General features: G+C 64.0%; 100 protein-coding genes, 3 tRNA genes and 2 pseudogenes (1 of these 105 cut by a window edge). 61 read left to right on the forward strand and 44 right to left on the reverse strand.

Annotation, left to right across the window (positions count from 1 at the left end):
* The coding region (locus tag N7607_RS02665; RefSeq protein ID WP_279924013.1) for a hypothetical protein at positions 1 to 423 on the forward strand (423 nt) is incomplete at its 5' end.
* 439 nt (positions 424 to 862) lie between these two features.
* Positions 863 to 2,146, forward strand: coding sequence for a choice-of-anchor Q domain-containing protein (locus N7607_RS02670; RefSeq protein ID WP_279864553.1), 1,284 nt, complete (start codon positions 863 to 865; stop codon positions 2,144 to 2,146).
* Positions 2,147 to 2,201: 55 nt separating this feature from the next.
* Here N7607_RS02670 and N7607_RS02675 read toward each other — a convergent pair whose 3' ends face one another.
* Positions 2,202 to 2,624, reverse strand: coding sequence for a MerR family DNA-binding protein (locus N7607_RS02675; RefSeq protein ID WP_279864552.1), 423 nt, complete (start codon positions 2,622 to 2,624; stop codon positions 2,202 to 2,204).
* Between the two features lie 61 nt (positions 2,625 to 2,685).
* Between N7607_RS02675 and N7607_RS02680 the strand changes: the two genes are divergently transcribed.
* Positions 2,686 to 3,318, forward strand: a complete 633-nt coding sequence (locus N7607_RS02680) for a cation diffusion facilitator family transporter (RefSeq protein WP_279864551.1) — start codon at positions 2,686 to 2,688, stop codon at positions 3,316 to 3,318.
* Positions 3,308 to 3,643, forward strand: a complete 336-nt coding sequence (locus N7607_RS02685) for a DUF3703 domain-containing protein (protein ID WP_279864550.1) — start codon at positions 3,308 to 3,310, stop codon at positions 3,641 to 3,643. The genes N7607_RS02680 and N7607_RS02685 overlap by 11 nt, the downstream gene beginning before the upstream one ends.
* 214 nt (positions 3,644 to 3,857) lie before the next feature.
* On the opposite strand, the gene N7607_RS02690 is transcribed toward N7607_RS02685, so the two are convergent.
* Genes N7607_RS02690 through N7607_RS02700 form a run of 3 tightly spaced genes read right to left on the reverse strand, consistent with a single transcriptional unit; the run spans position 3,858 to position 6,430 of the window.
* Positions 3,858 to 3,980, reverse strand: coding sequence for a DUF2474 domain-containing protein (locus N7607_RS02690; RefSeq protein WP_279864549.1), 123 nt, complete (start codon positions 3,978 to 3,980; stop codon positions 3,858 to 3,860).
* Complete coding sequence (gene cydB, locus N7607_RS02695) at positions 3,981 to 4,985, reverse strand: cytochrome d ubiquinol oxidase subunit II (RefSeq protein ID WP_192399616.1); 1,005 nt, start codon at positions 4,983 to 4,985, stop codon at positions 3,981 to 3,983. It abuts the gene before it with no gap.
* The gene (locus tag N7607_RS02700; protein ID WP_279864548.1) at positions 4,982 to 6,430 is read right to left on the reverse strand and encodes a cytochrome ubiquinol oxidase subunit I; all 1,449 of its coding nucleotides are present in this window, start codon (positions 6,428 to 6,430) and stop codon (positions 4,982 to 4,984) included. The genes cydB and N7607_RS02700 overlap by 4 nt, the downstream gene beginning before the upstream one ends.
* Before the next feature lie 131 nt (positions 6,431 to 6,561).
* Here N7607_RS02700 and N7607_RS02705 point away from each other — a divergent pair, with 131 nt between their 5' ends.
* The 3 genes from N7607_RS02705 (at position 6,562) to N7607_RS02715 (ending at position 10,557) form a co-directional block, all read left to right on the forward strand.
* Positions 6,562 to 7,104, forward strand: a complete 543-nt coding sequence (locus N7607_RS02705) for a sigma-70 family RNA polymerase sigma factor (protein ID WP_279864547.1) — start codon at positions 6,562 to 6,564, stop codon at positions 7,102 to 7,104.
* Complete coding sequence (locus tag N7607_RS02710; RefSeq protein WP_279864546.1) at positions 7,101 to 8,027, forward strand: FecR family protein; 927 nt, start codon at positions 7,101 to 7,103, stop codon at positions 8,025 to 8,027. The genes N7607_RS02705 and N7607_RS02710 overlap by 4 nt, the downstream gene beginning before the upstream one ends.
* A gap of 130 nt (positions 8,028 to 8,157) precedes the next feature.
* Positions 8,158 to 10,557, forward strand: coding sequence for a TonB-dependent receptor (locus tag N7607_RS02715; protein WP_279864545.1), 2,400 nt, complete (start codon positions 8,158 to 8,160; stop codon positions 10,555 to 10,557).
* Positions 10,558 to 10,611: 54 nt separating this feature from the next.
* Here the strand turns inward: N7607_RS02715 and N7607_RS02720 are convergent, their stop codons facing one another.
* Positions 10,612 to 11,736 (reverse strand): class I SAM-dependent methyltransferase, encoded by a 1,125-nt coding sequence (locus tag N7607_RS02720; RefSeq protein WP_279864544.1) that lies wholly within the window; start codon positions 11,734 to 11,736, stop codon positions 10,612 to 10,614.
* A 293-nt stretch (positions 11,737 to 12,029) separates the two neighbouring features.
* On the opposite strand from N7607_RS02720, the gene N7607_RS02725 reads away from it, so the two are divergent.
* From N7607_RS02725 to N7607_RS02735, 3 genes are all read left to right on the forward strand, one after another.
* Positions 12,030 to 13,019, forward strand: a complete 990-nt coding sequence (locus tag N7607_RS02725; RefSeq protein WP_279864543.1) for a DctP family TRAP transporter solute-binding subunit — start codon at positions 12,030 to 12,032, stop codon at positions 13,017 to 13,019.
* 73 nt (positions 13,020 to 13,092) lie between these two features.
* Entirely contained in the window at positions 13,093 to 13,869 is a 777-nt protein-coding gene (locus N7607_RS02730; protein ID WP_279864542.1) for a ferredoxin--NADP reductase, read from the forward strand.
* Between the two features lie 250 nt (positions 13,870 to 14,119).
* Positions 14,120 to 15,679 (forward strand): TerC family protein, encoded by a 1,560-nt coding sequence (locus tag N7607_RS02735; RefSeq protein ID WP_279864541.1) that lies wholly within the window; start codon positions 14,120 to 14,122, stop codon positions 15,677 to 15,679.
* A gap of 45 nt (positions 15,680 to 15,724) precedes the next feature.
* Here the strand turns inward: N7607_RS02735 and mscL are convergent, their stop codons facing one another.
* The 3 genes from mscL to N7607_RS02750 all read right to left on the reverse strand — a co-directional run bounded on the left by mscL (position 15,725) and on the right by N7607_RS02750 (position 17,245).
* Complete coding sequence (mscL, locus tag N7607_RS02740) at positions 15,725 to 16,135, reverse strand: large-conductance mechanosensitive channel protein MscL (protein WP_279864540.1); 411 nt, start codon at positions 16,133 to 16,135, stop codon at positions 15,725 to 15,727.
* A 40-nt stretch (positions 16,136 to 16,175) separates the two neighbouring features.
* Positions 16,176 to 16,922 carry an EAL domain-containing protein gene (locus tag N7607_RS02745; RefSeq protein ID WP_279864539.1) on the reverse strand — a complete coding sequence of 249 codons (747 nt, stop codon included), beginning with the start codon at positions 16,920 to 16,922 and terminating at the stop codon, positions 16,176 to 16,178.
* 74 nt (positions 16,923 to 16,996) lie between these two features.
* Entirely contained in the window at positions 16,997 to 17,245 is a 249-nt protein-coding gene (locus N7607_RS02750; RefSeq protein ID WP_279864538.1) for a YdcH family protein, read from the reverse strand.
* Between the two features lie 157 nt (positions 17,246 to 17,402).
* Between N7607_RS02750 and N7607_RS02755 the strand changes: the two genes are divergently transcribed.
* Positions 17,403 to 17,681, forward strand: a complete 279-nt coding sequence (locus N7607_RS02755) for a DUF465 domain-containing protein (protein ID WP_279864537.1) — start codon at positions 17,403 to 17,405, stop codon at positions 17,679 to 17,681.
* A 6-nt stretch (positions 17,682 to 17,687) separates the two neighbouring features.
* Here the strand turns inward: N7607_RS02755 and N7607_RS02760 are convergent, their stop codons facing one another.
* Positions 17,688 to 18,179, reverse strand: coding sequence for a GNAT family N-acetyltransferase (locus N7607_RS02760; protein WP_279864536.1), 492 nt, complete (start codon positions 18,177 to 18,179; stop codon positions 17,688 to 17,690).
* A gap of 113 nt (positions 18,180 to 18,292) precedes the next feature.
* On the opposite strand from N7607_RS02760, the gene N7607_RS02765 reads away from it, so the two are divergent.
* The 3 genes from N7607_RS02765 to N7607_RS02775 all read left to right on the forward strand — a co-directional run bounded on the left by N7607_RS02765 (position 18,293) and on the right by N7607_RS02775 (position 21,500).
* Complete coding sequence (locus N7607_RS02765; RefSeq protein WP_347881165.1) at positions 18,293 to 19,789, forward strand: lytic transglycosylase F; 1,497 nt, start codon at positions 18,293 to 18,295, stop codon at positions 19,787 to 19,789.
* A 79-nt stretch (positions 19,790 to 19,868) separates the two neighbouring features.
* Positions 19,869 to 21,236, forward strand: a complete 1,368-nt coding sequence (radA, locus tag N7607_RS02770) for a DNA repair protein RadA (protein ID WP_279864535.1) — start codon at positions 19,869 to 19,871, stop codon at positions 21,234 to 21,236.
* 111 nt (positions 21,237 to 21,347) lie between these two features.
* On the forward strand, positions 21,348 to 21,500 hold the full coding sequence (locus N7607_RS02775; protein WP_279864534.1) for a hypothetical protein: 153 nt from the start codon (positions 21,348 to 21,350) through the stop codon (positions 21,498 to 21,500).
* A gap of 78 nt (positions 21,501 to 21,578) precedes the next feature.
* On the opposite strand, the gene N7607_RS02780 is transcribed toward N7607_RS02775, so the two are convergent.
* The 3 genes from N7607_RS02780 to N7607_RS02790 are packed head-to-tail and all read right to left on the reverse strand — an operon-like array spanning position 21,579 to position 25,318.
* Positions 21,579 to 21,953: a PilZ domain-containing protein gene (locus N7607_RS02780; RefSeq protein ID WP_279864532.1), complete on the reverse strand. Its 375-nt coding sequence runs from the start codon at positions 21,951 to 21,953 to the stop codon at positions 21,579 to 21,581.
* Positions 21,946 to 24,147 carry a hypothetical protein gene (locus tag N7607_RS02785; protein ID WP_279864531.1) on the reverse strand — a complete coding sequence of 734 codons (2,202 nt, stop codon included), beginning with the start codon at positions 24,145 to 24,147 and terminating at the stop codon, positions 21,946 to 21,948. The genes N7607_RS02780 and N7607_RS02785 overlap by 8 nt, the downstream gene beginning before the upstream one ends.
* Entirely contained in the window at positions 24,134 to 25,318 is a 1,185-nt protein-coding gene (locus tag N7607_RS02790; RefSeq protein WP_279864530.1) for a DUF3142 domain-containing protein, read from the reverse strand. Before N7607_RS02790 ends, N7607_RS02785 begins: the two co-directional genes overlap by 14 nt.
* Positions 25,319 to 25,471: 153 nt before the next feature.
* Between N7607_RS02790 and N7607_RS02795 the strand changes: the two genes are divergently transcribed.
* The 3 genes from N7607_RS02795 (at position 25,472) to yjiA (ending at position 28,869) form a co-directional block, all read left to right on the forward strand.
* Positions 25,472 to 27,538 carry a carbon starvation CstA family protein gene (locus N7607_RS02795; RefSeq protein WP_279864529.1) on the forward strand — a complete coding sequence of 689 codons (2,067 nt, stop codon included), beginning with the start codon at positions 25,472 to 25,474 and terminating at the stop codon, positions 27,536 to 27,538.
* Between the two features lies 1 nt (position 27,539).
* Entirely contained in the window at positions 27,540 to 27,743 is a 204-nt protein-coding gene (locus N7607_RS02800) for a YbdD/YjiX family protein (RefSeq protein WP_279864528.1), read from the forward strand.
* A gap of 136 nt (positions 27,744 to 27,879) precedes the next feature.
* A complete protein-coding gene (gene yjiA, locus N7607_RS02805) occupies positions 27,880 to 28,869 on the forward strand; it encodes a GTPase (protein WP_279864527.1) in 990 nt (329 codons plus the stop codon).
* A gap of 232 nt (positions 28,870 to 29,101) precedes the next feature.
* On the opposite strand, the gene N7607_RS02810 is transcribed toward yjiA, so the two are convergent.
* From N7607_RS02810 to N7607_RS02820, 3 genes are all read right to left on the reverse strand, one after another.
* The gene (locus tag N7607_RS02810) at positions 29,102 to 33,940 is read right to left on the reverse strand and encodes a glycosyl hydrolase family 28-related protein (protein WP_279864526.1); all 4,839 of its coding nucleotides are present in this window, start codon (positions 33,938 to 33,940) and stop codon (positions 29,102 to 29,104) included.
* Between the two features lie 250 nt (positions 33,941 to 34,190).
* Entirely contained in the window at positions 34,191 to 35,444 is a 1,254-nt protein-coding gene (gene glyA, locus N7607_RS02815) for a serine hydroxymethyltransferase (RefSeq protein ID WP_279864525.1), read from the reverse strand.
* A 183-nt stretch (positions 35,445 to 35,627) separates the two neighbouring features.
* Complete coding sequence (locus tag N7607_RS02820; protein WP_279864567.1) at positions 35,628 to 39,707, reverse strand: EAL domain-containing protein; 4,080 nt, start codon at positions 39,705 to 39,707, stop codon at positions 35,628 to 35,630.
* A 366-nt stretch (positions 39,708 to 40,073) separates the two neighbouring features.
* Between N7607_RS02820 and ettA the strand changes: the two genes are divergently transcribed.
* A complete protein-coding gene (gene ettA / locus N7607_RS02825; protein WP_279864524.1) occupies positions 40,074 to 41,741 on the forward strand; it encodes an energy-dependent translational throttle protein EttA in 1,668 nt (555 codons plus the stop codon).
* A 55-nt stretch (positions 41,742 to 41,796) separates the two neighbouring features.
* Here ettA and N7607_RS02830 read toward each other — a convergent pair whose 3' ends face one another.
* From N7607_RS02830 to N7607_RS02840, 3 genes are all read right to left on the reverse strand, one after another.
* Positions 41,797 to 42,231 (reverse strand): hypothetical protein, encoded by a 435-nt coding sequence (locus N7607_RS02830; RefSeq protein WP_279864523.1) that lies wholly within the window; start codon positions 42,229 to 42,231, stop codon positions 41,797 to 41,799.
* A gap of 125 nt (positions 42,232 to 42,356) precedes the next feature.
* Positions 42,357 to 42,983 carry a hypothetical protein gene (locus N7607_RS02835; protein ID WP_279864522.1) on the reverse strand — a complete coding sequence of 209 codons (627 nt, stop codon included), beginning with the start codon at positions 42,981 to 42,983 and terminating at the stop codon, positions 42,357 to 42,359.
* 77 nt (positions 42,984 to 43,060) lie between these two features.
* Entirely contained in the window at positions 43,061 to 44,281 is a 1,221-nt protein-coding gene (locus N7607_RS02840) for an RtcB family protein (protein ID WP_279864521.1), read from the reverse strand.
* A gap of 83 nt (positions 44,282 to 44,364) precedes the next feature.
* On the opposite strand from N7607_RS02840, the pseudogene N7607_RS02845 reads away from it, so the two are divergent.
* The 5 genes and pseudogenes from N7607_RS02845 to N7607_RS02865 form a co-directional block, all read left to right on the forward strand.
* Positions 44,365 to 44,499, forward strand: a pseudogene (locus N7607_RS02845) (TraR/DksA C4-type zinc finger protein); the annotation flags it as partial.
* A 79-nt stretch (positions 44,500 to 44,578) separates the two neighbouring features.
* Positions 44,579 to 47,029: an AAA family ATPase gene (locus N7607_RS02850; protein ID WP_279864520.1), complete on the forward strand. Its 2,451-nt coding sequence runs from the start codon at positions 44,579 to 44,581 to the stop codon at positions 47,027 to 47,029.
* Between the two features lie 190 nt (positions 47,030 to 47,219).
* Entirely contained in the window at positions 47,220 to 47,561 is a 342-nt protein-coding gene (locus N7607_RS02855; protein ID WP_279864519.1) for a hypothetical protein, read from the forward strand.
* Between the two features lie 192 nt (positions 47,562 to 47,753).
* Entirely contained in the window at positions 47,754 to 48,242 is a 489-nt protein-coding gene (locus tag N7607_RS02860) for a TIGR00645 family protein (RefSeq protein ID WP_279864518.1), read from the forward strand.
* A 111-nt stretch (positions 48,243 to 48,353) separates the two neighbouring features.
* On the forward strand, positions 48,354 to 48,971 hold the full coding sequence (locus N7607_RS02865; protein WP_279864517.1) for an FKBP-type peptidyl-prolyl cis-trans isomerase: 618 nt from the start codon (positions 48,354 to 48,356) through the stop codon (positions 48,969 to 48,971).
* Positions 48,972 to 49,111: 140 nt separating this feature from the next.
* Here the strand turns inward: N7607_RS02865 and N7607_RS02870 are convergent, their stop codons facing one another.
* Together N7607_RS02870 and N7607_RS02875 are read right to left on the reverse strand one after the other, a co-directional pair.
* Positions 49,112 to 49,354 (reverse strand): hypothetical protein, encoded by a 243-nt coding sequence (locus N7607_RS02870; protein ID WP_279864516.1) that lies wholly within the window; start codon positions 49,352 to 49,354, stop codon positions 49,112 to 49,114.
* Between the two features lie 135 nt (positions 49,355 to 49,489).
* Positions 49,490 to 50,458, reverse strand: a complete 969-nt coding sequence (locus tag N7607_RS02875; RefSeq protein WP_279864515.1) for a polyprenyl synthetase family protein — start codon at positions 50,456 to 50,458, stop codon at positions 49,490 to 49,492.
* Positions 50,459 to 50,763: 305 nt separating this feature from the next.
* Here N7607_RS02875 and rplU point away from each other — a divergent pair, with 305 nt between their 5' ends.
* The 5 genes from rplU (at position 50,764) to N7607_RS02900 (ending at position 54,426) form a co-directional block, all read left to right on the forward strand.
* Complete coding sequence (rplU, locus tag N7607_RS02880) at positions 50,764 to 51,075, forward strand: 50S ribosomal protein L21 (RefSeq protein ID WP_192318580.1); 312 nt, start codon at positions 50,764 to 50,766, stop codon at positions 51,073 to 51,075.
* A gap of 23 nt (positions 51,076 to 51,098) precedes the next feature.
* Positions 51,099 to 51,356, forward strand: a complete 258-nt coding sequence (gene rpmA / locus N7607_RS02885) for a 50S ribosomal protein L27 (protein WP_043308927.1) — start codon at positions 51,099 to 51,101, stop codon at positions 51,354 to 51,356.
* 107 nt (positions 51,357 to 51,463) lie between these two features.
* Entirely contained in the window at positions 51,464 to 52,687 is a 1,224-nt protein-coding gene (gene cgtA, locus N7607_RS02890; protein WP_279864514.1) for an Obg family GTPase CgtA, read from the forward strand.
* 66 nt (positions 52,688 to 52,753) lie between these two features.
* Positions 52,754 to 53,872 carry a glutamate 5-kinase gene (proB, locus tag N7607_RS02895; RefSeq protein WP_279864513.1) on the forward strand — a complete coding sequence of 373 codons (1,119 nt, stop codon included), beginning with the start codon at positions 52,754 to 52,756 and terminating at the stop codon, positions 53,870 to 53,872.
* A gap of 92 nt (positions 53,873 to 53,964) precedes the next feature.
* Positions 53,965 to 54,426: a CreA family protein gene (locus N7607_RS02900; protein WP_279864512.1), complete on the forward strand. Its 462-nt coding sequence runs from the start codon at positions 53,965 to 53,967 to the stop codon at positions 54,424 to 54,426.
* Between the two features lie 101 nt (positions 54,427 to 54,527).
* Here the strand turns inward: N7607_RS02900 and rpsT are convergent, their stop codons facing one another.
* A complete protein-coding gene (gene rpsT / locus N7607_RS02905) occupies positions 54,528 to 54,800 on the reverse strand; it encodes a 30S ribosomal protein S20 (protein ID WP_068829169.1) in 273 nt (90 codons plus the stop codon).
* A 183-nt stretch (positions 54,801 to 54,983) separates the two neighbouring features.
* Between rpsT and murJ the strand changes: the two genes are divergently transcribed.
* The 6 genes from murJ to ispH all read left to right on the forward strand — a co-directional run bounded on the left by murJ (position 54,984) and on the right by ispH (position 62,352).
* Positions 54,984 to 56,528 (forward strand): murein biosynthesis integral membrane protein MurJ, encoded by a 1,545-nt coding sequence (gene murJ / locus N7607_RS02910; protein WP_279864510.1) that lies wholly within the window; start codon positions 54,984 to 54,986, stop codon positions 56,526 to 56,528.
* A gap of 82 nt (positions 56,529 to 56,610) precedes the next feature.
* A complete protein-coding gene (ribF, locus tag N7607_RS02915; RefSeq protein ID WP_279864509.1) occupies positions 56,611 to 57,549 on the forward strand; it encodes a bifunctional riboflavin kinase/FAD synthetase in 939 nt (312 codons plus the stop codon).
* Positions 57,550 to 57,563: 14 nt separating this feature from the next.
* Positions 57,564 to 60,395, forward strand: coding sequence for an isoleucine--tRNA ligase (ileS, locus tag N7607_RS02920; protein ID WP_279864508.1), 2,832 nt, complete (start codon positions 57,564 to 57,566; stop codon positions 60,393 to 60,395).
* Entirely contained in the window at positions 60,388 to 60,897 is a 510-nt protein-coding gene (gene lspA / locus N7607_RS02925) for a signal peptidase II (RefSeq protein ID WP_279864507.1), read from the forward strand. The genes ileS and lspA overlap by 8 nt, the downstream gene beginning before the upstream one ends.
* Complete coding sequence (gene fkpB / locus N7607_RS02930; RefSeq protein ID WP_279864506.1) at positions 60,890 to 61,342, forward strand: FKBP-type peptidyl-prolyl cis-trans isomerase; 453 nt, start codon at positions 60,890 to 60,892, stop codon at positions 61,340 to 61,342. Before lspA ends, fkpB begins: the two co-directional genes overlap by 8 nt.
* 62 nt (positions 61,343 to 61,404) lie before the next feature.
* Positions 61,405 to 62,352 carry a 4-hydroxy-3-methylbut-2-enyl diphosphate reductase gene (ispH, locus tag N7607_RS02935; protein ID WP_279864505.1) on the forward strand — a complete coding sequence of 316 codons (948 nt, stop codon included), beginning with the start codon at positions 61,405 to 61,407 and terminating at the stop codon, positions 62,350 to 62,352.
* On the opposite strand, the gene N7607_RS02940 is transcribed toward ispH, so the two are convergent.
* The gene (locus N7607_RS02940) at positions 62,336 to 62,851 is read right to left on the reverse strand and encodes a GspH/FimT family pseudopilin (RefSeq protein WP_279864503.1); all 516 of its coding nucleotides are present in this window, start codon (positions 62,849 to 62,851) and stop codon (positions 62,336 to 62,338) included. The two genes, ispH and N7607_RS02940, sit on opposite strands and share 17 nt — an antisense overlap.
* A gap of 118 nt (positions 62,852 to 62,969) precedes the next feature.
* Between N7607_RS02940 and N7607_RS02945 the strand changes: the two genes are divergently transcribed.
* From N7607_RS02945 to N7607_RS02975, 7 genes are read left to right on the forward strand one after another with little or no spacing between them, the layout of a single operon-like run.
* Entirely contained in the window at positions 62,970 to 63,473 is a 504-nt protein-coding gene (locus tag N7607_RS02945; protein WP_279864502.1) for a GspH/FimT family pseudopilin, read from the forward strand.
* Positions 63,470 to 63,934 carry a type IV pilus modification protein PilV gene (gene pilV, locus N7607_RS02950; RefSeq protein WP_279864501.1) on the forward strand — a complete coding sequence of 155 codons (465 nt, stop codon included), beginning with the start codon at positions 63,470 to 63,472 and terminating at the stop codon, positions 63,932 to 63,934. The genes N7607_RS02945 and pilV overlap by 4 nt, the downstream gene beginning before the upstream one ends.
* A 14-nt stretch (positions 63,935 to 63,948) precedes the next feature.
* Positions 63,949 to 64,683 (forward strand): PilW family protein, encoded by a 735-nt coding sequence (locus tag N7607_RS02955; protein WP_279864500.1) that lies wholly within the window; start codon positions 63,949 to 63,951, stop codon positions 64,681 to 64,683.
* A 9-nt stretch (positions 64,684 to 64,692) separates the two neighbouring features.
* Positions 64,693 to 65,097, forward strand: coding sequence for a PilX N-terminal domain-containing pilus assembly protein (locus N7607_RS02960; RefSeq protein ID WP_279864499.1), 405 nt, complete (start codon positions 64,693 to 64,695; stop codon positions 65,095 to 65,097).
* A gap of 16 nt (positions 65,098 to 65,113) precedes the next feature.
* Complete coding sequence (locus N7607_RS02965) at positions 65,114 to 70,030, forward strand: PilC/PilY family type IV pilus protein (protein ID WP_279864498.1); 4,917 nt, start codon at positions 65,114 to 65,116, stop codon at positions 70,028 to 70,030.
* 25 nt (positions 70,031 to 70,055) lie between these two features.
* The gene (locus N7607_RS02970; protein ID WP_279924016.1) at positions 70,056 to 70,487 is read left to right on the forward strand and encodes a type IV pilin protein; all 432 of its coding nucleotides are present in this window, start codon (positions 70,056 to 70,058) and stop codon (positions 70,485 to 70,487) included.
* Between the two features lie 27 nt (positions 70,488 to 70,514).
* Positions 70,515 to 71,606, forward strand: coding sequence for an FAD-dependent oxidoreductase (locus N7607_RS02975; protein WP_279864497.1), 1,092 nt, complete (start codon positions 70,515 to 70,517; stop codon positions 71,604 to 71,606).
* 4 nt (positions 71,607 to 71,610) lie between these two features.
* Here the strand turns inward: N7607_RS02975 and N7607_RS02980 are convergent, their stop codons facing one another.
* The 4 genes from N7607_RS02980 to N7607_RS02995 all read right to left on the reverse strand — a co-directional run bounded on the left by N7607_RS02980 (position 71,611) and on the right by N7607_RS02995 (position 75,942).
* A complete protein-coding gene (locus N7607_RS02980; protein ID WP_279864496.1) occupies positions 71,611 to 72,951 on the reverse strand; it encodes a sigma-54 dependent transcriptional regulator in 1,341 nt (446 codons plus the stop codon).
* Between the two features lie 2 nt (positions 72,952 to 72,953).
* The gene (locus tag N7607_RS02985; RefSeq protein ID WP_279864495.1) at positions 72,954 to 74,546 is read right to left on the reverse strand and encodes an ATP-binding protein; all 1,593 of its coding nucleotides are present in this window, start codon (positions 74,544 to 74,546) and stop codon (positions 72,954 to 72,956) included.
* Positions 74,543 to 74,770: a PP0621 family protein gene (locus N7607_RS02990; RefSeq protein WP_279864494.1), complete on the reverse strand. Its 228-nt coding sequence runs from the start codon at positions 74,768 to 74,770 to the stop codon at positions 74,543 to 74,545. Before N7607_RS02990 ends, N7607_RS02985 begins: the two co-directional genes overlap by 4 nt.
* Positions 74,771 to 74,916: 146 nt before the next feature.
* Positions 74,917 to 75,942: an outer membrane protein assembly factor BamD gene (locus N7607_RS02995; protein WP_279864493.1), complete on the reverse strand. Its 1,026-nt coding sequence runs from the start codon at positions 75,940 to 75,942 to the stop codon at positions 74,917 to 74,919.
* 147 nt (positions 75,943 to 76,089) lie between these two features.
* Between N7607_RS02995 and rluD the strand changes: the two genes are divergently transcribed.
* The 3 genes from rluD (at position 76,090) to clpB (ending at position 80,465) form a co-directional block, all read left to right on the forward strand.
* Positions 76,090 to 77,061 (forward strand): 23S rRNA pseudouridine(1911/1915/1917) synthase RluD, encoded by a 972-nt coding sequence (gene rluD / locus N7607_RS03000; RefSeq protein WP_279864492.1) that lies wholly within the window; start codon positions 76,090 to 76,092, stop codon positions 77,059 to 77,061.
* A complete protein-coding gene (pgeF, locus tag N7607_RS03005; protein WP_279864491.1) occupies positions 77,045 to 77,779 on the forward strand; it encodes a peptidoglycan editing factor PgeF in 735 nt (244 codons plus the stop codon). Before rluD ends, pgeF begins: the two co-directional genes overlap by 17 nt.
* Positions 77,780 to 77,900: 121 nt before the next feature.
* Complete coding sequence (clpB, locus tag N7607_RS03010; RefSeq protein WP_279864490.1) at positions 77,901 to 80,465, forward strand: ATP-dependent chaperone ClpB; 2,565 nt, start codon at positions 77,901 to 77,903, stop codon at positions 80,463 to 80,465.
* Positions 80,466 to 80,512: 47 nt separating this feature from the next.
* On the opposite strand, the gene N7607_RS03015 is transcribed toward clpB, so the two are convergent.
* On the reverse strand, positions 80,513 to 80,851 hold the full coding sequence (locus tag N7607_RS03015) for a PilZ domain-containing protein (RefSeq protein WP_279864489.1): 339 nt from the start codon (positions 80,849 to 80,851) through the stop codon (positions 80,513 to 80,515).
* On the reverse strand, positions 80,852 to 83,236 hold the full coding sequence (locus N7607_RS03020) for a DUF1631 domain-containing protein (protein WP_279864488.1): 2,385 nt from the start codon (positions 83,234 to 83,236) through the stop codon (positions 80,852 to 80,854).
* Between the two features lie 210 nt (positions 83,237 to 83,446).
* On the opposite strand from N7607_RS03020, the gene N7607_RS03025 reads away from it, so the two are divergent.
* The 3 genes from N7607_RS03025 (at position 83,447) to N7607_RS03035 (ending at position 83,689) form a co-directional block, all read left to right on the forward strand.
* Positions 83,447 to 83,522: transfer RNA gene (locus N7607_RS03025), tRNA-Asn, on the forward strand.
* Positions 83,523 to 83,531: 9 nt separating this feature from the next.
* A tRNA-Pro gene (locus tag N7607_RS03030) sits at positions 83,532 to 83,608 on the forward strand.
* A gap of 5 nt (positions 83,609 to 83,613) precedes the next feature.
* Positions 83,614 to 83,689: transfer RNA gene (locus tag N7607_RS03035), tRNA-Lys, on the forward strand.
* Between the two features lie 154 nt (positions 83,690 to 83,843).
* Here N7607_RS03035 and N7607_RS03040 read toward each other — a convergent pair.
* The 4 genes and pseudogenes from N7607_RS03040 to N7607_RS03055 all read right to left on the reverse strand — a co-directional run bounded on the left by N7607_RS03040 (position 83,844) and on the right by N7607_RS03055 (position 86,501).
* The gene (locus N7607_RS03040) at positions 83,844 to 85,142 is read right to left on the reverse strand and encodes an NAD(P)/FAD-dependent oxidoreductase (protein ID WP_279864487.1); all 1,299 of its coding nucleotides are present in this window, start codon (positions 85,140 to 85,142) and stop codon (positions 83,844 to 83,846) included.
* A 60-nt stretch (positions 85,143 to 85,202) separates the two neighbouring features.
* The gene (locus N7607_RS03045; protein ID WP_137970907.1) at positions 85,203 to 85,376 is read right to left on the reverse strand and encodes a DUF3094 domain-containing protein; all 174 of its coding nucleotides are present in this window, start codon (positions 85,374 to 85,376) and stop codon (positions 85,203 to 85,205) included.
* A gap of 41 nt (positions 85,377 to 85,417) precedes the next feature.
* Positions 85,418 to 85,878: pseudogene (locus N7607_RS03050) on the reverse strand (MOSC domain-containing protein).
* Positions 85,875 to 86,501 carry a DUF1780 domain-containing protein gene (locus tag N7607_RS03055; protein ID WP_192399553.1) on the reverse strand — a complete coding sequence of 209 codons (627 nt, stop codon included), beginning with the start codon at positions 86,499 to 86,501 and terminating at the stop codon, positions 85,875 to 85,877. Before N7607_RS03055 ends, N7607_RS03050 begins: the two are co-directional and overlap by 4 nt.
* Positions 86,502 to 86,547: 46 nt before the next feature.
* Between N7607_RS03055 and N7607_RS03060 the strand changes: the two genes are divergently transcribed.
* The 3 genes from N7607_RS03060 (at position 86,548) to N7607_RS03070 (ending at position 87,999) form a co-directional block, all read left to right on the forward strand.
* Positions 86,548 to 86,997 (forward strand): GNAT family N-acetyltransferase, encoded by a 450-nt coding sequence (locus N7607_RS03060; RefSeq protein WP_279864565.1) that lies wholly within the window; start codon positions 86,548 to 86,550, stop codon positions 86,995 to 86,997.
* A complete protein-coding gene (locus N7607_RS03065; protein WP_279864485.1) occupies positions 86,994 to 87,689 on the forward strand; it encodes an energy-coupling factor ABC transporter permease in 696 nt (231 codons plus the stop codon). The genes N7607_RS03060 and N7607_RS03065 overlap by 4 nt, the downstream gene beginning before the upstream one ends.
* A 94-nt stretch (positions 87,690 to 87,783) precedes the next feature.
* Entirely contained in the window at positions 87,784 to 87,999 is a 216-nt protein-coding gene (locus N7607_RS03070) for a hypothetical protein (protein WP_279864484.1), read from the forward strand.
* Positions 88,000 to 88,014: 15 nt separating this feature from the next.
* Here N7607_RS03070 and yacG read toward each other — a convergent pair whose 3' ends face one another.
* From yacG to pilB, 5 genes are read right to left on the reverse strand one after another with little or no spacing between them, the layout of a single operon-like run.
* Positions 88,015 to 88,209: a DNA gyrase inhibitor YacG gene (gene yacG / locus N7607_RS03075; RefSeq protein WP_137970913.1), complete on the reverse strand. Its 195-nt coding sequence runs from the start codon at positions 88,207 to 88,209 to the stop codon at positions 88,015 to 88,017.
* Complete coding sequence (gene coaE, locus N7607_RS03080; protein ID WP_279864483.1) at positions 88,206 to 88,817, reverse strand: dephospho-CoA kinase; 612 nt, start codon at positions 88,815 to 88,817, stop codon at positions 88,206 to 88,208. The genes yacG and coaE overlap by 4 nt, the downstream gene beginning before the upstream one ends.
* Entirely contained in the window at positions 88,814 to 89,683 is an 870-nt protein-coding gene (locus N7607_RS03085) for an A24 family peptidase (RefSeq protein WP_279864482.1), read from the reverse strand. The genes coaE and N7607_RS03085 overlap by 4 nt, the downstream gene beginning before the upstream one ends.
* A gap of 3 nt (positions 89,684 to 89,686) precedes the next feature.
* Positions 89,687 to 90,913: a type II secretion system F family protein gene (locus N7607_RS03090; RefSeq protein ID WP_279864481.1), complete on the reverse strand. Its 1,227-nt coding sequence runs from the start codon at positions 90,911 to 90,913 to the stop codon at positions 89,687 to 89,689.
* A 3-nt stretch (positions 90,914 to 90,916) separates the two neighbouring features.
* Positions 90,917 to 92,620, reverse strand: coding sequence for a type IV-A pilus assembly ATPase PilB (gene pilB / locus N7607_RS03095; protein WP_279864480.1), 1,704 nt, complete (start codon positions 92,618 to 92,620; stop codon positions 90,917 to 90,919).
* 249 nt (positions 92,621 to 92,869) lie between these two features.
* Between pilB and N7607_RS03100 the strand changes: the two genes are divergently transcribed.
* From N7607_RS03100 to N7607_RS03120, 5 genes are all read left to right on the forward strand, one after another.
* The gene (locus N7607_RS03100; RefSeq protein ID WP_279864479.1) at positions 92,870 to 93,046 is read left to right on the forward strand and encodes a prepilin-type N-terminal cleavage/methylation domain-containing protein; all 177 of its coding nucleotides are present in this window, start codon (positions 92,870 to 92,872) and stop codon (positions 93,044 to 93,046) included.
* A 21-nt stretch (positions 93,047 to 93,067) separates the two neighbouring features.
* Positions 93,068 to 93,493, forward strand: a complete 426-nt coding sequence (locus N7607_RS03105) for a hypothetical protein (protein WP_279864478.1) — start codon at positions 93,068 to 93,070, stop codon at positions 93,491 to 93,493.
* A gap of 179 nt (positions 93,494 to 93,672) precedes the next feature.
* A complete protein-coding gene (locus N7607_RS03110; RefSeq protein ID WP_279864477.1) occupies positions 93,673 to 94,482 on the forward strand; it encodes an ABC transporter permease in 810 nt (269 codons plus the stop codon).
* Entirely contained in the window at positions 94,479 to 95,327 is an 849-nt protein-coding gene (locus tag N7607_RS03115; RefSeq protein ID WP_279864476.1) for a hypothetical protein, read from the forward strand. Before N7607_RS03110 ends, N7607_RS03115 begins: the two co-directional genes overlap by 4 nt.
* Entirely contained in the window at positions 95,324 to 96,235 is a 912-nt protein-coding gene (locus tag N7607_RS03120; protein ID WP_279864475.1) for an ABC transporter ATP-binding protein, read from the forward strand. The genes N7607_RS03115 and N7607_RS03120 overlap by 4 nt, the downstream gene beginning before the upstream one ends.
* A 178-nt stretch (positions 96,236 to 96,413) precedes the next feature.
* Here the strand turns inward: N7607_RS03120 and nadC are convergent, their stop codons facing one another.
* Positions 96,414 to 97,262, reverse strand: coding sequence for a carboxylating nicotinate-nucleotide diphosphorylase (gene nadC, locus N7607_RS03125; protein ID WP_279864474.1), 849 nt, complete (start codon positions 97,260 to 97,262; stop codon positions 96,414 to 96,416).
* 306 nt (positions 97,263 to 97,568) lie between these two features.
* On the opposite strand from nadC, the gene N7607_RS03130 reads away from it, so the two are divergent.
* The 3 genes from N7607_RS03130 (at position 97,569) to ampE (ending at position 101,391) form a co-directional block, all read left to right on the forward strand.
* Positions 97,569 to 99,920, forward strand: coding sequence for a DUF1631 domain-containing protein (locus N7607_RS03130; RefSeq protein WP_279864472.1), 2,352 nt, complete (start codon positions 97,569 to 97,571; stop codon positions 99,918 to 99,920).
* A gap of 92 nt (positions 99,921 to 100,012) precedes the next feature.
* Entirely contained in the window at positions 100,013 to 100,576 is a 564-nt protein-coding gene (ampD, locus tag N7607_RS03135; RefSeq protein ID WP_279864470.1) for a 1,6-anhydro-N-acetylmuramyl-L-alanine amidase AmpD, read from the forward strand.
* Entirely contained in the window at positions 100,573 to 101,391 is an 819-nt protein-coding gene (ampE, locus tag N7607_RS03140) for a regulatory signaling modulator protein AmpE (RefSeq protein WP_279864469.1), read from the forward strand. Before ampD ends, ampE begins: the two co-directional genes overlap by 4 nt.
* 8 nt (positions 101,392 to 101,399) lie before the next feature.
* On the opposite strand, the gene N7607_RS03145 is transcribed toward ampE, so the two are convergent.
* On the reverse strand, positions 101,400 to 102,293 hold the full coding sequence (locus N7607_RS03145) for an ROK family protein (protein WP_279864468.1): 894 nt from the start codon (positions 102,291 to 102,293) through the stop codon (positions 101,400 to 101,402).
* A gap of 175 nt (positions 102,294 to 102,468) precedes the next feature.
* Here N7607_RS03145 and N7607_RS03150 point away from each other — a divergent pair, with 175 nt between their 5' ends.
* Positions 102,469 to 104,499: a methyl-accepting chemotaxis protein gene (locus N7607_RS03150; RefSeq protein WP_279864467.1), complete on the forward strand. Its 2,031-nt coding sequence runs from the start codon at positions 102,469 to 102,471 to the stop codon at positions 104,497 to 104,499.
* An 84-nt stretch (positions 104,500 to 104,583) separates the two neighbouring features.
* On the opposite strand, the gene N7607_RS03155 is transcribed toward N7607_RS03150, so the two are convergent.
* On the reverse strand, positions 104,584 to 105,366 hold the full coding sequence (locus tag N7607_RS03155; RefSeq protein ID WP_279864466.1) for a TatD family hydrolase: 783 nt from the start codon (positions 105,364 to 105,366) through the stop codon (positions 104,584 to 104,586).
* 115 nt (positions 105,367 to 105,481) lie between these two features.
* Between N7607_RS03155 and N7607_RS03160 the strand changes: the two genes are divergently transcribed.
* Together N7607_RS03160 and N7607_RS03165 are read left to right on the forward strand one after the other, a co-directional pair.
* Positions 105,482 to 107,539 (forward strand): AsmA family protein, encoded by a 2,058-nt coding sequence (locus N7607_RS03160; RefSeq protein WP_279864465.1) that lies wholly within the window; start codon positions 105,482 to 105,484, stop codon positions 107,537 to 107,539.
* Between the two features lie 56 nt (positions 107,540 to 107,595).
* Positions 107,596 to 108,942, forward strand: coding sequence for a DEAD/DEAH box helicase (locus tag N7607_RS03165; RefSeq protein WP_279864464.1), 1,347 nt, complete (start codon positions 107,596 to 107,598; stop codon positions 108,940 to 108,942).
* Positions 108,943 to 108,946: 4 nt separating this feature from the next.
* Here the strand turns inward: N7607_RS03165 and N7607_RS03170 are convergent, their stop codons facing one another.
* The 4 genes from N7607_RS03170 to N7607_RS03185 all read right to left on the reverse strand — a co-directional run.
* Positions 108,947 to 109,390 carry a PAS domain-containing protein gene (locus tag N7607_RS03170; protein ID WP_137970939.1) on the reverse strand — a complete coding sequence of 148 codons (444 nt, stop codon included), beginning with the start codon at positions 109,388 to 109,390 and terminating at the stop codon, positions 108,947 to 108,949.
* 4 nt (positions 109,391 to 109,394) lie between these two features.
* The gene (locus N7607_RS03175; RefSeq protein WP_279864463.1) at positions 109,395 to 110,393 is read right to left on the reverse strand and encodes a response regulator; all 999 of its coding nucleotides are present in this window, start codon (positions 110,391 to 110,393) and stop codon (positions 109,395 to 109,397) included.
* A gap of 120 nt (positions 110,394 to 110,513) precedes the next feature.
* Positions 110,514 to 112,235 carry a diguanylate cyclase gene (locus tag N7607_RS03180; protein ID WP_279864462.1) on the reverse strand — a complete coding sequence of 574 codons (1,722 nt, stop codon included), beginning with the start codon at positions 112,233 to 112,235 and terminating at the stop codon, positions 110,514 to 110,516.
* Positions 112,232 to 112,861, reverse strand: the 3' portion of a protein-coding gene (locus N7607_RS03185; RefSeq protein WP_279864461.1) for an extracellular solute-binding protein. 408 nt of this gene lie beyond the right edge of the window; the window shows 630 of its 1,038 coding nt (coding positions 409-1,038); its start codon lies off the right edge, out of view; its stop codon occupies positions 112,232 to 112,234. The genes N7607_RS03180 and N7607_RS03185 overlap by 4 nt, the downstream gene beginning before the upstream one ends.

Here is a 112,861-nt window from a genome sequence, read left to right on the forward strand (position 1 = left end):
TGTGCCCTGCTGCTGAGTGGCTGCGCCAGCGAGGCGCGCCTGGCCACGGGGCATCAGCTCGGCATCCACCCGGCCCGCACTGCCAGCGCCGATGGCCTGCAGGCGATGACCGATCGCCACAGCGGCGTGCGCCTGTGGGTGGCGCCGCAGCCGGTGCTGACCGAGGTGGATGTGCAGCAGGCGGAGATGGCCTTCACTCCGGACGGCCAGCCGGCGGTGATCCTGACCTTGACCGACGCGGGGCGCGCGACGCTGGCCGCGCTGACCCGTACCCAGCTGGGGCAACCATTGGCCATTCTGATCGACGGCGAATTGCGCCTGGCGCCGATCATCAGGGAGCCGGTGCTGGACGGACGGGTGGCATTGACCGGCTTCGACACCCTGGAGGAAGCCGAACAGCTGGCTGGCGACTGGCTTCAGTGAGGCGATGCAAAAGCCGGTGAGCCTGTCACCGGCTCGGCGGCGGTATTTTTCGGTGAACATCCTCCCGTTTGACGAGTCTGTGTTCTGTCTAATTATCAGAGGGCAGACAGCAGTGACCGCTGTCGTCGTACACCCAGCGAATCGGGTGGCGGCGCAGGCGCTTACGGGGAGTCGACGCTGTCGTGCCGCCTTCGATCGGCGGTGCCCCTGGCGCGGATTACCGATCAGCCTGCCACCCGCAGTGCGTGGCGGATGACCTAACCTGCGTTCGCGGGCACGTCCGGGCCTGCATTGTTGTCCAGTCGTACCGGCACCCAGTTGTCTCCAACAAGGCTTCATGTCTCAGAGGCAGTCTCCTATGTTCGCGTCCAAATCCGCTGGTGCCGTGCTTTTCCTGGGTCTGTGTTCGCCATTGGTCATGGCAGAGAACGTCATTACCGTGAGCCGAACGGCTGACCGCTTCGATCCCGCCTGCGTCAGTGACTGCTCGCTGCGCGAGGCCATCTACCGCGCCAACCATACGCCCGGAGCCACGCGCATCGTGCTGCGTGCCGGCACCTACACCCTGACCCTGAGCGACCCGATCTGGAACCAGGAAACCGACCCCGACCCGGATGAGAACGAGTGTTCCCGGGGGGATCTGGATGTCCGCGGCGAGCTGACGATCATTGGCGCCGGCCAGGCCGAAACCATCATCCGCAGTTCCGGCGAGCCGCTCACCGGGGACAGGTTGATCGAGGTGGTCGAAGGTGCCTCCTTGAACCTGCGCCGCCTCACGCTGCGCGACGGTCTTTCCGATACCCAAGGCGGCGCCATGCGCAACCGTGGCCGGGCGCTGGTGCAGCAGGTCAGTTTTATCGGCAACCGTTCCAGTGCCGGTATCGAAGGCGAGGGCGGGGCGATTGCCAACTACGGCGCCCTGACCGTCAGCCAGGCGCTGTTCGAAGACAACCTGTCGATTGGCAAACAGGGTTTCTATGGCCTGGGAGGGGCGATCTTCAACCTGGGGACCGTCCAGGTCCGCGATACCACTTTCCGCAACAACACCGCTGCCGACTACGACGACACCGATCTCGCCCAGGGCGGCGCGCTGTACAACCAGGGCCATGCGGATGTCGCACGGAGCACCTTCGTTGGCAACGCCGCGGGCCTATCGATTGATAGTGGCGGTGGTGCGGCCATCGCCAATCGCAAGGGCGGCGTATTGACCCTGACCAACAGCACCCTCAGCGGCAACACCGGTACCGACATCAACGGCGTGCTGGCCAACGGCATCGTTGGCTATCCGGAGGACGCCCAGGCCCAGGCCAAGCTGGTCAACGTCACCATCGCCGGTAACGAAGGCCTGGCCCTGAGCAACGTCGGCAGCCTGGTGCTGCGCAATAGCCTGGTGGCCGGCAATCGCCTCGATGGCATGCCGGCCAACTGTGCCAACAGCGGCAATTACCTGGCGCGTGGGCTGCTGTTGGGGACCGACCAGGGCAACTGCGCCAGCGACCTGCCCACGGACGATGCGCTGACCTGGAGCAAGGTGCTCTACCCACTGGCCGATAACAGCGGCGCTACCTGGACCCACGCATTGCGGCGCGGCAGCCCGGCCATCGATGTCGGGGTCGGCAGCTGTACGTCCCTCGATCAACGTGCGGTTAGCCGTCCGCACGACGGCGATGGCGATGGTGCCGCCATCTGCGATCTGGGGGCCTACGAGCGTACCCGGCCCTGACCGGTGTGGAGGTCGAGAGGACGCTGGCAAGGGATCTCCCGCCAGCGTCCTTCGCTTAATGCTTGGCCGGGATGCAGCAGTCGCGATCATCCAGCGCCTCCAGCAGTCGGCAATGCTCGGCATGGCCACTCTCGCAGCCGGCCAGCTTGTTCAGCTCGGCCTGCATGTTCTGCAGGTCGCGGATGCGCGCGGCGATGGTGTCGAGGTGCTCGCTGACCATCTGATCGGCGCTGGCGCAGGGGCTCTCCGGGTGCGCGGCGAGGTCCAGCAGGCTGCGGATTTCCTCCAGGCTGAAGCCCAGTTCGCGGCCGCGGCGGATGAAGCGCAGCCGTCTGACATCCATATCCTGGTAGTGGCGATAGCCCGAGGCGCTGCGTTGCGGCGCCGGCAGCAGGCCACTGCGCTCGTAGAAGCGGATGGTTTCCAGGTTGACGCCGCTGTCGCGAGCCAGCACGCCGATGGTGATGGGTTTGCCCATGTTGACTCCGTAGTGACTACAGGGTTTAGCCTAGTCTGCACCTGGATAGAGGAGATGCCAAATGGGTGCTCACTGCTGCAATCACGAATCGCCCGAGACCGCGCTGCGCTCCAAGCGCTACCGGCGCATCCTGTGGATCGCCCTGGCGGTCAACCTGCTGATGTTCGCCGTGGAGATAGGCGCGGGCCTCAAGGCCGGCTCGGTGTCGCTTCTGGCCGACTCGCTGGACTTTCTCGGTGACTCCGCCAACTACGCCATCAGCCTGTGGGTGCTGGGCATGGCCCTGAGCTGGCGGGCCCGCGCGGCGCAGTTCAAGGCCGCGAGCATGCTGCTGTTCGGCCTCGGCGTACTGGGCGCGGCGCTGTGGCACTGGTGGCAGGGTGCCGTGCCGAGTGCGCCGACCATGGGCGTGGTAGGCAGCCTGGCGCTGCTGGCCAACGTCGGCGTGGCGGTGCTGCTGTACGCCTACCGCGAGGGCGACAGCAATATGCGCAGCGTCTGGCTGTGCACCCGCAACGATGCCCTGGGCAACCTGGCCGTGCTGGCCGCGGCGCTGGGGGTGTTCGGTACCGGCAGCGCCTGGCCGGACCTGATAGTCGCCACCATCATGGCCACTTTGGCGATTACCGCCGCCGTGCAGGTGCTGCGCCAGGCCGATGGCGAGCTGAAGGATGGTCACGGCCATGCGCACTGAGCTGGAGGCGGCGCTGCGCCAGGCCTTCGCCGAGGCCGAGGCGGCACTGGGACGTGGCGAGGCGAACGTCGCCCTGGTCTGGCTGGAGCGGGCGCATATCCTCGGCCAGCGCCTGTCGCTACCGCATGCCCGTGCGCACTGGCTGATGCTGCGTGCCGGCTGGCAGCTGCGCGATTGGCGCGAGGTGGCGGGGCAGCTGCCGCGCATCCTCGCCGCGCTGCTGTTCTCGCGGATCTGGGTGCCGCTGGGCAACAGCGGGCGGGCGCGGGTCAGTGCGTTCAGGCCGATGCCGATCAGTGAGGAGCTGCGGCGTCTGCTGGAGTGAGACTCGGGCGATCCGGCGGTGGTGGAGGGTACTCGCCGCTGGCAGTACGCCTGCCGCGCCGGTGGTGGGCTGCCCGCTTCGCGGGCGAGGCCACCCTACGAGACCGTGAGTGGGCGCGGACTCGTGCGTTCAGGCCGATGCCGAATTGGTGGCGGCTCTGCATGGGACCAGCTTCTGTAGGGTGGATAACGCTCTGCTTATCCACCAGCAGGGTTCAGGCCAGGCCCATGCCCCACTTGATGGCGTAGGCGAGGATGCCCACGGCCAGCACGCCGCCCAGCCACAGGGCGGCGAACCAGGCCAGGCGCTGGGCCAGTGGTGGTTTGCTGTCGTTCATCTAGTGGTACCCCTCGCCGACGACTACCTTGCCGCGGAACACCCAGTAGCTGTAGGCGGTGTAGATCAGGATGATCGGCACCATCATGACCACGCCGACCAGGGCGAAGGCCTGGCTGCTGGCAGGCGCCGACGCCTCCCAGATGCTCACCGACGGCGGGATGATGTTCGGCCACAGGCTGATGGCCAGGCCGGTGTAGGCCAGGGCGATCAGCGCCAGGGTGAGTACGAACGGCTGCCAGTCGATCTTCAGGTGCACGGCGCGGACGATGCCGAGGATGGTCACCGCCACCAGGGTCGGTACCGGCATGAAGTAGAACAGGTTGGGCAGGGTGAACCAGCGCTGGGCGATGCTCTCGTGGGCCAGCGGCGTCCAGATGCTCACGGCGGCGATGAACACCAGCTGCAGGCAGGTCAGCGGCAGCATCAGCTTGTACATCTTGTGGCGCAGCTTGCCCTCGGTCTTCATCAGCAGCCAGGCGCAGCCGAGCATGGCGTAGCCGACCACCAGGCCGGCGCCGCAGAACAGCGGGAAGGGCGCCAGCCAGTCGAACGGGCCGCCGGCGAAGGCGCGGTTCTCCACCTTGATGCCCTCGATAAAGGCACCCAGCACCACGCCCTGGGCAAAGGTGGCGACGATGGAGCCCCAGATGAAGGCGGCGTCCCACACATGGCGGGTGCGCTTGGCCTTGAAGCGGAACTCGAAGGCCACGCCGCGGAAAATCAACGCGATCAGCATGATCACCAGCGGCAGGTACAGCGCCGTGAGCACCACCGAATAGGCCAGCGGGAAGGCGGCGAACAGCCCGGCGCCACCCAGCACCAGCCAGGTCTCGTTACCGTCCCAGATCGGCGCCACGGTGTTCATCATGGCGTCGCGCTCGTCCTTGTCGCGGAAGAACGGGTAGAGGATGCCGATCCCGAGATCGAAGCCGTCCATCACCACGTACATGAAGATGCCGAAGGCGATCACCCCGGCCCAGATCAGCGGCAGGTCGATGCTCATGGGCGTTTCTCCTCGTTGCTCAGGTTGTCGACGCCTTCGTCATCCACGCTTTCCGCCGAGGCGGACAGCGGGCGTGCCGGTGTGCGGCTATGGCCAGGACCGCCGTGCTCGGCGATCTGCGCGCTGATCAGGCCCAGTACCGGGCCCTTGCGCATCATGCGCAGCAGGTAGGTGATACCGACGCCGAACACGGCGAAATACACCACCACGAACAGCACCAGTGACACGCCCATCTGCGTGGCGCTGTGGTTGGAGGCGGCGTCGCTGGTGCGCAACAGGCCGTAGATCACCCAGGGCTGACGGCCCACTTCGGTGGTCACCCAGCCGGCCAGCAGGGCGATGATGCCGCTCGGGCCCATCAGCAGCATCAGGCGCTGGAAGCCCTTGGCCTCGTAGACCTTGTCGCCGCGGCGCAGCCACAGGCCTACGACCCCGCAGAGGATCATCAGCAGGCCCAGGCCGACCATCACGCGGAAACTCCAGAACACGATCAGCGCATTTGGCCGATCTTCCGGCGCCCATTCCTTGAGGCCCTTGATCTCGCCATCGAGGTCATGGGTAAGGATCAGGCTGGCCAGGCGTGGCACGCCGATGGCGTATTTGGTGGTTTCCGCCTGCATGTCGGGGATGCCGAACAGCAGCAGCGGCACGCCTTTCTCGGTTTCCCAGTGACCTTCCATCGCCGCCACCTTGGCCGGCTGGTACTTGAGGGTGTTGAGGCCGTGGAAGTCGCCGATCAGCGCCTGGATCGGCGCGACGATCAGCGCCATCCACAGGGCCATGGAGAACATCATGCGGGTGGCCGGGTCGCGCTTGCCCTTGAGCAGGTGCCAGGCCGCGGTGCCGCCGACCACGAAGGCGGTGCTGAGGAAGGCCGCCACCGCCATGTGCGCCAGGCGGTAGGGGAAGGACGGGTTGAACACGATGTCCCACCAGGAATCCGGGGTGAACACGCCGTCCACCAAGGTGAAGCCCTGCGGGGTGTGCATCCAGCTGTTCGAGGAGAGGATCCAGAAGGTCGAGATCAGCGTGCCGATGGCCACCATCAGGGTGGCGAAGAAGTGCAGGCCGCGGCCGACCTTGTTCAGGCCGAACAGCATGATCCCGAGGAAGCCGGCTTCGAGGAAGAACGCGGTGAGCACCTCGTAGGTCAGCAGCGGCCCCATGATGCTGCCGGCCGCCGTGGACAGCTGGCTCCAGTTGGTGCCGAACTGGTAGCTCATCACCACCCCGGAGACCACGCCCATGCCGAAGGTCACGGCGAAGATCTGCAGCCAGAAGCGGTAGAGGTCGTAGTAGACCTCCTTGTTGGTCTTCAGCCACAGGCCTTCGAGCACGGCCAGGTAACTGGCCAGGCCGATGGAGATGGCGGGGAAGATGATGTGGAAGGACACGGTGAAGGCGAACTGGATTCGCGCCAGTTCCAGTGCATCGAGGCCGAACATGAATGGCCACTCCGGAGATTGATCTGGGTCAATCATCCGCGCTCTGCCGCTGCGGTCGTAGCCGGCGGATTGTCGCATTGGGCAGAATGTCGCAGGTCTTTCAGCAATTGAAAGTCATTATCAACTGATATATGTTCGCGGCTCTTCCGCCAGCCCACTCCGCCACCTTGTCCTCGCCTTCCGATCCCCGCTCCGCCGATGGCCAATTCGAGAGCCATTCCGCCGAACTGCTGCGTTTCCTGACGCGGCGGGTGAAGTGTGCGGAGCTGGCGGCCGACCTGCGGCAGGAGACCTGGCTGCGCTTTCGTCGGCGCGAGTCGGGCGAGGAAATCGGCAACCTGCGCGCCTTCCTCTATCGCATCGCGCGCAACCTGATCATCGACCACCACCGCCAACAGGAGGCGCGGCCGATCGAAGAGGAGATTTCCCCGGAGCTGGTCAGCACCCAGCCCGACCCCGAGCGAGCTGCCAGCGATGCCCAGCGCCTCGAGCAACTGCAGCTCGTGGTCCAGGGCCTGCCGCCGCATTTGCGCCAGGCGTTGCTGTGGAATCGCCTGGACGGCATGACCCAGCGCGAGATCGGCGAGCGCCTGGGCGTCTCGGAAAGCATGGCCGGACGCTATATCCTCAAGGCCCTCGAACACTGTCAGCAGCAGATGGACCCTTCTCCGTGACCTACCCCGCGCTTCTCGCCCAGGCCCGCGAATGGCAGGTGCTCCTGCATTCCGGGCGCGCCACCGAGGCCGACCACGCCGCCGTGGACGCCTGGCGCCGTGCCGCGCCCGAGCATGATCGGGCGCTGCGCGAAGTGGAGGGCCTGTGGGCGCTGCTCGGCCAGATCGAGCGTCCGCGCGAGTTGCCGCAAGTACGCCCGTCACGTCGCCACCGGCGCTGGGCGATCCCGCTGGCCAGCGCGGCGGTGTTGCTGCTCGCCCTGTGGCTGCCGCGCGGTACCTGGGTCGGCCTGTATGCCGACGTCAGCACCCGGCCGGGCGAGGTGCGCGAGCTGCGCCTGGAGGATGGCTCGCTGCTCACCCTCAACGGCGATTCGGCGCTGGACTGGCAGTTCGTCGACGGGCGCCGCGAGGTCCGGCTGCTCCGCGGCGAGGCGGATTTCCAGGTGGCCCACGATCCGCAGCGGCCCTTCACGGTCAGCGCCGGCGAGGCGCATATCCGCGTCACCGGCACGCGCTTCGATGTGCGCCTGGAGGAGGGCGGCGTCGACCTGGCGGTGAGCGAAGGTCGGGTGTTGGCCTCCCGCAGGGGCCGTGAACCGCTGCCGGTGGTGGCCGGCCAGCAGGTGCAGTGGCGCGGGGGCGAGTTGCAGGCGCCGCAGGCGCTGGACATCCGCCAGCGCCTGGCCTGGCAACGCGGCAAACTGGTGTTTCGCGACCGACCGCTGGTCCAGGTGTTCGCCGAACTGGAGCGCAGCCAGGGCGCGCGCGTGCTGTTCGTCGACGACGCGGCGCGCGCCCTGCAGGTGACCGGCGTGTTCGCCCTCGACGATCCGCAGGCGGTACTGCGCGCCGTCGAGAGCACCTTGCCGGTGCGCCTGGTGCGTTTGCCGGGGCTGATCCTGGTCGCCTCGCGCGGTTGATTCCCGCTGCCGCAGCGGCTGGTGGGCAAATCGAAAATATTTTCGCAGCATCGGTTCAGAACGCCGCGGCGCTTTCGTCTTCTGTGCTGCAAATGCGACTTCTTCGCATGAAACAGCCAAGGACACCAGCATGCGGTCGACCTCCTTCCTCGCGGCGCTAGCCGCTCTTCCCCTGGCCATCGCCGCCGCCAACGCCCAGGCCGTCGAGCTCGACGTGCCGGCCCAGCGCCTCGATGCGGCGCTCACCGATTTCGCCGAGCAGGCCGACGTGCGCCTGCTCTACGACGCCGGTCTGACTCGCAATAGCGGCCTGGCGCCGGCGCTCCGAGGCGACTATTCGGTGGCCGATGGCCTGCAGCGCCTGCTTCAGGGCAGTGGCCTGACCTTCCAAACTGGCGCCGACGGCACCGTCACCCTGGTGCCGCTGCCCGAACAGGGCGCCCTGGAGCTGGGCTCGAGCACCATCAGCGGGGTCGCCGACGGCCGCACTGACCTGCCGGCCGAGTACGCCGGTGGGCAGACGGCGCGTGGCGCCAACCTCGGCGTGCTGGGCAACCAGGACATGCAGGACGTGCCCTTTGCCTTCTCCAGCTACACCTCCGATTTGATCGAAACGCGGCAGGCGCAGACCCTGGCCGAGGTGCTGGCCAGCGATCCGGGCGTGCGCCAGTCGTTCGGCTTCGGCAACTTCTCCCAGGTGTTCGTCGTGCGCGGCTTCCAGCTGTTCAGCGACGACATCGCCTTCAACGGTCTGTACGGCGTGCTGCCGCGGCAGATCATCTCCACCGAGTCGGTCGAGCGGGTCGAGGTGTTCAAGGGCGCTAACGCCTTCGTCAACGGCGTGTCGCCGTCCGGCAGCGGTGTCGGCGGGGCGATCAACGTGGTCTCCAAGCGCGCCGAGGACACCCCCACGCGCAGCGCCACCCTGGACTACGCCAGCGACAGCCGGGTGGGCGGGCACCTCGACCTGGGCCAGCGCTTCGGCGAGGACAACCGCTTCGGCGTGCGGGTGAACCTGGCCCAGCGCGAGGGCGAGACCGCGGTGGACGACGAACACTCGCGCTTCAGCCTGGCCACCCTCGGCATGGACTACCGCGGTGATCGGCTGCGCCTGGCCACGGACATCGGCTACCAGAAACAGCGGGTCAACCAGGGGCGCTCGGTGGTCTACCTGACCACCACGGGGCCGACCAGCACCCTCAACGGCAAGACGCCGTCGGCACCGGACTCCGATCACAACTACGCGCAGCCGTGGAGCTGGTCGCAACTCGAAGACACCTACGGCATGTTCAGCGCCGAGTACGACCTGTCGCCGTCCTGGACCGCCTACCTGAACGCCGGCGGCAAGTACACCCGGGAGAACGGTATCTACGCCTCCAACTATGTGTACGGCGCCAATGGCGAGGCGCGTATCGGCCGTCTCTATTCGCCGCTGGACCAGGAAACGCTGAGCGCCGTCAGCGGCCTGCGCGGCGAACTGGCGACCGGACCGGTGAGCCACCGCATCAACCTAGCGGCCAACGGCATCTGGCAGGAGAAGCGCAACGCCTTCGAATCCACCGCGGCGGGCCGGCGCGGCTTCGGCAACCTGTACGAGGGCCAGCCCGTCGCCGAGCCGCCGGCCACCAGCATCGCTGGCGATATCCACCATCCGGACACCACGGCCAAGGTACAGAACCGCAGCCTGGCGCTGTCCGATACCCTGGGTTTCCTCGATGACCGCGTGCTGCTGACCCTCGGCGTGCGCCGCCAGTCCATCGGTGCCGACGCCTGGAGCGCGGCCAGTGGCGCGCGCACCTCGAACTACCAGGAGAGCATCAACACACCGGCCTACGGCCTGGTGATCAAGCCCACCGAGTACCTGTCGTTCTATGCCAATCGCGTCGAATCTCTGCAGCAGGGCCCGACCGCGCCCGCCACGGCGCTCAACAACGGCGAGATGTTCGCGCCCTATCGCTCCAAGCAGACCGAGGTGGGCACCAAGCTCGACTGGGGCACCTTCGGCGGCAGCCTCAGCCTGTTTCGCATCGAGCAGCCTCAGGGCGTGCTTGGCGGCGACAACTACTACCGGGTGGATGCCGAGCAGCGTAACCGCGGCGTGGAGCTGAGCCTGTTCGGCGAGCCGCTGGACGGCCTGCGTGTGCTGAGCGGCGCGACCTGGACCGAGGCCGAGCTGAGCGGCACCGCCGGCGGCCGCGACGACGGCAATCAGGCGGTGGGCGTGCCGCAGTTCCAGCTCAACCTGGGCGCCGACTGGGACGTGCCCGGCGTTCCGGGGCTTAGCCTCAACGGCCTGTTGCTGCGCACCGGCGGTCAGTACGTCGACAGCGCCAACGAATACAGCATCCCCGCCTGGACCCGCGTCGACCTCGGCGCCCGCTACCAGACGCAGCTGGAAGGCCGCGCGTTGACCTTCAACGCCATGCTGGAGAACGTCGCCGACGAGGACTACTGGGCCTCGGCCAACGGCGGCTACCTGACCCAGGGCGCGCCGCGCACCCTCAAGGTGTCGGCCACCGTCGACTTCTGATCCGCGGGTTGAAACGAAAAGGGCGCCTCTGGCGCCCTTTGCATTTCCCCGGCCCTACTTGGTGGCCTTGAGCACCACGAACTTGGGATTGGCCGCCACCTGCTCCACGCCGCGGAACAGGCGTTTGAGCTTGGCGTGGTAGCCGAGGTGGCGGTTGCCGACTATCCACAACTCGCCGCCGGTGACCAGCGCCGCGCGGGCCTGCTGGAACATGCGCCAGGCGAGGAAGTCGCCGACCACCTGCTGCTGGTGGAAAGGTGGGTTGCACAGCACCAGGTCCAGCGAATCCGGCGCCTGCTCGGCCAGGCCGTCGGCGGCGCGGAAAGTAGCCGGGCGCTGGCCGAGGGCCGCGCGCCAGTTTTCCTCGGCTGACTGCACGGCCATATAGGACTCGTCCAGCAGCGTCAGTTCGGCCTCGGGGTTGGCCAGGGCGTAGGCGATGGCCAGTACGCCGTTGCCGCAGCCGAGATCGGCCACGCGCTGCGCCTGCAGGCGCTTGGGCAGGTGCGGCAGGAAGGCGCGGGTGCCGATATCCAGGCCCTCGCGGCAAAACACGTTGGCATGATTGACCAGCTCCAGCGCCGGCTTGTCGAGTCTGTAGCGGGTCGGGTAAGGCGAAGTCGGTGCTGGTCTGGTTTCTACCGTGGCCGTCAGCAGGCGCGCCTTCTTCACCGCCAGCGAGGCCTGCAGCGGGCCGATGTACCGCTCCAGCAGCTCGCCGGCGCTGCGTGGCAGGTGCTTGAGCATCGCCCCGGCGATCACCCGGGTGCCGGGACCCAGCTGGCCGTGCAGGCGGATCAGCTGTTCCTCCAGCAGCGCCAGGGTCTTGGGTACACGCAGCAGCACCAGGTCGAACGGGCCCTGCACGGTCTCGCTGGCCGGCACGAAGCGCACGCTGTCGGCGGCCAGGCCATTGCGCGCCAGGTTCTTCTGCAGGGCCAGGTGGCCCAGGTGCGAGTCGCCGCTGCTGGTCACCCGGCAGTGCGCGGCCAGCGAGCAGGCCAGGGCGCCGAAACCGTCGTTGAGCAGCAGCACGCGGCTGTCCGCGCTCAGGCCCAGTTCGTGGACATGGGCGAGCAGGTACTCGTCGGCGGCGTCGAAGGCTTGCAGCGGTTCGTTGGCCATCTCCGGCTGGCGGATCAGGTCGAGCTGGGCGAAGGGCGTGGCGAGAGTGGGCATGGCGGCGGGATCGATGGGCGGGGCAGGCGGCATTGTCCTAGATGCATAGGGAAATGTCTCGAAGTGAGAAACAGGCGGCTTGTGACTGCAAGGTGCAATCCGGAGAATATGCAGTCACTTGCCGCCGCCGAAGTTCCGCAATGGGTGGCATGTCCAACAACAAATCGGATGGCCGCGCGACCTGAGCGCAGGCACCGTCCGAACCCCCGGCCCCCGTGGCCGCACAAACCCAAACCATCATCCGCCCCACAAGTCTTGTGGGGTGCCGCTATTGCATTGCCGCAAGGAAGTTCATGAAGTACCTGTTCGCTGCCTGTCTGTCCCTCTCCCTGCTGTTCTCCGCGCCGCTGCGCGCCGAGGGCCAGCCGATCCTGATCAAGTTCTCCCACGTGGTCGCCAACGACACGCCCAAGGGCCGCGGCGCCCTGCTGTTCCAGCGCCTGGTGGCGGAGCGCCTGGACGGTGCGGTGAAGGTCGAGGTCTACCCCGACTCCACCCTGTTCGGTGACGCCGACGAGATGGCCGCCCTGCAGCGCGGCGAGGTGCAGATGCTGGCGCCCTCGGTGTCCAAGTTCGAGGCCTACACCAAGCAGTTGCAGGTGTTCGACCTGCCGTTCCTGTTCGACGACCTGGAGGCGGTCAAGCGCTTCCAGCGCCGCGAGAAGAGCCGCGAGCTGCTGCGCTCCATGGCCGGGCAGAACATCTACGGCCTGGCCTTCTGGAACAACGGCATGAAGCAGCTCTCCGCCACCCGCGAGCTGCGCGCGCCGGCGGATGCCAAGGGCCTGGCCTTCCGCATCCAGTCGTCCAGCGTGCTGGAGGCCCAGTTCGCCGCCCTCGGCGCCCAGGCCAAGCGTATTCCCTTCGGCGAGTCGCTCAAGGCGCTGCAGGCCGGCACCGTGCAGGGCACCGAGAACGCCTGGTCGAACATGGCCGCCGCGGGCTTCGACAGTGCCCAGCCGTTCATCACCGAGACCAACCACGGCTCGCTCAACTACATGCTGATCAGCAGCTCGTCGTTCTGGCAGAGCATTCCGTACGCCACCCGCAGCGAGCTGGAGGCGATAGTCGAGGAGGTCACCACCCAGGTCAACAAGGACGCCGAGCAGCTCAATCGCCAGGGCCGCGAGCAGCTGGTCGGCGCCGGCCGCGCCCGGGTCGTCGCCCTCAGCAAGGACGAGCGCGCGGCCTGGCGCAGCGCCATGCAGCCGCTGTGGAAACAGTACGAGGCGCAGATCGGCGCCGATATGCTGCGCGCCGCGCAGACCGTCAATCGTCGCTAATCCCTTCGAACTGGCGGTGTTTGTCAGCCGCCCTTTGCGCGAGACTGCGCGTATGTGGAAGTAAGGTAACGCCATGACCGCCAGCGAAGAGAAGTTCACCCGCCAGACCCTCACCGACGTGCGGGTCTGGTCGCCCAGCCTGTTCAGCCTGACCTGTACCCGCGACGCGGGCTTCCGTTTCCGCGCCGGGCAGTTCGTCCGCCTCGGCGTGCGCAAGGCCAGCGGCTGCATCGTGTGGCGCGCCTACTCGGTGGTCTCGGCGCCGCACGACGAGTACCTGGAGTTCTTCTCCATCGTCGTGCCCGGCGGCGAGTTCACTTCCGAGCTGAGCCGTCTTGCGCCCGGCGACGAGTTGCTGGTGGAGAAACAGGCCACCGGCTACCTCACCCTCGACCGCTTCCCCGATGGCCGCGACCTGTGGCTGATCGGCACCGGCACCGGCCTCGCGCCGTTCCTGTCGATCCTCCAGGACCTGGAGGCCTGGCAGCGTTTCGAGCGCATCGTCCTGGTGTACAGCGCCCGCGATCGCGGCGAGCTGGCCTACCAGGAGCTGATCGCCGAGCTGCCGCAGCGAGAGTGGCTGGAGGGCGCCGGGCACAAGCTGCAGTACATCCCGGTGGTGACCCGTGAACAGGTGCCCGGTGCGCTGAATGCCCGAGTCACCACGCTGATCGAGAACGGCGAACTGGAGCGTGCCGCCGGCCTGGAACTCGCGCCCGAGCATTCGCGCATCATGCTCTGCGGTAACCCGCAGATGATCGAGGACACCCGCGCCGTGCTCAAGGCGCGCAACCTCAACCTGGCGCTGACCCGCCGCCCCGGCCAGGTGGCGGTGGAGAACTACTGGTAAGAGCGGTCCTCCCTCTGCGTTAAGAATTGGTAACTTTTTCCCGCTTAGGAATGGGCGGTCATGCCGTTAGCATGGCCGTCCCTTTTTATCCTGCGGACCCCATGGACAGCGACTGTTGCCAGCCACCCCCGAGTGGCCACCCCTCCCTCGACGCCCGCGCGCGTCTGCTGCTGATTTCGCCTGAACGATACGCCCTGCGCCACGTCTACCGTGCCTGCGCTGCGTCGACGCCTGCCCGGAGGAACGCCGCATGATCTTCGAATGGATGGCCGACCCCACGGCCTGGCTCGGCCTGCTCACGCTGATCGTGCTGGAGATCGTCCTCGGCATCGACAACCTGGTGTTCATCGCGATCCTCGCCGACAAGCTGCCGCCGCACCTGCGTGACCGCGCGCGGCTGATCGGCCTGAGCCTGGCGCTGCTCATGCGCCTGGGCCTGCTGGCGAGCATCTCCTGGCTGGTGACGCTGACCGAGCCGCTGTTCGAGGTGTTCGGCAAGAGCTTCTCCGGCCGCGACCTGATCATGCTGTTCGGTGGTGTGTTCCTGCTGTTCAAGGCCACCATGGAGCTGCACGAGCGCCTGGAAGGGCGCACCCATCAACCGGGCGGCAGCCGCACCTACGCGCTGTTCTGGCCGGTGGTGGCGCAGATCGTGGTGCTCGACGCGGTGTTCTCTCTCGATGCGGTGATCACCGCCGTGGGCATGGTCGAGCACCTGGAAGTGATGATGATCGCCGTGATCGTCTCCATCGGTCTGATGATCGTCGCCAGCAAGCCGCTGACCGCCTTCGTCAACGCCCACCCGACGGTGATCATGCTGTGCCTGGGCTTCCTGATGATGATCGGCTTCAGCCTCACCGCAGAGGGCCTGGGCTTCCATATTCCCAAGGGCTACCTGTACGCGGCCATCGGCTTCTCCATCCTCATCGAGGCGGCCAACCAACTGGTGCGGCACAAGCGCAAGCGCCAGCTGCAGGACGGCCGTGGCCTGCGCGAACGCACCGCCCATGCGGTGCTGCGTTTGCTCGGCGGTAAGGTCGAGGCCGACGAGGTGGGCGAGGAGATCGCCGACATGCTGGAGGGCGGCGCCGGGGACCTGGTGCCGTTCGACCGCCGCGAGCGGGTGATGATCCGCGGCGTGCTGGGCCTGGCCGAGCAGTCGATCCGCCAGGTGATGACCACGCGCATGCGCGTCGACCACCTGGACCTGGACGGCCCCGCCGAGCAGCACCGCCAGGCGCTGCTGGAGTCGCCTTATTCGCGCCTGCTGGTGATCCGCGCCGGCCAGCTGGACGAGCCGCTGGGCTACGTGCACAAGAAGGAGCTGCTCAAGGAGCTGCTGCAGGGCGGCCAGCCGGACCTGCACAGCCTACTGCGCACGCCGCTCAACCTGCCGGACAGCTGCAGCGTGCTCGGCGCCCTGGAGCAGATGCGCCAGGCCTCCACCCACGTGGCCTTCGTGGTCAACGAGTTCGGCGGCTTCGAGGGCATGCTGACCCTGACCGACGTGCTGGAAGCCATCGCCGGCGAGCTGCCGGATGCCAACGAGGTGGACGGCCCGGATATCGAACCGGTCGGCGCCGGCTTCCGCGTCAGCGGCGCGCTCAACCTCAGGCTGCTGCGTTCGCGCATCGGCCTGCAGGCCCAGGCCACCGAGGACTACCAGACCCTCGCCGGCCTGGTGATGAGCCTGCTCGACCGCCTGCCGGTGGTGGGCGACGAGGTGCGCGCCGCTGGCTGGCGCATGCGTGTGGAAGAGGTGCACGAGCGGCGGGTCAGCCGCCTGCTGCTCACTCCCGAGCCGCAGTGAAGATGAAAACGGCGCCTGCGGGCGCCGTTTTCATTGGCGTGGGCGCTACTGCTTCTGCTGGTTCTTCAGCAGATCGCGGATCTCCGTCAGCAGCACTTCCTCGGGGCTCGGCGCCGGCGGCACGCTCGGTGCCACGGCTTCCTCGCGCTTGAGTCGATTGATCACCTTGACCCCCATGAAGATGGCGAAGGCGACGATGACGAAGTCGAGCACCGTCTGGATGAACTTGCCGTAGCTGAGTACCACCGCCGGAATGTCGCCCTCGGCGGCCTTGAGGGTGATGGCCAGGTCGGAGAAGTCGACCCCGCCGATCAGCAGGCCGATCGGCGGCATGATCACGTCGCCGACGAAGGAGCTGACGATCTTGCCGAAGGCCGCGCCGATGATGATACCGACGGCCATGTCGACCACATTGCCCTTGACCGCGAAGGCCTTGAATTCGCTGAGAATACTCATGTTTCACTCCCTGGTTTCTGGTTATGGCGGCAAGTGTACCCTAGGCCGGGTAGTGCACCTCGGGCAGCGACTCGAAGCCCGGCCTGGCCAGCAAATAGCCCTGGAACAGGTCCACGCCCATGTGCCGCAGGCATTCGAGTTCGCCGCGGGTCTCGATGCCCTCGGCGATCACCCCGATGCCGAGCCGGCGGCACATGTCGAGCACACTTTCGACCAGCACCTGACGCACTCGATCCCCGTCGATGGCGCGGATCAGGTCCATGTCGAGCTTGATCAGGTCAGGCTGGAAGTCGGCCAGCAGGTTGAGCCCGGCATAGCCGGCGCCGAAGTCGTCGATGGCGGTCATGAATCCCTGGGCCCGGTAGGCGCGGAGAATGTCGGTCAGGTGCGGGATGTCCAGCACCTGCTCCTGCTCGGTGACCTCGAAGATGATCCGCTCCAGCGGAAACTGGCAGCGCCTGGCCGCCTCCAGCGTGGCGCGGATGCAGGTCTCCGCGCGGTACACCGCGTTGGGCATGAAGTTGATCGACAGCCTGGCCGGCAGTCGCAGGCGGGCGGCCCACTCCACGGCCTGGATGCGGCAGCTCTGGTCGAAGGTGTAACGGTTGTGGGCGTCGACACGCGCCAGCAGGCTGCCGGCGGATTCCCCGGCGCTGCCCCTGACCAGCGCCTCGTGGGCGAAGACCAGGCCCTGGCGCAGGTCGACTATGGGTTGAAAGGCCATGCTGATGGGAAAGTCCAGTCCCTTGCCTTCGCGGCAAGCGGAGCAACCTGGATTCGAGGTCATGGTCGAGCGTACTCCCGGTGCGGACGAGATGGCTGAAGCCGGCTGCGCTGGCCGGCTCGCTTGGCGAAAAGGTGTCAGGCGCCGTTGGCCTTGCGCAGGCGCTCGGCGATCTGATCCTTGAGCTGTACCCGTTCGTTCTTCAGGGCGTGCAGGGCCAGGTCGTCCATTGCCTGGCGACCGTCTTCCACTTCGTAGATGCGTTTGTCGAGGGTCTCGTAGTGCTGCGCCAACTGGGCGAAGTGCGCATCCTGGGCGTGCAGGGCCTGCAGTTGCTGGCGGTATTCGGGGAATTCGCGGGCCAATGGGTGGTGTTCGAGCGGCATAGGGGGGCACTCCCAACGGTGACGTGTCTGTTCAGCCTAGCTCAGTGACCATTGCCGGCGTCGCTCAGGCGGCGGACGGTCGCGCGGTTTGATCCGGGTCAATGGCCAGGCGAGACGGCCCGGTTAGGCTGGGTCATCTGTTTCAGGAGCCGAACCCATGCATGTCGAACACCACCCGTTGACCCAGGATTTTCCCGAGCTGCGTGCGGAACTGCAGCGTCTGCGCCGCGACGATCAGCGCTTCGCCCAGCAGGCCGAGGAATACGAGGTGCTGGACAAGCGCATCTGCCGCATCGAGGACGGCATCGAGCTGCTCGACGACGCCTCCCTCGGCCGCCTCAAGCAGGCCAGGGTGGCGCTCAAGGACGATCTGGCGCGCCAGCTCAAGCGCGCCGCCGGGCAATGCTGCGGTTGCGGCAACGCCTGCGGCGGCTAGATCGACTCAGTGCAGCGGCGGGTTGACCAGGTAGCTGATCAGCTCGGGATCGTCTTCCGGCCAGACCTGCCGCGAGCCCAGCGGCAGTTCGGCGAGGATCTTGCGCCAGAAGGCCGCGGCCAGTTCGTCCTGGCCATAGAAGCGCACCAGCCAGGTGCCGCCCCGGCTCAGCACCTGCTGCGCCAGGGCGCGGCCGATGCCCAGGCGGCGGTACTTCTTGAGGATGAACAGGTCGGCCAGCTCCAGGGCGTCGATGCCCACCAGCTCGCTGCGCTCGATCAGCAGGAAGCCGGCGATGAAGCCGTCCGCCAGGATCAGGCTGGCGCTCCAGTCCTCTTCCTGCCAGTAGCGTTGCAGGTGCGGCTCGTGGATGTAGAAACGCCCGTCGACCTCCACCTCTTCCTCTTCCCAGTCCGAGGACTCGTAGGCGTAGTACTGATAGAGATTGGCGATCAGCGGCAGCTGGTCGAGGGTGGCGGGGACAAGTTCTATCTGCATGGGGCGGTTCGCAGGCAATGGGCGATACGCCATTATCGCTGCATCCGCGCGGCTGAAGAGGGATAATCCGCGCAAAAGTGCTGATGCACGAAACGGGGCGCAGGAGAAGTGGTGTGGGCAAGTCATGGAAGTGGGGCCTGGTGCTGGGCCTGTTGGCATGGTGCGGGTGGAGCGTTGCCGTTTCGCTGGACATGGATGCGTTGCCGCCCGCGCAGCTGAGCCCCGCCGAGGAATCGGAAGTGGATGCCATGGTCCTGCCCGTGCCGCCGGCCTGGATCGGTGACCTGGACGGCATGCGTGCCAGGCGCACGGTGCGCATCCTGGTGCCGTACAGCAAGACCTTCTACATGATCGATCGCGGCCAGCAGCAGGGCGTGGCCTACGAATACGGCAAGGCGTTCGAGGCCTGGCTGAATGCCAAGCGACCACTGGGCCAGCAGTCCCAGCGCTGGCAGGTGATGTTCATTCCCGTCGCGCGCAACGAACTGCTGCCCAAGCTGCTGGCCGGCTATGGCGATATCGCCGCCGGCGGCCTGACCCAGACCGCCGGGCGCCTGCAGACCGTCGACTTCACCGACCCGATCTACAGCGACGCGCAGGAAGTCTTCGTCACCGGCAAGGGCGGCCCCAAGCTGGCGCGGATCGAGGACCTGGCCGGGCAGGAAGTCTACGTGCGGCCGTCGAGCAGCTACTTCGAGCACCTGGTGGCGCTCAACAAGCGCTTCGAGGCCCGGGGGCTGGCACCGGTGAAGGTCATGCCGGCCAACGAGAACCTGGAGACCGAGGACCTGCTGCAGATGGTCAATGCCGGCCTGTTCGGCATCACCGTGGCCGATCACCACATCGCCCAGCTGTGGCAGTCGCTGTACAGCGATCTGGTGATCCATGACGGTTTCCCGCTGAACCAGGGCAGCAAGCTGGGCTGGGCGCTGCGCAAGAACAGTCCGCAGCTGAAGACGGCGCTGAACCAGTTCGGCAAGGGCCACAAGGTCGGCAGCGAATTCGGCAACATCATGCTTCGCCGCTTCTTCAAGAACAGCAAGCGGGTGAGCAATGCCGTTTCCGAGGCGGAGATGGTCAAGTTCAACGCGCTGGTCGGCCTGTTCGAGAAGCATGCCGGCACCTACGACTTCGATCATCTGCTGCTGATGGCGCAGGGCTTCCAGGAATCGCAGCTGGATCAGCGGGCGCGCAGCCAGGCCGGCGCCGTGGGCGTCATGCAGCTGCTGCCGAGTACCGCTCAGGAGGTCGGCGTGAGCGGCGTCGAGACCAGCGCCGACCGCAATATCGAGGCCGGCAGCAAGTACCTGCGGCTGATCGCCGACACTTACCTGACCGATCCGGAGATCACCCCGGTCAATCGCCTGCTGCTGAGTTTCGCCGGCTACAACGCCGGGCCGGGCAACCTGATGAAGTTTCGCCGCCTGGCGCAGAAATCCGGACTGGACCCGAACGTCTGGTTCGGCAATGTCGAGCAGGCGGCCGCGCGCATCATCGGCCGCGAGACGGTGGATTACGTGGGCAACATCTACAAGTACTACGTGGTCTACAAGCTGGCCGAGCAGAAGGCCCGCGAGCGCAAGGCGGCCAGCGTCATGGCGGGGCTCTGAGGCCGTAATCCCGGATGAATGCTGCCGAGGCGCGGTCCAGCCGCTATGATCGGCGCTTTTCCAGCGGGCGGAGATTTCCATGGCCAAGGCCAAGCGCATGTACGGCTGCACCGAGTGCGGCGCCACCTTTCCCAAGTGGGCCGGGCAGTGCGGCGAGTGCGGGGCCTGGAACACCCTGACCGAGACCATGATCGAGAGCGGTGGCGCCGCTGCGCCGTCCGGGCGCGGCGGCTGGGCCGGGCAGCAGGCGCAGATCAAGACCCTGGCCGAGGTCAGCGTCGAGGAAGTGCCGCGCTTCTCCACCGTCTCCGGCGAGCTGGACCGGGTGCTCGGCGGCGGCCTGGTGGACGGCTCGGTGGTGCTGATCGGTGGTGATCCCGGCATCGGCAAGTCGACCATCCTGCTGCAGACCCTGTGCAACATCGCCCAGAGGCTGCCGGCGCTGTACGTCACCGGCGAGGAATCCCAGCAGCAGGTGGCCATGCGCGCACGCCGCCTGGAGCTGCCGCAGGACCGGCTCAAGGTGATGACCGAGACCTGCATCGAATCGATCATCGACGTGGCCCGCCGCGAGCAGCCCAAGGTAATGGTGATCGACTCGATCCAGACCATCTTCACCGAGCAGCTGCAGTCCGCCCCCGGCGGCGTGGCCCAGGTGCGCGAGAGCGCGGCGCTGCTGGTGCGCTATGCCAAGCAGAGCGGCACGGCGATCTTCCTGGTTGGCCACGTGACCAAGGAGGGCGCGCTGGCCGGGCCGCGCGTGCTGGAGCATATGGTCGACACGGTCTTGTACTTCGAGGGCGAGTCCGACGGCCGCCTGCGCCTGCTGCGCGCGGTGAAGAACCGTTTCGGCGCGGTCAACGAGCTGGGCGTGTTCGGCATGACCGACAAGGGCCTCAAGGAAGTCACCAACCCCTCGGCGATCTTCCTCACCCGCGCCCAGGAGGCGGTGCCCGGCAGCGTGGTGATGGCCACCTGGGAAGGTACCCGGCCGATGCTGGTGGAGGTGCAGGCGCTGGTCGACACCAGTCATATGGCCAATCCCAAGCGCGTGACCCTGGGCCTGGACCAGAACCGCCTGGCCATGCTGTTGGCCGTATTGCACCGCCACGGCGGCATCCCCACCTATGACCAGGACGTGTTCCTCAATGTGGTCGGCGGGGTCAAGGTGCTGGAGACCGCCTCCGACCTGGCGCTGATGGCCGCGGTGATCTCCAGCCTGCGCAACAAGCCGCTGCCCCACGACCTGCTGGTGTTCGGCGAGATCGGCCTGTCCGGCGAGATCCGCCCGGTGCCGAGCGGCCAGGAGCGCCTCAAGGAGGCCGCCAAGCACGGCTTCAAGCGCGCCATCGTGCCCAAGGGCAATGCGCCGAAAGAAGCTCCGCCCGGTCTGCAGGTGATCGCGGTGACGCGCCTGGAGCAGGCGCTGGACGCGCTGTTCGAGTGACCCCTCTGCGGCGCTCTGTCGCTGGTGCCGGCTGGGCGCGCTTGTCGTAGATCAATCATGGCGTCACAAACGAGGAGGAGCATGGGGCCATGTTCATAACGGAGATGGCCCATGTTCCTGTTCTTCGATTTCTTTGCCCGCAGTTTCGACGTGCAAGCGCAGTCGCCCAGCGATCAGGCGCAGCAGCGGCGTGAGGTAAGCATGGCGACACGGCGGGTACAGGCGCAGCGCCGACGGCAGCAGGCGTCCGCTGACCGGCGCTGAGTCGTGCCGTGGCAGATGGCTGCCACCCGGGCTAGACAAAGGGCGCCCATGGGCGCGCTGTTGCAGTCGCGCCTGCGGTCAGTCTTCCTCTTCGCCCAGGGCGGCCAGCTCACGCTCCAGCAGGCTCTCGTCGCCCAGGTTGAGTTCGACCAGGCGGCGCAGGTGGCTGATCGAGTCCAGGTCGATGTGCCGGCATACGAAGCCGAGCAGCTCGTCGCGGGTGCGGGTCAGCACCACTTCCATCTGCAGGCGGGTGTCGGCATCCAGGCTGATGCTGGCGATGAAAGGCTGGTCGGGGTCACCGTTCCAGTCGCGCGGGCGCCTGACTAGCAAGCCCTTGAGCGACACATCGTGCAGCGCAACCGTCCAGCGCCGCTCGCCCTGGGTGAGCTCGGTGGCGGCGTCGAAGGCGATGCGCTGGAAGCGCCGACGCTCGGTGGATGTATCACTCATGACGGGTTTCCTCTGCGGTTTTATCCACTATAGCCAAGGCACGTCGCCGGCGCTGCCAGTAGATACCTGAGGCGAGCAGTGCCAGCAAGCCCAGCGGCAGCCAGAATTTGAACGGCCGCAGGGCATTGCGCACGATCTGTTCACGCTCATCCCAGAGCCGCTGGCGGGCGCCGGCGAAGTCCGGCTCCTGGCAGTTGAAGCCGAAGTTCGCCGCCCATTCCACATAGGGGCCCTGCTGTACATAGCGCTGGTAGTAACCCCGGGCGCCGGCCAGGTCGCGGTAGTTGATCCAGCCGCTGGCCTTGCACAGCACGGCGGCGAACGCCTGGCTGCTGGGTGGCAGCTGGTCGGCGGCGCGGTTGGCCAGGTCGGCGGCGACCCAGCGGTAGTGGAAGCGCCGGTTCGGCTGGGCCGCGCTGGCATTCTGCAGCTGCGCCTCGGCAGGGGTCAGCAGACCGCCGGCCTGCACCGGCTTGGCCAGCTCGTTGCCGTAGATGCCGTAGCTGCCGCCGGTCCAGGCCTCGTCCGGCGACAGCTCGTAGCCGAGCAGCTCCATGCCCTGCTCGCGGGCCAGCCTGGCCGCCTGGTAGTAACCTTCGGCCCGGCCGATGCTGGTCCAGGCATCCTCGGCCTGCTCACGTGCCGCCCCGTACTCGCGCGCGGCCTGCTGCAGCTGGGCGGCGAAGAAGTAGGACGCCGCCTCGGCATAGCGGCCTTCGCGCAGCAGGCGACGGCCGAGCAGCTCGCGCAGGCGGGTGGCCATGGGGCGCTCCCACAGGTACTGCACCTGGTCGGGCTGCAGTGGCGGCGCGGCGGTCACCTGGGCATCGACGAAGCCTTTCAGTTCGTTGGTGCTCAGCACCCGCTCGGCGACCTGGGCGGCGTCCTGCCAATAGATATCGCCGCTGCGGTAGAGCTGCTCGAAGGCCTCCAGATAGTCGCCGCGCTCCAGCGCCAGGATGGCCATCTCGCCCTCGATGCGGCAGCGTGGCTTGAGCGTCTCGTAGTCCCAGTTCTGCGTGCGCCGCCAACCCCAGTCCTCTTCGACGGGGAAGGCCCTGGCCGCCTGGGCGTAGGCCTTGGCGGCGGCGCTCTTGTCGCCGGTCTGCAGGGCCAGCTTGGCGCGCAGCCACCAGGCCAGGCCGCCGTCGCCGGCCTGCTCGAGGAAACGGCGGGCGCTGTCGTAGTCCCCTATCTGGTAGCTCAGCGCGGCCAGGCGGTCGGCGATCTGCGGCTGGATGGTCACGCTCTGCAACAGTTGCAGCAGGCGTTGACCCTGCTTGCCCTGGCTCTCGTAACCCGCGGTTCGGCTGAACAGCTGGGCCACCAGCAGCTGCTGGACCTCCAGGCTGCCCAGCAGCGGGCGTAGCTGCTCGTCGCTCATCTGGTTGAGCGTGCCGCTCAGCTGGCGCAGCGAGCTGTAGCCTGTGCTCGAGCCCTGCTTGGTCTGGGTGGCGTAGAGGCGAATGGCGGTGGCCCAGTCGCCCTCGTCCAGCGCCAGGCGGGCTTCCTCGCCGAGGCTGGCGACACCCAGTTCCAGCGGGTCATCCAGGCCCGCGGCGCTCATCGCCCGAGCCTGCTGAAAAGCCTGGCGCGCCTGCTGGCGCAGCTCGTGCTGGCGCTGCCGGGCGGCGCTCTCGTCGAGCAGCGTATCCGGCGCGCTGACCGCCTGCACCGCCAGGGCGCGGCCGAGGGAATAGGCGGCCCAGGTGCTGCGTCGTGCCCGTTCGGCGGCGGGCAGGGCCAGCACGCGCCGGAAGTAGTCGCTGGCCAGGGCCATGTCGTGCTGGGCGAAGGCCACGGCGCCGGCGACGTACAGGCGCAGCTCGGGTGGCAGGGCGGCGCCTTCGGCCTCGGCCTGCCTGGCATCGGTCAGGGCGCGCAGGCGGCTGACCAGGGCGAATTGCTCGGCGCCGAGCTGTTCCTGCTCGATGGCGACACGGTTGTCGATATAGCGTTGATTGTCCTCGTCCCAGTAAGGCTCCAGGGTCGCCTTGCCGGCCTGGCCGAGGCCGGGGACGCTCTGCCCGAGGCGGGCGATCTCGAAGGCGAAGTTGCCTTCCGGCATCTCGCCCAGGGCGCCGGCCCGGTCGGAGAGCAGGCGGTAGGGGAAATCCGGGCCGCAGGCCTGGGCGGCGCCGAGCGGCAGCAGCGCGCCTATGGCCAGGGCCAGCAGGGTTCTAGAACTGCACATGCATGCCTCCTTGATCGATCCGTTCGCAGCGTGCCCAACCCAGGGCGCGGTGCTCGCCAGCCTCCAGCCGGCCGTCGCGCTGGCGCACGAAGGCCAGGCCCGCGGCGCTGCGCTCCAGACGGTAATCGCCCACGGCGTCGGCCGCCGCGCAGGCCCGGGCCGGCAGCTCGATGCGCTGGGGCAGCGGGCTGGCCAGGGTACCGTTGTTGAACAGCTGCAGCTGGCTGAAACCGTCGCGTTGCTGGCGCTGCAGGGCCAGGGCCGGCACCAGCGGTTGGCCGCGTACCACCGCCAGCAGGGTGGGCAGTGGCCAGGCGCGACGGTCGCCGGCCAGCGGCAGGCGGAACCAGATGATGCCGGCCAGATGTGACGGCGGTGCGTTACGCAGGTCGGCGAGCAGTTCGCTGACCTGTTGTGGCTCGGCGCGCAACTCGCGGCGCGGCCCGCCCTGGCGCAGCGGCGTCTCGCTCTCCACCTGGCCGTTCTCGGTGAGGGCCACGCCGTAGGCGGGCAGGGCCAGGTGGAAGGGCTTGGCGCTGCGCTCGCCGTAGCGCTCGGCCCAGTCCTGTGCCTGCTCGGGGTCGAACAGACCGTGCTGAGGATCGCGCACCGCATGCACCTGCAGCACCGAGCTGTCGACGGCGGCCAGCACCTCGTCCAGCGCCGGGCTGTCGAGCCAGGCGGGCAGGGCGGTGATGCTCAGGCGCAGGTCGTCTGGTAGCTGCCGGCGCAGTTCGCGCAGCAACTCGGCATAGGCCGGCAGGCGGGCGGTGGCGCAGTCGTGGTCGAGCTCCAGGCCCTGCAGGCGCAGGCCGGCGCTGCGCCAGTCGTGCAGCAGCGCGGCGATCTGCCGACCGATCTCGGCGGAGTCGAGCTGCGCCAGCTGGCCATCCAGGCGCACCACGGCGATCAGCGGGCGGTCGTCGCGCCTGAGCAGTTGCAGGTCGACGCGGGCGCGGCTCCAGCCGGCCTGTGGGTGGGCCTGCAGGGCCAGTACGCGCAGGCTGGAGAAATCGGCGCGGCTCTGCGCCAGGGCTTCGGCGTGGACCGGGCGCCACTGGCGTTGCCAGATATACAGCTGCTGATCCAGCGGCGCGGCGCTTTCCTCGGCGCAGCCGAGCAGGCTGGCCAGGAGCAGGGCGATAACGGGGCGGTAAAGGTGATCAAGCATGCGGCGTAGCATCCTGGCGGTCGCCGAAAAGGGCGCTAGTTTACCCCCGATGCCGGCGCCGAGATGCGCACTAGACCAAGGTCGAATAATGCGCGTGCCATCCAGCGTCTAAGCTTCAGCGGCAGCCTGTTTGTCCATCGGTTAGGAGTAATCATGAACAATAACAATAGCCTGCTGCGTCACCTGCCCTGGGCAGTGCTGGCAGCGGTGGGCGCCTGTGCCTTGGGTGTCGTGGCCCTGCGCCGCGGCGAAGCCATCAACGCCTTGTGGATAGTGGTGACCGCCGTCGCCCTCTATCTCGTTGCCTATCGCTACTACAGCCTGTTCATCGCCAACAAGGTGATGCAGCTGGACCCCACCCGCGCCACCCCGGCGGTGCTCAACAACGATGGTCTGGACTATGTGCCGACCAACAAGCACATCCTCTTCGGCCACCACTTCGCCGCCATCGCCGGTGCCGGTCCGCTGGTCGGTCCGGTACTCGCCGCGCAGATGGGCTACCTGCCCGGCACGCTCTGGCTGCTCGCCGGCGTGGTGCTGGCCGGTGCGGTGCAGGACTTCATGGTCCTGTTCCTGTCCACCCGGCGTAACGGCCGCTCACTGGGCGACATGGTGCGCGAGGAGATGGGCCGGGTGCCTGGCACCATCGCCCTGTTCGGCTGCTTCCTGATCATGATCATCATCCTCGCGGTGCTCGCGCTGATCGTGGTCAAGGCCCTGGCCGAGAGCCCCTGGGGCATGTTCACGGTGATGGCGACCATTCCCATCGCGATGTTCATGGGCGTGTACATGCGCTTCATCCGCCCCGGCCGCATCGGCGAAATCTCGCTGATTGGCGTGGTGCTGCTGCTGGCCTCGATCTGGCTTGGCGGCCTGGTCGCCGCAGATCCGGTCTGGGGGCCGATGTTCACCTTCACCGGCGTGCAGATCACCTGGATGCTGGTCGGCTACGGCTTCGTCGCCGCCGTGCTGCCGGTGTGGCTGGTGCTGGCGCCGCGTGACTACCTGTCGACCTTCCTCAAGATCGGCACCATCATCGCCCTGGCCATCGGCATCCTGGTCACCATGCCGGAACTGAAGATGCCGGCGCTGACCCAGTTCACCGACGGCACCGGCCCGGTGTGGAAGGGCACCCTGTTCCCCTTCCTGTTCATCACCATCGCCTGTGGGGCAGTCTCGGGCTTCCATGCGCTGATCAGCTCGGGCACCACGCCCAAGCTGCTGGCCAACGAGTCGCACGCGCGCTACATCGGCTACGGCGGCATGCTGATGGAGTCGTTCGTCGCCATCATGGCCATGGTCGCCGCCTCGGTGATCGAGCCGGGCGTGTACTTCGCCATGAACAGCCCGGCCGCCGTGGTCGGCTCGGACGTCGCGGCAGTCGCCGCCACCGTCAGCAGCTGGGGCTTTACCATCACCCCCGACGCGCTGGAAGCGGTCGCCCGTGACATCGGCGAGAACACCATCCTGGCCCGCGCCGGCGGTGCGCCGACCCTGGCCGTGGGTATCGCGCAGATCCTCCACGCGGTGCTGCCGGGCGAGAACACCATGGCGTTCTGGTACCACTTCGCCATTCTGTTCGAAGCCCTGTTCATCCTCACCGCCGTGGACGCCGGTACCCGTGCCGGACGCTTCATGCTGCAGGACCTGCTCGGCAACTTCGTGCCGGCCCTGAAGAAGACCGAATCCTGGGGCGCCAACGTGATTGGCACCGCCGGCTGCGTGGCCCTGTGGGGCTGGCTGCTGTACCAAGGCGTGGTCGATCCGCTGGGCGGCATCAATACCCTGTGGCCGCTGTTCGGCATCTCCAACCAGATGCTCGCCGGTATCGCCCTGATGCTGGGCAGCGTGGTGCTGATCAAGATGAAGCGCCAGCGCTACGTCTGGGTCACCCTGCTGCCGGCCACCTGGCTGCTGATCTGCACCACCACCGCGGGCCTGATCAAGCTGCTCGACCCGAACCCGGCGGTGGGCTTCCTGGCCCTGGCCAAGAAGTACAGCGATGCGCTGGACGCCGGCCAGGTACTGGCTCCGGCCAAGGACATCGGCCAGATGCAGCACGTGATCTTCAACGCCTACACCAACTCGGTGCTGACCGTGCTGTTCCTGGTCGTGGTGCTCAGCGTGCTGTTCTACGCACTCAAGGTCGGCCGCGCCGCCTGGGTTACGCCTGCGCGCACGGACAAGGAAACTCCGTTCCAGCCGATCCCGGACGCCTGACATGTTCAACGACCTGAGTCGCATGGGTAAGTATCTCGGGCAGGCCGCCCGCATGCTGGTGGGCATGCCCGATTACGACAACTATGTGGAGCACATGGCCAAGAAACATCCGGACAAGCCGGTGATGAGCTACGAGGCGTTCTTCCGGGAGCGCCAGGAGGCTCGTTACGGCGGTGGCAAGGGCAGACCGGTGCGCTGTTGCTGATACCCTCGCCTGCACTACCTGCACGCCACGCTAGCCGTGGCGTGTTCTTTTGTAGAGTGGATGACGCTTTGTTCATCCACCATCAGTCCGCTCGGTGGATCGATAACGCGCGATCCACCCTACGCAGGGTGTCCCAATGACGCATGAACCCATTCCCGTCACCGTGCTCACCGGCTTCCTCGGGGCCGGCAAGACCACCCTGCTGCGCCACATGCTGCAGGCCGAGCACGGGTTGAAGCTGGCGGTGATCGAGAACGAATACAGCGACACGCCGATCGACGGCCAACTGCTCGGCGACCAGCCGGTGGAGCTGCTGACCCTGGCCAACGGCTGCGTCTGCTGCTCCATCCATGTCGAACTGGAAAAGGCGCTGTTCCTGCTGCTCGACAAGCTGGACGCCGGTGAGCTGGCCTTCGACCGCCTGGTGATCGAATGCACCGGCCTGGCCGACCCGGCGCCGGTGGCGCAGACCTTCTTCGCCGACGAGGAGCTGGCCCAGCGCTATGTGCTCGACGGCATCGTCACCCTGGTCGATGCGGTCAACGCCGAGCGCCACCTGCAGGAGACCATCGCCCAGGCCCAGGTTGGCTTCGCCGATCGCATCCTGCTGAGCAAGACCGACCTCGCCGATGCGCAGCAGGTCGAGGCACTGAGCCAGCGCCTGCAACACATCAACCGGCGCGCGCCGATCCGCGTGGTCGAACACGGGCGCATCGACCTGGCCGAGCTGCTGGATATCCGCGGCTTCAACCTCAACGCCGATATCGGCCCGGCGCTGACGCTGCGTCCGCTCAATCCGCGCCCGCTGACGCCCGCCGGCAACACGCCGGACCGCATCGCCACCCTGGTGCTGAAGAGCGAGCGGGCGCTGGATCTCGACAGGCTCAGCGCCTTCATGGAGGGGCTGCTGGAGCAGCACGGCAACTCGTTGCTGCGCTACAAGGGTGTGCTCAGCGTGGCCGGCGACGAGCGCCGCCTGGTGTTCCAGGGCGTGCTCGGCCTGTACGGCTTCGACTGGGACGAGCCCTGGGCCGAGGGCGAGGCCCGCGAGAGCGTGCTGGTGTTCATCGGCGACGACCTGCCGCAAGAGCAGATCCGCGCCGGCTTTGCCCAGGTGATGGCCTAGGGCGCGCCGGTTTCGTAGGGTGGGTGTCGCCTTTATCGTCCACCCGCGGAGCCGACAGTGGATCGGTGAAGCGTGATCCACCCTACCGCGACGGCGAGCCGCCGCAGGCACAGGAAGCTCCCCAGAAGCACGCCCTAGGGTGGATTCGCCTTTTACATCCACCCGCGGAACCGACGGCGGATCGATGCCGCGCAACCCGTGGCCACCATGAGTTGCCGGCGGCCAGGACCGCTCAGCCGACCAGGTCGTTCTGCGAGAACTCCGTCACCCCGAGCAGCCGGATGGTGAACTCCGCCGCGCTGTCGGCGTTGATGCTGCCGTGCAGGGCGCCGTCGGCGAAGCGCAGCTGGCCGGTGGCGTTGGTGGCGCTGAACTCCTGGTTGCCGATGAATTCGAACGCCTCGCGGGCGGCGGTCAGCGGGTTGGCGTCCAGTGCCGAGAAGTCGATGCTATCCCCCTCGCCGCCATTGAAGCCGCTGATCAGGTCGGCCAGATCGCCCAGGCCGAGATCGCTCAGCGAGGTGAAGGCGTAGCGATCCGCGCCGGCGCCGCCATTCAGGACGTCCGCCCCGCCACCGCCGTCCAGCACGTCGTCACCGCCCCCGCCGTTGAGCACGTCGTTGCCGGCACCGCCGCGCAGGGCGTTGCCGTTGGCATCGCCGGTCAGGTTGTCGGCGTAGTCGCTGCCGATCAGGTTCTCCAGGTTGCGTAGCGAGTCGAAGCCTGAGCCGCCGGTGTTCTGCGCCGCGGAGGTGGTCAGCCTGACCGTCACGCCGGCTTCGGCGAAGGCGTAGGACAGCGTGTCCGTACCGCCCTCGCCGTTGATCACGTTGTTGCCACTGCTGGCGTAGAGGGTGTTGTTCTGGGCGTTGCCGGTGCCATTGGAGTTGCCGGGCGCGATGAGATACAGCTCCTCGAGGTTGTACGACAGGGTGTAGGTGACGGCGCTGCTGAACACCCGGTCGAACCCGGCGTTGCTGCCTTCCATGACCCGATCGGCCGCATCGTCGACGAAGTAGGTGTCCGAACCCTTGCCGCCGAGGAGAACGTCCACCCCGGCTCCGCCGTCGAGCACATTGCTCGCATCGGTGCCGCTGATGATGTTGGCGAGGTGGTTGCCGGTGCCGTTGAGCGCCTGGCCGGCCAGCATCAGGTTCTCCAGATTGGCGCCGAGCACCCAGTCGATGGACGACACGACGGTGTCGATGTCCTCGGCGCCCGTGCCGTTCTCGATCACCACGTCGCCGGGGTTGTCGACCACGTATATGTCGCTGCCGTCATAGCCTTCCATGTGGTCGGCGCCCTTGCCGCCATCGAGCGTGTCGGCATCGGGGCTGCCTATCAGCACGTCGTCCGTTGCGTCGCCGACGAGGTTGTGGGACGGGTACAGGCGGATCGCCTCGGGATCGTTGTTGTCGTCGGGATCGCTCGTGTAGCCCAGGTCGTTGGCGATGAAGTCGGCCAGGCGTTGCCCGATGATTTCGCTGGCATCGTCGTGCATGTGCCAGACGTCGTAGTAGTAGTTCAACGGGTCCACTTCGTAGCGCATCGGCAGGTCGGTGTAGTCGACGGCGATCTTGATGTCGCTGCGCTCGGCGGCCATTTCCATCTGTGCCTGGCGGATGGCCTGGGTACCCTCGACCACCCTGGCGATTTCCTCGGCGGTGAAGCCGCGCAGGTCGGCGCCTTGTTCCTGATAGTCACCGGTGAGCATCACGTAGAACACCGCATCCGGGGTTCCCAGTTGCGCCTTGAGGTAGTCGAAGACTTTCAGCGTATTGGCCTTGTACAGCTCGAGCGCCGCGGCCTTGTCCGTGGCGTCGGAGTAGGTCATGGCATCGTCCTCGCCCTGGCCCCAGACCATGGCGAAGGTGACCGGGCCCAGGGCCTGGAGCGATGCCAGCTGGCTGCTGAGATTGGCCACGGCATTGAGCAGCGCCTGTCCCGGCGCATCGGTGTCGCTGTACCACCAGGACTTGGCTCGTTCCGCCTCGCTGGCGGTCGAGCGCCCGGTGACCGTACTGCCGCCGACCGCGATGTCGATCGGCTCTCCCTCGGCGTCGGAGAACAGGCTCTCCACCCGATCGAAGTCGGTGTAGAGCTCCAGCTGCTTGATCATCTCGGTGATGCCCGAGTCATCGTCCTCGCCCTGCATGCGCAGCGCGCGGGAGTTGGACTGGCCCAGCGTGGGAATGAACAGGGTGGTCTGCGGGGTGGGATCGGCAAAGATGAAGTCGGCTTCGCTGAGGGTGCCGATGTGGTTGCCGTTGAGGGCGAGCTCGAAGGTGTTGCCATCGGCGTCCGGCTCGCGGGACTTGATCGAGGTCTTGGTGCCGGTGTCGTTGAGCGTCAGGTAGATGCTGTGGCCGTAGCCGTTGCCCAGCCCGGTGATGCCCAGGGCCGACAGGTCGATCTTGTCTACGCCCGCCGTGAAGTCGGTGATGGTGTCGGCCGCGCCGATGTCCGCGGGGCCGTAATTGCGGAAGCTGTCGAGCAGCTCGGTGAAGCGGAAAACATCGGCGCCCTCGCCGCCGCTGAGGACATCCTTGCCGGCACCGCCGTCGATCATGTCGTCGCCGCCGCCACCATTGATCTTGTCCGCGCCGGCATGGCCGAGGAGTACCTCGCTGGCATCGGTGCCGGTCAGGAGGTCGTCGCCGGGTGTGCCCACGGGTGTCTGCGGCTCCCCCGGCAGGGTGTCCGGCGCTGGCGGCGGTGGCGTCACCAGGAACAGATTGCTGCCGTTGAGGGTATCAAGGTGGTTGCCGTTGAGGGCCAGCTCGAAACGGTCGCCGTTGGCGTCGGTTTCCAGGGAGCGCAGATAGGTGCGGTCGCTGGCGGCGCTGTAGCTGAGTGCCAGGGTGCCGTTGAGCCCGTTGCCCAAGCCGCTGAAGCCGAGGGCGCTGAGGTCGATGCGATCGGTGGCGGGGTCGAAGTCGGTGATCAGGTCGTTGCTCGGGCTGCCATTGCGATAGCTGTCGTGCAGCGTGTCGAAGCGGAAGGTGTCCACGCCTTCGCCGCCGGTCAGGGTGTCGCGTCCCAGGCCGCCGACCAGCGTGTCGTGCCCCGCACCGCCTACCAGGTTATCGGCGCCGTCCAGGCCGAGCAGGGTCTCGTTGGCGGCGGTGCCGATCAGCCGGTCGCTGCTCGCGCTGCCGTGCAGGGTCGGAGCGCCAGCTGGCGCCTCGTTGACCAGGAGCTGAAAGGTGTCGGTGAGGCTGCCGCCACGGCCGTCGCTGGCGCTCACGCTGATCTCGTAGAGGCCGGCGTTGCCGAGTCCGGGCAGGCCGTTGAAGGACAGCGTGGCGGCGTTGAAGGTCAGCCAGGAGGGCAGGGCCGTGCCATTGCCGAAAGTGGCCTTGTAGCTCAGCGTGTCGCCGTCGGGGTCGGAGAAGCTGGCGGGGGAGAGGCCGAAGCTGAACACCTGGTTTTCGCTGATGGCCTGGTCCGCCAGGGCCTGGTGCAGAACCGGCGCGGCGTTGGTGACCACGTTGCCATTGAACAGGATGTTGGCGGAGCTCAGGGTGCTCAGATGATTGCCCTGGATGGCTAGCTCGAAGTAGTGGCCGTCGGCGTCGCTTTCCCGCGAGCTCATGTAGGTGCGGTCGCTGGCGCTGCTGTAGCTCAGGCGCAGGGTGCCGTTGAGGCCGTTGCCGAGCGCGCTGAAGCCCAGTTCGGAGAGGTCGATGCGATCCACGGCGGCATCGAAGTCGATGATGTGGTCACTGAACGCGCCGCTGCCGGTGCGGTAGCTGTCCGTCGGCGCGTCGTAGCGGAAGATGTCTGCGCCGCTGCCACCGGTGAGCGTGTCACGTCCGCTGCCGCCGACCAGTACATCGTCGCCTGCGCCGGCGGCCAGCGAGTCGTCGCCGCCCAGGCCGAGCAGGCGCTCGTCGGCCTCGCCGCCGACCAGGCTGTCCTTGTCCTCGCTGCCCACGACCTGAACCAGCAGTTGATGGCTGGGGTCGCTGGACAGTCGGCTGTCTGCCGCATGCAGCAGGGCCTGGCCGCTGAGCATCGCCTCGATCTGGTTGGCGTAGACGCCGGTGGCGTGGCTGCCATCGTCCATCTCCACCACGCCATAGGTGGAGCCGGAGCCGCCGCTGATCAGGTTCTGCTCGATGAGGTTGTTGCTGGAGACGACCGCGGTACCGTCGCTGTCATCGGCTCGGACCAGGATCTCCGGTCCGGGGTTCGCCTGGGCGTTGCCCTGCAGCTGGTTGGCGATGATCTGACTATGGCTGGCGCCGGCGAGGAGGATGCCCGGTCCTGCGTTGCCGGCAATCAGCGCGCCTTCCAGGCGCACATCGCTGGTTTGCTGCAGGGCGATGCCGGCTTGCCCGTTGTTCTGCAGCTCGCCGCCCAGAATGAGCAAGGCGTCCGGCTGCGTGGCGAGGGCGTCCTCGACCAGCACACCGTTGCCGCCATTGCCGAAGGCATCGTTGTTGGCGAAGCGCAGGGCCGAATGGCTGGTGTCGAGGGCGAAGCCATTGCCCTCGTTGGCGTAAGCCTGGTTGTCGATGAACTGGCTGTGGTCGGCGTCAGTGCTGGTGAAGCCATCCAGGCCATTGCCCCGGGCCACGCTCTCCTTGATCAGCAGGTTGCTGGTCTGGCCGTCGATGCGAAAGCCGCTTCCCGACACGTCGCGGACTTCGACCCGCTCCAGGCTCAGGTTGCTGCTGACACCCGCCGGTTCGGCGGCGAGGTGCCAACCGTTGACTTCACCGCTGCTGTTGCCGCGGTTGCCGTCGAGGCTCAGATCGCTGATGCCGACGCCCTGCAGCACTTCGCCGGCGGGTGAGCCGATCATCCCCATGATGGGCAGGCCGGAGCCGTCCACCAATTTGAGTACCGTGCTGCCCATGCCATCGCCGATCAGGTCGACCTGGCTGTGCATGGTCAGGCAGTTGCCCGATGGCGTGCCGTCGCCGCTGACCCGGTAGACCCCCTCCGGCAGATAGACCACCCCTCCACCTGCGGCAAACGCGGCATCGATTGCTGCCTGAATTGCCGCGGTGTCATCCGTCACGCCGTCACCCAGCGCACCGTATTCCTTCACATCGAATGCCATCGGTGAGTCCCCCATTCCCCGTAGCGACCACTTGGTCGCAAGACCTTGTAAGCGCAGTGGACATTGCTGGGAATCTACCGTTCGTCATGAAAATGGCGGAACGGTTCTCATAAAGCTATTTTTTGAAATAACCAATTGAAATTAAAGATTATTGATTTTCTTTTGACTCTTCCGTCAGGAAACCGGCGATGTCTTCTGACAAGCATAAAAAAGCCCGGCATCGCCGGGCTCTTTTGACGCCAGAAAGCTGTTACTTGCCGTAAACCGGCAGCTTGGCGCAGATGGCCTTGACCTTCTCGCGTACCGCGTCGACCACGGACTCGTCGCCCATGTTCTGCAGGATGTCGCAGATCCAGCCAGCCAGCTCCTTGCACTCGGCTTCCTGGAAGCCGCGGGTGGTGACGGCCGGGGTGCCGATGCGCAGGCCGGAGGTGACGAAGGGCGAACGCGGGTCGTTCGGCACGCTGTTCTTGTTCACGGTGATGAAGGCACGACCCAGGGCGGCGTCGGCGTCCTTACCGGTGATGTCCTGCTTGATCAGGGACAGCAGGAACAGGTGGTTCTGGGTGCCGCCGGAGACGACATCGAAACCGCGCTCGATGAACACGCTGGCCATGGCCTGGGCGTTCTTCACCACCTGCTGCTGGTAGGCTTTGAACTCGGGCTGCAGGGCTTCCTTGAAGCAGATGGCCTTGGCGGCGATCACGTGCTCCAGCGGGCCACCCTGGGCGCCCGGGAAGACGGCGGAGTTCAGCTTCTTCTCGATCTCTTCGTTCTTCTTGGCCAGGATCAGGCCGCCGCGCGGGCCGCGCAGGGTCTTGTGGGTGGTGGTGGTGACCACGTCGGCGAAGGGTACCGGGTTCGGGTATACGCCGGCGGCGACCAGACCGGCCACGTGGGCCATGTCGACGAACAGGTAGGCACCGACCTTGTCGGCGATGGCGCGGAAGCGGGCGAAGTCCAGCACCTGGGAGTAGGCGGAGAAGCCGGCAACGATCATCTTCGGCTTGTGCTCGACGGCCAGGCGCTCGACTTCGTCATAGTCGATCAGGCCGGCGTCGGTGATGCCGTACTGCACGGCGTTGTACAGCTTGCCGGAGGAGGAGACGGAGGCACCGTGGGTCAGGTGACCGCCGTGGGCCAGGCTCATGCCGAGGATGGTGTCACCGGCGCTCAGCAGGGCCAGGTAGACGGCGGCGTTAGCCTGGGAGCCGGCGTGCGGTTGGACGTTGGCGTAGTCGGCGCCGAACAGCTGCTTGGCGCGGTCGATGGCCAGTTGCTCGACCACGTCGACGTACTCGCAACCGCCGTAGTAGCGCTTGCCCGGATAGCCTTCTGCATACTTGTTGGTCAGCACGCTGCCCTGGGCTTCCATCACCGCCGGGCTGGTGTAGTTCTCGGAGGCGATCAGCTCGATGTGATGCTCCTGGCGCTGGGCTTCTTGCTCCATGGCGGCAAAGAGTTCGGCATCGTAGCGGGCAATGGTCAAATCACGGCTGAACATGGTGGTCACCTGATCTATCAGCGGGCGGTAGTAAGAGTCTGTGCGACGACGCATGGCGCGAGGCGCGGCGATCGCCAACAGGTTCTAAGGAAGGCGCGCATTCTACCCGATGTGCCGCGCGCTGGCACATGAATGGCGGTCAAGTGCCGGACAAGCGGGCCTCACACGGCCCGTGTGCGTCACTCAGGTCAGCATGAACAGGGCGTTGCCGCCGAACTGGGCCTCGAACTGGGCGGCCGCCATCGGCTTGCCGAACAGATAGCCCTGTACCTCGTCGCAGTCATGCTCGCGCAGGAAGTCCAGTTGCTCCTGGGTCTCCACGCCCTCGGCGATCACCGCCAGGCCCAGGCTGTGGGCCATGGCGATGATGGCGCGGGCGATCTGGCCATCCTGCTCGCCCGCGGGCAGGCCGTCGACGAAGCTGCGGTCGATCTTCAGCACGTCGATGGGGAACTGCTTGAGGTAGTTGAGCGACGAGTAGCCGGTGCCGAAGTCGTCCACCGCGATGCACAGGCCGAGCTTCTTCAGGCTGGCCAGAACCTGCATGGTCTCGCCGACGTCGTTCATCAGGATGCTCTCGGTCAGCTCCAGTTCCAGGCAGGCCGGCGGCAGGCCGCTGGCGCCGAGGATGCGCGAGATGCGCATGCCCAGCTGGCCATCGGCGAACTGACGGGCGGACAGGTTGACCGAGACCTTGGGCACGCGCACCCCGGCGTCGTGCCAGGCCTTGAGCTGGCGGCAGGCCTGGGCGAGTACCCAGTCGCCGACCTGGGCGATCAGGCCCAGCTCCTCCAGCACCGGAATGAACTCGTTCGGCGCCACCAGGCCGCGGCGCGGGTGCTGCCAGCGCAGCAGGGCCTCGACGCCGGTCAGGCGCTTGCCGTCGCTGGACAGCTGCGGCTGGTAATAGAGGAGGAACTGGTTCTGCTCCAGGGCATGGCGCAGGTCGCTCTCCAGCTCCAGGCGCTGCAGCGCGGTGGCGTTCATCTCCGCCTGGTAGAACTGGAAGTTGTTCTTGCCGCGTTCCTTGGCGTGGTACATGGCCGTGTCGGCGTTCTTCATCAGCTGGCTCAACTCGTCGCCGTCCTGCGGCGCCAGGGCGATGCCGATGCTGGCGGTGACGAAGAACTCGCGGCCCTGCAGGACGAACGGCTGGGCCAGGCTGGCGAGAATCTGCTCGGCCACGTGGATGGCGCGGTTCAGCGCGCCGGCGCGGGTATTGCGCGCCTGCAGCAGCAGGGTGAACTCGTCGCCGCCCATGCGCGCCACCGTGTCGTCTTCGGCGACGCAGGCGGCCAGGCGCACGGCCACGTCCTTGAGCATGCGGTCGCCGGCGGCGTGGCCGAGGGAGTCGTTGATCGGCTTGAAGCGGTCGAGGTCGAGGAACATCAGCACCACCCACTCGTCATGCCGCTCGGCGTGCTGCAGGGCGGTGTGCAGGCGGTCCTGGAACAGGGTGCGGTTGGGCAGCAGGGTCAGGGCGTCGTAGTAGGCCAGGCGGTGGATGCGCTGTTCGCTGGCCTTGCGCTCGCTGATGTCGTTGAAGAAGCACACATAGCTGGCCAGGTCGCCGTCTTCGTCGTGCACCGCGGTGATGCCGACCCAGGCCGGGAACTGCTCGCTGTTCTTGCGCTTGAGCCACAGCTCGCCCTCCCAGCTGCCGTGCTGGTTGAGCTGGGTGAGGATGTAGGCGAACTGGGCGGCCTGCTGGCGGTCGGCGGTGAGCATGCCCGGCAGCTGGTCGAGCACCTCGGCGCTGGCGAAGCCGGTGAGGCGCTGGAAGGTCTCGTTGATGCGCACGATGTAGCCGGCCGGGTCGGTGACCAGGATCGCCGCCGTGGAGTGCTCGAATACCGTGGCGGCCATGCGCAGGTCGCGCTCGGCGCGGCGCTGCTGGGTGATGTCGCGGCCGATGCCGAGCACGCCCTCGAAGCGATCCTGCTCGTCCCACATCAGCGTCAGGCGCATCTCCACGGTGATCTTGCGGTCGTCGGCGCGCAGGCAGTCGAAGATGAAGGTGCGCCCGGCCAGGCTGGCCTGCAGGCGCGCCAGCTTGTCCGCCTCGTTGAGGGCGCCGCGCACCTGCTCCATCAGCTGCAGCAGGCTGGCCAGCTGGCGCGGGTTGGTCACGGTGCCGAGCAGGCCGTTGTCCAGCAGCCACTCCGGGCTGTAGCCGAAGAAGGTCTCGGCCGACGGGCTGACGTAGTTGAGCTGCAGCGTGCTGTCGGTGGACAGGATCACATCGCTGATGCTCTCCGCCAGCAGGCGGTAGCGCCGCTCGCTGTCGCTCAGGCTGGCTCGGGCGGCGATCTCGCCGGTGATGTCCTTGGCCACGCCGATCAGGCGGCTGACCCGCCCATGGCGGTCGCGGCTGAGGGCGTGCTCGCGGATGTCGAACCAGTGCCAGCTGCCGTCACGGTGGCGCCAGCGCAGCTGGAAATGCAGCTGCTGGCCCTGGCCGACCACCTTCTGCAGGTTGCGCAGGCGCTGGTACAGCTCGACGTCGTCGGGGTGCAGGATCTTCTCCCACAGCTTGTCGCCGAAGCGGCGCATCTCCTCCTTGCTGTAGCCCAGATCCGGGCCCAGGCGGTTGTTGCTGAACATCACCCGCATGCTGCTCATGTCGTGCACGTAGAGGGTGTCCGGCACCGAACGCAGCACATCGGACCAGAAGCGCTCGCGCTCCACCAGCGACAGTTCCACGCGCTTGCGGCTGGTGATGTCGTGCACGCTGAGGGTCACCGCGCGCAGCTCGTCGCGGCTCTCGGGGAACTGCAGGTTGAGCCACACGTAGCGCTCGTGACCCTGCGGCGTGTGCATGCGGCTCTCGAACATCATGTCGCGCTCGCCATCGAGCAGGGTCGCGATCAGCGCATGGCGGGCGCCGCCCTGGCGCAGCGGGGCGAAGCCGATCAGGTGTTCCCAGACCTGTTCGGGGCTGTCCACGCCCAGCAGCTGCAGGGCCACCTTGTTCACTTCGCTGATGTGGATGCGCTGCAGCAGCTCGGCGTGGCGTTGCGGGTCCACATTCAGCCAGGCCTGCAACTGGCCGCTGTGCTGCAGGCCCTGGGCGTCGAGGAACAGGCGCAGGTCGAGCAGGTCGAGCACGCAGAGGGCCACGCCGCTGCCCTCGAAGATATCCTGGTAGCGCCGGCGGGTGTCCTCCAGCACGTGCAGGGCCTGGCGCTCCTCGGTCACGTCGCGCAATACCCAGGCGCGGCCCGGTTCGGGGTTGTCGGTGTAGAGGGCGTGGCAGGTCACGTCGAACAGGCGCCGCTCGCCGTCGAGCAGCACCTCGATGGGCTCGGCCTGCTCGTGGAAGGCGCTCTCCAGCCAGGGCGCCAGCGCCGGCAGCAGCTGCAGCACATGCAGCTCGCTGGCGGTGGCCAGGTCCAGGCCGAACATCCGCTCGGCGCGCGGATTGAGGTAGCTGATATGGCCGTCGGGCTGGGTCACCAGTACCCGCTCGTCGATGGCACCGAGTGCGCCGATGGCGTCTTCCATCGAGCGGCGCGACAGGGCGTGGTAGGCGTGCAGGCGACTCTGCTCGCGCAGCAGGCCGAACAGGGCGAGCAGGGCCAGGGCGCCGCAGAGGATGAACAGCAGCAGCTTGGTGACCTGACGCGGCAGCAGCTCGGCGCGCAGGGCCGGGGCGTCGAACAGGACGATTACCTGCCAGTCGCTGCCGACCAGGGGCAGTTGCGCGATGTTCTGCTCCCGTTCGGCCTCGCTCAGCGGCGCGCTGCTGTCGTCCGGCTGGCGCAGCATGACCTTGCCACTGCGCTGGTCCAGCAACAGCCAGGGCAGTTCGGTCGGCTGCTCCGGCAGCCAGCGCTGCAGGGCCTGGGCGCGCAGGCGCACGCGCCAGCCGCCAACGCCGTGCGGGGCGCTCAGGTCGAGCTGGACCAGCTCCGGGTCCTTGCCGGAGAAGGCGAAGCGGTAAGGCTGCTGCTGGACGAAGGGAGCGTGGTCGTCGGCCGTCGGGTTGCTGTCGGCCCGCAGGCGGCCGTCGGCGTCGACCCAGGCGAGGCTGTCCAGGGACGGATAGATGCTGCGCAGGCGCTCCAGTAGCTGCGTACGCTCGGTCTGTGCCAGCGGTTCGGGATAGTCGGTGAGGAAGGCGCGTCCCGCCTCGGCCTTGAGGCGCATGGCCAGGGCCAGGTGGCTGCTGAGCTGGCTGGCGTGATCCAGATGGCGCTGGCGCTCGCTCCGCTCCTGATTGCTGGCCTCCTGCTGCAGTTGCCACAGCAGCAGGCCGAGCATCAGCGCGACCAATAGCGCCAGGGCGCCTTTCAGCGAGCCACGGTGAGGCCGGGCGAGCGGATCGCCAAAGGAGCGGGAAGAAAGGGGGCGGGATCGTGACACGCGTATAACCCTGCTGATACAGCTGCCGGAGCGGGGCCTTGCCTGGCAATCGGAACCGCGTAGCATGCCCGGAAAAGCGGCCAAGTGCTATCACTGTCCATCGGGTCCGGTTTGCCCCTCCGGGAGCATTCCGGTAGCTTTGCCGCACGTGCGTGGGCGCGCGGAGCTATGATGCTCCCTGCCCCAGAGTATTGCTCAGCAGCCGGTCGGCCGCTGGCGCAGTTGCCTCTTCAATCCCTCAGCTACACAGAACCAAGGTCATCCATGGCTCAATACGTCTACACCATGCATCGGCTCGGCAAGGTCGTGCCGCCGAAGCGGGAAATCCTCAAGAACATCTCCCTGTCGTTCTTCCCGGGCGCCAAGATCGGCGTGCTCGGCCTCAACGGCGCCGGTAAGTCGACCCTGCTGCGCATCATGGCCGGCGTCGACACCGAGTTCGACGGCGAAGCACGCGCCATGCCCGGCATCAACGTCGGCTACCTGCCGCAGGAGCCGCAGCTGGACCCGAGCAAGAGCGTGCGCGAGATCGTCGAGGAGGCCGTAGGCCAGATCAAGCAGGCCCAGGCCCGCCTGGACGAGGTGTACGCCGCCTACGCCGAGCCGGACGCCGACTTCGACGCCCTGGCCGCCGAGCAGGCCAAGCTGGAAGCCATCCTGCAGGCCAGCGACGGCCACAACCTGGAGCGCCAGCTGGAAGTCGCCGCCGACGCCCTGCGCCTGCCAGCCTGGGATGCGCGCATCGAGCACCTGTCCGGTGGCGAGAAACGCCGCGTGGCCCTGTGCCGCCTGTTGCTGTCGGCCCCCGACATGCTGCTGCTGGACGAACCGACCAACCACCTGGACGCCGACTCGGTGGCCTGGCTGGAGCACTTCCTCCACGACTTCCCGGGCACCGTGGTGGCGATCACCCACGACCGTTACTTCCTCGACAACGTCGCCGGCTGGATTCTCGAACTCGACCGCGGCGCCGGTATCCCGTACGAGGGCAACTACTCCGGCTGGCTGGAAGCCAAGTCCGAGCGTCTGGCCCAGGAATCCAAGCAGCAGTCGGCCCACGAGAAGGCCATGAAGGACGAGCTGGAGTGGGTGCGCAAAGGCGCCAAGGCCCGCCAGTCCAAGTCCAAGGCCCGCCTGCAGCGCTTCGAGGAGATGCAGTCGCAGGAATTCCAGAAGCGCGCCGAGACCAACGAGATCTACATCCCGGCTGGTCCGCGCCTGGGCGACAAGGTCATCGACTTCGTCAACGTCACCAAGGGCTACGGCGACCGCGTGCTGATCGACGACCTGTCGTTCAGCATCCCCAAAGGCGCCATCGTCGGCGTGATCGGCGGTAACGGTGCCGGTAAGTCGACCCTGTTCCGCATGCTGATGGGCAAGGAGACTCCGGATTCCGGCAGCATCGAGATCGGTGAAACCGTGCAGCTGGCCTGCGTGGACCAGAGCCGCGACGACCTGGACGGCAGCAAGACCGTGTGGGAAGCCGTGTCTGACGGCTTCGACATGATCAAGATCGGCAACTACGAAGTCCCGTCGCGCGGCTACGTCGGGCGCTTCAACTTCAAGGGCGGCGACCAGCAGAAGTTCGTCAAGGACCTCTCCGGTGGTGAGCGCGGCCGTCTGCACCTGGCCCTGACCCTGAAGCAGGGCGCCAACGTGCTGCTGCTCGACGAACCGTCCAACGACCTCGACGTGGAAACCCTGCGTTCCCTGGAAGAGGCGCTGCTCGACTTCCCCGGCGCCGCCATCGTGATCTCTCACGATCGCTGGTTCCTGGACCGCGTGGCCACCCACATCCTGGCGTACGAGGACGACTCGCACATCGAGTTCTTCGAGGGCAACTACACCGAGTACGAAGCCGACCGCAAGAAACGCCTGGGCGACGCTGCCGCGCAGCCGCACCGCGTGCGTTACAAGAAGCTGGCGCAGTAAACGCTCGCTGCAAAAGAAAACGGGGCCCGCGGGCCCCGTTTTCTTTATCTGGGTATCACTTGATGCGGCGACTGAGCTGTTCCAGCTCTCGCCTCAGTGAGTCGATCTCGCGGTCCTGGCTATCCAGCTGGCGTTCCAGCTGCGCAAGCTTGTCCACCTTTCTCTCCAGTTCGTCCAGCTCGCGGCTGCTGCCGCTGGAGTTGCCGCTCAGATTCTGGATGGTGCGCTGCTGCTCCTCGAGTTTGCGCTGTAGCTCGGCAAGCTTGCGGTGGCCATCGTCCTGCTGGTCGAGCGCTGACCGCAGGTCGCTGAGGTTGACGTTCGATCGTCGAAGGTCGGGCTCGCGGTCGTGCGGATCCGCGGTCACCAGTACGTCGGTGGTGCTGGAGCCTCGTTCCGTGAAGCTGACTTCCGCTTGTGCGATGCCGACCAGGCCGAGCGCGAGGATCAGAAGGGTGGGTTTGCCGAACTTGAGCAGCGATGCGTCCATGAAGGTTCCCGAGGTCGTGCCACATGGCACATCGCTATGATTGCGGGCCGAGGATGCGGGTTCCTTCGGGGAAATCCCTTGTAATTCTTCTCTGCTGAGCCAGTCAGGCTGCTATTGCGCGGGCCCTACTCCGCGAAGCGAGGCAGCCCGGAAACCTCTTCCACTGCCCGGGCTTGCTTCAGCGTCACCCGCAAAGGCTTGAAGCCCAGCAGCGAGCGCTCGCCGTCCAGCAGCAGGGTGTCGCCCGGGCGGGCGGCGGCCCACAGGTCCTGCGGCACGCCGCAGACGTTGTCGTTGAGGAAGTGGCGGTATTCGGCAATGTACAGCGTGCCATCGCAACCGCGGCGCGAGTCGTAGCCGGGCGCCTTGCCGGTGATGGTCACGACCTGCTGGGCCGGCTCGGAGCCGAACAGATGCAGCAGGCTGGGAATGCCCAGAGCCATGCCTGGCGGCGCCAGCAACAGCAGCAGGAACAGATGGGACAGCACGAACTTGGTCTTGCTCTTGTGCCGGCTGTGCAGGTGATGCCACAGATAGGAGCGCTGACCGTGCAGGGCCAGCAACATCAGCAGCAGGGTCGCGGCGATCAGCAATAGGCTGGCGAACAGCAGATCGACGTAGCGGTCCTGGTCCACCAGCAGTCGCTCGAACAGCCCGAGCAGGGCGAGCGGAGCCACCACGAACAGAGGGTAGAAGAACCACAGCTGCGTCAGTTTCGGGCGTGCGGGTATGGTGCTGGCGGGAATGGTCATGCGGAGCATCCTTGTCCTGAGGATTCGTTCCGTCGAATCGGCTAGCGATTTCTACCCTGTCATCGCGCGCCTGTCACTCAGCCTTTTACGCAGACCACTTGGCGTAGCGTGTGTACTACTTCCACCAGGTCGCGCTGAGCGGCCATCACCGCGTCGATGTCCTTGTAGGCCATGGGGATCTCGTCGATCACCTCCTTGTCCTTGCGACACTCCACGTGGGCGGTGGCGCGTTGCTGGTCCTGTGTCGAGAAGCGCTTCTTCGCCGCCGTGCGGCTCATCACCCGACCGGCGCCATGGCTGCAGGAGCAGAATGCATCGGCGTTGCCCAGGCCGCGCACGATAAAGCTCTTCGCCCCCATCGAGCCGGGAATGATGCCGAGCTGGCCGCGCTGCGCCGACACCGCGCCCTTGCGGGTGACCAGCACCTCGCGGCCGAAGTGCTGTTCACGTTGCACGTAGTTGTGGTGGCAGTCGACCGCTTCCAGCTGCGCCTCGAATGGCTTGCGGATCACCTGGCGGGCCGCCGCTATCACCGCGAGCATCATCAGGGCGCGGTTCTGCCTGGCATAGTCTTGGGCCCATTCCACCGCTTCCACGTAGTCGGCGAAGTGGCGGCTACCTTCCTCGAAATACGCCAGGTCCCTGTCGGGCAGGTTGGCGATGTGCTGGCGCATGTCGGCCTGGGCCAGCTCGATGAAATGTGTGCCGATGGCGTTGCCCACGCCACGCGAGCCGCTGTGCAGCATGAACCAGACGCGCTGCGCCTCGTCCAGGCAGACCTCGATGAAGTGATTGCCGGTGCCCAGGGTGCCGAGGTGTTGGCGGTTGTTGGTCTTCTCCAGGCGCGGGTACTTCTGGGTAATGCTCCTGAAGCGACCGGCCAGGGCTTTCCACGCCTGGTCCGCCTGGTCCGGCACATCGTTCCAGGCGCCTTGGTCGTGCTTGCCGAAGGTCTTGCCGTGGGGCACTGCTTTTTCGATGGCGCTGCGCAGGCCGTGCAGGTTGTCCGGCAGGTCGGCGGCACTCAGCGAAGTGCGCGCGGCGATCATGCCGCAGCCGATGTCCACGCCCACGGCGGCGGGGATGATGGCGCCGAGGGTGGGAATCACACTGCCGATGGTCGAGCCCTTGCCCAGGTGCACGTCCGGCATCACCGCCAGGTGCTTGAAGATGAACGGCAGTTTCGCCGTGTTGATCAACTGCTGGCGCGCGGCGTCCTCCACCGGCACGCCGCGGGTCCAGAGCTTGATCGGCTTGCCGCCGGCGACTTCTAGCAGCTGTGGGGAGGAATCTTGCATGACATTGCCCGGCAGGTTAGATGTCCCATTGTGCGCCTTGCTTCTCGTCAGTGCAGGCCCGGCAGAACGGCCACACTGAAAATATCACCCGCTTGCACCTGGCCGATGGCAGCTACGGTGAGTGCCAGCGCTGTGGCGAGCAAATCGAGCCGGCACGTATGCAGGCCCTGCCGGCGGCGGAGTTCTGCCTGGCCTGCGCCGGTCGCTTCGGCGTCTGACGCGCGCCTTGCCAGCGGCGCCGAGGCGGCGCCAGAATGGCTCCATCTTGCGGCTAGCCCGCTTCGACAAGGACTTCCGATGCCCGAATCCTTCGCTGCCAGCCTGCGCCTGGCGCCCGATGCCCTGACCCGCCCCTGCGCCCCCGACCAGTTCAACTTCACCACCACCGATGATCTCGAACCTTTTCGCGGCGTGCTTGGCCAGGAGCGCGCGGTGGAGGCATTGCAGTTCGGTGTGGCGATGCCGCGGCCGGGCTACAACGTGTATGTCATGGGCGAGCCGGGCACCGGTCGCTTCTCCTTCGTGCAGCGCTATCTCAAGGCTGAGGCCAAGCGCCAGGCCACGCCGGTGGACCGGGTCTACGTCAACCATTTCGATGAGCCGCGCGAACCCCGTGCGCTGGAGTTGCCGGCCGGTACCGCGGCGGCCTTCATCGCCGACATCGGCCACCTGATCGACAACCTGCTGGCGACCTTCCCGGCGGTGTTCGAGACGCCGACCTACCAGCAGAAGAAGAGCGCCATCGACCGCGTGTTCAACCAGCGCTACGACAAGGCGCTGGACCTGATCGAGAAGCTGGCGCTGGAGAAGGACGTCGCGCTGTACCGCGACAGCAGCAACATCGCCTTCACCCCGATGAAGGATGGCAAGGCGCTGGACGAGGCGGACTTCGCCCAGCTGCCGGAGGCCGAGCGCGAGCGCTTCCACGAGGACATCGCCGAGCTGGAGGAGCGCCTCAACGAGGGCCTGGCCAGCCTGCCGCAATGGAAGCGCGAGACCAGCAACCAGTTGCGCCAGCTCAACGAAGAAACCATCACCCTGGCCCTGCAGCCGTTGCTGGCGCCGCTGTGCGAGCAGTACGCGGAGAATGCCGGGGTCTGCGCCTACCTGCAGGCCGTGCAGGTCAACCTGTTGAAGACGGTGGTCGACCAGTTGCTGGACGACAAGCCGGACGCCCAGCGCCGCGAGATGCTGGAGGAGCAGTACAGCCCCAGCCTGGTGGTCGGCCATCACGCCGATGGCGGCGCTCCGGTGGTGTTCGAGTCGCACCCGACCTACGACAACCTGTTCGGCCGCATCGAGTACAACACCGACCAGGGCGCGCTCTACACCAGTTACCGCCAGCTGCGCCCCGGGGCGCTGCACCGCGCCAATGGCGGCTATCTGATCGTCGAGGCGGAAAAGCTGCTCAGCGAGCCTTTCGTCTGGGATGCGCTCAAGCGCGCCCTGCACTCGCGCCAGCTGAAGATGGAGTCGCCGCTCGGCGATCTCGGCCGCATCGCCACCGTAACCCTGACCCCGCAGCTGATCCCGCTGCAGCTCAAGGTCATCATCATCGGCTCGCGCCAGCTGTACTACACGCTGCAGGACCTGGATTCGGACTTCCAGGAGATGTTCCGCGTGCTGGTGGACTTCGACGAGGAGATCCCGGTCGCCGACGACAGCCTCGAGCAGTTCGCCCAATTGCTCAAGACCCGCACCTCGGAGGAGGGCATGGCGCCGCTGACCGCTGCCGCCGTGGCGCGCCTGGCCACCTACAGCGCGCGCCTGGCCGAGCACCAGGGGCGCCTGTCGGCGCGCATCGGCGACCTGTTCCAGCTGGTCAGCGAGGCTGACTTCGTGCGCCAACTGGCCAATGACGCGATCACCGACGTTGGTCATATCGAGCGCGCGCTGAAGGCCAAGTCCGACCGCACCGGGCGGGTCTCGGCACGGATCATCGACGATATGCTGGCCGGCATCATCCTGATCGATACCAGCGGCTCGGCGGTGGGCAAGTGCAACGGTCTGACCGTGCTGCAGGTCGGCGACTCGGCCTTCGGCGTGCCGGCGCGCATTTCCGCGACCGTCTATCCGGGCGGTAGTGGCATCGTCGATATCGAGCGCGAGGTCAGCCTGGGTCAGTCGATCCACTCCAAGGGGGTGATGATCGTCACCGGCTTCCTCGGCAGCCGCTATGCCCAGGAATTCCCCCTGGAGATCTCCGCCAGCATCGCCCTGGAGCAGTCCTACGGCTATGTGGATGGCGACAGCGCCTCGCTGGGCGAAGTCTGCACCCTGATCTCGGCCCTGTCGCGTACGCCGCTCAAGCAATGCTTCGCCATCACCGGCTCGATCAACCAGTTCGGCGAGGTGCAGGCGGTGGGTGGGGTCAACGAGAAGATCGAAGGCTTCTTCCGCCTGTGCGAGGCGCGCGGCCTGAGCGGCGAGCAGGGGGTGATCATTCCGCACTCCAACGTCAGCAACCTGATGCTCGACGAGCGGGTGCTGCAGGCCGTGCGCAATGGCCAGTTCCACGTCTATGCCGTGCGCCATGTCGACGAGGCGCTCGGCCTGCTGCTGGGCGAGCCGGCTGGCGCGCCGGATGCCAAGGGCCAGTTCCCCAAGGGCAGCGTCAATGCGCGGGTGGTGGAGCGCCTGCGCAGCATTGCCGAACTGGGCCTGGAGGAGGACGAGAAGGACAAGGAGCCGAAGATCAAGGAAGTGAAGACGCGGGCCAAGCCGGCGACGAAAACGTCCAAGGAGTGACGCTGCCAGTCGCGCGACAACTGGTCAGTCACTGCGCATTCCGACGGCGCCCGCAGCGGGCGTCGTCGCAGCCGGTTTTCCCCCCGCTCCATCCACAGAGTTATCCACAAAGCGCGGGGATAACTTTTACCTTCCCGAATCGGCGCGCTGGGGTGTAGGCTGAAAGCCAGACCTTGCGAGGACCGCCGTTATGCCGCGCAGCCTCTGTCTCACCCGTCAGTGCCTCGGCCTGACGACCCGCATCGAATGCGAGATTCGTCCGCTGGCCGGCGGGCGAGGTCTGTGGACGCTGTTGTGCGCGGCCGGCATGTCCGCCGCGCAACCTTCGGCGATCAAGGCGCAAGGCCCATTCCACGGGCCTTTGGTGGCCGAGGCAGTGCTCGACTCGATCGCCCAGTGCTTGGCGGTACAGGGCTATGAACCCTGCACGGAACCGCTGATCTGGTGCCTGCATCTGCGCGCCGAGTTGCGCAAGCTCAACGGCGAGCGCTGCCGCCATCTGGGTGACTATCAGTTCCGCCCGGAAAGCTGAACGCCCGACTGAGCGCTTTTTGCCCAACCCGTGACGGCCTCCCGCGACGAGTGGTGTGCAGCCATTCTTCCCGCACCTGCCCACAAGGTTATCCACAGTAAGCGGGGATAAAAAATCCGCAACGCTTGTCGCCTTGCCCGCAAGGCCTGGCTGGGTATACTCGCGGCCAGTTTTTTCACTCGGCGAGACAACATGGAACGCTTTATCGAGAACGCGATGTACGCCTCGCGCTGGTTGCTGGCGCCAATCTATTTCGGTCTATCGCTGGCCCTGCTGGCGTTGGCGCTGAAGTTTTTCCAAGAGCTCTACCATATCTTGCCGCACGTCTTTTCCCTCGAAGAGGCGAGCCTGATTCTCAAGCTCTTGTCGCTGATCGATATGGCGCTGGTTGGCGGCCTGCTGGTGATGGTGATGATCTCCGGCTACGAGAATTTCGTGTCCCAGCTGGATATCGACGAGGGCAAGGAGAAGCTCAGCTGGCTGGGCAAGATGGATTCCGGCTCGCTGAAGATGAAGGTGGCGGCCTCCATCGTGGCCATTTCCTCCATCCACCTGCTCAAGGTGTTCATGAATGCCGAGAACATCAAGGTGGATTACCTGATGTGGTACGTGATCATTCATATGGCGTTCGTGGTCTCGGCTTTCGCCATGGGCTACCTGGACAAGCTGACCAAGCACTGAGCCGCCAAGCCGCACCCGCCGCCCGGTCGTTGCGAGACGTCCGGGCGGTTTCGTTTGTGGATGGCTGTGCTAGTCTGGCCGGCCTTTTTGACCCCCTAGTGGAGCCCGGCCATGTCCGAACTCAATCTGTCCACCGACGAAACCCGTGTGAGCTATGGCATCGGCCGCCAACTGGGCGACCAGCTGCGTGACAACCCGCCGCCCGGCGCCAACCTGGAAGCCATCGTGGCCGGCCTGCGCGACGCCTTCAACGGTCAGCCCAGCCAGGTTTCCCCCGAAGCGCTGAACGCCAGCTTCCGGGTGATTCGTGAAGTCATGCAGGCCGAGGCCGCCGCCAAGGCCGAAGCCGCTGCCGGTGCTGGTCGCGAATACCTGGTCGAGAACGCCAAGCGTGAAGGCGTGACCGTGCTGCCGTCCGGCCTGCAGTACGAAGTACTGGTGGCGGGCGAGGGCGCCAAGCCGTCCCGCGAGGACCACGTGCGTACCCACTACCACGGCACCCTGATCGACGGCACCGTGTTCGACAGCTCCTACGAGCGCGGCCAGCCGGCCGAATTCCCGGTCGGTGGCGTGATCGCCGGTTGGGTCGAGGCCCTGCAGCTGATGAATACCGGCAGCAAATGGCGCCTGCATGTGCCGAGCGAACTGGCCTATGGCGGCCAGGCTGCCGGCAGCATCCCGCCGCACAGCGTGCTGGTGTTCGACGTCGAGCTGCTCGACATTCTGTAAGAGACGATGCCCGGCTGGTCGTCCTGACCGGTCCGGGCACCTGCGGGAGCGTCATCGCTCCGCGTGTCTCCCGGCGCCTTCCCTGGCGCCGGGCTTGCCGACGAGGCCGACCTCCATTGGTCGCCCTCGCCGAGCGTCGCTCAGTGCAGCTCGCCCTGCGGTCGCAGTGCCCGGGCATAGCAGAACAGGAACAGGCCGCGCACCAGCTCCTTCAGTGCCCCGGGCTCGCACGAGCTGAGGCTGGCCAGGTCGAGATCGCCCTGATCCCGTAGCTCGCCGATGGCCTCCTCTTCCAGCACGGCACATACCTCGCCGGTCTCGCGATTGAGGATGCGCAGATAGGGGTGCGGGCGATCCAGCCAGGCGTCGATCAGATAGGTCATGGCTCATCTCCTTTGTCGTCCATTCGATGGATATGAGAATAATTCCTATTATCAAAATAGCAAGCCTCAATCGCACCTTTTGTCGGGCAATAAAAAGCCCGTCACAGGGACGGGCTATCTTGGCGATGCGCTGACTCAGTGAGTGCGGGCGACGGCGAAGCGGCTCAGCTCGATCAGGGCGTCGCGGTAAGCGTTGTCCGGCAGGGCGCCCAGGCAGGCGATGGCTTTCTCGGCGTGCTCGCGGGCCAGGTTGGCGGTGTAGTCCAGCGAGCCCGAGGCCTGTACGGCGGCGCGGATGCTTTCCAGGTCCTCGATGCCGCCTTTCTGGATCGCGGCGCGCACCAGGGCAGCCTGTTCGGCGCTGCCTTCGCGCATGGTATAGATCAGTGGCAGGGTTGGCTTGCCTTCGGCCAGATCGTCGCCGACGTTCTTGCCGAGGGTGGCAGCGTCGCCCTGATAGTCGAGCAGATCGTCCACCAGCTGGAAGGCGATGCCCAAGTGGTCGCCGAAGTGGCGCAGGGCTTCGCTCTGCGCTTCGGAGCTGCCAGCCAGGGCCGCGGCGCTGTGGGTCGAGGCCTCGAACAGCATGGCGGTCTTGCCGCGGATGACCTCCATGTAGGTCTCTTCCGTGGTGCTGGCGTCGCGCACCTTGGACAGCTGCAGCACTTCGCCCTCGGCGATCACCCGGGTGGCGCGCGAGAGGATGCGCATCACCGGCATGGAGCCGAGTTCGACCATCATCTCGAACGAGCGTGAATAGAGGAAGTCGCCGACCAGTACGCTCGGTGCGTTGCCCCATTGGGCGTTGGCGGTGGCGCGGCCGCGGCGCATGCCGGACATGTCGACCACGTCGTCATGCAGCAGGGTGGCGGTGTGCAGGAACTCGATGGTCGCGGCCAGCAGGCGCAGATCGTCTGCCTGATAGCCCAGGGCCTTGCCGCTGAGCAGTACCAGCAGTGGGCGCAGACGTTTGCCGCCAGCCGAGATGATGTAGTCACCGATCTTCTCCACCAGAGGCACATGGGACTTCAGCTGCTGGCGGATGATGCCGTCGACGGCGGTGAAATCGTCCGCGACCACGCTGTGGAAGGCCTGGGCTTGCATCGGTGAGGGGAGCTCCTGGAACGGGGCCGGCTGCCTCGCGGGGTGGAGGGCGGCGAAATGGCGGGTCGGACAGGGCCGGACCGGGCTGCGCGGCATGCTATGGGGCGGGTTCTGGGCTGTCAAGGCAAGGCCTGGCGGGGCTTGCCTCTGCTCTTGGCTTTCCGTACAATCGCGGCCCCAAACTTCTATGGGCACTCCCTGCCTTACGCAATTGCACGGGCGTCAGTTCCGGCCCCATGCAGCCATGCCGGCCAATAACTCTTCCTATAAAGAGTCGGGTGAGCAGGTTTAACGGAGAAAAATCCATGTACGCAGTAATTGTTACCGGTGGCAAGCAGTACAAAGTCGCCGAAGGTGAATTCCTCAAGGTCGAGAAGCTGGAAATCGCTACTGGCGAATCCGTGACTTTCGACCGCGTTCTGCTGGTTGGCAACGGTGACGACGTGAAAATCGGCGCTCCGGTGGTCGATGGTGCCAAGGTTGTTGCTGAAGTGGTCTCCCAAGGCCGTCACGACAAAGTGACCATCATCAAGTTCCGCCGTCGTAAGCACCACATGAAGCGTCAGGGCCACCGTCAGTGGTTCACCGAAATCAAGATCACCGGCATTCAGGCCTGATCCCTTTTTAGGAGCTATGACTCATGGCACACAAAAAAGCTGGCGGTAGTACTCGTAACGGCCGCGACTCAGAAAGTAAACGCCTTGGCGTGAAGATGTACGGTGGTCAGGTCATCAAGGCCGGCAACATCATCGTGCGTCAGCGCGGCACCCAGTTCCACGCTGGCTACGGCGTTGGCATGGGCAAAGATCACACCCTGTTCGCGAAAGTCGACGGCGTGATCAAGTTCGACGTGAAGGGCGAGTTCAACCGCCGTTACGTGAGCATCGTGACAGCCTAAGGTCGCGTTTGCTGAAAAAGCCCTGTCTCGCGACGGGGCTTTTTTGTTTCTGTGTATCCTGTATTCCCGAGTTCACTGGCCCGCCGCTGCGGTGGGAGGCAACCCTAATGAAATTCGTCGACGAAGTTTCGATATTTGTAAAAGCCGGCGACGGCGGTAACGGCATGATGAGCTTCCGTCGCGAGAAGTTCATCGAGAAGGGTGGCCCCAACGGCGGTGACGGCGGTGACGGCGGCTCCGTGTTCATGGAGGCCGACGAGAACCTCAATACCCTGGTCGACTACCGCTATACCCGCCGCTTCAATGCGCGCAATGGCGAGAAGGGCGGCAGCACCGAGTGCACGGGCGCCAAGGGCGAGGACCTGATCCTGCCGGTGCCGGTCGGCACCACGATCATCGATGCGACAACCCAGGAGGTCATTGGCGATCTGACCAAGCCGGGTCAGCGTCTGATGGTGGCTCAGGGTGGTTGGCACGGTCTGGGCAACACCCGTTTCAAGTCCAGCACCAACCGGGCGCCGCGCCAGACCACGCCGGGCAAGCCGGGCGAGCAGCGCGACCTCAAGCTGGAGCTGAAAGTGCTGGCGGACGTTGGTCTGCTGGGTCTGCCGAATGCTGGCAAGAGCACCTTCATTCGCTCGGTCTCCGCGGCCAAGCCGAAGGTCGCCGATTACCCCTTCACCACCTTGGTGCCGAACCTGGGTGTGGTCAGTGTCGGACGCTACAAGAGTTTCGTGATCGCCGACATTCCGGGTCTGATCGAGGGCGCTTCCGAGGGTGCCGGCCTGGGGATTCGCTTCCTCAAGCACCTGGCGCGTACGCGCCTGCTGTTGCACCTGGTCGATATGGCGCCACTGGATCAGAGCGATCCAGCCGACGCCGCCGAGGTCATCATTAGCGAGTTGGAGAAGTTCAGCCCAGCACTGGCCGAGCGCGAGCGCTGGCTGGTGCTGAACAAGTGCGATCAGCTGCTCGACGACGAGCGTGAGGAGCGCATGCGTGCGGTGGTCGAGCGTCTCGACTGGAAGGGGCCGGTGTTCGTCATCTCCGCGCTGGAGAGCGAGGGTACCGAGGCGCTGAGTCAGGCGATCATGCGCTACATGGATGAGCGTGCCATCCGTATCGCCGAAGAGCCGGCGTTCGCCGAAGAGTTGGCGGAGCTGGATCGTCGCATCGAGGATGAGGCGCGTGCCCGCCTGCAGGCTCTGGACGACAAGCGTGCGCTGCGCAAGGCGGGGCTGAAGAGCGTCGACGATGTGGGTGACGACGATGACTGGGATGACTTCGAGGATGACGAAGACGGTCCCGAGATCATTTACGTTCGGGACTGACAATGGGTATCGTGCAGCGCCGCTTTATAGCGGCGTTGTGCTGACTGGCTTGGGGTAGAGGGCATCATGCGGGACAAGGTGACCGGCGCGCAGCGCTGGGTGGTGAAGATTGGCAGTGCGCTGCTGACCGCCGATGGGCGTGGTCTGGATCGCTCCGCGATGGCGGTCTGGGTCGAGCAGATGGTGGCCCTGCGCGAGGCGGGTGTGGAGCTGGTGCTGGTGTCGTCTGGCGCCGTGGCGGCGGGCATGAGTCGGCTGGGTTGGTCGGCGCGGCCGAGCGCGATGCATGAGCTACAGGCGGCGGCCGCCATTGGCCAGATGGTGCTGGTGCAGGCCTGGGAGTCCAGCTTTGCCGAGCATGGCAGTCACACGGCTCAGGTATTGCTGACCCATGATGATCTTTCCGACCGCAAGCGCTACCTGAATGCGCGCAGCACCCTGCGTACGCTGGTCGATCTTGGCGTCGTGCCGGTGATCAATGAGAACGACACCGTGGTCACCGACGAGATCCGCTTCGGCGACAACGACACCCTGGCGGCGCTGGTGGCCAACCTGGTGGAGGCCGACCTGCTGGTGATCCTCACTGACCGCGACGGCATGTTCGATGCCGATCCGCGACACAATCCCGATGCGCAGCTGATCTTCGAGGCGCGCGCCGATGATCCTTCCCTGGATGCCGTGGCGGGCGGTACCGGTGGTGCGCTGGGGCGCGGTGGCATGCAGACCAAGCTGCGTGCCGCGCGTCTGGCTGCGCGTTCCGGGGCGCATACGGTGATCGTCGGTGGTCGTATCGAACGCGTGCTGGATCGCCTCAAGGCGGGCGAACGCTTGGGTACGTTGCTGGCGCCCGAGCGCGGCCTGCTGGCGGCGCGCAAGCAGTGGCTGGCCGGGCATCTGCAGACCCGCGGTACGCTGGTGCTGGATGCGGGGGCGGTGAAGGCGCTGGCGGTCGATCACAAGAGCCTGTTGCCGGTCGGGGTGCGCGAGGTGCAGGGCAGTTTCCGGCGTGGCGAGATGGTGGTCTGTGTCGGTCCAGACGGGCGTGAGGTCGCGCGCGGGCTGGCCAACTACAGTGCCCTGGAGGCGCAGAAGATCGTCGGTCAGCCTTCCGATGCCATCGAGAAGCTGTTGGGCTATGTCGATGAGCCGGAGCTGGTGCACCGGGATAATCTGATTCTGGTCTGAGAATCTGTTTAAAGTCTGCTGCGCGTCGGCCTTGCTGCGTTAAAAACAGGCTCTAGCTCGCGAACCTTTAAAACAGATTCTGGGAGGGCGCGATGCGCATTGCGAAGGGATTGCTGGCTGCGTGCCTGTTGCTGCCGCTGGGGGTGCAGGCGGAGGAGATCGGTGAGGTCTCCACGGTGTTCAAGTGGGTTGGGCCGAACGACAAGATCGTGGTCGAGGCCTTCGATGATCCGAAGGTGGAGGGCGTGACCTGCTACCTGTCGCGCGCCAAGACGGGTGGGGTCAAGGGTGGTCTGGGGTTGGCCGAGGATCGTGCCGAGGCGTCGATCGCCTGTCGCCAGGTCGGGCCTATTCACTTCACCGGCAAGCTGAAGGATGGCGAAGAGGTGTTCAAGGAGCGCACCTCGCTGGTGTTCAAGACCATGCAGGTGGTGCGTTTCTTCGACGAGAAGCGCAATACGCTGGTCTATCTGGTGTACAGCGATCGGGTGATCGAAGGTAGTCCGCAGAATGCGGTGACGGCTATTCCGATCCTGCCCTGGGCGGCGCAATAAGCGAAAAAAGCCGGAGCATGCTCCGGCTTTTTCACGCCCTGTCGAAAATCACGGGCAATAAAAAACCGGCCCTGGGGCCGGTCTTTTCAAGAACAGATCAATCAGGCGGCGGTAGCCAGAGCCTTGATGTGACCGTTCAGGCGGCTCTTGTGGCGAGCGGCCTTGTTCTTGTGGATGATGCCCTTGTCGGCCATGCGGTCGATGACCGGAACAGCCAGGGTGTAGGCGGTCTGAGCCTTTTCCAGGTCTTTGGCGTCGATAGCCTTGACCACGTTCTTGATGTAGGTACGGACCATGGAGCGCAGGCTGGCGTTATGGCTACGACGCTTCTCAGCCTGTTTGGCGCGTTTTTTGGCAGAAGGTGTATTGGCCACCGTCAAGCTCCTCGAAAACTAGGGGGATAGCAACAAATAAGGCCGCGAATCATGCCGATGCATCGCGTGCCTGTCAAGTGCGGAAGTGTCTTGATTGGCTGGTCTGACCAGCGGCGGCTGGTTACACTCCTCGCCTTCATCTGTCGGCCCGCCCGTGCCGGCTTTCCGGACCGTCGAGACTCCATGAATCTGCTCAAGTCCCTGGCTGCCGTCAGTTCTCTGACCATGCTTTCCCGCGTGCTGGGCTTCGTTCGCGACACCATCATCGCGCGCACCTTCGGTGCCGGCGTGGCGTCGGACGCCTTTGTCGTGGCCTTCAAGTTGCCCAACCTGCTGCGCCGCATCTTCGCCGAGGGCGCCTTCTCCCAGGCTTTCGTGCCGATCCTGGCGGAATACAAGACCCAGCAAGGCGAGGAGGCGGCCCGCACCTTCCTGGCCTATGTCGCCGGCCTGCTGACTCTGGTGCTGGCGCTGGTGACGCTACTCGGCATTCTCGCCGCGCCCTGGATCGTCTGGATCACTGCACCGGGCTTTGCCGACGAGGCCGAGCGCTTTGCCCTGACCACCGATCTGTTGCGGGTGACCTTCCCCTATATATTGCTGATCTCCCTGTCGTCGCTGGTCGGCGCGGTGCTCAATACCTGGAACCGCTTCTCGGTGCCGGCGTTCGTGCCGACCCTGCTGAACGTCAGCATGATCGTGTTCTCGGTCTGGTTCGCGCCGTATTTCGATCCGCCGATCATGGCCCTGGGCTGGGCGGTGCTGGTCGGCGGTCTGGCACAGTTTCTCTGGCAGCTGCCGGCGCTGAAGAAGACCGGCATGCTGGTGCTGCCGCGCCTGAGCTTGCGCGACACAGGCGTGTGGCGGGTGCTCAGGCAGATGGGGCCGGCGATCTTCGGGGTGTCGGTGAGCCAGATCTCGCTGATCATCAACACCATCTTCGCTTCCTTCCTGGTGGCCGGCTCCGTGTCCTGGATGTACTACGCGGATCGCCTGATGGAGCTGCCCTCCGGCGTGCTCGGCGTGGCACTGGGCACCATTCTGTTGCCGGCGCTGGCCAAGACCTACGCCAGCGCTGATCGCGAGGAGTACTCGCGGCTGCTCGACTGGGGGCTGCGCCTGTGTTTCCTACTGGTGATGCCGTGCACCCTGGCGTTGGCGATCATCTCCGAGCCGCTGATCGTCTCGCTGTTCCAGTACGGCAAGTTCACTGCGCACGACTCGACCATGACTCAGCAGGCGTTGGTGGCCTACTCGGTCGGTCTGCTGGCACTGATCCTGATCAAGATCCTGGCGCCCGGCTTCTATGCCCAGCAGAACATCAAGACCCCGGTGCGCATTGCCATCGTCAGCCTGCTGGCGACCCAGGCGATGAATGGGCTGTTCGTCTTCGCTCTGGATCTGCGGCATGCTGGGCTGGCGCTAGCCATCAGCCTGGCGGCCTGTCTCAACGCGGGACTGCTCTACTGGCAGCTGCGCAGTCGGCGCATGTACCAGCCGCAGCCGGGTTGGACATTTTTCCTGCTCAAGCTGGTGCTGGCGGTGCTGGCCATGGCGGCGGTGCTGCTGGCGGTGATGCACTTCATGCCGGATTGGCAGCAGGGCAACATGCTGGTGCGGTTGCTGCGCCTCGGCGCGCTGGTCGCCGCCGGTGTGGTGACCTATTTCGGCATGTTGCTGCTGCTCGGCTTCCGCCCGCGCGACTTCGCCCGCCGCACCATTCACTGACGCGCCAGGCGGCTGACACACTGCCTGTCGCCGATAGTCGCCTGTGCGTATAATCGACCACTTTGTAAGCAAGAAGCGCGCTATGCAGCTGGTCCGAGGCCTCCACAATCTGCTACCCCTGACCCAGGGATGCGTTGCCACCATCGGCAATTTCGATGGCGTGCACCTTGGTCACCAGGCCATCCTGGCGCGCCTGCGTGAGCGCGCCATCGAGCTGGGTGTGCCGAGCTGCGTGGTGATCTTCGAGCCGCAGCCGCGTGAATTCTTCGCCCCGGACACCGCGCCGGCGCGCCTCACCCGTCTGCGTGAGAAGCTCGAGCTGCTGGCCGCCCAAGGCGTCGACCGGGTGCTGTGCCTGGCCTTCAATCGTCGCCTGCGCGAACTGTCGGCCGAAGAGTTCGTGCGTCAGGTGCTGGTGGATGGCCTGCATGTGAAGCACCTAGAGGTCGGTGACGACTTTCGCTTCGGCGCCGGCCGCACTGGCGATTTCGCCTTCCTGGTCGAGGCCGGCGAGTGGCATGGCTTCAGTGTCGAGGCGGCGCTGACCGTCGAGCTGGATGGCGAGCGCGTCAGCAGTACCCGTGTGCGTGAGGCCCTGCAGGCCGGCGAGCTGGAACTGGCCGAGCGCCTGCTGGGGCGGCCCTATGCCCTGGCCGGTCGTGTGCTGCATGGCCAGAAGCTGGCCCGTCAGCTCGGTACGCCGACCGCCAATGTGCAGCTGAAACGGCGTAAGCCGCCGCTGCGCGGGGTGTTTCTGGTCAGCGCGCTGCATGAGGGGCACCGCTTCCACGGCGTCGCCAACATCGGTCAGCGTCCGACCGTGGCCGGCGATGGCAGCCCGCATCTGGAAGTGCATTTGCTGGAATACGCTGGCGATCTCTATGGCCAGCGTCTGACGGTGGAATTCCACCACAAGCTGCGTGATGAGCAGCGTTTCGCCTCCCTGGAGGCGCTGAAGACGGCGATCGACGCGGATGTCGCCGCCGCCCGGGCCTACTGGCTTGGCCAACCGCTTGATTGATCTAAGAGCCTGAGATGACCGACTACAAAGCCACGCTGAACCTTCCGGATACTGCCTTCCCGATGAAAGCCGGCCTGCCGCAGCGCGAGCCGGAGACCCTGGCGCGCTGGGACAGCATTGGCCTGTACCAGAAGCTGCGGAAGCTTGGCGAGACCCGGCCGAAGTTCGTCCTGCACGACGGCCCGCCCTACGCCAACGGCAGCATCCACATCGGTCATGCGGTCAACAAGATCCTCAAGGACATGATCACCCGTTCCAAGACCCTGGCCGGCTACGACGCCCCCTACGTGCCGGGCTGGGACTGCCACGGCCTGCCGATCGAGCACAAGGTCGAGACCACCTTCGGCAAGAACCAGCCGTCTGACCTGACCCGTGAGCGCTGCCGCACCTATGCTGGCGAGCAGATCGAAGGGCAGAAGGCCGACTTCATCCGCCTCGGTGTGCTGGGTGAGTGGAACAATCCGTACAAGACCATGGACTTCGCCAACGAGGCCGGCGAGATCCGCGCGCTGGCCGAGATGGTCAAGCAGGGCTTCGTGTTCAAGGGCCTGAAGCCGGTCAACTGGTGCTTCGATTGCGGCTCGGCCCTGGCCGAGGCCGAGGTCGAATATCAGGACAAGAAGTCCGATGCCATCGACGTGGCCTTCCTCGTCGAAGACGCCGCCAAGCTGGCTGCTGCCTTCGGCCTGAGCGAACTGGCCAAGCCGGCCAGCATCGTGATCTGGACCACCACGCCCTGGACCATCCCGGCCAACCAGGCGCTCAACGTGCACCCGGAGTTCACCTACGCCCTGGTCGATGTCGGCGACAAGCTGCTGCTGCTGGCCGAGGAGCTGGTCGAGAGCTGCATGGCTCGCTACGGCCTGCAGGGCGAAGTGGTTGCCACCGCTGCCGGTGCGGCTCTGGAAAACATCCGCTTCCGTCATCCGTTCTATGAGCGCTTCGCCCCGGTCTATCTGGCCGAGTACGTCGAGCTGGGTGCCGGTACCGGGATCGTCCACTCCGCTCCGGCCTATGGCGAGGACGACTTCCGTTCGTGCAAGCAGTACGGCATGCACAACGACGACATCCTCAGCCCGGTGCAGAGCAATGGCGTGTACGTCGCCGACCTGCCGTTCTTCGGCGGCCAGTTCATCTGGAAGGCCAACCCGGCCATCGTCGCCAAGCTCGACGAAGTCGGTGCGCTGCTCAAGCACGAGGCGATCCAGCACAGCTACATGCACTGCTGGCGGCACAAGACCCCGCTGATCTATCGCGCCACCGCGCAGTGGTTCGTCGGCATGGACAAAGCGCCGGAGCAGGGCGCTACCTTGCGCGAACGCGCACTGTCCGCCATCGAGCAGACCGAGTTCGTCCCGGCCTGGGGCCAAGCGCGTCTGCACAATATGATCGCCGGGCGCCCAGACTGGTGCATCTCGCGTCAGCGCAACTGGGGCGTGCCGATCCCGTTCTTCCTCGACAAGGCCAGCGGTGAGCTTCACCCGCGTACCGTTGAGCTGATGGAGGAGGTGGCCAAGCGCGTCGAACAGCAAGGCATCGAGGCCTGGTTCAAGCTGGACGCCGCCGAGCTGCTCGGCGATGAGGCCGTGCAGTACGACAAGATCAGCGACACCCTGGACGTCTGGTTCGATTCCGGCACCACCCACTGGCATGTGATGCGTGGCTCGCACCCCATGGGTCATGATCAGGGCCCGCGCGCCGACCTGTACCTGGAAGGCTCCGACCAGCACCGCGGCTGGTTCCATTCCTCGTTGCTGACCGGTAGCGCCATCGACGGCCATGCGCCGTACAAGGCGCTGCTGACTCACGGCTTCGTGGTCGACGAGAACGGCCGCAAGATGTCCAAGTCCCTCGGCAACGTGGTCGCCCCGCAAGAGGTCAACGACAGTCTGGGCGCCGACATCATGCGCCTGTGGGTCGCCTCCACCGATTACTCGGGCGAGATGGCCGTGTCCAAGGTCATCCTGCAGCGCAGCGCCGACGCCTACCGGCGTATCCGCAACACCATGCGCTTCCTGCTGGCTAACCTGGGCGATTTCGACCCGGCCAGGCATCTGCTGCCGGCCGACCAGCTGCTCGACCTGGATCGCTGGGCGGTGGACGCCACCGCGCGCCTGCAGGCCGAAGTCATAGAAGCCTACGGTGAGTACCGCTTCTGGAACGTCTACTCCAAGGTGCACAACTTCTGTGTGCAGGAGCTGGGCGGCTTCTACCTGGACGTGATCAAGGACCGTCAGTACACCACTGCCGCCGACAGCGCGGCACGCCGCTCTTGCCAGAGCGCGCAGTACCATATCGCCGAGGCGCTGGTGCGCTGGATCGCGCCGATCCTGGCCTTCACCGCCGACGAGATCTGGTCGTTCCTGCCGGGCGAGCGCAACGAGTCGGTCATGCTCAACACCTGGTACTCAGGCCTGGATCGCCTGCCGGAAGGCTTCGAGCTGGATCGTGCCTACTGGGAGCAGCTCACCGCCGTGCGCGCCGCGGTGAACAAGGAGCTGGAGAACCTGCGCAACAGCAAGGCCATCGGCGGCAATCTGCAGGCCGAGGTCACCCTGTATGGCGACGAGTCCCTGCAGCAGTCCCTGGCCAAGCTCGACAACGAGTTGCGCTTCGCCCTGATCACCTCCGCCGCCGCCGTCGCGCCGCTGGCCGATGCGCCTGCCGATGCGGTGGCCACCGAGGTGCCGGGCCTGAAGCTGAAGATCGTCAAGTCGGCCCACGCCAAGTGCGGTCGCTGCTGGCACTTCCGTGCCGATGTCGGCAGCAATGCCACTCACCCCGAGCTGTGCGAACGTTGCGTGAGCAACATCGAAGGTGCTGGCGAGGTGCGCAAGCATGTCTGATGCCTCGCGTTTCGGTCGTCTGGCCTGGCTGTGGCTGGCCGTGCTGGTGTTCATTCTCGACCAGGGCAGCAAGCAGATCGTGCTGCAGGTGCTGGAGTACGGACAGCGGGTCACGGTGATCGATGGCTACTTCGATTGGACCCATCTGTATAACCGTGGCGCGGCTTTCAGCTTCCTGGCCGCTGAGTCCGGCTGGCAACGCTGGCTGTTCGCCGCCATCGCCGCCGGCGTCAGCGCTGTGTTGGTGGTGTGGATGAAGCGTCTCAAGAGCAACGAGACCTGGCTGGCCATCGCCCTGGCAATGGTGCTGGGCGGTGCCTTGGGCAACCTGTACGACCGGGTCATGCTCGGTCATGTGGTCGACTTCATCCTGGTGCACTGGCAGAACCGCCACCATTTCCCGGCCTTCAACCTGGCCGACAGCGGCATTACCGTCGGCGCCGTGATGCTGGCGCTGGATATGTTCAAGAGCAAGAAGTCCGGAGAGCCCGCCCATGACTGATCCACTCTCTCAAGAGCTGCGCATTGGCCCGGACAAGGAAGTCACCCTGCATTTCGCCCTCAAGTTGGCCAACGGCGATGTGGTCGACAGCACCTTCGACAAGCAGCCGGCCACCTTCAAGGTCGGTGATGGCAACCTGTTGCCGGGCTTCGAGGTCGCGCTCTACGGCTTCAAGGCTGGCGACAAGCGCAGCCTGCAGATCGAGCCGGAGAACGCCTTCGGTCAGCCCAATCCGCAGAACGTGCAGGTCATGCCGCGCAGCCAGTTCGCCGACATGGAACTGTCCGAGGGCCTGCTGGTGATCTTCAACGATGCCGCCAATGCCGAGCTACCGGGTGTGGTCAAGGCGTTCGACGACGCGCAGGTAACCGTCGACTTCAACCATCCCCTGGCCGGCAAGACCCTGAGCTTCGACGTGGAAATCATCGAAGTTCGCCAAGCCTGACCCCTCTCGGGGAGAGGCGTACACTCTCCCCATCGCTTTCAGCGCGCGCCGAGATACCCAGCATGCAAATCAAACTCGCCAACCCCCGCGGCTTCTGCGCCGGCGTCGATCGCGCCATCGAGATCGTCAACCGCGCCCTGGAAGTGTTCGGCGCACCGATCTATGTGCGTCACGAAGTGGTGCACAACAAGTTCGTGGTCGAGGATCTGCGTGCCCGCGGTGCGGTGTTCGTCGAAGAACTGGATCAGGTGCCGGACAACACCATCGTCATCTTCAGTGCCCACGGCGTCTCCCAGGCCGTGCGCCAGGAGGCTGAACGTCGTGGCCTCAAGGTCTTCGACGCCACCTGCCCACTGGTGACCAAGGTGCACATGGAAGTCGCGCGTTACAGCCGCGACGGCCGAGAGTGCATCCTCATCGGCCACGAGGGCCATCCGGAAGTCGAAGGCACCATGGGCCAGTACGACGCCCGCAACGGCGGCGCCATCTATCTGGTGGAAGACGAAGAGGATGTAGCTGCACTCGAAGTACGCGACCCGCAAACGCTGGCCTTCGTCACCCAGACCACGCTGTCTATGGACGACACCAGCAAAGTCATCGACGCCTTGCGTGCCAAGTTCCCCAGCATCGGTGGGCCGCGCAAGGACGATATCTGCTATGCCACACAGAACCGGCAGGATGCGGTGAAGCAACTGGCAGCGGAGTGTGATGTGGTGCTGGTGGTTGGCAGTCCAAATAGCTCCAATTCCAATCGCTTGCGCGAGCTGGCCGAGCGTATCGGCACGCCGGCCTACCTAATCGATGGGGCTGAGGATCTTCGCTCGGAGTGGTTTGAGGGGGAGGCGATAGTTGGTATCACGGCTGGTGCTTCGGCTCCAGAGGTACTTGTGCAGGGTGTTATTCGGCAGTTAGGGAATTGGGGCGCTAGTAATACCCAGGAGCTGCTAGGCCGCCCCGAGAACGTAGTTTTTTCAATGCCGAAGGAACTACGCGTTAAGGCGTTGGATTAGTACATTTGGTGTTGTTTGGCTCGCTTGCACGCCGGACACGCCCAATCTTGCTTATGATCAATTCGTAACTGCTTGCAGAGCCTGCTTGGCACACACTGAAGGTGCCTGCTTGAAAACCTCCACTCTGCAGGATGGCTCGCCCGTTTGGTAGAAAGTGAACGCCATTCTGTAGCGTGCTGGTGGCGGTGATATGGGACGAACGAGCACCTTGTTCGGCAATCACTTTTGGTGAGTCTTCGGCTCTCATGCTGCGATTGGGGTCGATGTAGATGCGCCAGCCGCTCCCCCAGGTATTGTTTACTGCTTGGATGGTGGTGGCCTGCCCGGTTGTTACGGCGTGAAGGCGGGCCTGCTGTAATGCACCATGCAGCAAACTCGCATCACTAATCGCCCTTTCCCGGTTGATTAATGTCTTCGTACTTGGCGCGGCGATCATCATGATCATCGAAACGATAGCGAGCGTCGCGAATAGCTCTACGAGCGAGAATCCCTTCTCCATATCTGCCTTCCTTGGTTGTTACCGGTGGTCGTTAGAATGTGCCCGGCCATCCTCTGGCGTGTTGCGTTGCGCTTAGGGCGAAATAAAGTGTAGGCGAGTATTCAGGGTGGATTTTCCCATGCGTGTGCAGAAGGGTTTCACATTGGTCGAGCTGATGGTGGTGATTGCGGTGCTCGCGGCTTTCGTGACAATTGCGCTGCCTGCTTTCGCTGACTTGATGCGTGGAGTGCGAGCATCGAGCGATGTCAGCGCGATCACCACAGCGTTGTCCTTGGCTCGTTCCGAAGCGGTTAAGCGGAATCAGCGGGCATGCGTATCTTCGGCGTCATGGGCGGCGGGCTGGGAGGTTAAGCAAGATGCCACTGGTAATGGCAGCTGCAGCGACTCAGGCGATACCCTTGTGCGTACTTTTAGAGGAGTTGCATCGGGCGCCACGTTAGAGGTGAAGCGAAGCGGATCCTCAATAACCGAGGTTGTTTATGAGGGTTCCGGCCGTCAGTCCGGAGGTGATGTGGTGTTGGCATATCGCTCCGTCGGTGGCGCTTGCAGTGCAGCTCGTGATCGCGATCTGACGGTGGGATCTACGGGCAGAACAAAAGTTGAGGTATGCACAGCACCATGATCAAGGACTCGCTTAAGCGACAGAGTGGATTCACCCTGATCGAAGTTCTGGTTTCCATTGTGATATTGGCGATTGGCTTGTTGGGGTTGGCTGCCATGCAATTGCAGTCTCTTAAATATACGCAAGGCTCGCAGTGGCGCTCACAAGCAAATTTCCTAGCCTATGACATTGTTGAGCGAATTCGAGCTAATCGGGAGAATGTAGATAGTTATGTAATTGCAATGTCTGCTGCAAAGCCCAGTGCACGCACCCCAATGGCTAATGATGATTTGTACTCTTGGTTGGATCAGCTGGAGACGTCAATTCCTGGCGGTGATGGGGCCGTCCAATGGGCTAGTGCAACGCGAACTCTGACTGTCGTGATTGAGGCGGACGACCAAGCCAGGATTAAGCAGTCAGGCTCCGCGGCGGCGAGTAAGACCCAGTTCACCTTTGTAACACGACTGGATCCACTCATATGATAAATGTACCCAAGGTGTCCGTGCTGCGTGGTCAGCAAGGTATAGGTTTGATCGAGCTAATGATTGCTATTACCTTGAGTCTTGTCATTGGTGGGGCGGTCATACAGGTTTTCCTGAGCCAGCGGCAAACATTCCGCACTCAAGATGATATGGCGAGAGTCCAAGAAAATGCCCGATTTGCCTTTGAGCAAATAGCCAAAGATATACGGCAGGTTGGCTACTGGGGATGTTCTAGGAAGGCGCAAATTGTCAATGATACCGGCAACTCTTCATACAATTCGATAAATGATACCGCGCTTGTAGAAAACTCAGGGGTTCTCTCCCTAATGTTCGTGGGGGCTCATCCAATTGGTACTGTTAATGCGGTCGATTTTTCCGGCGTCGGGACGCCGCGCGTGGTAGCTGACTGTACTAGGGCGTCAATTTTTTCTGGACAAACTATCCCTGTAGGTTATCCGCCCGAGGCTTCTATCTATGTGCTCTCAAGTGTTGATTATTCTATTTCAGGGAGCGGTCTAATGCGCGGCACTGAGAACATAATCGACTCTGGCGTAAGGAGCATCTCATTCCGTTATGGGGTTTCTGGCGCTACCGGGTGGGCCGAGAGCTACCAGCCTGCTTCGGCTGTAGCTGCAGCTGCGAAGTGGTCCTCTGTTGTCAGTGTTGAAGTCACATTGACCTTGAGAGGCGACACTGTTGGTGATCAGATATTCAAGTCGGTTGTTGCTGTTCGCAACCGTCTACCTTGAGAGGATCATATGTTCGAGTCAAAGCAGAATGGTTCGGCGCTTATTATTTGTATGGTGTTTTTATTGTTATTAACCATACTGGGTATTTCCTCCATGCAGTCGTCCACTATGCAGGAGAAGATGGTAGGTAACGCTGTGGAGGAGAATAGAGCATTCCAGATGGCGGAGGGTGCTCTGCGAGAGGGTGAACAATATGTTGAGAGCAATAGTGCTTACAGCTCGACAACTGCCATGAGTTTGCCGCAGGCGGGTTCTGTGCCTAGTGGGGGTGGGTGGGCGGCATCCACTGCTAAAGCATATTACCATGTGCAGAAGATTGCTTACGCAAATTCTGTTTTTCTTATTACAGCTATTGGTTATGGCATTGATAATAATGCGCGTGTTGTCTTGCAGTCCACATATCGCCCTAACTAGGAAGAGATGAAGAAAGATGAAAGGTACATTTTCTGCTCGGGTCTTCGTCTCTTTTACGCTTACGGCGGGTGTCGGCTTGTCGAGCATGCCCGTGTCTGCGGCTACTGATATTGCCACGGAACCGCTGTATACCTCCCGCACTGTGACGCCGCTGAATATGTTGGTGATGGGGCGTGATCATAAGCTTTATTATGAGGCCTATAATGATGCCTCGGATCTTGATGGCGATGGTGTGGTCGATATTCGGTTCAAGCCATCAATTACCTACTTTGGCTACTTTGATTCGGCCACCTGCTATGACTGGGATAGCAGTGCGGAAATATTTGTTCCAAAGTCTCGCCCAGCTGACGCTCTGAGGCGTTGCATTGTTGCAAGTGGTGGTGAGTGGAGTGGGAATTTCCTTAACTACGTGGCTACTTCCCGTATAGATGCCTTGCGTAAAGTGTTGTATGGCGGATATAGGCGAGTAGACCGGGCGGACAATAATACGGTGCAGACCGTGTTGGAGCGCAGTTATACCCCGCAAGACGGGCATAGCTGGGGAAAAGAATACAAAAGTCTTGCAGTCGATGGCTATAGTATTACGGACTACACACCTCTCGCTCAGCCGGCCTCTAATGCACGCCATCTTTTTGCGAGCGTGAACCTAAATACCGATACTACAAAGCCCCTGATTAGGGTCTTGACTAACTCGACTAGACGTATATGGGAGTGGGTGTCGAAAGAAGCGCCTGTTGCTGGCGATACCTGTATTAACCCGGCGGGAAATTGTGTTGTGTCTGCTGGGGTAGACGGAACCCGCCCTGCCACAGCTTCCGAATTTACGGCGCTGATAAATAAATTTTCTGACCAAGTTATCTATGGTCCTGTCTCCCGCACCAAGATCGATAAGCGTGTAAGTGGCGCGGAAACCCTGCCAGGAACTGGCGCTTCTCAGCTTGGGCAGCAGGATAACTATATCAGCGTACTGAATGGCAGGCTGGTGGTTGCCCAGGCGGGTAATTATCAGTTCGCTATTAATGGCGATGATGCTGTCGACTTCACAATTGAGGGGGTCGGTAGTTTTGGCTGGTATAATGGTCATGGTGCGCAGGATACGACCGATTCAAATTCGGTCATATCGAATTGGAGTAACAAATCACCGGTTATCCCTCTTGCGGTGGGGGAGTACTCAGTGGTCTTTCGCCATGAAGAAGGGGCGGGGGGTGACTCGTATCAGTTAGCATGGAAGCGCCCTAGTCAAAACTGGCAAGTAGTCCCGGAAAGCGTTGGTAGCGGTGCCGGGTTGAAGAATGTCCAGCTAACAGTTTTCGGGCGCACTATTCCTGCATCTGTAATGACGGATTACGTGGCAAGAGTGCAGGTTTGCAAGGTCGGGCTTCTAGAAGATAATTGTACGCGATATGTTCGCCGAGTTAGTGGGGTTGACCGCGAATCCTTTAAGCCAGAGGGGATATTGCAGCAGTACGGTGGTGGAGCTACTCCCAAAATGCTATTCGGGCTGCTGACAGGGAGCCACGTAAATAACACTCGTGGTGGCGTAATTCGGCGGGAGGTATCTAACATCTCTGACGAAATTGACTCGACTACAGGTCAATTTGTTTCGACGGTGAACGGCGTTATCGGCTCTATCAATAAATTGAAAATTGTTGGTTATAATGGCTCTTATTCCGGCTGCGGCTTGTTGGCGCGTGCAATTGGTAATAATGAATGTCATATGTGGGGGAATCCTATCTCCGAAATGATGTATGAGGCAGTTCGCTATTTCGCTGGTAGAGGCGGGCCAACTAGTAGTTTTACGTATTCGAGTTCCACTCATGACAGCGCACTTGGATTGGCTCAACCAACTGCCACATGGACGAACCCATACTCCAAGCCTGGTGTGCAGTCGTGTTCTGTTCCAGTTCAAACTGTTATTTCCGATATTAATCCATCTTATGATACTGATGATCTTCCTGGCAGTTACTGGAATCCATCGTTCACCACAGATTTGACAGGTTTGAATGTAGGGGCATTGGGGGATGCGATTTGGCAGTATGAAATAGGAGGAGACAAGAATATCTTCATTGGCGAGACTAATGGAGATGCAACTTCAGGGCCAACGGCCAAGATTGCAAAGACTTTCAAGAATACTCGTGGACTTTCTCCCGAAGAGCCCACTAAGCGTGGTGGCTATTACGCTGCTAGTGTGGCTTATCACGGCTTGACAACCGACCTTAACGCCCGTTCTGGCCAGCAGAGGATGAGTACATATGCAATCGCCCTAGCATCGCCTCTTCCGGAGTTCAAGATTCCCGTCGGTGGGAACACCGTAACGTTAGTTCCATTTGCAAAATCTGTTAAGTATGGCGGCGACGCGGCATGGAATACCTACGCACCCACCAATACTATTGTTGACTTTTATGTGGAGTCCATTGCGGCAGATGCCAGAAGCGGTGTCTTCAGGGTTAACTTCGAAGACGTAGAGCAGGGTAACGACCATGATATGGATGCTATTGCCCGCTACAGTTATCAAGTTGATGCTAATAATAAACTTACTATTTCGATGAGTTCTGACTATGCTGCCGGTGGAGTGGTGCAGCACATGGGGTATGTTATTTCTGGTACCACCACCGATGGCGTGTTCTTGGAAGTAAGGGATGTGGACACTGCTGAGGCCGATGATTACCTCCATCCTCTGGACACTCCACCGGGGCGCTTGCCTGGCCAGCAGCGCACTACCACCAAACTTCCACTGCAGGCAACGCGCGAATTCACTGCCAGCTCAACCCCAGCGGCAACCTTGCTCAAAGATCCGTTGTGGTATGCGGCTAAGTGGGGTGGATTCAATGATAAGAACGCCAATGCCCGACCGGATCTGAAGGAGGAGTGGACTAGCTCGCTGGCACTTAATCCTAATCCCGACAATTATTTCTTGGTTACCAATGCCTTGAAGTTGCGTGACCAGTTAGATAAGGCGTTCAGTGAGATTCTGCGCTCTCTTTCTTCTTCGTCGGCTGCTGCGGCAAGTACAGGGCAGTTTGTCGAAGGTAAGAGTCAAGTCGTCCAGGCCCGCTTCCGCACATCTAACTGGTCTGGTGAGCTAGTTGGTTACGAAATTCTCAGCAATAGTCAGATAGGAAATATTGTTTGGAACTCGTCTGAGCGTGTACCTGCGTTCGGTGATCGAAATATCAGAACATTGAATACGATATTGGGCGGAGGCATGTCGTTCACTTGGTCGAATTTGAGCCCTGATCAGCAGAGTAATTTGCTTGTTGGTCCTGTTGCCAATTCGGTCGCGCAAGAAAGGCTGGATTATTTAAGGGGTAATAGTACTAGAGAGCAGCGCTTTGGTGGCCCCTTCCGTGATCGTGTTAATGGAGTGATCGGTGATATCACCAATTCAGATCCTGTATATGTCGATAATCTAGAGTCCCGGCTTGCCTATGTCCCTACGTCTGATAGGACTGACTATGCTACTTTCCGAGATGGATTGGCTAATCGTCCCGAAATGGTTTACGCAGGTACTAATGCCGGTTTGCTGCATGGCGTCTGTGCGCTTAATTGCGGAACTGGCACTCCGGTAGGTACGGAATTACTGGCTTATGTACCAAGTACGATTATTCCGGGTATGTACGAGCTGACATTGCCGTCCTATAGGCATAAATATTATGTTGATGGCCCCAGTGCGGTCAGTGATGCAAAGATAGGTAGTGCATGGAAGACGGTCCTGCTGGGGGCGCTTGGCGCTGGTGGGAAAGGCCTGTATGCGCTTGATGTGACCAACCCCAAGGCATTTGGAAACTCTAGTGTGCTATGGGAATTCGAACCAAAGACAGAAGCCGCTGACCTGGGGGTTGGTATGAGCGCTACCGACATGGGTTATACCATTGGTAAGCCGCAAATTGCTCGAGTTAAAGCGGGCAATAAGTCGGTGGCGATATTTTCCAACGGCTATAACGGTGCAAGTGGTCGTGCATCGTTGCTGGTCGTAGATCTGGCCACCGGGCGCTTGATTAAGCGCATGCGTGTTAGTGGGCTCGGCCAGTCTTTGGCGGCACCCGCCCTTCTGGATCGAGATAATGATGGTTATGTGGACTATGTTTATGCTGGTGATGATGCCGGAAAGCTATGGCGGTTTAACCTGACTGCGTCCGATATTTCAGGCTGGGACGTTGATCTGTCTGGTCGACCACTATTGGAGACTGAGGGCGGTCAACCAATTACTTCGGCTCCCGCGCTCTATACAACAGCAGATAATAAACTCATGGTTTATGTTGGTACTGGTCGGTATATGGGGGTTACCGATAAACAAGACAGCACAGTGCAAGCAATGTATGCCGTTCAGGATAAGTATTTAGATGGGACGCCTTTTAGTTCATCCACTACCTTATCGGACCTTGTAGAGCAAACGATAATCTATGAGGTTGATAATGCTCCTCTGGTAGGTGGGACCAGCGCAGGGTTTGCCATTCGCGTGACCTCAGCCAACGAAGTTGACTATGCCACCAAGATGGGCTGGTTTATCAGGCTTAAACCGCCGGCGCCAGCTGGAGGGCTGGGTGAGCGTGTCAACGCCTCTGCAGTTGTGCGCCATGGCCGATTGATCTTTACGACGCTGATTCCGCCAGTTGATACCTGTGAATTTGGTGGTTCTGGCTGGCTGATGGAGATGGACGCTGTCAGTGGTAAGCGCTTTAATGATTCCGTACTGGACTTGAATGAAGATGGTCAGATCGATGAGAGGGATATGTATAAGTTGTCCAATGATGAGAAATATTCGATTGGCGGAAGAAAATTTGATGAGTTGATTCGTCCGCCAGCTTTTGTGGGCTTTGGCGATAAAGAAGGTAAATATATTTCTGGCTCAAGTGGTGGTCTGACCAAAGTTTGGGAAAAGGGCGGGGCGACACTGGTTCGTGGTCGTTTGTCTTGGCAGCAACTTGAGTAATTATTCCAGTTCTATCGAGGTGTTTGTGGAACCTAAAACTTCGTCGGGATTCACCCTTATTGAGTTGATGATAGCGATTGTTATAATCGGTGTCTTGGTTGCTATAGCTATGCCGATCTATCAAGAATATATAAAGAAGTCTCGAAGAGCAGAGGCCGCAGCAGTGCTGACTGAGGCGGCTCAGCGGTTAGAGGTTTTCTACTCGCAGAATGGTCGCTACTGCGACACAAGCGCTTGCGCGAGTATTGCGCCCGTATTTCAAGCCTCTATTCCAGCGAGCGGTACTGCTTATTATAATGTTGGCGCCTCCGCTATTACTGCTACAAGTTACACGTTGAATGCTGCGCCAGTAGGTGCAATGGTTGGCGATGAGTGTGGAACTTTTACCATTACGCAGGCCGGGCAAACTTCGGTGTCGGGGGGGAGTCTAGGGGCGGCAGCCTGTTGGCGGCGCTAAAGTGATGCGCTATTTGGAGGCGAGCCTTTGAGAGTGGTTTGTGTGGGTGGTGGCATCGTCGGCATGCTTTCCACTCTGTTCTTGGCTCGCGCTGGTATTGACGTAGTGCTGACCGAGATTGGATCGTTTGGGGGGGAGTCCTCTTGGGCTGGGGGTGGTATTGTTTCTCCCCTGTATCCTTGGCGTTACGACTCAGCCGTTACTGCATTAGCAAGGTGGTCGCAAGCTTTCTATCCTATCTTGGCTCGACAGCTTCATGTGCAAGCAAACCTTGATCCTGAAGTGTATGTAAGTGGTTTGTATTGGCTGGATTTGGATGATGATGCTGATGCCCTAGCGTGGTCTGAACGTGAGGGTGCAGGATTAGAGCAGGTTGATATACGGTCTGTGCGCTTGGCAGTCCCGGCCTTGGCACTCGATTATGAGCGCGCAATATATATGGCGAATGCTGCCAATGTGCGCAATCCTAGATTGCTTAAGGCGCTACGTCATGCTTTGCAATCAATGCCTAATGTTTCCCTGCGAGAGCATTGCGATGTTACTGGCTTTATTCGAAGTGGGTGTCGCATATCCGGAGTTCATTCATCGCATGGCGACATACACGCAGATCAGGTAGTTGTCTGCGCGGGAGCATGGAGCGGTAATTTGATGAGCGGACTTGGTCCTGTTCTACCGATCGCTCCAGTTAAAGGGCAAATGATTCTTTACAAGTGCTCGAAAGATTTCTTGTCCTCTATGGTTTTGATGCGCGGGCGCTACGCGATTCCACGGCGTGATGGGCATATCCTAGTGGGTAGTACGCTGGAATATGTAGGTTTTGACAAGACGCCTACTGATGAAGCCTTGCAATGTCTTCGAGCTTCGGCAGAACAACTGTTGCCAGCGTTGGCTGGCTCGCCTGTGGTTGGCCATTGGGCCGGCTTGAGGCCGGGCTCGCCACATGGAGTTCCTTTCATTGGTGGGGTGCCGGCCTTTCCAGGCCTTTGGCTCAATTGTGGTCACTACCGGAATGGATTGGTGCTAGCGCCCGCATCTTGCCAATTGTTAGCTGATCTTATTCTTGGGCGTGAACCAATAGTTGACCCGGCGCCGTATTGTCCCGCAGGGCGATTTGGCTAAAGCCTTAATCGATTCCTAGCTTTTTCAGGCGATAGCGCATTGAGCGAAACGTCAATCCTAGGCGCTGAGCTGCGGCGGTGCGGTTCCAGCGAGTTTCCTCCAAAGCTTGCATGATTAGCTTACGCTCGATCTCTTCTAGATAATCTTCTAGGTTGTCTATCTGCGATAGTGAAGCTTCGCCGCTCTCAGCAGCTGGCGCTGCATCCGAAAGGCGTAGGTCGATCGCCTGTATCTGCTCGTTTTCACACAAGGTATAGGCGCGTTCTAGCATGTTCTCCAGTTCGCGCACATTGCCGGGGAAGCGATAGCACTTGAGCTTCTCCAAGGCCTCTCCTGTAATGCTGGCGGCTGCTAGCCCGCTGCTTTCGGAGAGGCGGCGAAGCATGGTCTCGGCCAGCAGCGGAATATCTTCGCGGCGTTCGCGCAGTGGGGGGACGCGCAGTTCGATGACATTCAGCCGATAGAACAGGTCTTGGCGGAAGCGCTCGGCAGCCACCTCTGTCGCCAGATCCTTGTGGGTGGCGCAGAGAATGCGTACGTCCACCACTACTTCCTGCTGGCCGCCGACGGCGCGCACGGCCTTTTCCTGGATGGCGCGCAGAAGCTTGACCTGCATGGCCAGTGGCAGGTCGGCGACTTCGTCGAGGAACAGCGTGCCGCCGTCCGCAGCCTGGAAGAGGCCCTGTTTATCTTCGATGGCTCCGGTAAAGCTGCCCTTCTTGTGGCCGAAAAACTCGCTCTCCATCAGCTCCGAAGGGATGGCGCCGCAGTTGACCGGTACGAAGGGCTTTTCGCTGCGCGGCCCTTGCTCATGGATCAGGCGAGCCACCAGCTCCTTGCCGCTGCCAGATTCGCCACTGATATAGACAGGAGCCTGGCTGCGCGCGAGTTTCTGGATCTGGTTGCGCAGGGCCTTCATCGGTGGCGAGTCGCCGAGCAGGCGAGTATCGACCGGGCCCTCTTCGTGCTCACCGCTACGCAGGCGCAGCGCGGTAGCCACCAGTTCGCGCAGGCGGCCGAGATCGACGGGTTTGGTCAGGAAGTCGAAGGCGCCGGCCTTGAGCGCGTTGATTGCAGTATCCAGGCTGCCATAGGCGGTGATCATCGCCACCGGAACTTGCGCGTGACGCTGCTGGATATGCTGCACCAGCTCCAGGCCGGTGCCGTCGGGCAGGCGCATATCGGTCAGGCACAGGTCGAATGGCTCGCGAGCTAGCCACTCCCTCGCCTCTTTGACGTTGCGGGCGCTGCGCGTGTCGAGCTTCATGCGGCCCAGAGTGATTTCCAGGAGTTCGCGAATATCGGGCTCGTCGTCGACGATCAGGGCTCTCTGCCGGGTGTTCATGTTCAGCTCAGCTTGCGTGGGTGGGCGAAGGTAATGCGGAAGCAGCTGCCACCACCCTCGCGCGGTTTGTAGTCAAGGCGAGCCTGGTTGCTTTCGCACAGCTCGCGGGAAATATACAGGCCCAGGCCGGTGCCCTTGTTGTCCGTGGTGTAGAAGGGCTCGAAGATATGTTGCAACTGCTCTACTGGCACCCCTGGTCCGTCGTCCAGCACTTCCAGAGTGGGCAGATCGCTCTCGGCGTCGCGATAGAGCTTAAGCCACACTTGGCCCAGTTGGTGGCTTTGGGCGCTATAGCGCAGGCCGTTCTGCACCAGGTTGGTCAGCACCTGGGTCAGTTGGTGTGGGTCCATTCGGGTTTGCAGGCTGCCAGTACTGGTTTCCAGGTGCAGGGTCTGATCCAGGCGTGCCGAATTGCGGAACTCGCTGGCGAAGCGATGTAGCCAGTACTTCAGGTCGAGCAGTTGCGGCTCGGCCTGGCGGCGACGCGAAAGCTGCAATACGTTCTCGATCACCATGTTCATCCGCCGCGAGTGATCCTGGATGATCTGGGCCAGGCGCCGGTCAGGTTCCTCCAGGTCTTCCGACTCCTGCAGTAGCTGCGCGGCGTGGCTGATGGCGCCCAGCGGGTTGCGGATCTCATGGGCGATGCCGGCAGTCAGTCGGCCAAGCGAGGCTAGCTTGAGCTGCTGGGCCTGCTGGGTAACTTGAGAGATATCGTCCAGGAAGATCAGTGTGTGCTGCTCATCGCCTCTATGTAAGGGGATAAAGCTGGGCTGCAACAGAGGTCCATCGGCTACCGCCTGCAGGCTCTGCGGACGCAGGGTCGGATTGTGCTGCCATTGCTGAAGGCGCTGGACGAGATCCGGGCAATGTGGGTCCAGTACCTTGTTTTCCAGCCTGCTGCGGCCAAGCATGCCGAGGGCGCCCTGGTTGGCCAGCAACACCTTGTGTTGCTTGTCCAACACCAGGATGCCGGTGCGCATGCGTTGCAGAATCAGCGAGTTGAGCGCTTCAAGGCTGGCGACATCGACCGCCCTTTGTTCAGCCAGGCTTTCGCTCTGTTGCAGGCGTTGGCTGAGGCCTTGGAGGAAAATCGCCGCGGCAAAACAGAGTGCACCCAGTGCGCCAGCCTGGACGAACTGAGTGCCGGCTGCGGGGCGATGCAGGCTCAGATAGAAGGTGAGGGCCAACATGCCGATGGCGGCGGCGGCGGCAATCAGCAGGCCGACCCTCCCGCGTAGCAGAATGTTTGCAATCGCCACTGCCACGATCAGCAGGTTGCCGATCCCGCTAGGCGTGCCGCCTGCTGAGTAGAACAGTGCGCATAGCAGGAGTACGTCCAGCAGTGCCAGGCCAAACACCTGAATCAGGTACTTGGGGCGCTGCATCAGCGCCGTTATCAGGACGTTGACGATCAGGTACGCCCAGCTGCCGTAGCGGAACAGCTGTACATGCGCCAGCTCCAGCAGCTCGCTGTCCAGTTTGCTGGAGATCAACAAGACTAGCGCCAGGCCGAGGGCAACCCGGTACAGGTTGTATAGCCGCAGTATCCGGCGGCCGGGAATGCCGTCGAGAGTCAGGTGCTCTGCGCTCACTGCCGTGGCTGCCCCTGTTCCAGATGTGCCTGGCTGCAATACCAGAGCTGTTCTTGCGAGAGGGCCTTGTCGCGTGGCACATGCACGCCGCACTGGGCGCAGCGCACCATGGGTGCCGGCTGACCTTCAGCTGGCTTTGCCGATGGGGCGGCGGGGCGATTGAAGCGGCGCCACAACCAGACGGCGGCGGCGATCACGGCGACCCAGAACAGCAGACGGAACATGGTGTGCTCTCTTGTTGGCAGGCTGGCAGTTTAGCCAAGGAGTCGCTTGAGGCGCAGCAGGAAAACGCCGTTGTTCTGCACTGCTGCGCGGGGCGCGGGCATGAAAAAGGGAGGCCAGGCCTCCCTTGTTGTATCGCGCTAACGACTCAGTCGAACAGGCCGAAGGTCATGTAGCTGAACCAGGAACGGTCGTCGCTGTTACCTTCCGCTTCGCTCTCCAGGTCCTCCTGAGCTTCTTCGCCCTGGTTTTCCGGCTGCAGTTCGTCCGGAATCTCTTCCTGGGCTTCCTCGTACTGGCGAATCACGTCCTGGCTGGCGCGGGTCTCGCCCGGCGGCAGCGGTGCATCGGATTCGATCAGGCCGAGAGTGGCCTTGGCCAGCCAGGAGCGGTTGTCGGCCTCTTCTTCCAGGGGCACGAACTGGCCGTCGACCAGGGTGGGGTGGTCCGGGTAGTTCAGTTTCAGGGTTTCCAGGCTGGTGGCGGCCAGGTCATTCAGCTCCAGGCGCTGGTAGGCCTCGACCATAAGGGCCAGGCCGTCGCCTACGGCGGGAGTTTCCTGGAAGTTTTCCACCACGTAGCGACCACGGTTGGCGGCGGCGACATAGGCCTGGCGGGTCAGGTAGTAGCGGCCCGCGTGGATCTCGTAGGCGGCCAGCAGGTTGCGCAGGTAGACCATGCGCGCCTTGGCGTCCGGCGCGTAGCGGCTGTTGGGGTAGCGGCTGGTGAGCTGGGCGAACTCGTTGTACGAGTCACGGGCGGCGCCCGGGTCGCGCTTGGTCAGGTCTAGCGGGATGAAACGGGCGATCAGGCCACGGTCCTGGTCGAACGAGGCCAGACCCTTGAGGTAGTAGGCGTAGTCGACGTTGGCGTGCTGCGGGTGCAGGCGAATGAAGCGCTCGGCGGCGGACTTGGCGGCCTCTGGCTCGACGTTCTTGTAATAGGCGTAGATCAGTTCGAGCTGGGCCTGCTCGGCGTAGCGGCCGAAGGGGTAGCGCGACTCCAGGGCCTTCAGCTTGGCGATGGCATTGTTGTAGCTGTTGCTGCTGAGGTCTTCCTGGGCCTGCTGGTAGAGCTCGGTCTCGCTAAGGTTCTCATCCACTTCCGGTTTGTTGGAGGAGCACGCGGCAACGAAGGCGAGGGTGGCGATCAGCAGCAGGTGTTTCACTTGCATGGTGGCTTGCGTCCCTGTGACGGCGGCTGTCTAGGCCTCGACCGTCCTGTTATGATGAGCGCCCCGGAAAATGCCGGGACAAAGACGCCGTATTTAACCACAGCGTGCCGCCGAAACCAAAAGCCGCACCGCCCTCCGCAGCAGCCCATGTCCGAAGATTCCGATCAGCTCATCCAACTCACCGCCGAAGTGCCGTCCGACCTCGGTGGTCAGCGCCTCGACCAGGTCGCCGCCCAGCTGTTCGACGAGTACTCGCGCTCGCGCCTGTCGACCTGGATTAAGGACGGCCGCCTGACCGTCGATGGCGCCGTCATTCGCCCGCGCGACATCGTCCACAGCGGCGCCGTGCTCAGCCTGGAGGCCGAACAGGAGGCCCAGGGCGAGTGGGTGGCGCAGGATATTCCGCTGAACATCGTTTACGAGGACGAGCACATTCTGGTGATCGACAAGCCGGCGGGCCTGGTGGTCCACCCGGCGGCCGGGCATGCGGATGGCACGTTGCTCAACGCCCTGCTGCACCACGTGCCGGACATCATCAACGTGCCGCGCGCCGGCATCGTCCATCGCCTGGACAAGGACACCACCGGCCTGATGGTGGTGGCCAAGACCCTGCAGGCGCAGACCAAACTGGTCGACCAGCTGCAGAAGCGCACGGTCAGCCGCATCTATGAATGCATCTGCATCGGCGTGATCACCTCCGGTGCCACGGTCGACGCGCCGATTGGCCGCAGCTCGGCCAACCGCCAGCGCATGGCGGTGATCGACGGCGGCAAGCCGGCCGTGACCCACTACCGGGTGCTGGAGCGCTTCCGCTCGCATACCCATGTGCGGGTCAAGCTGGAGACCGGGCGCACCCACCAGATTCGCGTGCACATGACCCATGTCGGTTATCCGCTGATCGGCGACCCGCTGTATGCCGGGCGCTTCCGTATTCCGCCGGCAGCCAGCCCGACCCTGGTGCAGACCCTCAAGGAATTTCCGCGCCAGGCCCTGCATGCGCGCTTCCTGGAGCTGGAGCATCCGGCCACCGGTCAGCGCATGAAGTGGGTTTCGCCGCTGCCGGAAGACCTGGTGTGGATGCTTTCGCTGCTGCGTCAGGACAATGAATCCTTCGTCTGACTGGCTGCAGCCGGACTGGCCGGCACCGGCCAACATCCGTGCCTGTGTCACCACGCGTGCCGGTGGCACCAGTCTGCCGCCCTTTGACAGCCTCAACCTCGGTGATCATGTCGAGGATGATCCGCAAGCCGTGGCCGATAACCGCTACCTGCTGGTCGAGCGCCTGGATTGCCAACCGGCATGGCTAAAGCAGGTGCACAGCCCCGGCGTGGTCGAAGCCGATCCTACCCAAGTGCCCATCGCAGACGCCTGCTGGAGTGCCAAGCCGGGCATCGCCTGCTGCGTGCTGACCGCCGACTGCCTGCCGGCGCTGTTCTGCGACCGTGCCGGTACTCGCGTGGCGGCGGCCCATGCCGGCTGGCGTGGGCTGGCCGGTGGGGTGCTGGAAAATACCCTGGAGGCGCTGGCGGTCGAGCCCGCCGAGATGCTGGTCTGGCTGGGGCCGGCCATCGGCCCGCAGGCCTTCGAGGTTGGCCCCGAGGTGCGCGAAGCCTTCCTGGCGCAGCATGCCGAGGCCGCGCAGGCCTTTCTCCCCAGCCGTAATCCCGGCAAGTACATGGCCGACATCTATGCCCTGGCCCGCATCCGCCTGGCGGCCCGCGGCGTCACTGCCGTGTATGGCGGCGGCCTCTGCACCGTCAGTGACGAGCGCTTCTTCTCCTATCGTCGAGCCGCCCGCACCGGGCGTTTCGCCTCGCTGGTGTGGCTGGTCGATTGATCCGCAGCAAATAGTTGGCGCTTGAATCGGCCGAAACTGTCCCTATCTACAGAGCAATACCGGGCTTCACTCAGAGGAGCAGTTCAGCGCTCCGGCCCGCTTTCTGAAGGAAGGACAATTCATGCGTATCGATCGTCTCACCAGCAAGCTCCAGCTTGCCCTGTCCGACGCCCAATCCGCGGCCGTCGGCCTCGACCATTCCGCCATCGAGCCGCTGCACCTGGTGCAGGCCCTGCTGGAGCAGCAGGGCGGCTCGATCAAGCCGCTGCTGATGCAGGTCGGCTTCGATGTCGGCGCCCTGCGCAAGGCCCTGGCCAAGGAGTTGGACGGCCTGCCCAAGATCCAGAACCCCACCGGCGACGTGAACCTGTCGCAGGACCTGGCGCGCCTGCTCAACCAGGCCGATCGCCTGGCCCAGCAGAAGGGCGACCAGTTCATCTCCAGCGAGCTGGTGCTACTGGCCGCCATGGACGAGAACACCAAACTGGGCAAACTGCTGCTGGCCCAGGGCGTGTCGAAGAAGGCCCTGGAGAACGCCATCGCCAACCTGCGCGGCGGCCAGGCGGTCAACGACCCCAATGTCGAGGAGTCGCGCCAGGCCCTGGACAAGTACTGTGTCGACCTGACCAAGCGTGCCGAGGAGGGCCGGCTGGACCCGGTGATCGGTCGTGACGACGAGATCCGCCGCACCATCCAGGTCCTGCAGCGCCGCACCAAGAACAACCCGGTGCTGATCGGCGAGCCCGGTGTCGGCAAGACCGCCATCGCCGAGGGCCTGGCCCAGCGCATCATCAATGGCGAGGTGCCGGATGGCCTGAAGGACAAGCGTCTGCTGGCCCTGGACATGGGTTCGCTGATCGCCGGGGCCAAGTTCCGTGGCGAGTTCGAGGAGCGCCTGAAGGCCGTGCTGAACGAGCTGGGCAAGCAGGAAGGGCGCATCATCCTGTTTATCGACGAGCTGCACACCATGGTCGGTGCGGGCAAGGCCGAGGGCGCGATGGACGCCGGCAACATGCTCAAGCCGGCCCTGGCCCGTGGCGAGCTGCATTGCGTCGGCGCCACCACCCTGGACGAGTACCGCCAGTACATCGAGAAGGACGCCGCCCTGGAGCGCCGCTTCCAGAAGGTGCTGGTGGACGAGCCGAGCGAGGAAGACACCATCGCCATCCTGCGTGGCCTCAAGGAGCGCTACGAGGTGCACCACGGCGTGACCATCACCGACGGCGCGATCATCGCCGCGGCCAAGCTCAGCCACCGTTACATCACCGACCGCCAGCTGCCGGACAAGGCCATCGACCTGATCGATGAGGCCGCCAGCCGCATCCGCATGGAGATCGACTCCAAGCCGGAGGCCCTGGATCGTCTGGAGCGCCGCCTGATCCAGTTGAAGATCGAGCGCGAGGCACTGAAGAAGGAAGACGACGAGGCGGCCAAGAAGCGCCTGGAGAAGCTGCAGGACGACATCGCCAAGCTGGAACTGGAGTACGCCGACCTGGAAGAGATCTGGAAGTCGGAGAAGGCCGAGGTGCAAGGCTCGGCGCAGATCCAGCAGAAGATCGAGCAGGCCAAGGCCGACCTCGAGGCGGCACGGCGCCGCTCCGATCTGCAGCGCATGGCCGAGCTGCAGTACGGGGTGATCCCGGACCTGGAGCGCAGCCTGCAGATGGTCGACCAGCACGGCAAGAGCGAGAACCAGCTGCTGCGCAACAAGGTCACCGACGAGGAGATCGCCGAGGTGGTGTCCAAGTGGACCGGCATCCCGGTGGCCAAGATGCTCGAGGGCGAGCGCGAGAAGCTGCTGCGCATGGAAGACGACCTGCACAAGCGGGTGATCGGCCAGCACGAGGCCGTGGTGGCGGTGGCCAATGCCGTGCGTCGTTCCCGCGCCGGGCTGGCCGACCCCAATCGCCCCAGCGGCTCCTTCCTCTTCCTTGGCCCCACCGGGGTGGGCAAGACCGAGCTGTGCAAGGCGCTGGCCGAGTTCCTCTTCGATACCGAGGAAGCCATGGTGCGCATCGACATGTCCGAATTCATGGAGAAGCACTCCGTCGCGCGCTTGATCGGCGCGCCGCCCGGCTACGTGGGCTACGAAGAGGGCGGCTACCTGACCGAGGCGGTGCGCCGCAAACCCTACTCGGTGATCCTCCTGGACGAGGTGGAGAAGGCCCATCCGGACGTGTTCAACGTGCTGCTGCAGGTACTCGAGGACGGTCGCCTGACCGACAGCCAGGGGCGTACCGTGGACTTCCGCAACGCCGTGGTGGTGATGACCTCCAACCTCGGCTCGGCGCAGATCCAGGAGCTGGTCGGTGATCGCGAGGCGCAACGCGCGGCGGTGCTGGACGCGGTGAGCAGTCACTTCCGCCCGGAGTTCGTCAACCGCATCGACGAGGTGGTGGTGTTCGAGCCGCTGGGCCGCGAGCAGATCGCCGGCATTGCCGAGATCCAGCTGGCGCGCCTGCGTCAGCGCCTGGCCGAGCGCGAGCTGAGCCTGGAACTGTCGGCCGAGGCGCTGGACAAGCTGGTGTCGGTCGGCTTCGACCCGGTCTACGGCGCGCGGCCGCTGAAACGGGCCATCCAGCGCTGGATCGAGAACCCGCTGGCGCAGCAGATCCTGGCCGGCAGCTTCCTGCCCGGCATGGCGATCCAGGCGCGGGTCGAGGGCGACGAAATCGTCTTCGCCTGAGTTCGGCGATCATGAAAAAAAGCCCCGGGAGACCGGGGCTTTTTCGTTCAGACCTGCAGGTGGCGCAACAGCAGCGCCAGGGGGCCGACCTGGTCGTCGGCCAGGTCGATGATATGGAAGCCGCACCAGCCGCTATGCCCGGCCTCGCCGGCGCGGCTCCACAGGCAGTCGGCGCCCACGCGCACTTCATGGATGCCGTCCAGGGGCTGGTCCAGCACCAGGCGGCACTCCCAGACCGAGTCGGCCTCCGGCGGAGCCTCGCTGGCCAGCATGAAGCCGTCCTCGGAAAGGTCGACGATGCGGCCCAGGCGGCGGCCGCTGTGCAGGTCGAGAACATCGATGCCCAGTTGCGTGGTGTGGCGGCTGTGCTGGCGACGATCGTCCATTCAGGCTCCTTGTCCGACTTCGTTGGCGCGCCCGGTGAAGCGCTGCAGAACGCGATAGATGGCGCCCAGGGCGCGATCCACCAGTGGCGCGCTGCGTTCCGGTGCGACGATGCGCGCCAGGCCCTGTTCCATTTCGTTGGCCAACTGGCGGATCGGCTTGACCGCCACCCGCTGGCCGCTGTGGTCGACGAACATGTAGTTGTGGGTGGTCGGGCTGAACCAGGACAGCTTGAGGGTCAGGGTGTCCTTGCCCTGGACGAACTCGAACCAAGTGCCGAACTCCAGCTGCTGCAGTTCCTTGATCAGCGCCTGGGCGCGTGCCGTCAGCTGGCCCTCGCGCTTGACCGGCTCGGCCAGCACCGCGTCCTCGCCGAGCATGGCGCCCAGCGGGCTTTCCTGCAGCTGGCTCTTGATCTGCGCGGCCAGCTGCGGCTGCTGCGCCTGCACCGCGTGCTGGCAGGCAACTATGTCCTGCAGCAGGCGGCGAATGCCGTCCTCGTGGTAGCCGCCGAGCAGCTCCAGGCCCTTGCGCAGCTCGTCCAGCAGGGTGACGCGCAGATTCTGCAGGCGGCTGCGGCCATCGGCGTCCAGCGGCGTGCCGCTCCAGGCCAGTTGCTCGGCCACCTCGCCGGCGCGCTGCCATTCGGCGCTGCGCTCGCCATGGCGCAGCAGGACGAAGACCAGTACGTCGGCCCAGGTCAGTTCGAGGAAGTTGTGGATCACGCTGGGCAACTGACGGTCGCGCAGCACGTTCTGGATCACCGCGACCGCCTGCTGGCGCGCGCCGAGCAGGCGGTCGCGACCTTTGGCAGCCTCCACCGCGCGTTTCTCGCGCAGCTCGACCTTGTGCTTGAGGGTGGTGACGAACTCGTTGAATTCCTCCAGCAGGTTGTCGAACAGCAGCAGGTCGCCGGTGAAGCCGTGGATCACCCGCTCCACCACCCAATGGATCTTCGCCAGCAGGCCGCGTTCGTCACCTTCGCCGCCATAGAGCACGCCGGCCTGGGCCATGGTGTTGAGCAGGCGCCGCGCCGGGTGGTGGTGCTGGGTGAACAGCGCCTTGTCCTGCAGCGCCACCTTCAGATAGGGCGTGTGCAGGTGGGAGAGAGCGGTCTTGCAGCTGTGCGGCAGGTTGTCGTCGTCGAGGATGAAGTCGAACAGCATGCCCACCAGGTCGATCACGTCGGCTTCCTGATCGGCCAGTTTCTGCTGGCCCGGCAGGCTGCTGAGGGACTCCAACTGCTGCTGCAGATTGACCTTGATGTCCTCTACCGGCTGCGGGCCCTGCAGGCGCTGGGTCAGAGTGCTGGCGGACTGCTGCTGCAGGCGCGTGAGCGCTTCGAGCAACTCGCCGGCGCTGTAGGTGCTGGTGGCCGTGCGTGGGGCGAAACTGGCGATGCTGCGGGTGCCGCCCGGCAGCGGTGCGTCGAGGTCCTGCTGGCGGCGCTCGCTGAGCAGGGCGGCCAGGCCGCCGAGCAACTGGCCGGGGTCCTGCGGCGGCGGGGCGCTGAGATCCGCCGGGGCCTGGATGATCGGTGCGGCGGCATAGGTGGTCTGCACCGCGCCGGCCTGGTTAGCCCCCGGAGGTGCGAAGGCGGGAGCTGGTACCGTGCCCGCTGGTGCCTGGGCTGCTGCCACGGTTGTACCGCCCTCCGCCGGGCGACTGGGCGGGCTCGCGGAGGGCGAGCGTTGGGCGGTGAACTTGAGGTTGGGCAGGATGCCGGCGTGGATCAGGCGCTGGTTGAGCATCTCGTACAGCGTATCCAGGCCCTGCATCACGTGCCGGTCGAACAGCATGTAGAGGATGACCTTGATCCGCAGCGGCAGCGGATGGGGTGTCAACGCCTCACGGAAGGCCTCGGCCAGGGCCTGGGGGCCGAAGGGGTTGGCATCCTCGACCAGCTTCTGGCCGTTGTTGAGCAGGGCCAGGCGCTGTTCCAGGGCGAACAGGGCGCGGCTGCTGCGCGCCTTGACCTTGCTGACCATGTTGGTCACCTGCAGGCTTTCCTCGTATTCCTCGTTCTGCATCAGGCTCAGGTTTTCGCTATCCGCGTCCCCCCCTTGAGCCTTGGCCTTGAGTTTGCCGTCGAGAAAGTCGGCGAAGTTCTGTGCGACGCGCTGGTGGTAGCTGCGCTCGATCTGCGGGCGCAGCTTGCGCAGGTCGCGCATGGCATCGAAGAACAGGCTCTGCACCTTGTTGTTCTCGGCCTTTTCGGCGCCTTCGAAGAGCGTGTCGTCGACCTGTGCGAACAGCCCCGTCAGGTGTTCGGCCAGGTTGTTCATCACCAGCTTGCGGCAATCCTGGACCAGCTCGCCAAAGCGGGGCTGGATGGCGCGGCTGGCGACGCCGGGAATCTGGGGTGGTGGGAGGTCCTGCGAGCTCATGCGGCGTCCTGGGGCGATAGCCAGGTCGCGGCTATCGCTGTGATCTCAAACATGTTTCTAGCAATAGAGTAGCCTTTTATTGCCGGTGGCGGTGCGGATGAAATAACTCGCTATCAGGGTTGACATAAGCATTCTGGGCCGTAAAATGGCGCGCCTCTGAGACGGGAATCGGCCTGGCCGGTCCGGTGGAAGAGGTGGGAAGACCGTAGTTCCGCGATAGCTCAGTCGGTAGAGCAAATGACTGTTAATCATTGGGTCCCTGGTTCGAGTCCAGGTCGCGGAGCCAACTTCCTATCGGGGTATAGCGCAGTCCGGTAGCGCGCTTGCTTTGGGAGCAAGATGTCGGGAGTTCGAATCCCCCTACCCCGACCATTTTTGGGTCGTTAGCTCAGTCGGTAGAGCAGTTGGCTTTTAACCAATTGGTCGTAGGTTCGAATCCTACACGACCCACCATTTAAACAATAAGCCCGCCTAGTGCGGGCTTTTTGTTGCCTGCCATCCATGGCGGCAACCCTTCGGGCCGTCGTCCGTTGGACGGCGTCAAAAATCGCTCCAGGCGATTTTTTGTTGTCTTCAGAAAAGGGGCGGCGAACCGCCCCGATTCCTTCTAGTGCAGCTTCAGGCGTGGCTCGGTGCTGCGGCCGATGCGGTCGCCGAGCATCAGCAGGGCGGTGCGCAGCACGCCATACAGCGCCATCTGGTGCATGCGGTACAGCGACACGTAGAACATCCGCGCCAGCCAGCCCTCCAGCTTGACGCTGCCCATCAGGTTGCCCATCAGATTGCCTACGGCGGAGAAGCGCGACAGCGAGATCAGCGAGCCGTAATCGCGGTAGCGGAATTCCGGCAGGGCCTGGCCGTCCAGGCGCAGCTTGAGCGCCTTGGCCAGCAGCGAGGCCTGCTGATGAGCGGCCTGGGCGCGCGGTGGGATGGTGCGTTCGCTGCCGTCGCCGAGCGGGCAGGCGGCGCAGTCGCCGAAGGCGAAGATGTTGTCGTCCAGGGTGGTCTGCAGGGTTGGTCGCACCAGCAACTGGTTGATGCGGTTGCTCTCCAGGCCGTCCAGGTCCTTGAGAAAGGCCGGCGCACGGATGCCGGCGGCCCACACCTTGAGGCTGGCGGGAACCTCCATGCCCTGGGCGGTGAGCAGTGCTTCGGCGGTCACCTGGCTCACCGCGGTGCCGGTCAGCACGGTGACGCCGAGCTTCTCCAGGGTCTTGTGTACCGGGCCGCTGATGCGCTCCGGCAGTGCCGGCAGCACGCGCGGGCCGGCCTCGATCAGGGTGATGCGCATGTTCTGTGGCTGGATGCGATCCAGGCCGTAGGCGGCCAGTTCGTGCGCGGCATGGTGCAGCTCGGCGGCCAGCTCCACACCGGTCGCGCCGGCGCCGACGATGGCCACGCTGATGCGGCCGTCGTCGCTCTTGCCGGCGTGGGCGCGCAGGTAGTGGCTGAGCATCTGCCGATGGAAGCGCTCGGCCTGCTCGCGGGTGTCGAGGAAGATGCAGTGCTCGGCGGCGCCGGGCGTGCCGAAGTCATTGGTGGTGCTGCCAACGGCGATCACCAGGCTGTCGTAGGTCAGCTCGCGTTCGGCCAGCAGCTCGCCGCCGTCCTCGTCCAGGGTGGCGGCGAGGCGGATCACCTTGCGCGCACGGTCCAGACCGCTCATGCGTCCGAGCTGGAACTCGAAGTGGTTCCATTTGCCCTGGGCCACGTAGTTCAGCTCGTCCTCGGAGGAGTTCAGCGAGCCGGCGGCCACCTCATGCAGCAGCGGTTTCCAGATATGGGTGAGGTTGGCGTCGACCAGCACGATGCTGGCCTGTTTGCGTTTGCCCAGGGTTCTACCCAGGCGGGTAGCAAGCTCCAGGCCGCCGGCGCCGCCGCCGACGATCACGATGCGATGAGTCATGGGGATATCTCACAAGGCTTAAGGAAATCGGTAGGCCCGACTGGGCGAGCGCGATGCGGCTCATAGCGCCAGTCCGACGAGCAGGCGGGAGAGGAGGCCGAGGCCGATCGTCAGGGCGATGACGATCAACAGAAGACGCCAGGGGCGGAACGGCTGGCGCTCCACCTGATGCTGCGGAGCGCTGAGGTATTGCTCGACGCGTTGCTGGTCTTCCGGGCTGAGACGGCTGCTCATGGCGATCCTCTCGAAGAATGTGCCCATTCTAGGCATGTCCCTCATGCCGGCTCAACGCGCACTTGATCGTCCAGGTGGATGATGCCGCCTTCGATCACCCGCGCGGTGATCCCGCCATGCCCCGCATGGCCTGGAAAGTGCCCAGGCCGAGGCGCTGGCACCAACCGGTGGTTTCCAGCAGTGCCTGACCGATGCCAAAGCGCCGGCCCTTGAGGCTGAACAGATTGATGCCGGCGACGGCGATATTGCGGCGCAGATCGGCCGGAGTGATCTCGCGTTCCAGTAGCGCGCTGACCACTGCCAGGTGTTCCCACTGGATCCGCGTCACCTGACGTGCGTTGCGTGGCCCGGGGCGGGCGTGATCGCCGGTCAGGCCGGCTTCGCGCCTGGCCTCGCCGGCCTCGGGTTCGAGCATCGCGCCGCTCGCCTGCGGGCGTACGCCGAGCCAGCGCCCGCGGCCGCACTGGCGCACAGGGGCGAGCAGCTCCAGCAGTTCGCTCACAGGCTGATACCGACGTCGAACAGCACGGTGCGGCCCAGGTTGTGGCGCAGGAAGTCCGGCGCGTCGCGGTGGGCGAACAGCACCCGGGCGTAGTTGGGGCCGACCAGAGACAGCGAGCGCCAGCCCTGGCGCAGGTATTCGCTGGGTGGCGGGAAGGGGCTGTTGAGGTCCAGCACCTCGCGCTTGAGGCTGACGTAGGCGAGCAGGTCCAGTTCGCCCGGTTCGAGGCCACGTTCGCCATAGTTGTGCGCCTTCTTGCGTAGGGTCGGCGCCAGGCGCGCCTGCAGTTCGCTGGCCGGAATACGCCGTGGGCGCGCCTCGCGGCGCAGCAGCTGGCTGAGGGACAGGGCGCTGCGGCGGCGCTGCAACTCCTCGCGCCACTCGTCATTGAGGCGGCGATCACGATCGAGTACGAAGAACACCTCGAAGTTGGCGCCGCGGAACAGCACGTCCGGCGGTTCCTGGCCGGTGGCGAACTCGTCCTGCCGGTGGCGCAGGTTGAGCGCCGTCAGCAAACGCTGGCAGACCCAGCGCTCGCGCTCCCATTTGCGTGCATTGGAGAGGAATTCGTTGGCCTGTTCCGCCTGGCGTGTGAGCAGGCGCAGGTAGTCGGAGTCGTCCATAGGCCGCAGCATAGCGTAAAAGCCAGACGCGCCCGGGCGCGGTAGACTGCGCCGAGCAGCCACGGAAACCGCCATGCAGATACGCGCCATCCTCCCCGCCGACCACGCCGCATTGCTCGCGCTGTGGCAGCGCACGCCGGGCATCCGTGTTCGCCCCGAGGATGCCTACGAGCCGTTCTGCCGCTATCTGGCGCGCAATCCCGAGCTGAGTCTGCTGATCGAGGCCGACGGCACGCCCATCGCCTGTCTGCTGGCGGGCCACGACGGTCGCCGTGGCTATCTGCAGCATCTGGTGGTCGATGCTCACTGGCGTGGTCGCGGCCTGGCCAGGGCGCTGCTGGACGAGGTGCTGGCCAGGCTGGGGGCGCTCGGCGTGGGCAAGTCCCACGTCTTCGTGCTGCGCGATGCGCCTGAGGCTCTGGATTTCTGGCAGGCGCAGCAGGGCTGGAGTGCACGCACGGATATCCAGGTGTTCTCGACCGGGAGCGCATCATGATTGCCGCCGAGCTGTTGTTGCCGGCCAGCCTGTGGCTCGGCTGGCTGAGTTACGCCCTGGTGCTGTTGTGGGCGCTATGGCGCGCGCCCTGGGTCGAGCTGTTCAGCGACCAGCGCCGCCAGCACCTGCTGTTCGGCACGATGCTGGCGCTGTTTCTGTTTTGGCTGGTGCGTCGCGACTTCGCCTCGGGGCTGTCCTTTCACTTTATCGGCATGACCGCCGTGACCCTGCTGCTGGACTGGCCGCTGGCGCTGCTCTGCGGCTTTGCCGCGCAACTGGGCTTGCTGGCGCTGGGGCGCCTGGACTGGGCGGCCCTGGGCGTCAATGGCCTGCTGCTGGTGGCTGTGCCGGTGGCCATCGCCGAAACCTTTGCCGTGCTGGTGGAACGGCGCCAGCCGCGCAATCTGTTCGTCTATATCTTCTGCTGCGGCTTCTTTCCCGCCGCGCTGACAGCGCTGGTCTGTCTGCTCGGCGGGTTGGGGCTGCTCTGGCATGACGGCCTGTACGTCATGCCGCCCTGGCTGGAGGACTTCATTGGCTACCTGTGGCTGGTGATGTTCCCCGAGGCCTTTATCAACGGCATGCTGATCACCGGGCTGGTGGTGTTCTATCCGGACTGGCTGGAGACCTTCAATCGCACCCGTTACCTGGCGGCGCCGTGGAAGGGCGACGATACGGATCGCCGTCCATAAGCGCGGTTTATCTCGCTAGCGCAGCTGATCTGGATCAACGCTCGCGGCTCACCCTGCCGCCATGCTGGGGGAAATGGCGCGGGAGGGCGGGATCATGGGTGTGCACGCATGGGCGCGGCGGGAGCTGGAGAGCAGCCTGCAGCAGGCGCAGAGGCAGGGCTTCGACCCGTTGCTGAGTCTGCGGGCGCTGCTCAGCGAGGCGGTGGAACTGAATCGCCTGGAGCGCGAGGTGGCCGATCTGGCGCAGGAGCTGCAGTTTCTCGCCGACAATCTGGATCCGGAGCGTGACTACGCCTTTATGCGGCCGTGATGGGCGGCGGTGTGATCAGTGCTCGCGCGGTGGCAGGTCGTCGGAGAATGGCGAGTCCTCCAGGGAGTCGCCGGGAATGGCGTGGCTCTCCGACGCCCAGGCACCGAGGTCGATCAGCTTGCAGCGTTCGCTGCAGAACGGACGGTTGGGGCTCTGCGGCCCCCATTCCACGGGTGCTCCGCAGGTCGGACATTCCACTGTGGTGCTCATGGTTGGCCTCCGCGCAGGGTCAGGTAGAAATGGTGTAGGCGTTCAACCTCGCTCTGTAGCCAGGCCAGGTCGCGGTCGTTGATCAGCACGTCGTCGGCGTGACGCAGGCGCTCTTCGCGGCTGGTCTGCGCCTTGAGGATGGCGCGGATCTGCTCTTCGGAGCTGCTGTCGCGCAGCATGCTGCGTTGCAGTTGTAGATGTTCGGGCGCATCGACCACCAGCACGCGCTGGGTCATGCGGTGCTGGCCGGACTCTACCAGCAGTGGCGACACCAGAATGGCGTAGGGCGATTCGGCGCGCGCCAAGTGCTGGTTGATCTCCTGGAATATCAGGGGGTGCAGCAAGCCTTCAAGCCAGCGGCGTTGTTGCTCGTCCTGAAACACCAGATGGCGCAGAGCTGTGCGATCCAGCGTGCCGTCGGCCTGCAGTACCTGCGCGCCGAAGCGCTCGACAATCGTCGCCAGGGCAGGACGCCCCGGCTCGACTACCCAGCGGGCTGCGTGATCGGCGTCCACCAGGTGTACGCCGAGGTCGATGAAGTGCTGGGCGACGGCGCTCTTGCCGCTACCGATGCCGCCCGTGAGGCCGAGAATCCAGGGTTTGCTCATCTAAAACCGGCGAAGTGCAGATAGGTTCCGGTTATTTGATCACCCCAGAGCAATGCGATCCAGCCGGCAATGGCCAGATAGGGGCCGAAGGGGATGGGTGTGCTGGTTTCCTGGTTGCGCAAACGCAGCATGATCACCCCGAGCACGGCGCCGACCAGCGAGGAGAGCAGGATGGTCAGCGGCAGAATCTGCCAGCCACCCCAGGCGCCCAGCATGGCCAGCAGCTTGAAATCGCCGTAACCCATGCCTTCCTTGCCAGTCAGCAGCTTGAACAGCCAGTACACCGACCACAGGCTCAGATAGCCGGCGACGGCGCCCCACAGGGCGTCCTCCAGGCTGGTGAAAACACCAAAGAGGTTGGCGATCAGGCCCAGCCACAGCAGCGGCAGCACCAGAGCATCTGGCAGCAGCTGGTGATCGCAGTCGATCATGCTCATCGCCAGCAGGCCCCAGGTCAGCACCAGCACTCCAGCTGCCTGCCAGCCGAAGCCGTAGTGGAATGCCACATAGCCCGAGAGCAGGCCGCAAGCCAGTTCGATCAGCGGATAGCGCTTGCTGATGGGGGTCTTGCAGCCAGAGCACTTGCCGCGCAGGAGCAGGTAGCTGACTACCGGGATGTTCTCCCAGGGGCGAATCTGATGGCCGCAGTTTGGGCAGCAGGAGTTTGGCAGGAGCAGGTTGAAGATTTCCTGCTTGGGCTCCTCGGGTAATTCAAGAATCTCCCGTGCCTGCTGGCGCCAGTCGCGCTGCATCATGACTGGAAGGCGGTAGATCACCACATTGAGGAAGCTGCCTATTAGTAGGCCGAGCAGGACTGCGGGTAAAATAAAGGTCGGCAAATTGCCGGCCAGGAAGTCGAAAGGCATGGCTTAACCTACAACCGCGCCCAGTTGGAAAATCGGTAGGTACATGGCGATGATGAGGCCGCCAACTAGCACGCCGAGCACGGCCATGATCATTGGCTCCATCAAGGCCGTTAGGCCATCCACCGCGTTATCAACTTCTGCCTCGTAATAGGAGGCAACTTTGTCGAGCATTTCGTCCAAGGCGCCGGACTCTTCGCCAATCGCCGTCATCTGAATGGCAAGCGCTGGAAATACGCCTGTGGTGCGCATCGAGAAGTTCAGTTGCGTCCCCGAGGAAACATCTTGCTTGATTGAGGCAACTGCGTTGCGGAAGACAACATTGCCAGCGGCACCTGCCACGGAGTCCAGAGCTTCGACCAGTGGAACCCCAGCCGAAAAAGTCGTAGCAAGGGTGCGCGCGAATCTAGCTACCGTGGCTTTGTATAGGATATCGCCAACAATCGGAGCCTTGAGTATAGCTCGGTCGAAAGCGTCCCTGAATTTTTCTGAGCGCTTGTGAGACTCGCCAAAAGCGAAAATTGCTCCAGCGATAACCCCAAAATAGATAAACCACCATTCCTGCAGGTTGCGGGAGAGGTTCACTACCACCTGTGTAAAGGCTGGGAGTTCAGCGCCAAACCCTTGAAAAACGGCCTCGAACTGCGGGACAACCTTGATGAGCAAAATTGCTGTAACGATTATAGCGACCACAATCACTGCGATCGGATAGTTCATAGCCTTCTTGATTTTGGCTTTCAGTGCCTCGGTTTTTTCCTTATAGGTGGCGATGCGGTCGAGCAGAGTTTCCAGTGCGCCAGCCTGTTCACCTGCTTCCACAAGGTTGCAGTAGAGATCGTCAAAGTAAAGCGGCTTCTTGCGCAGCGACGAGGCGAAGCTGTTGCCTGCGGCAACCTCTTGTTTTACCTCGTCGATCAGCTTACGCATCTTGGGCTTTTCGAAGCCGTCACCGATAATATCGAAGGATTGCAGGAGGGGAACTCCAGCCTTCATCATAGTGGCCATCTGGCGGGTGAAGAGGGCTATGTCGATGGGCTTGATCTTCTTGCCGCCACCGCCACCGAAAAGATCCTTACCCTTCTTGCTGACTTTGGTGGGGTTGATTCCCTGCTTGCGCAGCTGAGCCTTGACTAGCGCCGGATTTTGGCCAGGCAATTCGCCTTTGACCTTAGCACCTTTCTTATTGGTGCCTTCCCATTTGAAGACACTTTGTTGTAGCGCTTTTTCCGCCATGGGTTAGTCCTTGGTCACGCGGTTCACTTCCTCGAGGCTGGTGACACCTTGCATCGCTTTCACCAAGCCCGAGGTTCGTAGGTCATTGAAGCCGTCTTTGCGCATCTGCGCGGAGATGTCGATAGAGTTTCCTTCCTCCATGATAATGCGTTGCAGTGCAGCCGTTACTTTAACTACTTCATAAATACCGACGCGCCCTTTGTAACCACCTTTGCAGTTTTCGCAGCCTACCGGGCCGTAAATCTTGAGGGTGCCGACTTTATCTGCCGGGAATCCTTCGCTCAGTAAGGTGTCGCGTGGTATAGCCACTTCCTTCTTGCAGCTTCCGCACAGCTTGCGTGCCAGGCGCTGAGCGATAATCAGGTTGACTGAAGTGGCTATGTTGAAGGAGGGCACGCCCATATTGCGTAGGCGAGTCAGTGTCTCTGCTGCGCTATTGGTGTGGAGGGTCGACATTACCATGTGCCCGGTCTGGGCAGCTTTCACTGCAATGGAGGCGGTGTCCAGGTCGCGGATTTCACCTACCATGATGATGTCTGGATCTTGTCGCAAGAAGGCGCGTAGAGCTTGGGTGAAATCCATACCTTGCTTGGGGTTGACGTTGACCTGGTTGATGCCTTCGAGGTTAATCTCGACTGGGTCTTCTGCGGTGGAGATGTTTACGTCCACTGTATTGAGAATATTCAGGCCGGTGTAGAGAGACACCGTTTTGCCGGAGCCGGTCGGCCCTGTGACCAGAATCATACCTTGCGGTTGCTTGAGTGCCGTCATGTAGAGTTCTTTCTGCTCCTCCTCGTAGCCCAGCGCGTCGATACCCATCTGTGCGCTGCTGGGGTCGAGAATCCGCATCACTATCTTCTCACCCCAAAGTGTCGGGAGTGTATTGACCCGAAAGTCGATGGACTTGGTCTTGGATATCTTCATCTTGATTCGGCCATCTTGCGGCTTGCGCCGTTCGGAGATGTCCAGGGCGGCCATTACCTTCAATCGAGCGCCAATGCGACTGGCGAGTTGGATCGGTGGACGCGCTACTTCATGCAAAATGCCGTCGGTGCGGAAGCGTACTCGGTAGTTTTTCTCATAAGGCTCGAAATGAAGGTCGGACGAGCCTCCCTTTATGGCATCCAGCAGCATCTTGTTAACAAAGCGAACCACAGGAGCATCGTCAGCCTCGTTGCCTCCTGTCTCCTCTTTATCATCGGTCATGGCCTCGACATCGAGACCTTCTAAATCAACGTCCCCAAGGTCCTCCATGCCGCTGGAGCCGCTATCGAAGAATTTCTCTAAGGCGTCGCCCAGCTTATCGTCCTCTACCAATAACGACTCGGTGCTGAGGCCTGTGCTGAACTGCACATCGGTAACGGCCTGATGGTTGGTTGGGTCGGAGATGGCAATAAACAGCTTATTGCCGCGTCGGAAAAGGGGGAGTATGCGATGCTGACGGCATAGCTTCTCGCTGATCAGATCGCGAGGTTGGGTCTCTTTGTCGAACGAGGCTAGGTTGAAGTAAGGGACGCCGAATTGCTCTGCGGCCACTTCGACGAGTTGGGCGCTCTTGAGGAGTTTGTTCTGTACTAGATAGGTGACGAGCGAAAGATTGTTGCGCTGCGCTTGTTGGTGCGCCTGCTGGGCGGCTCGCTCGTCGAGTAGTTCAGCTAGCACCAATTGTTTGGCGAGGCCTGTTAGGGCGGGCAATGGCTCGTTCATGTATAGGATTCGATGGTTGATAAATGCGGCTCTTATAGCCTAGATCAGTTTGGCTGCCAAACGCTGCTGGGGCAGATGACAAAAAATGTCATTTTTTGCTGAATCGCAAGTGTTTCTGATTCGATAAATGCCTTGCGAGTGTCTCTCCTCCCTTGGTGAGGTGGAGTGAGAGGTGGTAGTGAAGAGTTGGCATGCATGCTGCTTCATTGAAATCGGGTCGCTGACCTTCAATCAACAGGAGCGAAAATAATGCAAAAGCAAAAGGGCTTTACCCTGATCGAGCTGATGATCGTGATCGCGATCATCGGCATCCTGGCTGCCATCGCCATTCCGCAGTTCAACGAGTATCGCCAGCGTGCTAATGATACCTCTGCCGTTGCTGACACCAAAAACGGCATCACCGCTATTATCTCGTCGCTGCGCTAACTAGTTCTGGGAGATGTGAGAATGAAAAAGATTTCTTTGATCCTTGCGGGTCTTATGGTGTCTGGTTTGGCGTCTGCTGTGCAGATTGATAACTCTGGTGAGGCCGTAACCATGCAGGATTGCGACCTGCTCAACGAGGATGTGGCTGTCAACTTGACCAATGGCGTTCAGGCTGGCGTTCAATGCAATGCCAACGCAATTGCTATCTCGGCCTGCCATACTGGTGGTCGCAGGACGACTCGTACTGTTGATGTGACTACCTGTGACACTGCAACTCCTCCAGTCTGCACTACTGCACCTGCTCCTGTTACTGGTCCCGCTATGCCGACTGCAAGTACTCTGGCTGGTACTGTAATCAGTCAATACCCTGGTGGCGGTGATTGCACTGCTGCCACAGCAGAAACTAATGCCGGTCGCGTTGAGAACCTGCCCGCAGTAACGCCGTAATATTGGCGAGTGTTCTGAATGTTAAGGAGGGGGACGAAGTTGGTCCTCCTCTTTGTTTTAGGCGAAGTGTTGGTGAGGCCTCTATTCGGATGTAGTGGGGTTCGTATTTTTGATGTTTAGGGGTGTGTTTTTTTAATTGATTTATTTTATTTCTATCATTAATTTCTATTGTTATAGATATGTATTTTTTTAATGATTTTATAATTGCATTGCGTTTGGCTTTTAGGGCGAAATTTGCCTTGATGGCGTCTGGTTTGTTATTGGTGGTGCTGGTCGCTACGTTATTGTCTGCCTATTTTGGTGGTCGCCAGCCCGCTACCGTTGCTCTGGATGTGGGCTTTTCCACTATACGGCTGCTGTTGCCGCTGATGATTGTTCTGTTGGTGCAAGAGCTTTTATCGCGCGAGTTCGATAAGCGGTATTATCTTAACTCTCTCACGTACCCTCGGTCGCGCAGTCGTCTTCTGCTCGGTCGTTTTGCCGCAATTTTGGTGCTGATCTTGGTTCAGTTGCTAGTGTTGGGGTTGTTATTGATTGGTCTTGTAAAATTCATTAGTGGTTTCTATCCGCAAGCCGCGTCGATAGGGTTGGGGCAACCCTTTGCTATCGTTATCTTTTTCATCGCACTTGATCTGCTGGTGCTAATCACGTTGGCAACTTTGCTGTCGGTGGTCGCTTCGACTCCTAGTTTTGTTTTGATTGGTACCTTCGGTTTTATGTTGGTCGCGCGTTCCTATGGGGCCATCCTTGAGCTGCTTGGCAAGAATACTGGGCTGGTCAATGGCGCCGATGGATACCGAGCTAGCCTCGGAGTGCTGGGCTATTTTATGCCGGATCTAGGTGCGCTGGATGTGCGCATGCTGGCGCTTTACGGTAAGGTGGAATTTCTCCCCGCCGACTGGATTTGGTTGCTGCTGAGCTGTTTGGGGTATGCTGGCTCGTTGCTGGCATTAGCGTTGTGGGCCTTGCAGCATAAGCGTTTCGTATGATTATGTTGAGCTATCGTAATTCGGATCTGCTATTGGCACTCCTTGGCTTTGTTGTGTTTTCTGCAGCATCGCAGTGGCGCGCTAATACTCCTGTGCCAGAACCTCCGGTAGTTGAGGGGCGAGTGGTGGTTGCCGCGCCGGTGTTGTTGTTATTGTTTGGCGGGGATCGTTTTCTTGCTGCCAATTTGGAGGCTAAGCGTCTGGCGGCCACTGGTGTGGACTGGGGGCAAGCGGATACTGGCTATCTGACTCGTGCCCAGCACGAGGTTGCTGAGCTCAATCCTTGTCATGAAGATAACTATTACTTAGCTAATGGTTTGCTGACCTGGGGGGGGGCGGATCGCGAGGGTACTGAGGTGCTGCGGCGGGCTATGAGCTGCCGTTTTTGGGACGAGCTGCCGGCATTTTTTTACGGCTTCAACCAGGCGTTCTTCAACAAAGATATTGACGAGGCTAGCCGTGCCTTGGAGTTGGCGGCCCAGCGCGCGACCGGCAATGCGGCTGGCTTTCGCAAGCTGGCAGTTATGCTGCAAGCTGAAAGCTTTGTCGATGAGAGCCTTGCTCTGGATTATCTGACCACGCAGCGTGATGCGGCGCGTGACGACCCCAAGCTGCAACAGATGTTGGACAAGCGCGTGGTGCGCCTACAAGGGCTGGTAACGCTACGCGATGCGCAAAGGCGCTTTGAGGCGGGAGGGGGCTTGCTGATCAATCTCCAGCAGTTGGTCGACTCTGGGTTGCTTGAGGCCATTCCGGAGGATCCGCTGCGCCTGGGTTACGAGTTGATTGACGGGCGCGTCATCTTGAAGAGGATGAAGATTGCCGGTATGGAGGAGCAGCCTTGAGTGCGGCACTGGAGTTTCTCGGCGTCAGCAAGGTCTTTCACTCCAAGGGCAAGTCGGTTCGGGCGTTGCACGAGGTTAGCCTCCGCCTTACTGAAGGCGAAGTGTTCGGTTTTGTCGGTCCCAATGGGGCCGGCAAGTCGACCACTATCAAAGTTATGCTTGATCTAATTAACGATTATTCGGGCGAGGTGACCCTCTATGGTATTTCTTCGCGCAATCCCAGAGCGCGTGAGGGTATTGCCTATGTACCGGAGTCGCCGGCGCTGTATGAACAGTTCACCCCTTTAGAAATCTTACGCATGGCGTTGAGCATGTACGGGGTCGGGCGGCGGAACGCCGATGCCCAGTGCATGCAATGGCTGGAGCGCTTTTCCGTTGCGGAGAACGCTAAGCGTAAGATTCGAGAGTTGTCTAAAGGTAATGTTCAGCGTGTGGCGTTGGCTCATGCCATGGTTGTGCAGCCCAAACTATTAATTCTCGATGAGCCGCTTTCTGGTCTCGACCCCGTCGGTCGCAAGGACGTTGTCGAAATTCTTAACGAATACAAACATGGGGGCGGTGCCATCTTCTTTACCTCCCATGTGCTGCACGATGTCGAGCGCATCGCCGACCGCTTTGGCTTTATCAATAAAGGTGAGCTGCTAACGGTGCGCTCGCCGCGCGAGTTGGTGGCCGACCGCGCTGATACCCTGCTGGTACGCTTCAATGCTGTGGAAGGCTTCGAGCTACAGGCCAAGCGTTTACGTGAGGGGGAGTTCGTGCGGGAGGTCGCTCAGTCGCAGTTGCCAGAGTTTGTCGCGCGGCTGAATTTAGCTGGTGGTCATATCCTCACGGTGAAGCCGGCGGTTTCGCTGGAAACCGTGTTCTTCAAGATTCTCGAAGAGTCAGCGCCCAATTCCGAAGTGTAGGGCTGAGTGTCGCTTTGGTGGATAGTTTTCGACAGAATGCCCACCGATTGCCGGTGTGGCTCACTTGGTAGAGCAGCGCATTCATAATGCGAAAGTCGCGAGTTCGACTTCTGCCTCTGGCACCATATAAAAAGAAAGCCCAGCAGATGCGGGGCTTAGTGTTCTGGTGTGTGCCTGATTACAGGCTCAAGCGCATCGACAGATCGGTGGCTTTGACGTCCTTGGTTAGGATGCCGATGGAGATGTAGTCCACGCCGGTTTCGGCAATGGTAAGCAGAGAGCTCTCGTTGATCCCGCCGGAGGCCTCCAGCTTGGCTCGTCCAGCCGTGATGCCGACCGCACGGCGCATGTCCTCCAAACTCAATTCGTCGAGCATGACGATATCTGCCCCTGCCTCCAGCGCTTGTTGTAGTTCCTCCAGGCTTTCCACTTCGACTTCCACGGGCTTGCCGGGGGCGATGCCGTGGGCGGCGGCGACTGCCTGGGCAATGCCGCCACAGGCTGCGATGTGATTTTCCTTAATAAGGAAGGCGTCGTACAGGCCGATACGGTGGTTATAGCAGCCGCCACAGGTAACGGCGTACTTCTGCGCCAGGCGCAGGCCGGGCAGGGTTTTGCGGGTATCGAGCAACTTCACTTGGGTGCCTTGGACTAGATCGGCGAAGTGACGGCAACGGGTAGCGACGGCGGACAGGGTTTGCAGGAAGTTCAGGGCGCTGCGCTCGCCGCTGAGCAGTGCGCGGGCCGGGCCTTCCAGGTGAAACAGGACTTGGTTGGCTTCCACCTTGTCACCATCGGCGACCTGCCAGTGCACGGCGACGCGCGGGTCGAGCTGGCGGAAAACGGCATCGACCCAGGCCGTGCCGCAGATCACCGCTGGCTCGCGGGTAATCACGGTGGCCCGCGCCAGACGCTCAGCTGGAATCAGCTGGGCCGTGATGTCACCGCTGCCAATATCCTCGCGCAGTGCGGTGCGCACGTTGGCTTCGATTTCGGCGCCGAGCTCGGCGAGGGTCAGATTGGGCATGTCGGTCTCCGTAGTCAGGTGGCGCGATTATAGGGATAGCCGACGCCTGGCGCAGTGTTGCCGGGTGAATGTCGTGGCTTTCTGCTAGACCGATAGCGTGTTGGTCGAGTGATAGTGACCGTTCGTAACCTCGAACTCTGCGGTCTGTGATCTGGGTCATGTCTGTGACAGGGGATATTTGGTCATGCTTCGCATCCCCCTATACTCAGGCTGGCATTGAAGTTTGACGCCATGCCTTTGACGTTACGGATGACCTCAGCTGATCGTATGCAGGCAGGTTTTGAAAGCAGCCTGCGGGAGACTCGCATGAAGACCGACGCGAAAGTGGTGCACCTGAACAAGGTCGCCCTCGAGCAATCGCCAACTTCGCCGGCAGGAAGGCTTCCCGTGGCCCTTATTCAGGTACGCGACAAGGCAGCTCAGCAGCTGAAACAGGCCATGCAGGCGCTGTTCGACAATGCGGACGACACGCTCTTCGAGATGGCTGACCGTGCGACCAGCAACGCCGAGCAGAATTCTTTCTTCGAGGCGATGCGTGATCTGCGCCTGAAGCGCAAGAGCATCGAGCGCGGCTTCCTGCAGAAAGTCTTCGAGAGCTTCGCCACTCTGAATCAGTACGAGATTGGCAAGGCGCCAGTGCTCGATAGCGTTTCTTCCGATGCCCTCAGCCTGGTGCACAACGACACCCTGGAAGAGAACGTGGCGCTCGACGCCATGGTCTCCCGTGTCATGCATCGGGATGGCGTTGCGCTGGGGCACCTGACTACACGTCTCAACGCGGTGATCAGCAAGAAGCTCGATGACAAATCCAATCCCCTAGGGCCACGCATGCTCTGCGAGCAGTTTCTCGGCTCCTGCGAAGGTCTGGGAGTGGAGATCCGCGTCAAGCTGATCATCCTCAAGCTGTTCGAAAAATACGTACTGGGCGATCTCGATCAGCTGTTCGCCGACGCCAACCAGCAACTGGTCGAGGCCGGTGTACTGCCTGAACTGAAATCCGCTCCGCCGGCCCGCCGCCAGCCGGGCCGACCGGCGCAAGCCGGCGGCCGCGCGCAGCGCGACGAAGCCGTAGGAGCGCAGGGTTCCGCGGCGGCGGGTGGCTACGGCGACGAAAACGTGCAAGAGGTCTTCGGCGCGCTGCAGGAGCTGCTGTCCCAGGTGCGTGGCACCAGCGCCTTGCCGCGCCGGGAGATCCCGAGCGATGCGGTGCCGATCTCCAGCAACGACCTGATGCGCCTGCTCTCGCACATGCAGCAGCATTTCCCGGTCGGTGGTCGTCAGGTCAGCGATGACTACGACCTGCGCAACCAGCTGGAAAGCCTGTTGTCCCGCGCCAGCGCCAAGAGTGGCAAGGCGCGCATCGTTGGTGAAGTCGACGAGGACGTGATCAACCTGGTGGCCATGCTGTTCGAGTTCATTCTCGACGACCGCACCCTGCCGGATTCGCTCAAGGCGCTGATCGGCCGTCTGCAGATTCCGATGCTCAAGGTCGCGGTGCTGGACAAGACCTTCTTCAGTCGTGGCAGTCACCCGGCCCGCCGTCTGCTCAACGAGATCGCTACTGCAGCCCTGGGCTGGAGCGCGCAGGGCGACGAGCAGCGCGATGCCCTGTACCAACGCATCGAGCAGGTGGTGCAACGCCTGCTCAACGATTTCACCGATGATCCGGCGATCTTCTCCGACGTGCTGGCCGAGTTCCTCGCCTTCACCGGTGACGAGAAGCGTCGCAGCGAGCTGCTGGAGCAGCGCACCCGCGATGCCGAGGAAGGTCGTGCCAAGGCCGAGTTGGCTCGTCAGCAGGTGGAGCAGGCTCTGAACTCGCGTCTGCTCGGCAAGACCCTGCCGGAAGTGGTGGTGCGCCTGCTGCAGGAGGGCTGGAGCAAGGTACTGCAGCTGACCTGCCTGAAGCACGGCGCCGAGTCCGCCGAGTGGGACGCTGCGCTGACGGTGATGGACGACTTGGTGTGGAGCGTCGAGCCCCACGAGTCCCCGGAAGATCGCCTGCGCCTGCTGGAGCTGGTGCCGAGCCTGCTCAAGTCGCTGCGTGATGGCCTGTCCAGTGCCGCCATCGATCCGTTCATCACCAGCGAATTCTTCAGCAAGCTGGAGGCTGTGCATGTCCAGGCCTTCCAGCGCTTCAAGCGCGAAACCGTCGAGCCAGAGGCTGTTCCGGCTCCGGTCACGGTCGAGTCCGAGGAGGGCGTCGAGGCGTCTGCCGAAGTCGTGGTCGAGCTGGGCGCCGGTCCTTTGCTGGAGCTGCCGCCGCTGGAGCCTGAAGTCGATGCGCCAGCCATGGTCGAGGTGGTCGAGGAAATCGTCCTGCTGGCGCCGGGCGAGAGCCGCCCGCAGGAGCCCGAGGCCAGCCTGCCGGATGACGATGAGGCGTTGGAGAAGGTGGACAGCCTGCGCGTCGGCAGCTGGGTGGAAATCCAGGAGGACGAGGAGCACAAGCTGCGCGGCAAGCTGGCGGCCATCATCAAGCCCACCGGCAAGTTCATCTTCGTCAACCGTACCGGCATGAAGGTGATGGAGAAGACCCGCATGGGCCTGGCCGTGGAGTTCCGCCGCGGCGCCATTCGCCTGCTCGACGACGCGTTGCTGTTCGACCGGGCGCTGGAGTCGGTGATCGGCAACCTGCGCAAGCTCAAGGGCGCCTAAGCGCCACCGGCTAGATGAAACGCCCGGCTCTGTGCCGGGCGTTTTCGTTGGTGCAGTCTGCTAGAGTGGCGCCAGTCTTCAAGGAGCCTGCAATGCGGCTGGACCCTGCCAGCGGCTGGTGTGACGGAGCCCGTCACTGCCCCTCGCCGAACTTCAACGAGCGCCCGCAGGGAGAGGTTTCCCTGCTGGTGATCCACAACATCAGCCTGCCGCCGGGCCAGTTCGGTACCGGCAAGGTGCAGCAGTTCTTCCAGAACCAACTGCCGGTCGACGAGCACCCCTACTTCGCCGGCATCGCCCATCTGACGGTGTCCGCGCACTTCCTGATCGAACGTGATGGTGCCGTTACCCAGTTCGTCTCCTGTGGGCAGCGGGCCTGGCATGCCGGCGTGTCGCGCTTCGAGGAGCGGGAGAACTGCAACGATTTTTCCATTGGCATCGAGCTGGAGGGCACCGACGAGTTGCCCTTCAGCGATACCCAGTACCAGGCTCTGGTGGCCCTGACGAGAGAGCTGCTGCGCGCCTATCCTGAGTTGAACGTCGAGCGCATCCGTGGCCATAGCGACATCGCGCCGGGGCGCAAGACCGACCCGGGGCCCTATTTCGACTGGGCACGCCTGCGTGCGGCCCTGCAGACCGAGGAGAGCGGTAAATGAATTTTCTGGTGCTGCTGCTGGTGCTCTGGGTGGAGAAGTTTTCCTCCGGGCGCCGCCGTATCCAGCAGGATGGCCCCTGGTTGCAATGGTTGGCGCGTAGCGAGGGGCCTTCGCCATGGCAAACCCTGTTGCTGACGGTGTTGCTGCCGTTGGCGTTGCTGGGCCTGTTGCTGCTGGCGCTCGAGCCATTGGCCTATGGCTGGCTGGCGCTGCCGGTGCACTTGCTGGTGCTGGTTTACAGCCTCGGGCGTGGCGATGTGCTGGCGGCGCTGGGGCCGTTCCGCGATGCCTGGCGTCGTGGCGACGACCAGGCCGCGCTGCATGTGGCCGAGCGCGATCTGGGCGTGGCCGCCGATGGCGAGGCCGAGTTGCTCGAGCGGGTGCAGGACTACGAGCTGTGGCAGGCCTATCAGGGCTTCTTCGCGGTGATCTTCTGGTACGCGCTGCTCGGTCCGCTGCCGGCCCTGGGCTACAGATTGCTGGCGTTGAGCGCCGAACATGCCAGCCCTGCTGTCGCCGAACGGGCGGCGCAGTTGCGCCATGCCATGGACTGGCTGCCGGTACGGGTGCTGGCCGCCAGCTTTGGCCTGGTGGGCAACTTTGCCGCGGTCAGTCGCGCCGTATTGCACGATCTGCTGGCATGGGAGCTACCGGCCGCGCGACTGGTGGCCCATGCCGGACGCGCCGCCAGCGAGCTGGCCGAACCGCAGGCGGGAGAGCAGGGCGCCAGCAGCCTGGACGAGCTGTGGCAGCTGCTGATCCGTGCCGCGGTGTTGTGGTATGCCGCCTTCGCTGTGTGGATCCTGCTGCTGTAAGTCAGCTTCTACTCCGGCCAGAGCCAGGCGGCGCCGCGCACGCCGCTGGAGTCACCGTGGCGGGCCTGCACCAGGCGGGTGTTGACCCGGTCCGAGAACACATGGCGCACCAGCAGACGTGGTACCTCCCGGTACAGCGCCGGCATGTTCGACAGGCCGCCGCCCAGCACGATCACCTCCGGATCGATGACGTTGATCACCGAGGCCAGCGCCCGCGCCAATTGCTCGCAGTAGCGTTGCAGCGCCACGACGGCAGGCGCCTCGCCACGCTGTGCCGCCTCGGCCAGTTGCGTGGCGCCCAGTCCCAGGTCGCTGCGGGCGGCCCAACCGGGGCCGCTGAGAAAGGTCTCGATGCAGTCTTCCAGGCCGCAGTAGCAGCGCCGCGCCGGGCCGTCTTCCGCGTTGCGCCAGGGCAGGGCGTTGTGGCCCCACTCGCCGGCTATGGCATTCGGACCGCTCAACAGGCGGCCGTGGATGACGATGCCGCCGCCCACGCCGGTACCGAGGATGACCCCGAACACGCTTGCCGCGCCGGCCCCTGCGCCGTCCGTGGCTTCGGACAGGGCGAAGCAGTCGGCATCGTTGGCCAGACGGACCGGGCGCTGCAGCAGGTGCTCCAGGTCCCCTTGCAGGTCCTCGCCGATCAGGCAGACGGAGTTGGCGTTCTTGATGCGGCCGTGGTCTGGCGAGCGGGTGCCGGGGATGCCGACACCGACGCTGCCGCTATCTCCCAGTTGCCGCTCGGCTTCGCTCACCAGCTGCACTATGGTGTGTAGAGTGGCTTGGTAATCGCCCTGCGGGGTAGGCAGGCGCTGCCGCAACCGCTCGTCGGAACCTTCGAGGGCGATAATTTCCGTCTTAGTACCATCCAGATCAATGCCGAGGCGAAAAGGTGTGCGCATTCTTAACCTTAAGTTACAGAGGCAAAGGCCGATATCCGGTATACAGGCTGTGGGGGCACTGTGCCTGGCAAATGGCCACTCCCGCTAGAATTTCAGAAATACCGCTACCTTGCCGTTCAATAGATCAGCCCGCTCCCGGCTGGCAAAAAACAATAATGGCAACAGGAGACGTCTAGTGAATAGCGTGTTGTACCCTGCCATCGCTCTGATGAACCGTATGAGCTTCGGCATGAAGTTCAGCCTGATCAGCGTGCTGTTCTTCCTGCCCATGCTGGTCACCAACTACTTCCTGGTACGCGAGTCCTACGACGCCTTCGTCGATACGCGCACCGAGCTGCAGAGCCTTGCGCTGCTCAAGCAGAGCATGAAGATGCGCCAGGACCTGGAACGTCTCAACGACCTTTACGAGATCAATGCCGTCCTCGGTCAGTCCGGTGAAGCGGACAAGCTGACCGCGTTGATCGGCCCGCTGGAAACCGGCGTCAGCGAGATGCTCGGTGCGCTCGAGTCGCCCAGTGATGACGCGCAGAAGATCGAGGAGTTCAACGCCCAGCGCGATGCCATCAAGTCGGCCATGGATGCGGTGGCCGCCGAGTCTTCCCTGCGCAGCAAGGCCGGCCTGGTGGTCAAGGCGCTGGACAACTCCGAGGTGTTCATCAAGTTCGTCGCCAGCCAGTCCGGTCTCAGCCAGGACAGCGAGCTGACGGTGCGACAGATGACCGAGCTGATGACCACGTCCAGCCCGCCCGTGACCGAGGCCCTGAGCAAGGGCCGCGCCCTGGGCTCCTATTCCCTCGGCCAGGGCATCCTCGGCTCTTCCGACAGCACCAAGCTCGACGAGCTGCTGCTGGAGCTGGAGAAGCTGCACGCCGAGTACGGCTTCAAGCTGCAGAGCGCGCTGGATGGCAACGCTCACGCCAAGCGCGAGCTGGGGGACAAGGCCGAGGCCAGCCGCAACAGCCTGACCGAGATCAGCGCCGTGCTGGAAGAGCAGCTGCTCATGGCCGACAGCCTGGACGCGCCCTGGCAGGGCTTCTTCGACCAGCTCAGCGCGGCCATCGACAAGACCTACGCGCTGAACGATTCGGTGCTCGACTTCCTCGACAAGGAGCTGAGCCAGCGCCTGGAGCAGAAGCGTACCCAGATGGTCCTGCTGGTCGTGGCCCTGGTGGTGCTGTTCCTCGCCATCGGCTACCTGTACGGCGGCTTCTACGTGTCCACCCGCAGCACCCTCAAGGGCTTCGGCAAGACCCTCGGCCAGGTCGCCGCTGGCGACATGACCGTGCGCGTCAACGTCAAGAGCAAGGATGAGCTGGGCGAGCTGGGCCAGGTGTTCAACGGCACCGTGGCGAAGATCCGCGACCTGATCGAGCTGGTCGGCCAGACCGTCACCGAGGTGGAGCGCCAGGCCGATCGCGTCGAGCTGGTCTCCGGCCAGAGCAGCCAGGCGGTGTCCGCCCAGCGCGGGCAGATCGAGCAGGTGGCCACGGCGATGAACCAGATGTCCGCCACGGCCCAGGAGGTGGCGCGCAGCGCCGCCGCCGCGGTGGGCAGCGCGCAGAGCGTCAACGACGAGACCGTCAGCGGTCGCGCCATGGTCGAGTCGCAGGTCGGCAGCATCCAGCGTCTGGCCAGCGAGATCGACCAGTCGGTGACCGTGATCAACCAGCTGGCGGCCGACAGCGCCTCGATCAGCCAGGTGCTGGACGTGATCAAGGGCATCGCCGGGCAGACCAACCTGCTGGCGCTCAACGCGGCCATCGAGGCGGCGCGGGCTGGCGAGCAGGGCCGCGGTTTCGCCGTGGTGGCCGACGAGGTGCGCAACCTGGCCAAGCGTACCCACCAGTCCACCGAGGAGATCGAGCAGATGATCGGTCGCCTGCAGAGCGGCGTGGGGGCTACGGTGACCGCCATGAACGGCAGCCACCAGATGGTGGAAAGCACCGTCAACCAGTCGGCCCAGGTGCAGCACGCGCTGGAAAATATCCTCGGTGCGGTCGGCATGATCGTCGACCAGAACCAGCAGATCGCCGCTGCCGCCGAGCAGCAGACCGCCGTGGCCCACGATATCGACATGAACATCGTCGAGATCAACCAGGCCGGCGAGCGCACTGCCGAGGGCGCCGTCGAGACCGAGCAGGCCAGCCGCGCGCTGTCCGATCAGGTGGCGCGGCTGAAGGAGCTGATCGGCGCCTTCCGCGTCTGATCTGCCACCCCTGCAAGCAAGGCCCGCCAATCGGCGGGCCTTGTCGTTATCGGGTGGGTGAAAGCCGCGGGCGTCTGTCTTCTCTCAGTTCGACCAGCCGAACAGCTCGGCCGCGTTGCGGCTGCTGACGCGGGCCAGCTCTTCGGTCGTCACCCCGCACAGTTCGGCCAGGGCGGCGCAGATATCCGGCAGGTGCTCGGGACTGTTGCGCACACCGGGGTACATGGCCGGGGCCATGTCCGGCGCGTCGGTTTCCAGCACTATGGCCTCCAGCGGCAGGCGCGGGATCACCTTGCGCAGGCGCAGGGCCTGGGGCCAGGTCGGCGCGCCGCCCAGCCCCAGCCTAAAGCCGAGGCGGATGTATTCGCGCGCCTCCTCGTAGCTGCCGGCGAAGGCGTGGATCACCCCGCCCCGTGGCAGCTTGTAGCGCTTGAGCGTGGCGATGGTCGCTGCATGGGCGCGCCGGACATGCAGCAGGGCCGGCAGCTCGAACTCGGCGGCCAGGCCGAGCTGCGCCTCGAACAGCTGCTGCTGGTGCTCGCGGTCCAGACTCTCCACGTAATAGTCCAGACCGAACTCGCCCACCGCGCACAGCCGTGGCTGCCCGGCCAGGCGTTGCAGCCAATCGCGCAGCTGCTCCAGGTGCTCGGGGCGGTGCCGCTGCAGGTACACCGGGTGCAGGCCGAGGGCGGCGTACAGGCCCTCGTTGCTCTGCACCAGATCCCACAGCCGTTGCCAGTTGTCGTGGTACACGCCGAGCACCACCAGCCTCTCCACACCTGCCGAGCGGCTGCGTGCCAGCAGTTCGTCGCGGTCCGCGTCGAAGTCGGGGAAGTCGAGGTGGGTGTGGGTGTCGATCAGCTGCATGGGCGGGTCCGGTTGAGGGTTCCAGCATCGGGTATTTCACTCGAGTGCACCAGCCTGGGGAGCGTTCCCGCGTTTCGTCAGTCGAAACTGCAGTGAGCAGAATGGGAATCGAGGGATGCTGAGGATGCGCGAGTGGTTGAGCGGGGCGTTGGCCGTACTGCTTCTGGCGGTCGCGGCGCTCATGCTGTTTCTGGTGCTGTTCGACTGGAACCTGCTGCGCCCGACCATCAACGACAAGGTGTCGCAGGCCTTGAACCGGCCGTTCGCCATCGAGGGCAACCTCAGCGTGGTCTGGCAGCGCGAACCGGAGGAGGGCGGCTGGCGCGCCTGGCTGCCTTGGCCGCACTTCGCCGCCGAACAGCTGAACCTGGGCAATCCCGAGTGGGCCGAGGGCGACACCTTCGTCAGCCTGGATCGGGTGCAGTTCCGCCTGGCACCGTTGCCGCTGCTGTGGAAGACCGTGAGCATTCCGCGCATCCAGCTCGGCGCGCCATATGCCAGCCTGCAGCGCCTGGCCGATGGCCGCGCCAACTGGACCTTCGATTTGGGTGGCCAGCAGCCGGATGAGACCGCCGAACCGAGCCCCTGGACCCTGGATATCGGCACCATAGGCTTCGATCATGGCGTGGTCAGCCTCGACGACCAGGTGTCGAAGACCCGCCTCGAGGCGCAGATCGATCCGCTCGGAGCGCCCATCCCGTTTGCCCAGATAGTCGGCGACAGCGCCGCCAAGCGCCTGGCCGATGAACATGCGGCGGCCCAGGACTACGCCTTCGCCTGGCGTGCCAAGGGGCGCTTCCAGGGCCAGGCGGTGAGCGGCAGCGGCAAGGTCGGCGGCCTGCTGGCGTTGCAGGACGCCAGCCTGCCGTTCCCGTTGCAGGCCGATGTGCGCATCGGCAGCACGCGCATCCGGGTCGCCGGCAGCCTCACCGATCCGCAGAACCTCGGCGCCCTCGATCTGCGCCTGCAACTGGCCGGCACCAGCCTGAGCCAACTCTATCCGCTGACCGGCGTGACCCTGCCGGACACCCCGCCATACAGCACCGACGGCCGCCTGCAGGCGGACCTGCGCGATGCCAATGGCGCGCTGTTCCGCTACCAGGGCTTCAACGGCCGCATCGGCGACAGCGACATTCATGGCGACCTGACCTTCGTCAACCGCCAGCCGCGGCCCAAGCTGTCCGGCCAACTGACCTCCAATCAGCTGCTGTTCGCCGACCTGGCGCCGCTGATCGGTGCCGATTCCAATGCCGAGAAGAAGGCCCGAGGCGCCGCCGCCAGCCAGCCGGCGAACAAGGTACTGCCGGTGGAGGAGTTCCGCACCGAGCGCTGGCGCAGCATGGACGCCGACGTGCGCTTCACCGGCCAGCGCATCGTGCATGACGAGAAACTGCCGATCCGTGATCTGGACACCCACCTGGTGCTCAACGACGGTGTGCTCAGCCTGGAACCCCTGCGTTTCGGCATGGCCGGCGGCAACCTGGATGCGCAGGTACGCCTCGACGGTGCGGTCACGCCCATGCAGGGCCGGGTGCGCCTGGCCGCACGCGACCTCAAGCTCAAACACCTGTTTCCCACCTTCGCGCCGATGCAGACCAGCCTCGGCGCGCTGAATGGCGACGCCAAACTCAGTGGCACCGGCAACTCGGTGGCGGCATTGCTGGGCAGCGCCGATGGCGAGCTGAAGATGCTGATCAACGATGGCGCGGTGAGCCGCGGCCTGCTGGAGATCGCCGGCCTCAACGTCGGCAACTACCTGGTCGGCAAGCTGTTCGGCGACGAGGAGGTACGGATCAACTGCGCCGCCGCCGACCTCGGCATCCGCAACGGGCTGATGAGCAGCCGGCTGTTCGTGGTCGACACCGAGAATGCGCTGGTCAAGGTCGACGGCAACGCCAGCTTCGCCGACGAGCGCCTCGACTTCGTCGTCACCCCCGCGGCCAAGGGCCTGCGCATCTTCTCCCTGCGCTCGCCGCTCTTCGTGCGCGGCACCTTCAAGAATCCCGACGCCGGGGTCAAGGGCACACCGCTGGCCCTGCGTGGCGTCGGCCTGGTGGCGCTCGGCGTGGCGGTGGCGCCGGCGGCCGGCCTGCTGGCACTGGTGGCGCCCAGTGGCGGCGACGAGCCCAGCCAGTGCACGCCGCTGCTGCGGCAGATGCAGAAGCAGGGCTGAGCGCTATCCTGTGCAGCGGGTACAATGCGCGCTCGTTCCCCTGCCGGTTCCGCCCCATGTCCTTTGCCACCCTCGGCCTGATCGATCCCATCCTGCGCACTCTCGAGGCGCTCGACTACCGCACGCCGACGCCGGTGCAGAAGGAGGCGATCCCCGCCGTGCTCAAGGGTCGCGACGTGCTTGCCGCGGCGCAGACCGGCACCGGCAAGACCGCCGGCTTCGCCCTGCCGCTGCTGCAAAAGCTGACGATGGAAGGCAGCCAAGTGGCGGCCAACTCGGTGCGCGCGCTGGTGCTGGTGCCGACCCGCGAGCTGGCCGAGCAGGTGCAGCAGGCCGTGCAGCAGTACGCGCAGAACCTGCCGCTGCGCACCTACGCGGTGTACGGCGGGGTCAGCATCAACCCGCAGATGCTCAAGCTGCGCAAGGGCATCGACCTGCTCGTGGCCACCCCCGGCCGCCTGCTCGACCTGTACCGGCAGAACGCGGTGCGCTTCGACCAGCTGCAGGCGCTGGTGCTGGACGAGGCCGACCGCATGCTCGACCTGGGCTTCGCCAGCGAGCTGGACGAGCTGTTCGCCGCGCTGCCGCGCAAGCGCCAGACCCTGTTGTTCTCCGCCACCTTCTCCGATGCCATCCGGCAGATGGCCAAGGAACTGCTGCGCGACCCGCTGTCCATCGAGGTCAGTCCGCGCAACGCCACGGCCAAAGGGGTCAAGCAATGGCTGGTGACGGTGGACAAGAAGCGCAAGAGCGAGCTGTTCCTGCACCTGTACCGCGAGCGCGGCTGGGACCAGCTGCTGGTGTTCGGCAAGACCCGCAAGGGCGTCGACGAGCTGGAACAGCTGCTGCTGGCCGAAGGCATCGCCGCCGACTCGATCCATGGCGACAAGCCGCAACCGTCGCGCCTGCGCGCGCTGCAGCGGTTCAAGGCCGGTGAGGTGCGCGTGCTGGTGGCCACCGATGTGGCGGCCCGCGGCCTGGATATCGACGACCTGCCGCTGGTGGTCAACCTCGACCTGCCCATCGTCGCCGAGGACTATGTGCACCGCATCGGTCGTACCGGTCGTGCCGGGGCCACCGGCGAGGCGGTGTCGCTGGTGTGTGCCGACGAGGTGCAGCTGCTGGCCGCCATCGAGGTGCTGACCCGCCAGGTGATCCGCCGCCAGGACGAGCCGGGCTTCGAGCCGGACCACCGGGTGCCGGTGACCGACGCCAGCGGCGCCGTACTGAAGAAGCCGAAGAAGCCCAAGCAGAAGCTGATACCCGGCGCCGGTGCGGGCGGCAAGGGCAAGATCCACCTGGGCAACTGGTTCGATGCGGAGGACGACAAGCCCAGGGCCAAGGCCGTGCGCGCGGTGCCCAGGTTCGGCGAGAAGCCCAAGCCCGGGCCGAAGAAGCGCTGACCCGCTAGCCGCCGCGCAGCTGGCCGACGGCGGCGTCGGTCATGTCGTAGATCACCAGGCACACATGCTCGACCTGGCCCCGCGAGGCGGCCAGCGGCAGCACGGTGAGGTTTTGGTACATGAAGTCGGCCTGGCCGGTGATCGGCCGGTAGCTCTTGAAGCGCAGAAGATACGGGCGCTGCTGCCACAGGCTGAAGGCGCGGGTGCCCAGGCGCAGCACGCTGTTGACCTTGCGCTCCAGCCAGGCCCGGTCGATCTCCGGGAACAGCTCGAACAGCTCGCGGCCCTGCACCTGGTCGGCGCCCAGGCCGGAGTGGTTCTCCATGAAGCTGTTCCACACCTCGATGCGGTACTGGCGATCCAGCACCAGCACGCCCACGTCCAGGCACTGGACGATGTCGAGCAACCAGTGCAGTTCCTGCATGTCGATCTGCGCGCGGCCGGTCATGGGGTCACTCCATCAGGTAATGGATCTTGCCGGTCAGCCGGGGCAGCGAGTCCTCGGTGAACAGCAGGAGCAGGTCGAAATGCACGGCGTGGCCCTCCAGGCCATAGCTGATCTCCACCGCCAGGGTCTTCTTCCAGCGCTCGCGATTGAGCTGGATCAGCTCGCCGATGGCGGCGTGCTGGCCGAGCAGCTGCGGGTGGCCCTGGGAGAAGCGGATGTCGATCTGCTCGGCAATGCCGGCCAGGCAGGCGCCGATCAGGATGCTGGCCAGGTCCAGCAGCATCTCCGAGGTCTCGCCGGCGTCCTTTGGCTGCCAGCCGAGCAGTTGGGCGATGTCGGCCACTTCCGAGTCGTGGAACAGCAGCAGCGCCTCGCCGGCGATGGCCTCGCCGATGAAGCCCTGGCACACGGCGCTGAGGTGTTCGCCACGCCGCGCGTCCTCCAGGGCCATGTGCAGCTCGCTGACCTCGAACAGGTTGACCTGGGGAATCGGCAGCTGCACGAACACGCCCAGCTCCGCGGCCAGCAGGGCGGCGGCGCGGCCCATGGCGACGTTGCTGACCTCGCGCAAGGCGTCGCGGAAGCCGACCTTGAACAGCGGCTCTTCATGGGCTGGCGCCGCCTCGCCGTTGGCCGGCGGCTGGAACAGGCCGAGGCGTTCGAGGGTGGCGCGCAGCTCGTCGGCCGGCGCCGGCTTCTGAATGAAGCCGAGGGCGCCGAGCTCGGCGACCCGCCGCTGGGCCTCGTCCTGGATATCGCCGGAGACCACCAGGATGCGGCAATCCAGCCCTTCCTCACGCACCTTGGCCAGCACCTGGTATCCGTCCATCACCGGCATGGTCAGGTCCAGCAGCACCACGGCGCCCAGGCCCTGGCGTATCGCGGCCATGGCCTCTTCGCCATGGCTGGCCTGGGTGATGGTCACCGGCCATTCGGGGGGCAGGGCGCGGATCAGTTGCTTGCGCGCCATGGTCGAGTCGTCGCAGACCAGCAGTGGAAGCACTGGAGTCACCTGATGATGAACGTTAAGGCAAGCATAGACGGCGCGCCGCCCAGGTCGCGATAGGGGAAAACATGAGGGCGACGGTAACTAGTGCCGGAGACGGCCGCGGTCGGCAACGACTCAGCGCTGTTCGTGGGCCTCGTAGCTGTAGGTGTTGCGTCCGGCATTCTTGGCCGCGTACATGGCGCGGTCGGCCTGCTGCAGCAGCGATTCGATGTCGTCGCCGTCACGCGGGAACAGGCTGACGCCCATGCTGGCCTGCACCTGTACCTCGTGACCGTCCAGCAGCATGGGAAGCTGGAAGCGTTCGTGCAGCTTGTGCAGCACGGCGATGACCCGCTGCGGATCGTCCATCTGCTCGATCAGGATGACGAACTCGTCGCCGCCCAGGCGCGCCACCGTGTCGCTCTCGCGGGTGGCCGAGCGCAGCAGGTTGGCCACCGCCTGCAGCACGCGGTCGCCGGCGCCGTGGCCGAGGCTGTCGTTGAGCTGCTTGAAGTGGTCCAGGTCGACGAACAGCACGGCCAGCGGCATGGCGCTGCGCCGCGCGTTGGCCAGGGCGTGTTCCAGGCGCTCGAAGAACATGCGCCGGTTGGGCAGGCCGGTGAGCGCGTCGTGGCGCGCCAGGTGCTCCAGGGCGTTGCGGCTCTGGTTGAGCTCGTCGAGCTGGTCGAGGATCTCCTCCTGCATCTGCGCGAAGCTGCGCGCCAGCTGGCCCAGCTCGTCCTGGCGCTGCACCGGCAGGGGGCCGCTGCGGCGCTCGCGAGTGAACTGTTCTACCGCCAGGGTGATGCTCTTCAGCGAATGGGTCATGGCCCGCGAGGCGATGATGGCGATGGCCAGGGTCAGCAGGCTGGAGAGGATCACCACCTGGACAATGCGCTGGCCGAGGCGATTGGTTTCGGCCAAAACGTGGTCTTCCGGCTGGGCCAGGCCGAGCACGATGAAGCGTTCCGGGCTGCTGGCGTTGACGGTGAGGCGGACGAAGGCGGCTACCAGGTCATGTGCGCTGTCCCTGGCGTGGCTGACCAGGCTGCTCTCCTTGTCTTCGTCGAGCAGGGCGGCGACCTCGGGGAACTCCTCCTGGATGAACAGCCGGCGGCCCTGGTCGAAGCCGAAGGTGCGGCGATGGTCGGGGTGGATCAGCAGGTCGCCCCAGCGGTTGCTCAGGTACACCTGGTAGTGGCTGGGCAGGTCGCTCTTGATCTGGGCGAACAGCTGGTCCAGGTCGACGTTGATCACGATCAGGGCGCCGGCCTTGCCGTCGGCATCGGCTACCGGGGTGGACACGTGCAGCGTCGGCTTGCCCAGGCCCGAGTGGGCGCCCAGTTCGTGGTTGATCACGATGGGCGACAGGCGTACCTCGCCCGGCGGCAGGCGCAGGGTGTCGAACACGTAGGCGTAGTGGCCCTTCTCCTGCAGCTTGGCGCCGCCAATCTTCAGCAGGCGCTCGCCGTCACGGTCGATGCGCACCTGTTCCAGGCCGTGGCCGGTGGCGCTGATCAGGCGGATCTGCATGTATTCCGGGTGCACCTGCATCTGCGCGCGGAACAGCTCGGCCAGGTCATGTTCGCTGTGCTCGCGGCGGTCTTCGTCGGTCACCCGGGGCAGGTCGCGGGCTCTGGATACTTCGGCCATGAGCAGGGCGTCGCGGGCCACGCCGTCGATGCTGCCGCGCAGGTTGCGACCGAGCACCTGGGTGGCGGTGAGCAGGTCGCGCTCGGCGGCCTTGAGCAGGGTGGCGCGGCTGCTGCTGTAGGAGTAGTAGCCGGTCAGGCCGCAGACCAGCACACCGAAGAGCGCCAGCAGGCAGCCGAGCTTGAAGGCGATGCCGAACTTCATGGCGCCTCCGTCAGCGGCGGGCGTTCGCCGGAGAGAATGCGCTCCCACAGGCGGGTGCGGCGGTCGGCGTCTTCGACCGGGCGTAGCCAGATCATGCGCCCTGGCACTCCGCTGCTTTCCGCCTCCTGCAGGGTGTTGGACAGACCCTGGCGCTCCACCAGGGCGCGGCTCATCGGCGGTTCCAGGGCGAAGTCGATCCAGGCTTCGGCCAGTTTCAGGTCACGGGCGCCGCGGCTGATCGCCCAGCAGTCGAGCCAGGCCAAGGCGCCCTCGCGGGGGATCACGTAGCCGACGTCGGCGCCATTGTCGCGCAACTGCTTGAGCTGCTGGCGCCCGTAGTTGGCGAACAGCAGCGCGACCTGGTGTTCCTTGAACAGGCTGGCGGCCTCCTCGGGCAGCGAATAGAAGGTCAGCACGTTGCGGCGCAGGGCGATCAGCTGCTCGGTGAGCTGGGGGAAGTCGTCGGGTTCGATGCGAAACGGGTCGCGTCCACGTGCCTGGCTGGCCAGGGAGAAGTTGTGGCTGCTGCCGTTGAAGGCCAGCACCCGGCCCTGCAGCTGCGGGTCCCACAGGCTGGTGATGGACTGTGGCGGGCTGCTGAACTGGCTGCGGTCGTAGATCAGGCC

Origin of the sequence: Pseudomonas sp. GD04019, assembly GCF_029837695.1 — a bacterium.
Lineage (GTDB): Bacteria > Pseudomonadota > Gammaproteobacteria > Pseudomonadales > Pseudomonadaceae > Aquipseudomonas.

Coding starts and splice junctions, on each gene's coding strand:
- pilB (WP_279864480.1), bottom strand. CDS start 92,620: ATGAACGAGCCATTGCCCGCCCTAACAGGCCTCGCCAAACAATTGGTG.
- N7607_RS02835 (WP_279864522.1), bottom strand. CDS start 42,983: ATGACCATTCCCGCCAGCACCATACCCGCACGCCCGAAACTGACGCAG.
- N7607_RS02900 (WP_279864512.1), top strand. CDS start 53,965: ATGCGCATTGCGAAGGGATTGCTGGCTGCGTGCCTGTTGCTGCCGCTG.
- ampE (WP_279864469.1), top strand. CDS start 100,573: ATGAATTTTCTGGTGCTGCTGCTGGTGCTCTGGGTGGAGAAGTTTTCC.
- N7607_RS02990 (WP_279864494.1), bottom strand. CDS start 74,770: ATGTTCCGTCTGCTGTTCTGGGTCGCCGTGATCGCCGCCGCCGTCTGG.
- N7607_RS03180 (WP_279864462.1), bottom strand. CDS start 112,235: ATGAAGTTCGGCATCGCCTTCAAGCTCGGCTGCCTGCTGGCGCTCTTC.
- N7607_RS03065 (WP_279864485.1), top strand. CDS start 86,994: ATGATTGCCGCCGAGCTGTTGTTGCCGGCCAGCCTGTGGCTCGGCTGG.
- N7607_RS02795 (WP_279864529.1), top strand. CDS start 25,472: ATGAACAATAACAATAGCCTGCTGCGTCACCTGCCCTGGGCAGTGCTG.
- glyA (WP_279864525.1), bottom strand. CDS start 35,444: ATGTTCAGCCGTGATTTGACCATTGCCCGCTACGATGCCGAACTCTTT.
- N7607_RS02755 (WP_279864537.1), top strand. CDS start 17,403: ATGCATGTCGAACACCACCCGTTGACCCAGGATTTTCCCGAGCTGCGT.
- N7607_RS03040 (WP_279864487.1), bottom strand. CDS start 85,142: ATGACTCATCGCATCGTGATCGTCGGCGGCGGCGCCGGCGGCCTGGAG.
- N7607_RS03015 (WP_279864489.1), bottom strand. CDS start 80,851: ATGGACGATCGTCGCCAGCACAGCCGCCACACCACGCAACTGGGCATC.
- rluD (WP_279864492.1), top strand. CDS start 76,090: ATGTCCGAAGATTCCGATCAGCTCATCCAACTCACCGCCGAAGTGCCG.
- N7607_RS02720 (WP_279864544.1), bottom strand. CDS start 11,736: ATGCCCACTCTCGCCACGCCCTTCGCCCAGCTCGACCTGATCCGCCAG.
- N7607_RS03090 (WP_279864481.1), bottom strand. CDS start 90,913: ATGGCGGAAAAAGCGCTACAACAAAGTGTCTTCAAATGGGAAGGCACC.
- cgtA (WP_279864514.1), top strand. CDS start 51,464: ATGAAATTCGTCGACGAAGTTTCGATATTTGTAAAAGCCGGCGACGGC.
- N7607_RS03155 (WP_279864466.1), bottom strand. CDS start 105,366: ATGCAGCTGATCGACACCCACACCCACCTCGACTTCCCCGACTTCGAC.
- N7607_RS02725 (WP_279864543.1), top strand. CDS start 12,030: ATGAAGTACCTGTTCGCTGCCTGTCTGTCCCTCTCCCTGCTGTTCTCC.
- N7607_RS02735 (WP_279864541.1), top strand. CDS start 14,120: ATGATCTTCGAATGGATGGCCGACCCCACGGCCTGGCTCGGCCTGCTC.
- N7607_RS03170 (WP_137970939.1), bottom strand. CDS start 109,390: ATGACCGGCCGCGCGCAGATCGACATGCAGGAACTGCACTGGTTGCTC.
- N7607_RS03165 (WP_279864464.1), top strand. CDS start 107,596: ATGTCCTTTGCCACCCTCGGCCTGATCGATCCCATCCTGCGCACTCTC.
- N7607_RS02965 (WP_279864498.1), top strand. CDS start 65,114: ATGAAAGGTACATTTTCTGCTCGGGTCTTCGTCTCTTTTACGCTTACG.
- N7607_RS02810 (WP_279864526.1), bottom strand. CDS start 33,940: ATGGCATTCGATGTGAAGGAATACGGTGCGCTGGGTGACGGCGTGACG.
- ribF (WP_279864509.1), top strand. CDS start 56,611: ATGCAGCTGGTCCGAGGCCTCCACAATCTGCTACCCCTGACCCAGGGA.
- N7607_RS03160 (WP_279864465.1), top strand. CDS start 105,482: ATGCTGAGGATGCGCGAGTGGTTGAGCGGGGCGTTGGCCGTACTGCTT.
- yacG (WP_137970913.1), bottom strand. CDS start 88,209: ATGAGCACCACAGTGGAATGTCCGACCTGCGGAGCACCCGTGGAATGG.
- N7607_RS02800 (WP_279864528.1), top strand. CDS start 27,540: ATGTTCAACGACCTGAGTCGCATGGGTAAGTATCTCGGGCAGGCCGCC.
- N7607_RS03100 (WP_279864479.1), top strand. CDS start 92,870: ATGCAAAAGCAAAAGGGCTTTACCCTGATCGAGCTGATGATCGTGATC.
- N7607_RS02840 (WP_279864521.1), bottom strand. CDS start 44,281: ATGCAAGATTCCTCCCCACAGCTGCTAGAAGTCGCCGGCGGCAAGCCG.
- ettA (WP_279864524.1), top strand. CDS start 40,074: ATGGCTCAATACGTCTACACCATGCATCGGCTCGGCAAGGTCGTGCCG.
- N7607_RS02690 (WP_279864549.1), bottom strand. CDS start 3,980: ATGAACGACAGCAAACCACCACTGGCCCAGCGCCTGGCCTGGTTCGCC.
- N7607_RS02875 (WP_279864515.1), bottom strand. CDS start 50,458: ATGCAAGCCCAGGCCTTCCACAGCGTGGTCGCGGACGATTTCACCGCC.
- rpmA (WP_043308927.1), top strand. CDS start 51,099: ATGGCACACAAAAAAGCTGGCGGTAGTACTCGTAACGGCCGCGACTCA.
- N7607_RS02790 (WP_279864530.1), bottom strand. CDS start 25,318: ATGCTTGATCACCTTTACCGCCCCGTTATCGCCCTGCTCCTGGCCAGC.
- lspA (WP_279864507.1), top strand. CDS start 60,388: ATGTCTGATGCCTCGCGTTTCGGTCGTCTGGCCTGGCTGTGGCTGGCC.
- N7607_RS02860 (WP_279864518.1), top strand. CDS start 47,754: ATGGAACGCTTTATCGAGAACGCGATGTACGCCTCGCGCTGGTTGCTG.
- murJ (WP_279864510.1), top strand. CDS start 54,984: ATGAATCTGCTCAAGTCCCTGGCTGCCGTCAGTTCTCTGACCATGCTT.
- fkpB (WP_279864506.1), top strand. CDS start 60,890: ATGACTGATCCACTCTCTCAAGAGCTGCGCATTGGCCCGGACAAGGAA.
- N7607_RS02785 (WP_279864531.1), bottom strand. CDS start 24,147: ATGTGCAGTTCTAGAACCCTGCTGGCCCTGGCCATAGGCGCGCTGCTG.
- cydB (WP_192399616.1), bottom strand. CDS start 4,985: ATGAGCATCGACCTGCCGCTGATCTGGGCCGGGGTGATCGCCTTCGGC.
- radA (WP_279864535.1), top strand. CDS start 19,869: ATGGCCAAGGCCAAGCGCATGTACGGCTGCACCGAGTGCGGCGCCACC.
- N7607_RS03020 (WP_279864488.1), bottom strand. CDS start 83,236: ATGAGCTCGCAGGACCTCCCACCACCCCAGATTCCCGGCGTCGCCAGC.
- N7607_RS03070 (WP_279864484.1), top strand. CDS start 87,784: ATGGGTGTGCACGCATGGGCGCGGCGGGAGCTGGAGAGCAGCCTGCAG.
- N7607_RS03045 (WP_137970907.1), bottom strand. CDS start 85,376: ATGAGCAGCCGTCTCAGCCCGGAAGACCAGCAACGCGTCGAGCAATAC.
- N7607_RS02780 (WP_279864532.1), bottom strand. CDS start 21,953: ATGAGTGATACATCCACCGAGCGTCGGCGCTTCCAGCGCATCGCCTTC.
- N7607_RS03110 (WP_279864477.1), top strand. CDS start 93,673: ATGTATTTTTTTAATGATTTTATAATTGCATTGCGTTTGGCTTTTAGG.
- N7607_RS02685 (WP_279864550.1), top strand. CDS start 3,308: ATGCGCACTGAGCTGGAGGCGGCGCTGCGCCAGGCCTTCGCCGAGGCC.
- N7607_RS03115 (WP_279864476.1), top strand. CDS start 94,479: ATGATTATGTTGAGCTATCGTAATTCGGATCTGCTATTGGCACTCCTT.
- N7607_RS02995 (WP_279864493.1), bottom strand. CDS start 75,942: ATGCAAGTGAAACACCTGCTGCTGATCGCCACCCTCGCCTTCGTTGCC.
- N7607_RS02865 (WP_279864517.1), top strand. CDS start 48,354: ATGTCCGAACTCAATCTGTCCACCGACGAAACCCGTGTGAGCTATGGC.
- N7607_RS02730 (WP_279864542.1), top strand. CDS start 13,093: ATGACCGCCAGCGAAGAGAAGTTCACCCGCCAGACCCTCACCGACGTG.
- N7607_RS02675 (WP_279864552.1), bottom strand. CDS start 2,624: ATGGGCAAACCCATCACCATCGGCGTGCTGGCTCGCGACAGCGGCGTC.
- yjiA (WP_279864527.1), top strand. CDS start 27,880: ATGACGCATGAACCCATTCCCGTCACCGTGCTCACCGGCTTCCTCGGG.
- N7607_RS02750 (WP_279864538.1), bottom strand. CDS start 17,245: ATGCCGCTCGAACACCACCCATTGGCCCGCGAATTCCCCGAATACCGC.
- proB (WP_279864513.1), top strand. CDS start 52,754: ATGCGGGACAAGGTGACCGGCGCGCAGCGCTGGGTGGTGAAGATTGGC.
- N7607_RS02700 (WP_279864548.1), bottom strand. CDS start 6,430: ATGTTCGGCCTCGATGCACTGGAACTGGCGCGAATCCAGTTCGCCTTC.
- N7607_RS02705 (WP_279864547.1), top strand. CDS start 6,562: ATGTTCGCGGCTCTTCCGCCAGCCCACTCCGCCACCTTGTCCTCGCCT.
- pilV (WP_279864501.1), top strand. CDS start 63,470: ATGATCAAGGACTCGCTTAAGCGACAGAGTGGATTCACCCTGATCGAA.
- nadC (WP_279864474.1), bottom strand. CDS start 97,262: ATGCCCAATCTGACCCTCGCCGAGCTCGGCGCCGAAATCGAAGCCAAC.
- N7607_RS02980 (WP_279864496.1), bottom strand. CDS start 72,951: ATGAACACCCGGCAGAGAGCCCTGATCGTCGACGACGAGCCCGATATT.
- ileS (WP_279864508.1), top strand. CDS start 57,564: ATGACCGACTACAAAGCCACGCTGAACCTTCCGGATACTGCCTTCCCG.
- N7607_RS02850 (WP_279864520.1), top strand. CDS start 44,579: ATGCCCGAATCCTTCGCTGCCAGCCTGCGCCTGGCGCCCGATGCCCTG.
- N7607_RS03085 (WP_279864482.1), bottom strand. CDS start 89,683: ATGCCTTTCGACTTCCTGGCCGGCAATTTGCCGACCTTTATTTTACCC.
- N7607_RS03105 (WP_279864478.1), top strand. CDS start 93,068: ATGAAAAAGATTTCTTTGATCCTTGCGGGTCTTATGGTGTCTGGTTTG.
- N7607_RS03055 (WP_192399553.1), bottom strand. CDS start 86,501: ATGGACGACTCCGACTACCTGCGCCTGCTCACACGCCAGGCGGAACAG.
- N7607_RS02870 (WP_279864516.1), bottom strand. CDS start 49,354: ATGACCTATCTGATCGACGCCTGGCTGGATCGCCCGCACCCCTATCTG.
- ispH (WP_279864505.1), top strand. CDS start 61,405: ATGCAAATCAAACTCGCCAACCCCCGCGGCTTCTGCGCCGGCGTCGAT.
- mscL (WP_279864540.1), bottom strand. CDS start 16,135: ATGAGTATTCTCAGCGAATTCAAGGCCTTCGCGGTCAAGGGCAATGTG.
- N7607_RS02960 (WP_279864499.1), top strand. CDS start 64,693: ATGTTCGAGTCAAAGCAGAATGGTTCGGCGCTTATTATTTGTATGGTG.
- N7607_RS02945 (WP_279864502.1), top strand. CDS start 62,970: ATGCGTGTGCAGAAGGGTTTCACATTGGTCGAGCTGATGGTGGTGATT.
- N7607_RS02745 (WP_279864539.1), bottom strand. CDS start 16,922: ATGACCTCGAATCCAGGTTGCTCCGCTTGCCGCGAAGGCAAGGGACTG.
- N7607_RS03130 (WP_279864472.1), top strand. CDS start 97,569: ATGAAGACCGACGCGAAAGTGGTGCACCTGAACAAGGTCGCCCTCGAG.
- pgeF (WP_279864491.1), top strand. CDS start 77,045: ATGAATCCTTCGTCTGACTGGCTGCAGCCGGACTGGCCGGCACCGGCC.
- ampD (WP_279864470.1), top strand. CDS start 100,013: ATGCGGCTGGACCCTGCCAGCGGCTGGTGTGACGGAGCCCGTCACTGC.
- N7607_RS02715 (WP_279864545.1), top strand. CDS start 8,158: ATGCGGTCGACCTCCTTCCTCGCGGCGCTAGCCGCTCTTCCCCTGGCC.
- N7607_RS02680 (WP_279864551.1), top strand. CDS start 2,686: ATGGGTGCTCACTGCTGCAATCACGAATCGCCCGAGACCGCGCTGCGC.
- N7607_RS02830 (WP_279864523.1), bottom strand. CDS start 42,231: ATGGACGCATCGCTGCTCAAGTTCGGCAAACCCACCCTTCTGATCCTC.
- N7607_RS02940 (WP_279864503.1), bottom strand. CDS start 62,851: ATGGAGAAGGGATTCTCGCTCGTAGAGCTATTCGCGACGCTCGCTATC.
- rplU (WP_192318580.1), top strand. CDS start 50,764: ATGTACGCAGTAATTGTTACCGGTGGCAAGCAGTACAAAGTCGCCGAA.
- clpB (WP_279864490.1), top strand. CDS start 77,901: ATGCGTATCGATCGTCTCACCAGCAAGCTCCAGCTTGCCCTGTCCGAC.
- N7607_RS02760 (WP_279864536.1), bottom strand. CDS start 18,179: ATGCAGATAGAACTTGTCCCCGCCACCCTCGACCAGCTGCCGCTGATC.
- N7607_RS03145 (WP_279864468.1), bottom strand. CDS start 102,293: ATGCGCACACCTTTTCGCCTCGGCATTGATCTGGATGGTACTAAGACG.
- coaE (WP_279864483.1), bottom strand. CDS start 88,817: ATGAGCAAACCCTGGATTCTCGGCCTCACGGGCGGCATCGGTAGCGGC.
- N7607_RS02775 (WP_279864534.1), top strand. CDS start 21,348: ATGTTCCTGTTCTTCGATTTCTTTGCCCGCAGTTTCGACGTGCAAGCG.
- N7607_RS02855 (WP_279864519.1), top strand. CDS start 47,220: ATGCCGCGCAGCCTCTGTCTCACCCGTCAGTGCCTCGGCCTGACGACC.
- N7607_RS02820 (WP_279864567.1), bottom strand. CDS start 39,707: ATGCTCGGCCTGCTGCTGTGGCAACTGCAGCAGGAGGCCAGCAATCAG.